The 115,343-nt window shown below is 42.4% G+C and carries 83 protein-coding genes, 2 riboswitches and 1 other annotated feature (2 of these 86 cut by a window edge); of the genes, 58 read left to right on the forward strand and 25 right to left on the reverse strand.

Going from position 1 to position 115,343, the window contains the following annotated elements:
- A protein-coding gene (tatC, locus tag MHI35_RS02870) for a twin-arginine translocase subunit TatC (RefSeq protein ID WP_211063816.1) crosses the window boundary here: on the forward strand, window positions 1–512 show its 3' portion. It extends 253 nt beyond the left edge of the window; the window shows 512 of its 765 coding nt (coding positions 254–765); the start codon falls outside the window, past its left edge; its stop codon occupies window positions 510–512.
- A 39-nt stretch (window positions 513–551) separates the two neighbouring features.
- Here tatC and MHI35_RS02875 read toward each other — a convergent pair whose 3' ends face one another.
- From MHI35_RS02875 to MHI35_RS02885, 3 genes are read right to left on the reverse strand one after another with little or no spacing between them, the layout of a single operon-like run.
- Window positions 552–1,178 (reverse strand): NUDIX hydrolase, encoded by a 627-nt coding sequence (locus MHI35_RS02875; RefSeq protein WP_335349804.1) that lies wholly within the window; start codon window positions 1,176–1,178, stop codon window positions 552–554.
- A gap of 56 nt (window positions 1,179–1,234) precedes the next feature.
- Window positions 1,235–1,429: a YdiK family protein gene (locus tag MHI35_RS02880; RefSeq protein ID WP_003213897.1), complete on the reverse strand. Its 195-nt coding sequence runs from the start codon at window positions 1,427–1,429 to the stop codon at window positions 1,235–1,237.
- Complete coding sequence (locus MHI35_RS02885) at window positions 1,426–2,160, reverse strand: CPBP family intramembrane glutamic endopeptidase (RefSeq protein ID WP_211063814.1); 735 nt, start codon at window positions 2,158–2,160, stop codon at window positions 1,426–1,428. The genes MHI35_RS02880 and MHI35_RS02885 overlap by 4 nt, the downstream gene beginning before the upstream one ends.
- Before the next feature lie 230 nt (window positions 2,161–2,390).
- On the opposite strand from MHI35_RS02885, the gene groES reads away from it, so the two are divergent.
- The 4 genes from groES (at window position 2,391) to MHI35_RS02905 (ending at window position 6,615) form a co-directional block, all read left to right on the forward strand.
- A complete protein-coding gene (gene groES / locus MHI35_RS02890) occupies window positions 2,391–2,675 on the forward strand; it encodes a co-chaperone GroES (RefSeq protein WP_003214120.1) in 285 nt (94 codons plus the stop codon).
- A 56-nt stretch (window positions 2,676–2,731) separates the two neighbouring features.
- A complete protein-coding gene (groL, locus tag MHI35_RS02895) occupies window positions 2,732–4,366 on the forward strand; it encodes a chaperonin GroEL (RefSeq protein WP_012009082.1) in 1,635 nt (544 codons plus the stop codon).
- Window positions 4,367–4,850: 484 nt separating this feature from the next.
- A protein-coding gene (locus MHI35_RS02900) for an IS3 family transposase (protein ID WP_251184937.1) occupies window positions 4,851–6,001 on the forward strand; the annotation gives its coding sequence in 2 pieces (ribosomal slippage) (window positions 4,851–5,124 and window positions 5,124–6,001; 1,152 coding nt in all).
- A gap of 197 nt (window positions 6,002–6,198) precedes the next feature.
- Window positions 6,199–6,615, forward strand: a complete 417-nt coding sequence (locus tag MHI35_RS02905; RefSeq protein WP_088004274.1) for a hypothetical protein — start codon at window positions 6,199–6,201, stop codon at window positions 6,613–6,615.
- Window positions 6,616–6,660: 45 nt separating this feature from the next.
- Here the strand turns inward: MHI35_RS02905 and MHI35_RS02910 are convergent, their stop codons facing one another.
- Window positions 6,661–7,128: a hypothetical protein gene (locus MHI35_RS02910; RefSeq protein WP_335349125.1), complete on the reverse strand. Its 468-nt coding sequence runs from the start codon at window positions 7,126–7,128 to the stop codon at window positions 6,661–6,663.
- A gap of 125 nt (window positions 7,129–7,253) precedes the next feature.
- Complete coding sequence (locus tag MHI35_RS02915; RefSeq protein WP_211063811.1) at window positions 7,254–7,928, reverse strand: hypothetical protein; 675 nt, start codon at window positions 7,926–7,928, stop codon at window positions 7,254–7,256.
- Window positions 7,929–8,137: 209 nt separating this feature from the next.
- Between MHI35_RS02915 and MHI35_RS02920 the strand changes: the two genes are divergently transcribed.
- Window positions 8,138–8,506 carry an RlpA-like double-psi beta-barrel domain-containing protein gene (locus MHI35_RS02920; protein ID WP_003213878.1) on the forward strand — a complete coding sequence of 123 codons (369 nt, stop codon included), beginning with the start codon at window positions 8,138–8,140 and terminating at the stop codon, window positions 8,504–8,506.
- Window positions 8,507–8,579: 73 nt separating this feature from the next.
- Window positions 8,580–9,629, forward strand: a complete 1,050-nt coding sequence (locus MHI35_RS02925) for a hypothetical protein (RefSeq protein WP_211063810.1) — start codon at window positions 8,580–8,582, stop codon at window positions 9,627–9,629.
- A 217-nt stretch (window positions 9,630–9,846) separates the two neighbouring features.
- On the opposite strand, the gene MHI35_RS02930 is transcribed toward MHI35_RS02925, so the two are convergent.
- The 3 genes from MHI35_RS02930 to gabP all read right to left on the reverse strand — a co-directional run bounded on the left by MHI35_RS02930 (window position 9,847) and on the right by gabP (window position 13,525).
- Window positions 9,847–10,221, reverse strand: coding sequence for a carboxymuconolactone decarboxylase family protein (locus MHI35_RS02930; RefSeq protein ID WP_211063809.1), 375 nt, complete (start codon window positions 10,219–10,221; stop codon window positions 9,847–9,849).
- 288 nt (window positions 10,222–10,509) lie between these two features.
- The gene (locus tag MHI35_RS02935) at window positions 10,510–12,039 is read right to left on the reverse strand and encodes a multicopper oxidase family protein (protein ID WP_211063808.1); all 1,530 of its coding nucleotides are present in this window, start codon (window positions 12,037–12,039) and stop codon (window positions 10,510–10,512) included.
- A gap of 97 nt (window positions 12,040–12,136) precedes the next feature.
- Window positions 12,137–13,525, reverse strand: coding sequence for a GABA permease (gene gabP, locus MHI35_RS02940; protein WP_211063807.1), 1,389 nt, complete (start codon window positions 13,523–13,525; stop codon window positions 12,137–12,139).
- 482 nt (window positions 13,526–14,007) lie between these two features.
- Here gabP and MHI35_RS02945 point away from each other — a divergent pair, with 482 nt between their 5' ends.
- The 5 genes from MHI35_RS02945 to guaA all read left to right on the forward strand — a co-directional run bounded on the left by MHI35_RS02945 (window position 14,008) and on the right by guaA (window position 21,101).
- Window positions 14,008–14,907 carry a cation diffusion facilitator family transporter gene (locus MHI35_RS02945; protein WP_211063806.1) on the forward strand — a complete coding sequence of 300 codons (900 nt, stop codon included), beginning with the start codon at window positions 14,008–14,010 and terminating at the stop codon, window positions 14,905–14,907.
- A gap of 102 nt (window positions 14,908–15,009) precedes the next feature.
- Window positions 15,010–15,972: an AAA family ATPase gene (locus MHI35_RS02950; protein WP_003214081.1), complete on the forward strand. Its 963-nt coding sequence runs from the start codon at window positions 15,010–15,012 to the stop codon at window positions 15,970–15,972.
- Between the two features lie 101 nt (window positions 15,973–16,073).
- Complete coding sequence (locus tag MHI35_RS02955) at window positions 16,074–17,159, forward strand: DUF58 domain-containing protein (protein WP_284553816.1); 1,086 nt, start codon at window positions 16,074–16,076, stop codon at window positions 17,157–17,159.
- A 9-nt stretch (window positions 17,160–17,168) separates the two neighbouring features.
- On the forward strand, window positions 17,169–19,373 hold the full coding sequence (locus tag MHI35_RS02960) for a transglutaminase TgpA family protein (RefSeq protein ID WP_211063804.1): 2,205 nt from the start codon (window positions 17,169–17,171) through the stop codon (window positions 19,371–19,373).
- Between the two features lie 186 nt (window positions 19,374–19,559).
- Window positions 19,560–21,101 (forward strand): glutamine-hydrolyzing GMP synthase, encoded by a 1,542-nt coding sequence (guaA, locus tag MHI35_RS02965; RefSeq protein ID WP_211063803.1) that lies wholly within the window; start codon window positions 19,560–19,562, stop codon window positions 21,099–21,101.
- A gap of 78 nt (window positions 21,102–21,179) precedes the next feature.
- On the opposite strand, the gene MHI35_RS02970 is transcribed toward guaA, so the two are convergent.
- The 4 genes from MHI35_RS02970 to MHI35_RS02985 all read right to left on the reverse strand — a co-directional run bounded on the left by MHI35_RS02970 (window position 21,180) and on the right by MHI35_RS02985 (window position 25,876).
- Window positions 21,180–21,665, reverse strand: a complete 486-nt coding sequence (locus tag MHI35_RS02970; RefSeq protein ID WP_335349126.1) for a YbaK/EbsC family protein — start codon at window positions 21,663–21,665, stop codon at window positions 21,180–21,182.
- A gap of 18 nt (window positions 21,666–21,683) precedes the next feature.
- Window positions 21,684–22,763, reverse strand: coding sequence for a helix-turn-helix domain-containing protein (locus tag MHI35_RS02975; RefSeq protein ID WP_211063801.1), 1,080 nt, complete (start codon window positions 22,761–22,763; stop codon window positions 21,684–21,686).
- Window positions 22,764–24,425: a 2-isopropylmalate synthase gene (locus tag MHI35_RS02980; RefSeq protein WP_211063800.1), complete on the reverse strand. Its 1,662-nt coding sequence runs from the start codon at window positions 24,423–24,425 to the stop codon at window positions 22,764–22,766.
- 56 nt (window positions 24,426–24,481) lie between these two features.
- Window positions 24,482–24,746, reverse strand: a binding site (T-box leader).
- 242 nt (window positions 24,747–24,988) lie between these two features.
- Window positions 24,989–25,876, reverse strand: a complete 888-nt coding sequence (locus tag MHI35_RS02985) for a helix-turn-helix domain-containing protein (protein ID WP_144521740.1) — start codon at window positions 25,874–25,876, stop codon at window positions 24,989–24,991.
- 210 nt (window positions 25,877–26,086) lie between these two features.
- On the opposite strand from MHI35_RS02985, the gene MHI35_RS02990 reads away from it, so the two are divergent.
- Both MHI35_RS02990 and MHI35_RS02995 read left to right on the forward strand, forming a co-directional pair.
- Window positions 26,087–26,965 carry an AraC family transcriptional regulator gene (locus MHI35_RS02990; protein WP_211063799.1) on the forward strand — a complete coding sequence of 293 codons (879 nt, stop codon included), beginning with the start codon at window positions 26,087–26,089 and terminating at the stop codon, window positions 26,963–26,965.
- Between the two features lie 3 nt (window positions 26,966–26,968).
- A complete protein-coding gene (locus tag MHI35_RS02995) occupies window positions 26,969–27,541 on the forward strand; it encodes a GNAT family N-acetyltransferase (protein ID WP_211063798.1) in 573 nt (190 codons plus the stop codon).
- Between the two features lie 127 nt (window positions 27,542–27,668).
- Here MHI35_RS02995 and MHI35_RS03000 read toward each other — a convergent pair whose 3' ends face one another.
- The 7 genes from MHI35_RS03000 to MHI35_RS03030 all read right to left on the reverse strand — a co-directional run bounded on the left by MHI35_RS03000 (window position 27,669) and on the right by MHI35_RS03030 (window position 32,548).
- On the reverse strand, window positions 27,669–28,496 hold the full coding sequence (locus MHI35_RS03000; RefSeq protein ID WP_211063797.1) for a hypothetical protein: 828 nt from the start codon (window positions 28,494–28,496) through the stop codon (window positions 27,669–27,671).
- Window positions 28,493–29,221 carry a CPBP family intramembrane glutamic endopeptidase gene (locus MHI35_RS03005; RefSeq protein WP_211063796.1) on the reverse strand — a complete coding sequence of 243 codons (729 nt, stop codon included), beginning with the start codon at window positions 29,219–29,221 and terminating at the stop codon, window positions 28,493–28,495. Before MHI35_RS03005 ends, MHI35_RS03000 begins: the two co-directional genes overlap by 4 nt.
- Before the next feature lie 94 nt (window positions 29,222–29,315).
- Window positions 29,316–29,726 (reverse strand): hypothetical protein, encoded by a 411-nt coding sequence (locus MHI35_RS03010; RefSeq protein WP_211063795.1) that lies wholly within the window; start codon window positions 29,724–29,726, stop codon window positions 29,316–29,318.
- Between the two features lie 5 nt (window positions 29,727–29,731).
- The gene (locus MHI35_RS03015) at window positions 29,732–30,184 is read right to left on the reverse strand and encodes a LytTR family DNA-binding domain-containing protein (protein WP_211063794.1); all 453 of its coding nucleotides are present in this window, start codon (window positions 30,182–30,184) and stop codon (window positions 29,732–29,734) included.
- Window positions 30,185–30,189: 5 nt separating this feature from the next.
- The gene (locus MHI35_RS03020; protein WP_211063793.1) at window positions 30,190–30,750 is read right to left on the reverse strand and encodes a GNAT family N-acetyltransferase; all 561 of its coding nucleotides are present in this window, start codon (window positions 30,748–30,750) and stop codon (window positions 30,190–30,192) included.
- 4 nt (window positions 30,751–30,754) lie between these two features.
- Window positions 30,755–30,940, reverse strand: a complete 186-nt coding sequence (locus MHI35_RS03025; RefSeq protein WP_249407417.1) for a Fe3+ hydroxamate ABC transporter substrate-binding protein — start codon at window positions 30,938–30,940, stop codon at window positions 30,755–30,757.
- A gap of 420 nt (window positions 30,941–31,360) precedes the next feature.
- Entirely contained in the window at window positions 31,361–32,548 is a 1,188-nt protein-coding gene (locus tag MHI35_RS03030) for an MFS transporter (protein WP_211063792.1), read from the reverse strand.
- Window positions 32,549–32,649: 101 nt separating this feature from the next.
- Between MHI35_RS03030 and MHI35_RS03035 the strand changes: the two genes are divergently transcribed.
- The 18 genes from MHI35_RS03035 (at window position 32,650) to ablB (ending at window position 51,706) form a co-directional block, all read left to right on the forward strand.
- Window positions 32,650–33,546 (forward strand): LysR family transcriptional regulator, encoded by an 897-nt coding sequence (locus MHI35_RS03035; protein WP_211063791.1) that lies wholly within the window; start codon window positions 32,650–32,652, stop codon window positions 33,544–33,546.
- Window positions 33,547–33,661: 115 nt separating this feature from the next.
- Window positions 33,662–33,763, forward strand: a riboswitch (purine riboswitch).
- Between the two features lie 144 nt (window positions 33,764–33,907).
- Window positions 33,908–35,233 carry an NCS2 family permease gene (locus MHI35_RS03040; RefSeq protein ID WP_003214014.1) on the forward strand — a complete coding sequence of 442 codons (1,326 nt, stop codon included), beginning with the start codon at window positions 33,908–33,910 and terminating at the stop codon, window positions 35,231–35,233.
- A 381-nt stretch (window positions 35,234–35,614) separates the two neighbouring features.
- The gene (locus MHI35_RS03045; RefSeq protein WP_211063790.1) at window positions 35,615–36,415 is read left to right on the forward strand and encodes a hypothetical protein; all 801 of its coding nucleotides are present in this window, start codon (window positions 35,615–35,617) and stop codon (window positions 36,413–36,415) included.
- A 206-nt stretch (window positions 36,416–36,621) separates the two neighbouring features.
- Complete coding sequence (locus MHI35_RS03050) at window positions 36,622–37,176, forward strand: DUF2179 domain-containing protein (RefSeq protein ID WP_024424505.1); 555 nt, start codon at window positions 36,622–36,624, stop codon at window positions 37,174–37,176.
- Window positions 37,173–37,373, forward strand: a complete 201-nt coding sequence (locus MHI35_RS03055; RefSeq protein ID WP_012009137.1) for an NETI motif-containing protein — start codon at window positions 37,173–37,175, stop codon at window positions 37,371–37,373. The genes MHI35_RS03050 and MHI35_RS03055 overlap by 4 nt, the downstream gene beginning before the upstream one ends.
- A gap of 79 nt (window positions 37,374–37,452) precedes the next feature.
- Window positions 37,453–37,554: riboswitch (purine riboswitch) on the forward strand.
- Window positions 37,555–37,723: 169 nt separating this feature from the next.
- Window positions 37,724–38,212 carry a 5-(carboxyamino)imidazole ribonucleotide mutase gene (purE, locus tag MHI35_RS03060; protein ID WP_050945777.1) on the forward strand — a complete coding sequence of 163 codons (489 nt, stop codon included), beginning with the start codon at window positions 37,724–37,726 and terminating at the stop codon, window positions 38,210–38,212.
- Window positions 38,205–39,347, forward strand: a complete 1,143-nt coding sequence (gene purK, locus MHI35_RS03065; protein ID WP_211063789.1) for a 5-(carboxyamino)imidazole ribonucleotide synthase — start codon at window positions 38,205–38,207, stop codon at window positions 39,345–39,347. The genes purE and purK overlap by 8 nt, the downstream gene beginning before the upstream one ends.
- Entirely contained in the window at window positions 39,344–40,639 is a 1,296-nt protein-coding gene (gene purB / locus MHI35_RS03070) for an adenylosuccinate lyase (protein WP_012009140.1), read from the forward strand. Before purK ends, purB begins: the two co-directional genes overlap by 4 nt.
- A 72-nt stretch (window positions 40,640–40,711) precedes the next feature.
- Window positions 40,712–41,434, forward strand: a complete 723-nt coding sequence (gene purC / locus MHI35_RS03075; RefSeq protein WP_012009141.1) for a phosphoribosylaminoimidazolesuccinocarboxamide synthase — start codon at window positions 40,712–40,714, stop codon at window positions 41,432–41,434.
- The gene (gene purS / locus MHI35_RS03080; RefSeq protein ID WP_003214349.1) at window positions 41,427–41,681 is read left to right on the forward strand and encodes a phosphoribosylformylglycinamidine synthase subunit PurS; all 255 of its coding nucleotides are present in this window, start codon (window positions 41,427–41,429) and stop codon (window positions 41,679–41,681) included. The genes purC and purS overlap by 8 nt, the downstream gene beginning before the upstream one ends.
- The gene (gene purQ, locus MHI35_RS03085) at window positions 41,678–42,361 is read left to right on the forward strand and encodes a phosphoribosylformylglycinamidine synthase subunit PurQ (RefSeq protein ID WP_012009142.1); all 684 of its coding nucleotides are present in this window, start codon (window positions 41,678–41,680) and stop codon (window positions 42,359–42,361) included. The genes purS and purQ overlap by 4 nt, the downstream gene beginning before the upstream one ends.
- Complete coding sequence (purL, locus tag MHI35_RS03090; RefSeq protein WP_119124503.1) at window positions 42,345–44,576, forward strand: phosphoribosylformylglycinamidine synthase subunit PurL; 2,232 nt, start codon at window positions 42,345–42,347, stop codon at window positions 44,574–44,576. Before purQ ends, purL begins: the two co-directional genes overlap by 17 nt.
- A complete protein-coding gene (purF, locus tag MHI35_RS03095; RefSeq protein WP_012009144.1) occupies window positions 44,552–45,982 on the forward strand; it encodes an amidophosphoribosyltransferase in 1,431 nt (476 codons plus the stop codon). The genes purL and purF overlap by 25 nt, the downstream gene beginning before the upstream one ends.
- A 95-nt stretch (window positions 45,983–46,077) precedes the next feature.
- On the forward strand, window positions 46,078–47,118 hold the full coding sequence (gene purM / locus MHI35_RS03100) for a phosphoribosylformylglycinamidine cyclo-ligase (RefSeq protein ID WP_012009145.1): 1,041 nt from the start codon (window positions 46,078–46,080) through the stop codon (window positions 47,116–47,118).
- Window positions 47,115–47,684, forward strand: coding sequence for a phosphoribosylglycinamide formyltransferase (gene purN, locus MHI35_RS03105; RefSeq protein WP_144487487.1), 570 nt, complete (start codon window positions 47,115–47,117; stop codon window positions 47,682–47,684). Before purM ends, purN begins: the two co-directional genes overlap by 4 nt.
- Window positions 47,685–47,699: 15 nt before the next feature.
- Entirely contained in the window at window positions 47,700–49,238 is a 1,539-nt protein-coding gene (purH, locus tag MHI35_RS03110) for a bifunctional phosphoribosylaminoimidazolecarboxamide formyltransferase/IMP cyclohydrolase (RefSeq protein WP_211063788.1), read from the forward strand.
- A gap of 12 nt (window positions 49,239–49,250) precedes the next feature.
- Window positions 49,251–50,525 (forward strand): phosphoribosylamine--glycine ligase, encoded by a 1,275-nt coding sequence (gene purD, locus MHI35_RS03115; protein WP_335349127.1) that lies wholly within the window; start codon window positions 49,251–49,253, stop codon window positions 50,523–50,525.
- A gap of 335 nt (window positions 50,526–50,860) precedes the next feature.
- Window positions 50,861–51,706 carry a putative beta-lysine N-acetyltransferase gene (gene ablB / locus MHI35_RS03120; RefSeq protein ID WP_211063786.1) on the forward strand — a complete coding sequence of 282 codons (846 nt, stop codon included), beginning with the start codon at window positions 50,861–50,863 and terminating at the stop codon, window positions 51,704–51,706.
- Here ablB and MHI35_RS03125 read toward each other — a convergent pair.
- Entirely contained in the window at window positions 51,701–53,359 is a 1,659-nt protein-coding gene (locus MHI35_RS03125) for a PucR family transcriptional regulator (RefSeq protein ID WP_211063785.1), read from the reverse strand. The two genes, ablB and MHI35_RS03125, sit on opposite strands and share 6 nt — an antisense overlap.
- 190 nt (window positions 53,360–53,549) lie before the next feature.
- On the opposite strand from MHI35_RS03125, the gene MHI35_RS03130 reads away from it, so the two are divergent.
- The 4 genes from MHI35_RS03130 to MHI35_RS03145 are packed head-to-tail and all read left to right on the forward strand — an operon-like array spanning window position 53,550 to window position 57,540.
- Window positions 53,550–54,914 (forward strand): aspartate aminotransferase family protein, encoded by a 1,365-nt coding sequence (locus tag MHI35_RS03130; protein ID WP_211063784.1) that lies wholly within the window; start codon window positions 53,550–53,552, stop codon window positions 54,912–54,914.
- 12 nt (window positions 54,915–54,926) lie between these two features.
- A complete protein-coding gene (locus tag MHI35_RS03135; protein WP_211063783.1) occupies window positions 54,927–55,613 on the forward strand; it encodes a CoA transferase subunit A in 687 nt (228 codons plus the stop codon).
- The gene (locus MHI35_RS03140; RefSeq protein WP_211063782.1) at window positions 55,589–56,254 is read left to right on the forward strand and encodes a 3-oxoacid CoA-transferase subunit B; all 666 of its coding nucleotides are present in this window, start codon (window positions 55,589–55,591) and stop codon (window positions 56,252–56,254) included. Before MHI35_RS03135 ends, MHI35_RS03140 begins: the two co-directional genes overlap by 25 nt.
- Window positions 56,255–56,268: 14 nt before the next feature.
- Window positions 56,269–57,540, forward strand: a complete 1,272-nt coding sequence (locus MHI35_RS03145; RefSeq protein WP_211063781.1) for a peptidase — start codon at window positions 56,269–56,271, stop codon at window positions 57,538–57,540.
- A gap of 233 nt (window positions 57,541–57,773) precedes the next feature.
- Here the strand turns inward: MHI35_RS03145 and MHI35_RS03150 are convergent, their stop codons facing one another.
- On the reverse strand, window positions 57,774–57,995 hold the full coding sequence (locus MHI35_RS03150) for a YgaP family membrane protein (RefSeq protein WP_144526361.1): 222 nt from the start codon (window positions 57,993–57,995) through the stop codon (window positions 57,774–57,776).
- Between the two features lie 124 nt (window positions 57,996–58,119).
- On the opposite strand from MHI35_RS03150, the gene MHI35_RS03155 reads away from it, so the two are divergent.
- Entirely contained in the window at window positions 58,120–59,862 is a 1,743-nt protein-coding gene (locus tag MHI35_RS03155; RefSeq protein ID WP_211063780.1) for an adenine deaminase C-terminal domain-containing protein, read from the forward strand.
- A 552-nt stretch (window positions 59,863–60,414) separates the two neighbouring features.
- Window positions 60,415–60,729, forward strand: a complete 315-nt coding sequence (locus tag MHI35_RS03160; RefSeq protein ID WP_003214053.1) for a YerC/YecD family TrpR-related protein — start codon at window positions 60,415–60,417, stop codon at window positions 60,727–60,729.
- Between the two features lie 310 nt (window positions 60,730–61,039).
- Here the strand turns inward: MHI35_RS03160 and MHI35_RS03165 are convergent, their stop codons facing one another.
- Complete coding sequence (locus MHI35_RS03165; protein ID WP_335349128.1) at window positions 61,040–62,620, reverse strand: FMN-binding glutamate synthase family protein; 1,581 nt, start codon at window positions 62,618–62,620, stop codon at window positions 61,040–61,042.
- 139 nt (window positions 62,621–62,759) lie between these two features.
- On the opposite strand from MHI35_RS03165, the gene MHI35_RS03170 reads away from it, so the two are divergent.
- Complete coding sequence (locus tag MHI35_RS03170; RefSeq protein WP_024426686.1) at window positions 62,760–62,990, forward strand: hypothetical protein; 231 nt, start codon at window positions 62,760–62,762, stop codon at window positions 62,988–62,990.
- Here MHI35_RS03170 and MHI35_RS03175 read toward each other — a convergent pair.
- Window positions 62,971–63,384 (reverse strand): DUF2283 domain-containing protein, encoded by a 414-nt coding sequence (locus MHI35_RS03175; RefSeq protein WP_144521679.1) that lies wholly within the window; start codon window positions 63,382–63,384, stop codon window positions 62,971–62,973. The two genes, MHI35_RS03170 and MHI35_RS03175, sit on opposite strands and share 20 nt — an antisense overlap.
- Window positions 63,385–63,656: 272 nt before the next feature.
- Here MHI35_RS03175 and MHI35_RS03180 point away from each other — a divergent pair, with 272 nt between their 5' ends.
- From MHI35_RS03180 to MHI35_RS03270, 19 genes are all read left to right on the forward strand, one after another.
- Window positions 63,657–64,349 (forward strand): heptaprenylglyceryl phosphate synthase, encoded by a 693-nt coding sequence (locus tag MHI35_RS03180; RefSeq protein ID WP_041816135.1) that lies wholly within the window; start codon window positions 63,657–63,659, stop codon window positions 64,347–64,349.
- 57 nt (window positions 64,350–64,406) lie between these two features.
- Window positions 64,407–66,629, forward strand: coding sequence for a DNA helicase PcrA (gene pcrA / locus MHI35_RS03185; protein WP_211063779.1), 2,223 nt, complete (start codon window positions 64,407–64,409; stop codon window positions 66,627–66,629).
- A gap of 44 nt (window positions 66,630–66,673) precedes the next feature.
- Entirely contained in the window at window positions 66,674–68,680 is a 2,007-nt protein-coding gene (gene ligA / locus MHI35_RS03190; RefSeq protein WP_335349129.1) for an NAD-dependent DNA ligase LigA, read from the forward strand.
- A 15-nt stretch (window positions 68,681–68,695) separates the two neighbouring features.
- Window positions 68,696–69,883, forward strand: a complete 1,188-nt coding sequence (locus MHI35_RS03195) for a CamS family sex pheromone protein (RefSeq protein ID WP_144459475.1) — start codon at window positions 68,696–68,698, stop codon at window positions 69,881–69,883.
- A gap of 133 nt (window positions 69,884–70,016) precedes the next feature.
- Window positions 70,017–71,216: an MFS transporter gene (locus MHI35_RS03200; protein ID WP_335349130.1), complete on the forward strand. Its 1,200-nt coding sequence runs from the start codon at window positions 70,017–70,019 to the stop codon at window positions 71,214–71,216.
- A 91-nt stretch (window positions 71,217–71,307) separates the two neighbouring features.
- Window positions 71,308–75,774 (forward strand): amino acid adenylation domain-containing protein, encoded by a 4,467-nt coding sequence (locus MHI35_RS03205; protein WP_335349131.1) that lies wholly within the window; start codon window positions 71,308–71,310, stop codon window positions 75,772–75,774.
- Window positions 75,771–77,312 (forward strand): serine hydrolase domain-containing protein, encoded by a 1,542-nt coding sequence (locus tag MHI35_RS03210; RefSeq protein ID WP_335349132.1) that lies wholly within the window; start codon window positions 75,771–75,773, stop codon window positions 77,310–77,312. Before MHI35_RS03205 ends, MHI35_RS03210 begins: the two co-directional genes overlap by 4 nt.
- Window positions 77,275–78,255 carry a C39 family peptidase gene (locus MHI35_RS03215; RefSeq protein WP_335349133.1) on the forward strand — a complete coding sequence of 327 codons (981 nt, stop codon included), beginning with the start codon at window positions 77,275–77,277 and terminating at the stop codon, window positions 78,253–78,255. Before MHI35_RS03210 ends, MHI35_RS03215 begins: the two co-directional genes overlap by 38 nt.
- The gene (locus MHI35_RS03220; RefSeq protein WP_144521667.1) at window positions 78,252–78,962 is read left to right on the forward strand and encodes a thioesterase II family protein; all 711 of its coding nucleotides are present in this window, start codon (window positions 78,252–78,254) and stop codon (window positions 78,960–78,962) included. The genes MHI35_RS03215 and MHI35_RS03220 overlap by 4 nt, the downstream gene beginning before the upstream one ends.
- Entirely contained in the window at window positions 78,959–79,816 is an 858-nt protein-coding gene (locus tag MHI35_RS03225) for a 3-hydroxyacyl-CoA dehydrogenase family protein (protein WP_211063774.1), read from the forward strand. The genes MHI35_RS03220 and MHI35_RS03225 overlap by 4 nt, the downstream gene beginning before the upstream one ends.
- A 14-nt stretch (window positions 79,817–79,830) precedes the next feature.
- The gene (locus MHI35_RS03230; protein ID WP_211063773.1) at window positions 79,831–80,886 is read left to right on the forward strand and encodes an HAD-IIIC family phosphatase; all 1,056 of its coding nucleotides are present in this window, start codon (window positions 79,831–79,833) and stop codon (window positions 80,884–80,886) included.
- 27 nt (window positions 80,887–80,913) lie between these two features.
- Window positions 80,914–81,183 carry an acyl carrier protein gene (locus MHI35_RS03235; RefSeq protein WP_003214412.1) on the forward strand — a complete coding sequence of 90 codons (270 nt, stop codon included), beginning with the start codon at window positions 80,914–80,916 and terminating at the stop codon, window positions 81,181–81,183.
- Window positions 81,170–82,312, forward strand: coding sequence for an acyl-CoA dehydrogenase family protein (locus MHI35_RS03240; RefSeq protein WP_144521664.1), 1,143 nt, complete (start codon window positions 81,170–81,172; stop codon window positions 82,310–82,312). Before MHI35_RS03235 ends, MHI35_RS03240 begins: the two co-directional genes overlap by 14 nt.
- A 19-nt stretch (window positions 82,313–82,331) precedes the next feature.
- Window positions 82,332–91,421, forward strand: a complete 9,090-nt coding sequence (locus tag MHI35_RS03245) for a non-ribosomal peptide synthetase/type I polyketide synthase (protein ID WP_335349134.1) — start codon at window positions 82,332–82,334, stop codon at window positions 91,419–91,421.
- A 20-nt stretch (window positions 91,422–91,441) separates the two neighbouring features.
- On the forward strand, window positions 91,442–94,111 hold the full coding sequence (locus tag MHI35_RS03250) for a non-ribosomal peptide synthetase (protein WP_335349135.1): 2,670 nt from the start codon (window positions 91,442–91,444) through the stop codon (window positions 94,109–94,111).
- Entirely contained in the window at window positions 94,104–98,609 is a 4,506-nt protein-coding gene (locus tag MHI35_RS03255; protein WP_335349136.1) for a type I polyketide synthase, read from the forward strand. Before MHI35_RS03250 ends, MHI35_RS03255 begins: the two co-directional genes overlap by 8 nt.
- A gap of 18 nt (window positions 98,610–98,627) precedes the next feature.
- The gene (locus tag MHI35_RS03260) at window positions 98,628–105,860 is read left to right on the forward strand and encodes a beta-ketoacyl synthase N-terminal-like domain-containing protein (protein WP_335349137.1); all 7,233 of its coding nucleotides are present in this window, start codon (window positions 98,628–98,630) and stop codon (window positions 105,858–105,860) included.
- Window positions 105,853–112,263 carry an HAD-IIIC family phosphatase gene (locus MHI35_RS03265; protein ID WP_335349138.1) on the forward strand — a complete coding sequence of 2,137 codons (6,411 nt, stop codon included), beginning with the start codon at window positions 105,853–105,855 and terminating at the stop codon, window positions 112,261–112,263. Before MHI35_RS03260 ends, MHI35_RS03265 begins: the two co-directional genes overlap by 8 nt.
- Entirely contained in the window at window positions 112,256–113,263 is a 1,008-nt protein-coding gene (locus tag MHI35_RS03270) for a phosphotransferase enzyme family protein (RefSeq protein ID WP_335349139.1), read from the forward strand. The genes MHI35_RS03265 and MHI35_RS03270 overlap by 8 nt, the downstream gene beginning before the upstream one ends.
- A 41-nt stretch (window positions 113,264–113,304) precedes the next feature.
- Here the strand turns inward: MHI35_RS03270 and MHI35_RS03275 are convergent, their stop codons facing one another.
- Both MHI35_RS03275 and MHI35_RS03280 read right to left on the reverse strand, forming a co-directional pair.
- Window positions 113,305–114,711, reverse strand: a complete 1,407-nt coding sequence (locus tag MHI35_RS03275) for an alkaline phosphatase (protein WP_335349140.1) — start codon at window positions 114,709–114,711, stop codon at window positions 113,305–113,307.
- Between the two features lie 112 nt (window positions 114,712–114,823).
- A protein-coding gene (locus MHI35_RS03280; protein WP_012009182.1) for an MgtC/SapB family protein crosses the window boundary here: on the reverse strand, window positions 114,824–115,343 show its 3' portion. The gene runs 173 nt beyond the window's last position; the window shows 520 of its 693 coding nt (coding positions 174–693); its start codon lies beyond the right edge, outside the window — the gene reads right to left on this strand; it ends in the stop codon at window positions 114,824–114,826.

Genomic DNA, 115,343 nt, shown 5'->3' on the forward strand with positions numbered 1-115,343 from the left:
TGATTTTATATCAGCTATGGGCATTTGTGAGCCCAGGCTTATATGATAAAGAAAGAAAGGTGACACTTGCTTATATTCCGATTGCACTGCTTTTATTTTTGAGCGGTGTGGCTTTCTCTTATTTTATTTTGTTTCCGTTTGTCGTTGATTTTATGATACGGATGTCGAATGATTTAAATGTAGAGCAAGTCATTGGGATTCATGAGTATTTTACATTTCTGATGCAGTTAACACTTCCATTTGGCTTTTTGTTTCAGATGCCCGTTGTGTTGATGTTTCTCACAAGACTTGGCATCATCACACCGATGTTTTTATCAAAAATACGGAAGTATGCCTATTTTGTCCTCCTTGTCATTGCCGCACTCATTACACCGCCAGAGCTTGTTTCTCACCTCATGGTCACCTTGCCAATGCTCGTTTTGTACGAAGTGAGTATTGTCATTTCAAGAGTGACCTATCGCAAAATGCAGCAAACAGAGACAGAGGAGAAAGAAAATGATGTTGTCTCATAAAAAAGCATCGTGATCCGAATAAGGGTCACGATGCTTTTTCTATTTTGACAGGAATTGATTGATTGCTTGGAATAGATACTCATAATAGGCGGGTTCATGCGGGACAAAATCTTGTACACAGACTATTTTGCTTTCCTTACGTCGTTCTCCGGCTTCATCAACTTCAAAGCCCTCCAGCTGCATGTTGTCAATTTTTCTAGTGAATAGCTGCTGTGCATCTATTAGCTTTGCTTTGTAAAGTCCAGCGACTTCTTCTTTTTGTAATTGAATGTTCATCTGTTCTTTTGGATGAACGTAAAGATAGACATGGCAAAATTCTCGATCAGTAAAATTGGGTAGCTGGATTTCATCCTGTATAACACCTGCAAAGGCTAGATCTTCAAAAGGGATAGTAAGACCAAGCTCTTCTTCTACCTCTCTCACACCGTCAAAAGGCTGTTCATTTGCAAGAAGATGACCTGCTGCGGTGATATCAAACAGAAAAGGAAAATCCTTTTTTGCAGGACTTCTTAGCTGAAAATAGAGATACATAATGTCATGTTCCTTTTTAAGAAGCCAGAAGTGAAAGGTTTCATGCCAAAGGCCTTGGGCGTGGATATCTGATCGGGCAGCGACTCCAATCGTTTCATGCTGCTCATTTAAGATGTTCAGTTTTTCCTGTTCCATGAAAACTTGTCCTCCATAAAAAAACCATTTTCCACGTGCGGAAAATGGTTTTTGATTTATTTTTGCTGCTGTTTTTTGAGTTTGACAGAGAAGGCAAACATTTTAAGTGCGATATTGATATTATAGGCCGCAAACACCATCAGCAAAATGCTGTAAAATGACCACATGTCACCTGGATTTTGAATGGCCATATAGGTGAAAGCCACACCTACGGCAAAATAAATGATGCCCCATACAACAGGGTTTCTCATGAGAAAAAGCCTCCAATAATCATTTGCATTGTTTGAGATTGTTCTTCAATCATTTTTCTTATTGGCTCAATCTGCACAAGAATGACGAGCGAATTCATCAGCATATGAGCACCGATTGGCACAATGATTCGTTTTGTTTTCGCATATAAAAAGGCAAAGGTAAAGCCCATTGCGGTATAGAGCAAGATATGGGGGAAATCATTGTGTACAGCAGCGAAAACCACTGAACTGACAAGTGCTCCAATGAAAAAATTCGTTTTTTCATAAACCACACCAAAGATGATTTTTCGAAAAATGATTTCCTCTAATATCGGTCCAATCAGGGCGATGACGATCACAAGCCATGGAACTGCATCCATAATGGATAAGATGTTTTGAGTATTTTCAGATTCTCTGCCAATGCCAAATGCATATTGTTCAATCGCCCCCGCAATTGATTGTGCAAAGAGTGAAAGAAAGAAACCGACAATGATCCAAACGATTGCCGTGCCGACTGAAGCCGGTGCTTCATTTCGAAGTGAAGCTTTTGGCACAGTCCGAAGAATGAGCAGAATAATGATTAATCCGACACAGAAACTAATGATTGTCCATGTACCTGACAATTTAGAGAGCTCTGCTTGTGTCATCGGTGTCTGAATGTAGCCTAACCATTTCATGATGAACACATACGGAAACGCAGAAAGCTGCACCAATATATACGTTAAGATGATGTACCAATATTGTTTTTTCAAGTAACGAAAACCCCTTTACTAAAAGAACTAGATTTATTGTAACACAAGTCTTCTTTTTCGATGAAAAGGAAAGAATTTGAGTTGAAAAAAGATCATGAAAGCGTAAAAATTTTTAAAGGTTTTTACTTGAAATTGCAGAAGACATTCTTTATTATAATAAATGTGTTAGCACTCACTGGTGATGAGTGCTAAAAAAAGACTACATATAAAAATTGAGGAGGTTGTTTCTTATGTTAAAGCCATTAGGCGATCGCGTAATCATTGAACTCGTTGAATCTGAGGAAAAAACCGCTAGCGGTATTGTGTTACCGGATTCTGCAAAAGAAAAACCGCAAGAAGGTAAAATTGTTGCAGCAGGTTCAGGTCGTGTACTTGAAAGTGGTGAGCGCGTTGCGTTAGAAGTAAACACAGGCGACCGCATTATCTTCTCAAAATATGCAGGCACTGAAGTGAAATATGAAGGCAAAGAATATTTAATCCTTCGTGAGAGCGACATTTTAGCTGTTATTGGTTAATCACATAAAAAAACTTTGAAATAAATTTTTAAAAAGACTGAGGAGGTTTCGTTATTATGGCAAAAGATATTAAGTTCAGTGAAGAAGCACGTCGCGCAATGTTACGTGGTGTAGATGCACTTGCAGATGCTGTAAAAGTCACTTTAGGACCTAAAGGACGTAACGTAGTTCTAGAGAAAAAATTCGGTTCTCCACTTATCACAAACGATGGTGTAACGATTGCAAAAGAAATCGAATTAGAAGATGCATTTGAAAACATGGGTGCAAAACTTGTGGCTGAAGTTGCAAGCAAAACAAACGACGTAGCTGGTGACGGTACAACGACTGCAACAGTTCTAGCTCAAGCGATGATCCGAGAAGGTCTTAAAAACGTAACAGCTGGTGCAAACCCTGTTGGCGTTCGTAAAGGGATCGAAGAAGCAGTAAAAGTAGCTCTTGAAGGCTTGCACGAGATTTCTAAACCAATCGAAGGCAAAGAATCAATTGCTCAAGTTGCGTCTATTTCTGCAGCAGATGAAGAAGTTGGAAGCCTAATCGCTGAAGCAATGGAGCGTGTAGGTAACGACGGCGTGATCACAATCGAAGAATCTAAAGGATTCACAACTGAGCTTGAAGTGGTTGAAGGAATGCAGTTTGACCGCGGATATGCTTCACCATATATGGTGACGGATTCTGATAAGATGGAAGCGGTTCTTGAAAATCCTTACATCTTAATCACTGATAAAAAGATCACAAACATTCAAGAAATCCTTCCAGTACTTGAGCAAGTTGTACAACAAGGAAAACCATTATTGCTCATTGCTGAAGATGTAGAAGGCGAAGCACTTGCAACTCTTGTTGTGAACAAACTTCGTGGAACATTCAACGCAGTGGCAGTAAAAGCACCTGGATTCGGTGATCGTCGTAAAGCTATGCTTGAGGACATCTCTGTTCTAACTGGCGGAGAGTTAATCACAGAAGACCTAGGACTTGACCTAAAATCAACTGAAATCGGTCAGCTTGGCCGCGCGTCTAAAGTCGTTGTGACAAAAGAAAACACAACTATCGTAGAAGGCTCAGGAGATTCTGCTCAAATCGCAGCACGTGTGAACCAAATCCGTGCACAAGTTGAAGAAACAACTTCTGAATTCGATAAAGAAAAATTACAAGAACGTCTTGCTAAACTAGCTGGTGGCGTCGCTGTCATCAAAGTTGGTGCTGCAACTGAAACAGAACTAAAAGAGCGTAAACTACGCATCGAGGATGCACTCAACTCAACTCGTGCAGCAGTTGAAGAAGGTATCGTTTCCGGTGGTGGTACAGCACTTGTGAATGTATACAAAAAAGTCGCTTCAATCGAAGCAGATGGTGACGTTCAAACAGGTGTGAACATCGTTCTACGTTCTCTTGAAGAGCCAATTCGTCAAATCGCTCACAACGCAGGTCTTGAAGGATCAGTCATCGTTGAGCGCTTGAAAAACGAAGAAATTGGCGTAGGCTTCAACGCAGCAACAAACGAATGGGTAAACATGATCGAAAAAGGAATCGTTGACCCAACAAAAGTAACTCGCTCTGCACTTCAAAACGCAGCTTCTGTTGCAGCAATGCTTCTAACAACTGAAGCAGTCGTTGCTGACAAACCAGAAGAAGGCGGCTCAGGCGGCGGAATGCCAGATATGGGCGGCATGGGCGGTATGGGTGGAATGATGTAACACCCGCGAAAACCCCTTGAAATATAGGGGTTTTTGTTTTGTCTTCATTTGGTCAGAAATATTGATGAATTGAAACCTTCACCGCTTCTCAATCGTTTACATAAGAGACAGTGTTTTTATGAATTTTATCTAGAATGAAGAAATGAGATGATTTTAAAAAGAAAAGCGGTGATCACATGGGTTTTACTACTTGGGTAGCGATTATTGTTGCACTGGCCGTCGTGTTTGGATTGTTTGGATCGAAAAAGCGTGATAAATAAAGAAAGAGTGAAATTCCACTTCCAAATAGGGAGTGGGATTTTTATTGCTATGTGTAATACGTTTGAAGAGAAAGATGAACAATCATGCTGTAAACATTCGAAAGCTACAGAGAAAGCACTCTTATGATCGGAACTGACCCCATAAGATGAGACAAATAAAAAACACCTTCAAGTTTGAAAACGGATCGTTGTGATCCGAAATAAAACATGGAGGTGTTTTTTCTATGGGGACAAGAGTGAGTTATCCGGTTGAAGTCAAACAGAAGGCTGTGGAAATGAGGTTGGCAGGCGTACCTATGAAAGAGATCATGCAGGAATTGAATATCAAGAATAAGACGCAGGTTCAGACATGGGTGAGATGGCATAAAGCTGGGGATACACACAGGTTCGAACAACCTGTTGGAAAACAATATACCTATGGAAAGGGTCCCGAGTACTCTTCTGAATTAGAGAGACTACAGGCAGAAAATCGCTATTTGAGTCAACAGAATGAAGTTTTAAAAAAGTACAACGAATTGGAAAGGAAGTTGATAAGGAAACGTCAATCAAACTGGTAGAAGAATTGTGCAAAACGATGACGGTACAGGACATCTGTGTCCATTTAGGTATCTTACGTACTTCGTATTATAGATGGAAAAAGGATTTGACTCAGACTCATTCTAAAAGACAACTAGAGAAACAGGTCGGCACGTTGTGCCGAAAGCACAAATATCGATATGGTTATCGGAAAATCACAGCCATACTAAAAATGAGAATGCGTATTAACCATAAAACTGTTCAACGTATCATGCAGAAAAACCAGTGGCAATGCCGGGTTAAAATGAAAAAGCGTAAGAAGAATGGGCAGCCTTATGCCGTAGCCGGTAATATACTGGATCGGAATTTTCAGTCTGATCGCCCTCTTGAAAAACTAGTAACGGACATCACGTATTTGCCTTATGGACAGAAACAATTGTACCTTTCCAGTATATTGGATTTATATAATGGAGAAGTGATTGCTTTTACGATTGGTGATAAGCAGGACACAGACTTTATCTTAAACACACTTAATCAGCTCCCAGCACTTCCTGAGAATTGCGTGTTACATAGCGATCAAGGTTCTGTGTATACATCTTACGAGTATCAGAAAGCGGTTCATATAAAAGGCATTACCATGAGCATGTCCCGTAAAGGGACGCCCGCTGATAATGCCTCCATCGAATCGTTTCATTCCTCACTAAAGTCTGAAACGTTCTATCTTAACAGGATTGATCGCACTACAACCACCATCGTAGAACGCACTGTCAAAGAATACATTTATTATTATAACAACATTCGTATTCAAACGAAACTAAACAACCAATCACCGATAAACTATCGGCAATTGGCTGTATAAAGGTGTTTTGATTCCTGTCTCAAAAACGGGGGTCAGTCCCGTCCCATCAAGGGTGCTTTTTTATTTGAGAGATATAAGATACCTTGGCTTATAATGTCACATTTTCTTTAAAATTACATAAAAAAATCCACTATTTCCATAAAAAATCAGATCAATTCCTTATAATAAAAGTATCTGAGAATGGGGAGTGAGTCGAAATGGACCAAAACTTGCTGCAAATGAATCAAGTGAGATCAGAGGATGAATTAGCGGTTGTGAATATATCTTCTACAGAAATTGGGGCGCTGTCAAAGGAAGCGGCTGAGCGGATTTTACAAGCGAAGGATACGGATTATATTCATCAAATCATGTATGTTCCGATTGAAAAGAAAGCAGATTTGCATTGGCTGATTCAACGTATTGGACAGGCGTTAGAAGATGAGGATAACGATATCGTTGCGCTTGAATTGGCTGATTTGCTCTATTTCTTTGTCATTCCATTTTATAAGGAGTATATTTTGAGGGAACGTCATTTGTATGAGTGTATAGATGATTTGTTGGCACGATTAGCATCATGGGCTCACTCAGATATTCACACACTGGTCGATGCGATGAGAGACGATTTGTTTGTATAAACTTGAAAAAAGCTTGTAGAGTGATCCTCTACAAGCTTTTCTAAATTATTGGGCTCTTTCCCAAGTAATTTTTGTTTCATTTGTTTTTTTTGTTCCCTTTGCCAGCACTTTGCCGTTTTCTTGTTTCACGGTGATGTTTAGGTCGTAAAAAGAATACAGAGCGCCAAGACTGTCATTTTCGGGTTTATGAAGATTGTTTTCTTTTTCAGTTGAAGCTCCAATGGCAAGCGTTTTGGCAAAGTTTAAACCGATGACTTCAGCGTAATCACTATTGGTATCAGGGGAAGCTGTTACGTTTAAAGAAATGATTTTTTTCTTTTCATCAACGGTGATGTCCGTGTCTTTTATAAGTTTAGACTGTTCCATGACTTCTTTCGTTTCTTTTTGAATGCGTTCATTGATCGTTGGAAGTGCCTTCGTTTCTGTTTTTTGTTCGTTTGTCGTATTTGAGCAAGCTGCTAGCATGAAGAGACTTGCAACTAGGCTCATGAAAACAAGTAGACTTTTTTTCACGTTCGTTCTCCTTTTTTCTTCGAAGTATGTATGTTTATGTTACCACGAATCCTTGATTTGATTAAAAGAGAAGTGTTGATAAGCTGTGAACAATAAAAAGCACCCTCTATCGGGCGCTTTTTTTCTTATTGTGCCGAAAGGCTTGTACTTAATGGAACAGAAGAAATGACAGTGAATTTTGGAGCCGCAGCACCAGACTCTAAATTCTTACGTAAAAGCGATGATTTGATGGATCCATCCCAATTTTTATAGACACTACCTGAAGTATTCGCACGAAGCTGTACATTTGAGAAGCTTGCTTGTGAGTAGCTGTTTGTTCCATTATCTTGTACGCCATGTACCATTTTGACGACATCGAGGTTTTTCAAACGGCTAGGCTTGTAAATAGGCTGTTTATAGCGCAATGTCCCATTGACGTATAGTGACACTGTGCCATCACCATTATTGATGAGCTTTAAATTGACACGTGCGCCATCTTTAATGCTCTTATCGTATTTACTGTTCCAGTATTGACTGCCGCCTTGTGAGCCGCTACCTAGAAAGACCTTATAGCCAGAAGGCGTTTTTGAAATACCACTTTCTATAACGGCAGAGCCGAGACCGAGATACCAGTCCGCATAGCCATTTTTAATGGTAGCTGTTTTCGGCAAGACAATATCAGCCGAGATACCCGACCATTTGGCCTCATCCGTTTGTGTCACAATCGCGCCATGACGAGGGCTAGCTGCAGATGCGGGGATACTTGATAGCATCAAAACGAAGGCCAGACTTACACTCAAAACGATAAACCACTTTTTCATAAAAATTCCTCCTTAAATTTGATTCACTTTCATTATATAAAATGAAAGAGGGGGGCTACTTACAATGTTCTGGCTGTTTTTGGTCGTATTTATGTAAAAAAACGGTCAAAAAGTGGTCAACTTGTATTTGAATTGTAATGTGTCTGTAAAATAACTGGGTGCATCTTCATGTATAATGAATGCAGAAACCAAATACGGAGGATTTTTTAATGAATAAAAAGCTTATCGCGACAATCGTAACAGTAGCTAGTTTATTTTTGGCGTTTAGTTTCTCACATGGAGCAAGTGCAAAAAAAGTAAGCGGCAATATTACTTGGTATAATGGTGTCGGTAAAAAAGGCGCAGATGGAAAAAAACTCGGTCATTGGGATGCAGCAACGAAAATGGGATTTGACGTACCGAAAAAAGGTACAAAACTAAGAGTGACAACAAAAGCGAAACCACATAAAGTGATTACAGTATATAAATATGATGTAGGTAGAATGCCAAACGCTGTATTAGACGTCAGCCCAAAAGCATTCAAAGCACTAGGGTATAAAACAAGTAAAGGTGTCGTAAAAGGACATTACACTTATTAATACATAGGCATGCAAAGAAGCGGGAAAAGTTCATTTTCTGGCTTCTTTTCTTGTAGAGAGGGTCTGAAAGGCAATGAAAAAATCAACATGGTGGATCATCACAGTCATCGGAGTCGTAGTGATTGCGGCCGTCATTTTCTTTATGATGAAGCCGGGGCAAGAGACGAAGCATGCGGGAAAAGTGAAAACAAATCAGGATGCAAAGGACGAATTACTCGTTTCATTTACAGATCAACAGTTAAACAATACGTATTATCTGCATGACCGGGCGCTTCATACGGAGAAACTAACAGCCTATCCTTCGATTGCTTATGATTCTACGAAACAGCTTTTATATTACACGTATACGGATGAGGACACGCAAAAAGTGAGTATTCGAGAACTGAATGTAAAAAAGAATGAAGAAAAAACGCTTTTTACGAGTGATGATTCCATCGACAGTATGAGGCTATCTGGAGACGGGAAACAGTTATATCTTAGATATAATAAGGATTCTGGGGAACAATTTTATGTCGCTATGTTTGATGTAAACACACACAAAGTGAAGGTATTATATCCAGAGAAAAGTAAGGATGACACGGTGAGTTCTTTTGCTTATGATCCGGCGTCAAACCTTCTGGCAATCCAGCATTATTCCTTAAAAGAAGATTTCAAGAAAACCGATGAAGCGAATGAAAAGGGAAGAGACCCTGAACCAACAACCATGAAGATTACCCTTCAAAAAGGCGCAAAGGGGAAGCGAATTGCACGCATTTCGCAAACGATCAATGATATTTCATTTTCACCAGATCATAAGACATTGATTTATACAGAAGTGAAGGTGCGAAACGAAAAAGAAGTATCCTCTATTAAAATGCTTGATGTAGAAACAGGGAAAACAACGACACTCATTAAGAACAGTGAGAATGTGCATATTTTAAGTGCCGCACAGCCGCAATTTTCTACGGACGGGTCTTCTGTTTATTTCTTAGGTGTTGCTAAAAACGCAAAGGAATTAAAGGATGATACAGGGCGTAAAGCAAAGGTAAGAACAATATTTGAATACAATATCAAGAAGAAAACAGTGGATGCCGCTTGGGAGAAGGATGGCGGAATCGTTAACAATTTCACTGTCAATCGATAAAAGGTACGTCCAGTTATTTTGATATAACTGGACGTTTTTTTATTTTACCGTTTGACATGTTGCAGAAATTAAGGAATTTATGTATGAGAAATCAGTTTTTAAAGTGGGAAACGTGTGGTATTTTCATATTTTGCTTATGTGACAGAGGAAAGGAAAGAGAGTAATATGAATGAGCATAAAAAAACGAGAGGACAGATGGCTTCTCGTTTTCACTGATTTATTTGGTGTTATTGTCTAATAAGTTTTGAAAAATAAACAAGGCATTAATGGAGTGAGGGAATCCAGCAACTTTTGTACAGTGCTTAATAATCTCCATGATCTCTATGACAGAAAGTCCGATATGTAATGCTTGTTCAAAATGAGTCTTTAATTCTTCATCACTATCGCCTTTTGTAATGAGGGCAGATAATGTGATGATGGCCTTTTGTTTTTCATCTAAAATGAAGTGGTTGAATTCTTTTTGTTCACCGAGTTCAATTGTTAGCTGTTCAATATTTGACCGAATGCTCTCGTTTTTCTGAATTGAAAGCTCCTCTATGTTACCTGCCGCTGTTTCTTGTGTGATCTGGCAAGTCTCTTTTTCTTCATTCAAATTGAACTCCTCCGTTTTTTATCGCAATTTTCCATATGTTCGTTCATTGTGGTAAATGTGCCTTATGATAGATGCAATAGGTATATAGTAGTATTATCGGTTTGATGCGCCAACTTTTTAAGTGGTGAATGTACAAATAAATGTCATTTTGAGTCATGCATTGTTTTATTTTAGAATGATTCAATGAAAAGGAAGGAAAGGGCTAATATATTGTTGTCTGTTAGCCCTTTGCAATGATTTACTCAATACATGTGTTTACGCATGTGATGGGAGATCGGTTTCATGTTACTAAATAATATCCATCGGCCGCATCATGTCATAATCTTCGTGCTCTAATATATGACAATGCCACACATACCTGCCGCTGTATGGAACAAAGCGAGCAATGATCCGAATGACTTCACCGGCATGTGCTTGAATGGTGTCCTTGTAGCCTTGTTCGTGTAAAGGAGGGGCTTCGTTCGGTCCTGTATACACAATGTCCCCTGTCGATTGATAGATCTCTGTATCAAATGGTCTTCTGTCTATCACCCTAAATTGAACAAGATGTAAATGAATAGGATGTGTACCCCTTGTTGGATTGACGATGGACCAAAGCTCTACACTGCCAAGCCGAGGGTTTTCCGTGACAGGGTCATTCCAAAAATGGTTATCAAGCAATAAAATGGGGCGACCGTATTTATCCTGTGTACCGGTAAGAGTGAGCGTGCGCTCTTTATCAGCTCGACTAGGCCGAAGTGGTGGGAGTGGTTTGAAAATAGGCCGTAATGTTTTAGGTGCTCTTCCTTTTAACGGACGTGTGACTTTAAATTGCATAATGTTCGCATCTGTTTCAGGATTCACTTCCTGACCGCAGCCGGCTTTATTTTTAAGGATAATCGTTTTGTTTTCATAAGCTGAAAAATCGATGATGACATCAAATCGCTCAGCCGGAGCAATGCTAAAGGATTGATGGTGAACAGGTCTTGGTAAAAAGCCGCCATCAGATCCAATTTGCAAAATCGTCGCATCGTTGTCTAGATGCAGCTCGTAAGTTCTTGTATTAGACGCATTTAAAATACGAAAACGGTATTTTCGTGGCTCCACTTCTAAATATGGCCATACTTTGCCATTGACCAAAATGGTTTCTCCGCAAAAGAAGGGCACGATAGACGGATCTGGTAGATCGCTGTCTTCTGGCGTGTTGTTTGGTCTGCTTGGATAAAACAGCGCGCCATCCTCTTGAAACGTACGGTCCATAATCATTAGCGGAATATCATACTCATCCTTCGGTAATTCTAGCGATTTTTCAAACGCATCTGAGATCAAATAAAATCCAGCTAATCCGGCGTACACATTTAATCGTGTCAATGCCATCGCATGATCGTGATACCACAATGTGCAGGCTTGCTGATGATTTGGGTATTCGTACACCTCCCGTTCAAAGAAGGGGCCGGTTGCTTCAAAGTCTCGTGAAAACCAAGCCTCTGGATAGCCGTCACTGCTTGCTGGTGTGACGCCACCATGTAAATGAACGACGGTTTTGACTTCTGGTTCATCATGATGGCCTTCGTGAATGGTGTGATCGACCGGTAGAAAATGCTTAAGTGGCAATTTGTTCATCCATTTCACTTTGACCTTTTCATTTCGATTCGCATGAATGGTTGGACCAGGCAAACTGCCATTATAGGTCCATAGCTTGGTTGGGGGGAGGTCTCTATGAACTTTTAGAAATACCTCCTCCATAGTGATTTCATAATACGTTTGTCTTGGGTTCTTTTTGACGGGCTCCGCAACTTCTGGAATTGGTAGCTCGTCAACAAATTTTTCTAGGTTCATGTTATCTAATCCTCACTTAAAATCCAATTTGATACAGTATAAGTGCGGACATGAAAATAGGTGAATAAAATAAAAAACCCGCTTTTCAGCGGGGACATTACGGATGTTTATTTTCAAGCGCTGCATTTGCAGGCACTTTTTTATTCGGTTTAAAGATGAAATAAGCGGCAAGCACACTGAAGGTAATGATACTCGTCAAAATGAGCTGTGGTCTCATTGATTCAATAAACAGCATGGATGCCAAGATGGCGCAAATGACCAAAATGGTAAAGTACGTGAGATATGGGAACAGCCACATTTTGATTTTGAGCTGTTCTGGATTTTCTTTTTCGATTTTACGGCGCATTCTTAATTGTGAAACAGCAATGACCAAGTACACAAGAAGGGCAATCGCGCCGGATGCATTGACTAAGAACAAAAAGATGGTTTCAGGATAAAAGTAGTTCATCATGACGGCGATATAGGAAAAGAAGGTGCCTGCAACTGTAGCCGCTACAGGAACGCCACGTTTGCTGATTTTCATAAAGCGTTTCGGTGCTTCGCCTCTTTCTGCCAATGAATAAAGCATTCTGGAGGTGGTGTATAATCCGGAGTTTAAGCAAGATAGAACGGCTGTTAAAACAATGACGTTCATGACTTGAGCTGCTGATGGGACGCCGATGTATTCTAATACCGCAACGAACGGGCTTGTTAAAATACTTGCTGAATTCCACGGAAGCAAGGTCACAACGACAGCGATAGAACCGACATAAAACACGATGATACGCCATACAACAGAGCGGGTAGCTGTTGTTACAGACTTGACCGGGTCTGCTGATTCTCCGGCCGCTATTGCCACAATCTCGGTTCCCATGAAGGAAAAGATGACGACGACAATTCCGAGTAAAACAGAGCTGAATCCATTTGGAAGGAAACCCCCGTTCCCCGTTAAATTGGAAAGACCTACAGTATGATGACCACCAAAACCAAAGATAAATGCAAAACCGATGAGTAGAAAGAGAATGATGCTGACGACTTTGATTAATGAGAACCAATATTCAAATTCGCCAAAAGATTTAACAGAAAAGATATTTGTTAATGTTAAGAGGATAGTGAGGATAAGACTTGTGAGCCAAACAGGTGCATCTCCATACCAATACTGAATAATGGCAGCACCGGCAATGGCTTCGATGGCGATAACGATCACCCAGAAGAACCAATAAAGCCAGCCAATTGTAAAACCGGCCCATGGACCGATGGCATCGCTCGCATATTGTGAGAAGGAACCGCTTGTCGGATAGGCGCATGCCATTTCCCCAAGCATTCTCATAATAAAGATCACGAGAAGTCCGGCAAAAGAATAGGAAAGAATGGATCCAGGCCCTGCAGAATGAATGACAGCGCCGCTACCAACAAATAGCCCTGCGCCAATAACCCCAGCAATGGAGATCATGGAAATATGTCTTGTTTTAAGATTTTTTTGAAGACCGTTTGTCATGTTGGACATGTCTTTACCTCCAAACATTTCTCCTTATAGAGAATTTGTTTTTAGAATATTTTAAATTTTATCATACTGAATTGTCATTCAGCATTGGACAGGTTATCAAACTGACATTTCAAACCTCTTAACATGATGTTAAAAAGTATAAAGGATTTGAGAGATTATGTTCCCTCTTTTTCCTCTGTTCATTCTTAAAAATAGCATAAGATCGGATGAAGAGAAGTTGTGTCTTAAAATAAAATTATTCTGAAATTTTACTAGTAAGAGTGAACTTGCCCATATGATCCTCACAGAGTGAATGAGGAAAAGGTTGATGGGAGTAGGTCTTGAGGTCAATTGACCTTGTAAAAATAAGTTTACTTAGGTCAACACATTTCTATGTATCCTATTTTGCTGACACAAGCGAATCATGTTGCTGTAGACCCACACGGGCTTTGCTTTGTAAGATAAATAATAGAAAAGTGATGTGTGAGGAGGCGCGGTTCGACATGGAGCGCTATAACGAATTAAGACAAGGTGAAACAGGTGCTTGGGTCAGCATCATTGCCTATGTGATCTTATCTGCAGTGAAACTTCTGATTGGGTATACGTTTCATTCAGAGGCTCTTTCGGCAGATGGATTGAATAATACGACGGATATTATTGCATCCCTTGCAGTGTTGATTGGACTTCGTATTTCTCAAAAGCCGCCTGATGAAGATCATCCATACGGTCATTTTAGAGCAGAGAACATTGCGTCTCTTGTGGCGTCCTTTATTATGATGCTTGTTGGACTTCAGGTTTTACTGAGCGCAGGTCAGTCGCTCTTCTCATCTGAGCATCAAACGCCTGATATGATCGCAGCTTGGACGGCAGCAGGAAGTGCTGTGGTGATGTATGGTGTGTATATTTACAACCGCAATCTGTCCAAACGGATCAATAGCCAGGCTCTTCATGCAGCAGCAGCTGATAATAAATCAGATGCGTATGTGAGCATCGGAACATTTGTAGGGATTATCGCCTCTCAATTTCAGCTGGCATGGATTGATACGCTTGCAGCGTTTGTCATTGGCCTCATTATTTGTAAAACGGCATGGGAGATTTTCAGAGATGCTTCTCATTCGTTAACGGACGGTTTTCATATAAAAGATATGTCCAAATATAAAGAGACCATTGAAGCAACACCTGGGGTGGGCGATTTGAAAGATATTAAGGCACGCTATCTCGGAAGCACGGTCCATGTGGATGTAGTAGTGGAGGTCGAGCCGCACTTGAACATAGCAGAAAGTCATGATATTGCAGATGAGATTGAACGTAGAATGAAGAAGGAACATGATATTTTACACTCTCATGTTCATATGGAGCCAGCAGGTGAGCCAAAAGAACAGAAGAAGTCTTTTCCATCGTGAGAAGGCTTCTTTTTTTCACGTGTTGATGTTTTATGCAAATGCGCGTTGTATGGTAAAGTTAGACTATATGAAATTTAACGGAAACGTGATAGGAGGATCAGGATGGCATTTGATGAACCAATGCATTCAGATTTACAAAAAATCGTAGATAACATCAATAAAGTCATGGTTGGGAAGAAAGACATTGCGATATTAAGCCTTGTTGCGATTTTGGCGAAGGGGCATGTGCTACTAGAGGATGTGCCTGGTGTTGGGAAGACGATGATGGTTCGTGCTTTGGCAAAATCGATTGGCTGTGAGTTTAAGCGAATTCAATTCACTCCTGACCTTTTGCCATCTGATGTAACAGGTGTGTCGATTTATAATAAAAAAACGAATGAATTTGAATTTAGGCAAGGCCCCATTATGGGACAGATCATTTTGGCTGATGAGATCAACCGTACCTCTCCAAAAACACAGTCTGCATTGCTCGAAGCGATGGAGGAAGGCAGTGTCACAGTGGACGGAGAAACAATGCTGCTTGCTGATCCTTTTTTCGTCATGGCTACGCAGAATCCAGTGGAATATGAAGGGACTTATCCGCTACCAGAAGCGCAAATGGACCGTTTTTTATTCAAGCTACAAATGGGGTATCCGACCATGCTAGAGGAGCTGGAGGTACTCAACTTGCAGGAAAAACAGTCCCCAATTGATACGCTCCAAGCAGTGATGACAAAGGATCATATCCATGCGTTGCAGCAAGCGGTTCAGACCATTCATGTGGATGCATCCATTAAAGAATATATTGTGGAAATTGCACAAGCGACGCGTCAGCATCCATCTGTCTATCTAGGTGTGAGTCCAAGGGGATCGATCGCCCTTATGAAAGCGGCTCAGGCATATGCACTGTTGAACAGGCGAGATTATGTGATTCCTGATGATGTACAGTATTTGGCGTCTTATACATTACCGCATCGAATGATTTTGACATCAGAAGCGACGTATGAAGGGAAGAAGGCGGAGACACTGCTGCGACAAATGCTTGAACAAATTGGCGTGCCAGTTCAAAAGTCGATGACTCAATGAAATTAGGTCATCGTTTCGCTTTTTCATTATGGTTACGGGTGATGATGCTCATCATCCTCACTGCGGCAGTTTTTTGTTATGCCATGTTTCAGGGAGGGTTTGTGAGTTGGTTCCTTTTTTATGCATTTTTACCATATGCGTTGTATGCTTTGCTGTTTGCGCTCGTGCCGCTGAGAGTGACAGCGAAAAGGACTTTACAACAAACCCGCTTGAAGGCGGGAGACGTGCTGTCCGTTGACCTTGAAATCAAGCGGACAAATCCATTTCCATACGTTTACGTCTTGATTGAGGATGATCCTCCAGACTCCTTTCATTTAAAAGAACAAATTGAAATGAAGCAAATGCTGTTTCCTTGGTTTCAGAAAACGTGGCGTTTTTCCTATCAATTGAATGATGTCATGCGCGGAGAACATCATTTGTCAGCGGTTCGAATCAAAACAGGGGATATGTTTGGTTTTGTGGAGAAAGAAGTCATCATCCCGTTAGAAAAAAAGTTGCTTGTTTATCCGAAAATGCTCGATCTTCAGGTTGAGTCTGCTGAGTCATTGAATGAAAATGGAGGCAAAGCGGTTCACTCTTGGTTAAATGAACCGACCCATGTGACAACAGGTGTAAGGGAATACCAGCAAGGAGACCGTTTTGCATGGGTGGACTGGAAGACGACAGCTAGAAGAGGCCAGCTGATGACGAAGGAATTTGAACAGAATCAAACAAAGGATCTTGTCGTTTTTGCTGATTTTACAGATGAAGCGGCATTTGAGACCGTCGTTTCAATTACAGCTTCAGTTCTCCAATTTGCAGTGAAAAAAGGAGTTCCGGCAGGCCTTGTCCCACTTGGTGATCAGCATGCCTTTCGAGTGGACCAAGGAGAATCTCATTTGCAGGACATGCTTTATTTTTTAACAAGGGTGCAGCATCATCCTTCTCGCACACCTGAATATAAAGCGTTCGCAGCGAGTAAGTACCAATACGCTGGAAAATATGTCGTTACGGGTCATCTACATGAAGAGCTTGCTGAGAGCCTCTTTGGAAATCGGAATAGAAAGAACATCACTGTTCTTTTAGTGAAGAGAGCCGTGGATCGATACACGGCAAAAGAAAAACAGCTTGTAGGCCGGCTTAAGGCATCGGGAATACGCACGACCGTTTTATTTGAAGACCGTCTGCACGAAAGAACTGTGAGGTGACAAACATTTATGCTGCATACGCATCAGCGGCAAAGCCGTTTTGAGTTGTTCATCTATTATGCTGTAGCATTTCTGCTGCTTTGGGAGTGGCTTCGACCGCTTCAAGATTTTACAGAGACGAGTCATACGTCTTATTTCATCATTTTTATAGGGCTTACATGTTTGTTTACATTCTTTCGTTTGAAGTGGTATGTGACGTTTCCTATTTGTACTGGCTTGATTTTGCTCGCCTTATATTTGATCTTTTATCAAGCAGAGCCAAGCTATCCGGCTGCATTATTTGGTGATATTAAAGATAATATCACCTTCATGAGCACAGGCATGTGGAGTGACATGTATCCCTCCTTCCGCACATTATTGTTTTATATTTTGCTATGGCTTCTTGTTTACTTGCTTCATTATTGGGTGGTCTATCAGCAGCGTATCTTTTTCTTTTTACTCATGACGATTGTATATGTCACGATTCTGGATACGTTTACGCCGTATGATGCAACCTTTGCGATCATTCGCATTATGGTGTTTGGTTTTTGTTTGCTTGGGTTGCTGTACTTCGATCGACTGCGTTCGGCTGAAGGCATTCGGGTATCACAGAAGGCGCGTCTAAAGTGGTTTTTGCCTATGCTGGCACTCGTTCTTCTGTCAGCAACACTCGGCGCTTCTTTACCAAAGTCTGATCCGAAATGGCCTGATCCAGTCCCGTTTTTTAAGGCGGTGACGAATCAAGATGGCTCTGCCGGACAGAATAAGGTGGGATATAGTACAGATGATTCATCGCTTGGCGGACCGTTTAGTGAGGACCAAACACCGGTCTTTAAATGGAGCGGAAAGGAGCCGTCCTACTTTCGTGTCGAAACAAAAAGTATCTACACCGGAAAGGGCTGGGAGGACGCTTCAAATGATGCGAAGCCTACTCGGCTAAAAGAGGACAGTATACCGAATCGTTGGTTTACTGAGCGTGTAAAAACAGAGATGCACGAAACGAGAATCGATATGGAATCGAATTATCGTTTCAATCATGCCGTCTATCCGATTGGGACGATCATGCTGACGCCAATGGATAACATTCCGATGCAAATGATGGGGAAAACGGAGAAAATTGTCCCGTCCATTCAAAATCCGCCGAAAAATTTAGGGAACTACCAAGTCACCTTTTTGTCTCCTACATTTATCCTTGAGGATTTGCAGAAAATCAAAGTACCGACAAAGAAGCAGGTCAATCAGGAGGTTGGCCGTGAATATTTGCAGCTTCCTTCCTCATTGCCAGAGCGAGTGAAAACATTGGCAAATAGCTTAACGGAAACGAAGGATAATATGTACGATAAGGCTAAAGCGATTGAGGATTACTTAGGGTCTGCGAAATTTTCATATGAAACGCAAAATGTCGCTGTGCCTAGTCGTCAAGAAGATTATGTGGATCAGTTTTTGTTTGATACGATGATCGGCTACTGTGATAATTTTTCAACCTCGATGATTGTGCTGCTTCGTTCGATTGGGATTCCGGCGAGATGGGTGAAAGGCTATACGTCAGGTCAATTATATGAAACACAGATGGATGGAAACAATGTGTATGAAGTGACCAATAATAATGCGCATTCATGGGTAGAAGTGTATTTTCCAAACAGAGGCTGGGTAACCTTCGAACCGACAAAAGGATTTACGAACCCAGAGACCTTTACAAATGAGTCGGCTTCAAGTGATCAAACAGATGATGATCAAAAGGAAGAAGATCAATCTAACTCTGATGCAAGCCAAGATCAGCGAGCAGAACAGCCGCAGCAGCAGGAGACAGCGCAGCCGGCTGAATCAAAGAAACAAGCAGTGCAAGCGAAGCCTAATATGGTACATGTTGGTTCAATCTTAGGTTTCACAGCAGGAGCTATGATCCTTCTAGGATTGATAAGCTGGATGCTTTATCGATTCAGAGCAAGATGGCTACCATTCTTTATTGTAAGAAAGGTGAAACGTCTGCCAGAGGAGGAAGTATTCTTCTATGCGTATGCTGCGCTATTAAAGCAACTAAAGCGCAGGGGAATTGAGAAAAAACCTGGCATGACGCTAAGAGAGTTCGCCTCTTTGATCGATGACAAGGATGGAGATCATCAGATGTCAGAGCTGACGCAGCTCTATGAGCGCGCACTCTATCGACGAGAGGATGCGTCGATGCTTTGGGGGCAATCGGCAAAGTTATGGGAAAATTTAATAAACAGGAGATAGTCTTGACCCCGTACCTTCCTGTTGTTAGAATAGGTGAATATTAAAACCTTCTAAAATACATGAAATTGAAGCGTTCGGATGTGAGTCTGGGCGCTTCAAAAGCGTGATTCACACTGAGAGCAGGTTTTCTCCTCTCATTTTTTCTGTGCGTTTATAAAAAACTATATTGGACATAGAGGTGACACCATGACAAATTTAGTAAATGAAATGATTTTGGTTCTAGATTTCGGCAGTCAGTACAATCAGTTGATCACACGCCGTATTCGTGAATTTGGTGTGTACAGTGAGCTTCATCCGCACACTTTAACTGCTGAAGAAATTAAAGAAATGGCGCCTAAAGGAATCATCCTTTCTGGCGGACCAAACAGTGTTTATGATGAAGGATCTTTCCGCTGTGATGAAAAGATTTTTGATCTAGACATTCCGGTTCTAGGCATTTGCTACGGCATGCAGCTCATGACTCACTATTTAGGCGGGAAAGTAGAAGCGGCAAGCCAGCGTGAATACGGAAAAGCGGATATCCACATTAATGGAACGCCTGCTTTATTTAAAGACCTTCCGACTGATCAAGTCGTTTGGATGAGCCATGGTGACCTCGTTGTTGAAGTACCAGAAGGCTTTACAGTTGATGCAACAAGTGCACATTGTCCAAACTCAGCGATGAGCTTAGCTGAGAAAAATTTCTATGGCGTTCAGTTCCACCCAGAGGTTCGTCACTCTGAGTACGGAAATGACCTATTGAAAAACTTTGTCTTCGGCGTGTGTGAATGCGATGGCAAATGGTCAATGGAGAATTTCATTGAAATCGAAATGCAGAAAATCCGTGAAACAGTAGGGGACAAACAAGTACTGTGCGCACTAAGCGGCGGTGTGGATTCATCTGTTGTGGCGGTATTGATCCACAAAGCCATCGGTGATCAGCTGACATGTATTTTCGTTGACCACGGTCTTCTTCGCAAAGGCGAAGCAGAAGGGGTTATGAAGACATTTAGCGAAGGTTTCAACATGAACGTGATTAAAGTAGATGCAAAAGATCGTTTCTTAAACAAGCTAAAAGGTGTGTCTGATCCTGAGCAAAAACGTAAAATCATCGGTAACGAATTCATCTATGTATTCGATGATGAATCGGACAAGCTAAAAGGAATCGACTATTTAGCACAAGGAACACTCTACACAGATATCATTGAGAGCGGAACAGCAACGGCACAAACAATCAAATCTCACCACAACGTAGGTGGTCTTCCAGAAGACATGCAGTTCGAATTGATTGAGCCACTCAACACGCTATTCAAGGATGAAGTCCGTGCCCTAGGTTCAGAGCTTGGTATTCCTGATGACATCGTCTGGAGACAGCCATTCCCAGGTCCAGGACTAGGTATCCGTGTACTAGGTGAAATTTCTGAAGAAAAACTAGAAATCGTCCGTGAATCGGATGCAATTCTACGCGAAGAAATTGCCAACTTCGGCCTTGAGCGCGACATCTGGCAATACTTCACGGTTCTCCCAGACATCCGCAGCGTAGGTGTCATGGGTGACGCAAGAACATACGACTACACAATCGGCATCCGTGCTGTTACTTCGATTGATGGGATGACGAGTGACTGGGCAAGAATCCCTTGGGATGTCCTTGAAAAGATCTCAACTCGTATCGTCAATGAAGTGAAGCATGTGAACCGCGTGGTGTATGATATTACGAGTAAGCCGCCTGCTACGATTGAGTGGGAATAGTTATAATAGAGCTAAAAACCTTTGTGTATCAAGGGTTTCTAGCTCTTTTTATTTTTAATTGCACTTTTTCCTTTCGTTTTAATTTGTGAATTCATCATTCCATCCTTTACACACATCAATCCATTGTGAATAACCGGAGTATTTTTCTAATTGTTTGATTGTGAGTTCAATAGCGCTGTTACTGCTCCCGCAAGCCGGATAGACTGTTTCAAAACGTTTGAGTGAATGATCTAAATAAACAGATACGCCATTCTTTATAGCAAAAGGACATACTCCGCCAATTTCATGACCGACCAAGTCAACGACCTCATGAGGAGAAAGCATTTTAGCTTTTGTTTTAAAATATTCTTTGAATTTTTTGTTATCCACTTTTGCATCGCCAGAGGTCACAATTAAAATAGCTTGTCCATTTACTAGAAAGGAGAGTGTTTTTGCGATTCTTTCAGGATCGCAGCCCAATGCAGATGCAGCCAAGTCTACGGTTGCACTAGATACTGAAAATTCCTGAATCCGATGATCCATATCATATTGTTTAAAATAATCTTTTACTTTCTCGATCGACATGATGATTTCTCCTTTTTATTAGTATTGATTTGATGTTTGCTCGACTTTATTATTTAAACGATATTGATGTGGTGTTAGGTGATACTTTCTCTTAAATAAACGAATGAAATGCTCTACATTTTGATAACCAACGGTTGTCGCAATATGATCTACTTGCAAATTGCTACAAGTGAGCATTTCACACGCTTTTTCTAATCTTATTTCTTGTCGAATCTCACTAAATGATTTGCCAAGCTTACGAGCTATATATTTAGACAGATAAGATTGTGAAAGGTTAAATTCCTCTGCTAGCTCCTGGATTGTTATATGCTCACAACATTGCTGAATATATTGGAGCATTTGAATCATACGTATATCACTATATTGTTTGACCTGGTTTACGTTCAAATGACTTGGTTTGAATCTTAATAAGAGACATAATAATATCTCAAACAAATTATTCATAATCAACTGGTAACCAGGAAACCGATTATAATTTTCTGTAAAAAGTTGAAGGGAGCAGTCTAGCAAATTTTTATCCAAGCGACTATGGAAAATAAGAATATTTTTATTTTCTTTTCTATACAATGCATTCAAAAAGAACTCTGAAATGACATGAGTGCCTTTTAACATTTTAAAAAACACTTTTTGAAAAGTACTTTTACGGATCATGATTTGGATTGCGATTGTATTCTCCATTACAATTGGCTTGTGTATGGTGTTAGGTGGAATAAAAGCAATATCTCCTTGTTGTAAAGCCATTTTTTTGCCTTCCACTTCTACATACATTTCATTTTCCAGAACATAGATCATCTCAAAGAAATCATGGATAGCCGACAATTGAGGCATAAAACGGCTATACTTTCTCACTTCAATATCTTTCTCCTGACTTAACCACATGGTATCCTCTTTTTCAAATTCATTCTGCCCTTTTAGCAAAAATTCTTCTATATATATTTGCTTTTGCATGAAATTGTTTTGATCATAATCCTTCAAAAATAATTGCAATGATTGATTGTCATGCTTTTTCTGTTGGTATTGTTGATAAAAGATTTCTTGCTCGTTGTATTCTCTTAAATATTGCATCGCTTCATGTTTTTCAAGTTTATCTTTTTCCATCTACATCCAAACCTCTAGCCTATTTACTGCAACCACAAGGGCTTTCACGGTTGCTTCTATAATATCTTTATCAATCCCAGCGCCCCAATGCATTTTTCCTTGATATGAAATTCCAATCTGTGCACAGGCTTTTGCTTGAGAATCCTTGCCCAAAGAATTCTGTTCATAGACTTCCAAATCATACTCGAGATGAAAATATGCTTTTAACGCATTACTGATCGCATCTAAACTTCCAGTGCCAGTTCCTTGTATTTCAATTTGTTGATGATCTCTCAGCAAAGTTAAGGTGACTTCCTGCTTTTCTCCTTTATGAAATTGATAATCAAGCAGCTGGAAATGAGGGTGAAAATCAACATACTGCTTTTCAAAAACATGATATATTTCTTCGACAGACAATTCCCTATTTGTCTGATCAGATACTTTCTTCGCTTCATATCCCATGGCTTCATTCATTTGATAAGGAAGTTGAATGCCATAATTTGTTTCTAGTATATAACCTATGCCGCCTTTTCCAGACTGGCTATTGATTCGAATCACATCCGTTTGATAATTCCTCCCCAAGTCAACTGGATCTACTGGGATATACGGAACGTCCCATTTATCAATATTATTTTCCTTTCTATATTTCATCCCTTTAGATATCGCATCTTGATGTGACCCAGAGAATGCGGTGAATACCATCTCGCCAGAATATGGCTGTCTCTCATGAACAGTAATGTTGGTTAGTTTTTCATATTGTTTGCGAATCGCTTCTAGGTTATTGAAATTCAATTTTGGATCATAACCTTGTGAGTACATATTCATCGCCAAGGTAATCAAGTCTACGTTCCCTGTACGTTCACCGATACCAAATAATGTACCTTCGACTCTTTCTGCGCCGGCTAGCACGCCAAATTCTGCATCACTCACCCCAGAACCGCGGTCATTATGTGGATGAACAGATAATGTCACACTGTCTCGGTAAGTCAGATTTTTGTGTATATACTCAATTTGACTTGCGAAGATATGAGGCATTGAATATTCAACTGTTGTCGGAATATTGATGATTGCTTTATGATTTGGAGTCGGTTTCCAAATATCTAAAACACTGTTACAAATATCTAACGCATAATCAACTTCTGTTCCTGGAAAGCTTTCAGGACTATATTGAAAATAAATATCGCTTTCTGTTTTTTCGGAAAGTTCCTTTACTAAAATAGCTCCATCCATTGCCATTTGTTTCACTTCATCTTTTGTTTTCTTAAATACTTGTCTGCGCTGCGCTTCTGAAGTCGAATTATATAAATGAACAATCGCTTTCGGTACCCCCTTAATGGCTTCGAAGGTTCGGCGGATAATATGCTCTCTCGCTTGCGTGATCACCATAATCGTGACATCGTCTGGAATCATATGATGATCAATCAGTGTCCGTAATAGCCTAAACTCCGTATCAGAAGCAGCTGGAAATGCGATTTCAATTTCTTTAAAACCGATCTCTACTAGTAACTGGAACATTTCCAATTTTTCTTCTAAGTTCATAGGAATAGGTAATGCTTGATTTCCATCCCGTAAGTCCACACTGCACCATATCGGAGCACTTTCTAATGTTTCGTTCTTCACCCAATCATAAGTAAGGTTCGGTGGCAAAAAGTATTTCTTTTCGTATTTTTTGTGGTTAAACATCATCCATTCCTCCTGTAATTGGAATATAAAAAAAGCCTATCATCTCCAAGATTGAACTTGGAGACGAAAGACTTCTTCTTACGCGGTACCACCCCTGTTTCATGATAACCTTACATTATCATGCCCTTATTCGGATACAGATTGTTATATCTTATATCCTTCCCATATAACGGTGGGGTGCCGACCTTAACTACATCAATCCTTTTCATTTCACTAAGGCTACTCTAAGGTGAGTTCCCTGCCTTTTTGTTATTGCTTCTCATCAACCAGCAACTTTCTGAAAACATTTAGGCAAGTACTATTCCTTATCATCGCATTCTCATTTTTCTGATTTTTTCTATTATACCAAGATGACAAAAAAGAGATAGTGGTAGGGATGTCTTTTTCAATTGATTTTTTTTGTCCTATGGGTGTTTATCTTCATTTTACTTCTGTTTTAATGTGGTATCCTCCTCACCAAATAAAAATCCAAGGCCACAAATAAAGGTGAGTGAATTCAAAGCGAACAATAAAATCGCGCCCATTTTTTTCATATCAATTAACCTCCTCTTAAATTCAGTCTGTTAGCCTTCGAAGTTTAAATTCACTGGTTCATCCTCTAAATGATCCACAGTATTTTGTTCTGTCACTGGCACACTTTCATCTACAATTTTAAAACTAAGTTCGTCCATCCAAATGTGACCTGGACCTTGTAGTAATATGCCAAACGCAATGACTTCACTTTTTACTGGAACATCTAGTACGACACTAAAATGATTCCATCCATTTGTTCCTGTAATAGGACGGTTCATCATGTTGTCAAACGCAAGAATTTCACCTGAAGAGTGGTCAATTCTCATCCATAAACCAGCTGAGCCTTGCACATCTTCGCTTTTAACAAAAGCGGAAAATTGAAGACGTTCCCCTTTGTAACGCTCAGACTTAATTTGCTGCATCAATGTTGCGAAACCTCCAGCTTTTTTATCTTTTGATTTTAAATAAGCGGAGTTAGTCCCACTGTGTACAATTTTGTTATCCAGACCTGTTTCATAGTCAGATGGGGTATCCCCCGTCATAATCCAGCCAGTAGGTGTGTTCTGATGATCAGCCATATTTGTTTCCTCCTCATTAATTACATTCCTTAATAATTTCCGATAACGTGCGGGTGACATGTCATATATCTTCTTAAAGGCTCTAGTGAAGGATTCCTGTGAACTAAATCGATACTGCAATGCGATGTCAATCGCCCGTTGGTCTGTATGAATTAAATCCTTCGCCGCTTGGGTCATCCGTCGTTCCCGTATATAATCAACCACTGACTTCTTAATCACTTTTTTGAACATACGGTGAAAGTGAAACCTAGAATAACCAGCGTGTTTCGCTAGAGTTTGAAGCGGTAAATCGTCTTTCAAATGTTGTTCAATATAATTTAATGTTTCCTGAATCGTTTTCTCATGTTCTTGATAGGACAACCGAGCACCTCCTTGCCTTGTGAATTTAGTATAGCGGAAATCTTCTTTTAGAAACTTGACTTTTTGTGCTATGTTGCAATTTCAAAGAATAGAGGAAAAACATTTTAAGAAATAAATAAGTGGAAGTCTATTAAAAATCAACAATTAGCACAAATGATCAAAAAAAAGAGGAGGGAAGTAATAAAATAAAAGGTAGAGGGGGGAGAAACAATGGATTACTATGAGAGAATACAGCATTCAATTGAGTTTATTGAGGAGAACCTCCAAAACAATATAAGTATAAAGGAGATTTCCTCGAAATCCTGCTTTTCAGCGTTTCATTTTCAGCGATTGTTTCAAGCCATTACAGGTTTTTCTGTGCAAGAGTATATCAGAAATAGAAGGCTCTCTGAGGCTGCTAGATTATTAAAAGAAACAAAGCAGAATGTCTTACACGTAGCGATTGCTTTCCAGTATGGATCTCAAGAAGCGTTTACTCGTGCTTTTGTACAATTCTTTGGAGTGACACCAGGCAGGTTTCGAAAAGAGGGAGTGATGTTAAAGAAACAAAACAAAATGGATTTTTTAGCGTACCAATATGCGTTAGAGGGTGAACTCAATATGAATAAACCCGTTATGACTCAGTTAGATAATTTTTATATCATTGGTTACGAGTATCAAACTAACCTTCAAAATGAGGATTATTTTACGGACATTCCTTTGTTTTATATGGATTTTGGAAGAAAGAAATATTATCAACAGATTCCAAAAAAAATAGCACCTCATATGGCTTATGGTGTATCTACTTCTTTTCAAGATGATGGCCGTTTTTCGTTTGTGGTAGGGGAAGAAGTGGTAGAATCCGATATAGATTTAAATGAAGGGTTTGTAAAAATAGTGATTCCTGAGGGGAGATATGCAGCATTTAAAGTGAGTGGATCTCATGAAATGGTGCAAAACACTAGAATATATATCTATGGTAGCTGGCTTCCAAATTCTAATTATGAAAGAACGAGTGGGCCAGATTTTGAAATAACAGATGTCTTACATTCGAATGGCCCGAATGTTATCAAAATGAAAATCTATATTCCTATCGAGAAGGGGGAGTAAGAGATGCAAATAGAAAGTCTTTTTGGCACTTTTCCTGTAGTTGCGTCAAAGAATGTATTGTTAAAAAAGGTGGAAGAGCATCATCTGCCAGAGCTATTTTCAATTTATGATAATGACACGGTCTTTCAGTATTGTGGAATCATTCCCAAACATAACCCCCAAACGGTAAAAAAGATGATTGGTCATTTTGAACGAGATTATGCGAAGAAAAGCAGAGTGAAATGGGGAATCTTTCAAAAGGATATGCCTCATACGCTAGTTGGCATCATTGAAATAATGGACCTTAATCAAAAAGTGAATGCGGTGACGATTGGCTATTTCTTGGCAGAGGAACATTGGGGCAAGGGCATCGCAACAGAAGCTGTCTCTACACTTGCGACATTTCTTTTTGAAGAGGTTGATATTAATAGAATTCAAGCAGAGGTCATGCCAGCAAATGAAGCATCAAAAAAAGTCCTATTGAAAAATGGTTTTATCAAAGAAGGGCTGCTCAGACAAGCTGTTTTATGGTCCGGCAAAGGAGTTGTTGATTTAGAAATATACAGCATGTTGAAAGAGGATTACATGAGTGAATGAGCACGAGAACATGATGATGCTTATATGGCGTTTAGGATATCAGCTTTTTGTTAAGATCTTATTTTTCTGTATTTGGGAACTCCTTTTAGAAAATAAAAAAGCGAACACTGAGCTCGCTCATTAAGGTTTATTTCATTTCGTTTGAAAATCGAATTTGTCTATCTTTTAGTTCATCATAAAAAGTGAAATGTTGTAACTTCAATTCTTCACAGACTTTTTTGATGATCCATTTGCCTCGTTCCTCAATCCTAAGATTTACTTTATGTAGGTACTCACTTAATTCTTGTTCATTTTGAGGTTTTAATTGATTGTAATTTCCTATGCTTTCAAAATGTCCTTCCCAAAATTCACTCACTGTCCATTCTTCATCATTATTCACATAAGGTTGAAGGAAATATCGTTCGACGAACTGTTTCCAACATCCTAATGGTTGAAAGAATTCAAATAGTGAATACATCGTAACATCCCAATAATCTTGAGAAAATAAATACCGGCCCGAATTCATCCAATGTGGTAATACGGTGAAATTTCCAATGCAGTGGGTGGAAGTAGCGAATTTTTCAAACTCAAGTTTGAGATGACTATCCGAATTAATTTTTTTAGAATGATTGAAAGTCGTAATGAACGAATTCATTGTTTCTCCACGGAGCGAATTGTGACGATCTAAAGAAAGCTGAGATTTAAGCTTTGGCTCATATTCAGTACTCCAAAGTAATTGATAAATATAAAAAGGTTCTTTATCACAGTCAGCTTTACGACCAGTTTTTTTAGTGACATTACAGATTCCGATTTCTTTCAGTGTACGGCTTTTATAATCTAATATTAATTCAATTGATGATTTATCTTTCGGTATGGGCTCTTTGATATAGCTTTGCTTAAAATCCCATTCCCAAGGCTTGATTTTAAGTTCTTCACACTTTTCAAACCAGCCTTCTATCCATGTGTTCCCCTTCATTTCTTTCCTCCTCTTTTCATTCTTAATCTTCTCCACAACACCACCGCAAGAACAAGCAAAATGACACATTGAATCGAAAGTAAAAGCATTTGTAATTCCACATGCGTTTGCCCATTTGTGGTTTGATCCACGATATTATGAACGGCATGCCATAAGATCACCCATTGCAGGCTGTTAGTGAGTGCCACAATTTCAGCTGCAACGAATCCAAATAAAAAGGCGAAAAAGATTTGCGCCACTGTTAATGCGAGGCTTTTTCCGCTTAGTAGATTAGCAGAATGACCAAGGCCGAATAGTACGGCAGATCCCCAGATGGCGGTACTCAGATTGATCTGTTTTAAATATTGGAACAGGATGCCTCGAAAGATTCCTTCTTCAAACAGACCGACACACACCATGAAGAAACAAAGCGACATGAAAGAAGATAGTGATAAGTCCTTGTTTAATCCAGCGATAAACGGGATGGTCTCGATGATAAGGATGGGAATGACCCACATTCCGAGAGTCCCTTTTCGAAACCCTATATCTTTCAAGTGAAAACGACTTTTTTGAATAATGAATAGAAGTAAAAGACACCCCGCCAGCATGGCACAGCCATTGATGATATAGATGGTCATTGGGTCGGTTACTTCTTTGATGGATATATAGACACCTGCACTTGTTGGGATGATTAAAGAAAACAGCAGTAGAAGCACAGCTTTTCGAATGATTGTCATTGGTTTCATTGTTGATTCCTCCTCTAATGTCAGAGTAGTGGAATCAAGCAGGAGCCTCAATCAAATCTTCCTAACATGTCAATTTATCGCCCTAAGATGCATATTAAGATGTTGTTCGTTTTTTTCGCTGCTGTAAAAGTTCATTGATTTCAGCAGCGGTTGCCTGATCTTTTTTATACAAGATGTACTTAATCAAAAAGAATAAAGCCATGACCACAAGAAAATTCACAATGATCGTAGGGAGACTGATTTCACCACTGACGATGATGATGGTTGTCATAATCATACACATCACAAGGATGATATATAAGATTTGTTGAAAAAGAATCCGATTATGACTGTACGTATGTTTAGGGTATAGCAAGAAGGTCAGGGCACTGGAAAAAAAGGAACTGAACATGATTGCTTGTAACATGTAAATCGGCATTGATCCAAATGTGAAACAATAAATCAGCACTAATACCGTAAAGATCATACAAAATGTGATTAAAAGATTAATGATATAACGTCTCATCCTGTTCACTCCCTCCGTAACCCAAGCTTCTCTTTTAATGCTTGAATATAAAAACGTGAAATCATCACTTTTTCTCCATTTGTCAGGTTTGCTTCGAAACGGCCACTCGTTTTAGGAGAAATAGCGGTAATAGAATCAATATTAAGAATCATTGATTTCGAAATCCTGACATAGTCATGCTCCTCAAGCTGTTTTTCGAGTTCAAATAACTTTTCTTTTATAAGAAACACTCCATCTGTCGTATACAAAAACGATCTTTTATCGACACTTTCTATATACAAAATGTCGTGATAAGAAATCTTTTTCATGTTTTCTTTCTCAGGGTCTTTTGCTAGGAAGAATGGGGCTGATTGCTCCACCTGCTGGATCAGTTTTTCAATCGTCGAGTTGAGCTCATAAATGTGAAAAGAAACATATTCTACTTGTGGCTTTTGAATGAAATGGATATCTGTTTTCATTTATTTTATTTGTAATCCCGCTTCAAAATGGAATACATAAACACATCATCAAACCCATGTTGACCAAGATCATACTCTCTCAATAAACCCTCTCGTACAAAATTAATCTTCTCCAATAATTGAACAGAGGACGTATTAGCTGGATCAATAATCGCTTCAATCCGGTTCAAGTTCATTTCCTGAAATCCATATCGTAACACCGCAGCAATCGCTTCCTTCATAATGCCTTTTCTCCAATGATCGTGGTGTAATTCATAGCCAATTTCGGTGCGGTAGTGCTGTTTTTCTAGATTGAGAAAGCCGCAGCTGCCGATAATGGCTGGATTGTCTTTTAGAGAAATGCCCCACCGGATGCCTGTTTGTTCTTTGAAGATATTGTCATACCACTTGATTTCTCCTTTTGTGTCCTCGATGGATTCATGAGCATCAATGCCCATGTAGCGGCACACGGTTTCATTGGATAAATAGATGTGCATATCCTCAGCATCTTCGATCGTTGCTTGTTTTAAAATTAGTCTTTCGGTATGTATTGTTGGAAATGTTTGTGGAAAGTTGATTTTGTTCATTTAGTTATCCTCCATGAGATGTCTTTTGTTCTGTACATGCCTTACAATAAAAAACCCCTTCATTCCTCAACCAAGCCTTCACCTCTGTCATCCCTTTTCTCTTTGGATAGACCAGCTTGACGTACACTTCTTCGTTTCCTTCTATTTTTTTCTGACAGTTAGCACACGTGGGTTCTTCGAATCGAAACAATCGACATACTCCTTTTTGTAGATATTTCTTCCATTATATCAAATATCCAACTTGTTCTTTCGACTCTATTCTTCACTTTCTCTATTTTTATCCGACATATGCTAAGTAAAATAAATTTCTATTTGTTGAAACCGTTTGAGAGAAAGCTTGCTCTAACAGGTGTAGGAGGTGTGAGTGAGATGAAGCAAGTGCGTCTAATCAAAAAAGCACAAAAAGGGTGACCAATTTAAAGACAGCTTCTATGCAATCCACCTTTGAATTTGATAAGAAGAAGTTAGATTCAATATCATCTAAGGATTATGGGCTTTATCTTGATTTGTCAGAACTAAATATGTTGGCGCCACACAAAGAAATAAAGGTCACCATTCCAGTAAAAAAGAAACGTCAAAAGCTAGTCAATAAATAAAAGAGCGAACATGGTTATACATGTTCGCTTTTTGTCCGCTTTTGGTCCAACTGATTGCGATGGAACGAGTACCGAATCAACATGAATGCCACAAAACTAGCTATCCCGCCAATCCAACTTAAATTCGTTACATTTGTATACTGAATAATCACGCCGCCCATTGATGATCCGAGCATCATGCCGATATTCATAATTGCTGTATTAAAACTCAGCACGGTTTCTGATGCTTGAGGTTTTAGAGAAATGAGATAAAACTGCTTCGCTGGCGTTGTCGTCCATGTTGCGATGCCCCATATGGCTAGTGTGATCAAGACGCTAATTGTAGAAAATTGTGTGAAAAATAGGGTGAATAGAGTGACCATCTGGATCATGATGCTGATCGAGATGGTTCGGTTTGGTCCCCATTGATCAACGGCGAAGCCGCCAAAGCGTGAGCCAATAAAAGCAGCGATTCCTAAAATGAGTAAGGCGATACTTGTCATTTCAAGAGAGAAGCCAGCGGTCTGTCGTAATAAAGGCGAGATATAGGCGAATACCATTGTGTAGCCTAAGATCCAAAAGACGGTTGTGGCTAATCCGCTGATCACTCTGCTATCTTGAAGGAGATGTAATTGCTGCTTCAATGGCAGATGTGAATGTCCCTCCATGCGTGGCAGTAATTGATAAAGCAGGAATAAAAGACAAGCAGTACCTAGTGCAATGATGAGAAAAATATAGTGCCAATCCACATGACCTGATAAAAATGTGCCAATCGGCACACCAAGTACGAGTGAAACGGTAAAACCAGTAATGACCGTTGCCATTGCGCTTCCCTTTTTTTCTGGCGGGGCGATCTGCGCTGCATAATTCGTGGCGACGACAATATATAAGCCGCCACTCATCGCCATGATGACTCGGGATAGCAGGAGCAGCATAAAGTGATGGCTAAAAAAGGCGACCACATTGCCTAAAATAAACATAAAAATTGCCGATAACAGGACCTTTTTTCGGTTCAATTTCGATGTTGCCATCACTAAAAAGAGAGCACCTACTGCATAAAAGAGAGAGTAAACGGTAATAAGCTGCCCGGCAACAGGAATGGAGATATTTAGATCAACAGAAATAATATCTAGAATGCCTGACACGACGAATTCTGACGTGCCTGTGACGAATGAACCGACAGCTAAAAGAATAATCAATAGCTGATGTGATGTGTTTTTCATTTTTGAACCCTTCCTTCAATTTGATACGTTGTATTTAGTTTAAATTCCGTGCTAACATAAGTAAAATTGATGTTTTTCATGAAGGAGATGAGTGAATACTCATGAGCTTTGTTCGCTTTGATATTGTTGCAAAAGTGGTCGAGCTTGGCAGTTTTACCGCAGCAGCTGAAGCATTAAATATGACGCAGTCCGCGGTCAGTCATGCGGTGGCGAGTTTAGAAACGGAGTGGGATGTGTCTTTATTCATTCGTGATCGAAAAAAGGGCATTATGCTAACGGACATTGGTCAAACGCTTCTCCCGCATATTAGAGAAGTGTTAAATAGATTGGAGAAAATCCAGCAAGAAATTGCGTTAACGAAAAATATCGAAACGGGCTTGATTCGAATCGGAACATTTGCCAGTGCATCAGCTTGTTTATTGCCTAAGCTGCTTGTGAGCTATCAGAAAAAACATCCGAAAATCGAATTTAAATTTTATGAGGGAACGTATGAAGAAATATTGGAGTGGCTGGACTCTGGCATCATTGATGTTGGTTTTGTTGTGAAAGGCCATGCAGATGAAGCTTTTGACTTGCTGCCGCTAATCAAAGATGAGATGGTGGTCGCCTATCATCCAAATCATCGCTTTCACCAGCAGTCCATTGTAGATATCACAGATTTGGCGGATGAACCGTTTATTATGCCGACTGGCATGTATCAATCACATGTAGAGGATATTTTTGCTGAGGCTCAATTGAAGCCAGCTACTTTATTTGAAGTACACGATTGTACGACCATTGCTCGTATGGTTGGGGAAGGGCTTGGTGTTACGATAGGTCCTGAGCTGTTTTTAAAAACGCAGCAGCTTGTGCACATTCGACAGTTGAATGTCTCTCATCACCGCCAGGTTGCGCTCGCCTGTCCGTCTCTCTCTCAAGCTTCTCCAGCTGTGAAAGAGTTTTTCCATATAGCCGAGGCAGTTTTTGCAAAAGAGAAGGGTTTGGAGAAGGGTGTATAAAGAACTAGATGAGATTTTCCAAATTCGTGTAATAAGCCGAATGAAGCGGACATTTTTTTGAAAAACGTTCGCTTTTCGTATTGTGTTTTAAAAATGAAGTTGGTACAATAGACACAGAAATCAAATAGATAGAAGTCGTATAATAGCGGGGATATGGCCCGCAAGTTTCTACCAAGCTACCGTAAATAGCTTGACTACGTCAATTCACACTCGTTTGATATAAATCATGCATTGTTCTTGTTTTATGTCACGGTCTGAATTCACATATGTAGTCAAGCGTCCCAAAAGTGTTGGGGCGTTTTTTATTTGACTTGTGAATGGGGCAGACTAAAGCAAAAGGACATGAAGGGAGTCAGTTGGCTTGAAACAGTTTTTTCAGTTTGATGAATTAGGAACGAATTACCGCAGAGAAATCATCGGTGGTTTAACCACATTTTTGGCGATGGCTTACATTTTGTTTGTCAATCCGATCACACTTGCTTTAGTGTCGGTACCGGATTTTCCAGATAAATTACGAATTGATCAAGGCGCTGTCTTTACAGCGACGGCGCTAGCCTCTGCCGCAGGGTGTATTCTGATGGGGCTAATTGCTAGGTATCCGATTGCGATTGCTCCAGGTATGGGCTTAAATGCCTTTTTCGCCTTCTCGGTTGTTCTTGGCATGGGCATTACATGGGAAGCAGCACTTTCTGGTGTGTTTGTATCAGGATTGATTTTCGTTGCCCTTTCTTTAACAGGTTTCCGTGAAAAAATCATCAATGCCATTCCGGCTGAGCTAAAGCTAGCGGTTGGTGCGGGTATTGGTCTATTCATTACCTTTGTCGGTCTGCAAGGATCTGGTATTATTGCTAATAATGATAATACGCTCGTTTCGATTGGAAACATTCATAGTGGTCCTGTCTTATTAACGGTGTTTGGTATCGTGGTGACTGTTATTTTAATGGTTCTGCGAGTGAATGCAGGGGTCTTCATTGGGATGCTTGTGACAGCTATTGCAGGAATGATTGTTGGTCTTGTCCCAGTACCGACGCAAATTGTGGGAAGTATTCCAAGCTTGTCTCCAACCTTTGGTCAAGCCTTGATTCATTTGCCAGACATTTTCTCAATCCAAATGCTTGTCGTGATTTTGACGTTCTTATTCGTTGGGTTCTTTGATACAGCAGGAACGCTTGTGGCTGTTGCAACCCAAGCTGGTCTAATGAAAAATAATGAGCTGCCGCGTGCAGGAAGAGCACTTCTAGCGGATTCATCTTCAATTGTTGTCGGTTCTATTCTTGGAACATCGACGACAACATCTTATGTTGAATCTAGCTCAGGTGTTGCAGCAGGTGCACGTTCTGGATTTGCATCTGTCGTGACAGGTATTTTCTTCTTGCTTGCGATGTTCTTCTCGCCGCTTTTATCCATCGTTACAAAGAATGTGACAGCACCTGCTTTAATCATTGTGGGGGCACTGATGGTCGCTCCGCTTGCGAAGATTGCATGGGATCGTTTTGAAATTGCTGTACCAGCGTTCTTAACGATGATTATGATGCCACTCACATACAGTATTGCAACAGGGATTGCGGTTGGCTTTATTTTCTACCCGATTACGATGATCTTTAAAGGGAAAGCCAAAGAAATACATCCGATTATGTATGGATTGTTTGTGATCTTTATTCTCTACTTTGCTTTCTTAAATCATTAATTGTTGACAAAGGGTTAAAACGATCTTTATTTTAACCCTTTGTCTTCTTTTTTTCAGCGTGATAGAAAACCTTTGCAGTCTAGGAAGGACGAGCACTGACGCGGAGCGAATTTGACATTCGTGAGCACCAGCGCGCAGGACTGACAAAGAATGCGAGGGCTTGTCTACACGCTGAAACAGCAGCTCATGCAAGCTGCTGTTTTTTTGTTTTGCCTTATTTTCTTGCCAATTTAAAACCTCTGCTACCCTTTATCCGTCTATTCGTATGAACGTCAAGGAATCTTGACGGAACAGAGAGACTCCGCTACTTTAAGAGGAGTCATCCGGATAGGTCATTCGTATGAACCTGTCAGGATTGTGCTGGATAGGAGTTGATATGAGATGTTAGAAAAAGATGAAGAGCAAAGTACATCAGACTTAAAAAATGAAGAGCCATCAATAGATCAAGAAACTAGGCAATCCCGCCTTAGTAGAAGTGCCGCAAAACGTGGAAGAACGTCGAAAGCGAAAGCGACAGCGGATGATGAGCGTTCTACCATTCAACGTATGCTGCAAGGTGTAGGAGGCGCGTTTAAGCGCTATAGCTCATATGGACTTGCGATGTTAAAATCACCGAGCCAGGCCATCAATCAAGCGGAAACATTACGGATGAAGTATGCTTGGATTTCAATTGTGTTATTCAGCGTGTTTTTTGCTTTAGGCAACTATGTTCAATTAAAGGCGTCAAAGACTCGTTTATTAGGCTTTGGCATTCATTACTCTTTTGGTGACGCCTTTTTGAGGGTAGCGGTCTTTACACTCATTCTGCTCACACTGATGATGCTCACCGTCTGGTTACTCGGAAAGTACATGCTAAAAGGAAACATATCACTGAAAGAAGTGATCATGAAGTTTGGTGCCGCACTTGTACCGGTTTTGGTTTTATCGATCCTTTGGCTTGTATTTGCCATGCTGAATATTCCATATGTGACGGTCATTTTATCTGTGATGATGTTCTTTGGTCTCCAGTTGATTGCGGTCGTATTGTTTCGCTCGATTCAATCGGATCATGAAGCGGCGCGCGGTGATTTGATTTATACCGGCTGGGTCTTTTTATTGGTGGAGCTTGTCATCATTGCACTGCTCTGGGGCATTGTTGGAGAGTATTTGATTCCTTCGCTTGTGCCTGTTCGATTTGGATAATATATACACTGAAAACCTCCTTTTTTTAAAAAGGAGGTTTTCATGTTGAGAAGAGGAAAAAACGGGTAAACTCTTGGTAATAAAGACCACCGTTCTTGTCGAAAGATATATGTGTTTTTCTCGCGCAAATTTGATTGTATCAAGGTATGTTCTCTAGTAGAATATGGGGTGCTTTATTTGATTTTTTAGTGCAGGGGGTTCGAATCGTGCTTCAACAACTTTTATCCAATGCGTTCACCATGGTTTTGATCATTTTAGTGATTAATATTGTCTATGTCTCTTTTTCCACCATGCGTTTGATTTTAACAATGAAAGGCAGACGGTACGCAGCAGCTTTTGCTGGTACGATTGAAATGCTGATTTATGTGATTGGATTAAGTATCGTGCTTGATAACTTAGATCAAATCCAAAATGTTATTGCGTATGCGTTAGGTTATGGGATGGGGATCATTGTCGGGATGAAAATTGAAGAGAAGCTGGCACTTGGCTACACAACTGTTAACGTGATCACAAAAGAATTAGATGTCGATCTCCCAAGACAATTGAGAGAAAAAGGATATGGTGTCACCAGCTGGGTAGCAGGCGGTCTTGAAGGAGACCGGACAGCATTGCAAATTTTAACACCGAGAAAATATGAACTGCAATTATATGAAACGATTAAAACGCTGGATTCAAAGGCATTTATCATTTCATATGAGCCCAAATCGATTCACGGCGGCTTCTGGGTGAAGGCTGTGAAGAAAAGGAGAATTAAAGAATGACCGCAAAACCAAAGAAGAAGAAATTCTATGTGGAAGACAACATGACGATCGATCAAGTGTTGTCCCAGATGGCAGCGGAAGGCTACTCGCCTGTCCGACGAATGGAGGAGCCCATTTTTCAGGAAAAGAAGGAAAATGGGTCGATTCAGATCATTCCGATTGGGAAAAAAATCGTATTTGAAGGAAAAATAGTCTAAATCCGAACATTAAAACGACGACTTCATAGATTGTTCGATAAATCCGTTGACATCATGAACATCCGTTGTTAAGATAAACATGAAATCAAAACACGAACCTCATATAATCTTGGGAATATGGCCCATAAGTTTCTACCCAGTTACCGTAAATGACTGGACTATGCAGGATAGTGAACAAAACTGACATGGCAATTCAAAAGCGAACAGCGCTTACCATGGCCCGGTTTGTGTTGCTTCCTAACAATGCAATGCAAATCGGGTCTTTTTGTTCGGCGTTTGACAAGCTACTTAGGTTTGGGAAGCGTGTCAAACGATACAAAATCGAATATCAGCTTAAAGGTGGGGACAAAATGAAGCCGCTTGTAGGTGTCATCATGGGAAGTACATCTGATTGGGAAACAATGAAAAATGCGTGCGATATCTTAGAGGAATTAGACATTCCGTATGAAAAACAGGTCGTATCCGCACACCGGACACCTGACTTGATGTTTGAATATGCGACAGAAGCAAGAGGTAAAGGACTAAAAGTCATCATTGCCGGTGCTGGAGGCGCAGCACATTTACCGGGGATGGTCGCAGCAAAAACGACACTGCCGGTCATTGGTGTGCCCGTACAATCAAAAGCACTAAATGGGCTGGATTCCTTATTATCCATCGTTCAAATGCCAGGCGGTGTACCCGTTGCGACAGTAGCGATTGGCAAAGCCGGTGCAACAAATGCAGGTCTTCTAGCTGCACAAATGATTTCAGCATTTGATGAAACAATCGCTGCTCGCCTTGAGGAAAGAAGAGAGCAAACAAAACAGACTGTACTAGAAAGCAGTGATCAGCTTGGCTAAGCAGACCATTTTTCCAAACGCAACCATCGGTATTATCGGCGGAGGTCAGCTTGGTAGATACATGGCCGTCAGTGCAAAGCAAATGGGCTACCGGGCAGCTGTCTTAGACCCAGTCACACAATCTCCTTGTGGACAGGTTGCTGATACAGAAATCACAGCTGCATATAGTGACCTGGATGGAATCAGACAGCTCGCAGAAATTAGCGATGTCGTGACCTATGAATTTGAAAATATTGATTACGATGCACTTAATCAATTGAAGGAAGAGGCCAATTTACCGCAAGGAAGTGAACTTCTTCTTTTAACTCAAAATCGTGAAACAGAGAAAAAAGGGATTGTAGATGCCGGCTGTGAAGTCGCGCCTTATCGCATCGTTCATGATGAAAAAGAGCTTGAAGACGCAGTAACCGTGCTTGGTTTGCCAGCCGTTCTGAAAACATGCAGAGGCGGTTACGACGGAAAAGGGCAGTATGTGATCAAGGAAAAAGGACAGCTTCACGAAGCATCTGCATTGCTCACACATGGAACTTGTATTTTAGAAAGCTGGGTCCCATTTCAAATGGAGCTTTCGGTGATCGTCACTCGTTCTATTCATGGGGAGATCGCGGTATTCCCAGTCGCTGAGAACATTCATAAGCACAACATTTTGTTCCAGAGCATTGTGCCTGCAAGGGTAGATGAAAGCATTCAGGAGAAGGCAAAAGCACTGGCAACGACACTGGCTGAGAAGCTGGGGCTAGTGGGTACACTTGCTGTAGAACTGTTCCTGACAAATGAAGGAGAGCTACTCGTCAATGAACTGGCGCCTCGCCCGCATAATTCTGGTCATTATACGCTCGATTTATGTGAGACGAGTCAGTTTGAACAGCACGTTCGTGCGATATGCGGTTTACCGCTTGGCGGCACAGCCCTTTTATCAGAGGGCATGATGGTGAACTTATTAGGCGATGAAGTAGACATCCCAAAAGAGCATCCCGAACTTCTCAAAGAAGCGAAGCTTTATCTATATGGAAAGCATGAAGTAAAAGCCGGCCGCAAAATGGGGCATATGACATTTATGAAACAGCTCGATGATGAATGGATGACAAACATCACAAAGATATGGACTGAAAGAGATGGAGGAAACGGGAAATGATCGAACGTTACGCACGACCAGAAATGTCAGCAATCTGGACAGAGGAAAACAAATTTAATGCATGGCTTGAAGTAGAAATTCTCGCTTGTGAAGCTTGGGCAGAGCTTGGTGTCATTCCGAAAGAAGACGTTGTGACTATGCGTAAGAATGCAAGCTTTGATATTGATCGTATTCTAGAGATTGAACAAGACACGCGCCATGACGTGGTTGCCTTTACGCGTGCTGTATCTGAATCTCTAGGAGAAGAAAGAAAGTGGGTTCATTACGGGTTAACCTCTACAGACGTAGTGGATACGGCGCTTTCATATCTATTAAAACAGGCGAACGATATCTTGCTCAAGGACATTGAGAGATTTGTTGACATCCTAAAAGAAAAAGCGAAAGAGCATAAATACACGGTCATGATGGGCCGTACACATGGTGTACATGCTGAACCGACAACATTTGGTCTGAAGCTTGGTCTTTGGTACGAAGAAATGAAGCGTAACCTAGAACGTTTTAAACAAGCGAAAGCTGGCATCGAATTCGGCAAAATTTCTGGAGCTGTTGGCACATATGCGAACATCGACCCGTTTGTTGAGCAATATGTATGTGAGAAGCTTGGCATCAAAGCTGCACCAATCTCCACCCAAACCTTGCAGCGTGATCGTCATGCAGACTACATGGCAACTCTTGCACTCGTCGCAACAAGCATTGAGAAATTTGCTGTTGAAATTCGTGGTCTTCAAAAGAGTGAAACACGTGAAGTAGAAGAGTTCTTTGCAAAAGGACAAAAAGGATCATCAGCAATGCCGCATAAACGGAACCCAATCGGCTCTGAAAATATGACGGGAATTGCCCGCGTCATCCGTGGATATATGCTGACAGCTTATGAAAATGTACCACTTTGGCATGAGCGTGATATTTCTCATTCGTCTGCTGAACGCATCATTTTACCAGATGCAACGATTGCACTGAACTACATGCTAAACCGTTTCTCAAACATTGTGAAAAACTTGACGGTCTTCCCTGAGAACATGAAACGCAACATGGACCGTACACTTGGCTTGATTTACTCACAGCGTGTTCTTCTTGCATTAATCGATACAGGCATGGCACGTGAAGAGGCATATGATACGGTTCAGCCAAAGGCAATGGAAGCGTGGGAGAAGCAAGTGCCATTCCGTTCATTAGTAGAAGCGGAGGAAAAAATCACATCACGCTTAACACCTGAACAAATCGCTGACTGCTTCGATTACAACTATCACTTGAAAAATGTCGATATGATTTTCGAACGTCTAGGTCTTGCGTAAGAAAAGGGTCACCTGCTCGCCAGGTGCCCAATCCTGAAAATTGCCAACATTCAAATTAGGAGGCCAACCTGAATGACTGTGAAACAAGAACTTCTCTACGAAGGCAAAGCGAAAAAAATCTATCAGACCGATGACGAGCATATTTTATATGTCGAATATAAAGACTCAGCGACAGCATTTAACGGCGAAAAGAAAGCTGAAATCGAAGGCAAAGGCAGACTGAACAACGAAATTTCAAGCTTAATCTTTCAAATGCTGCATGAGAAAGGGATCAACAATCACTTTGTGAAACGCCTTTCTGAAACAGAACAGCTCATTCAAAAGGTGCAGATTGTACCGCTTGAAGTGGTTGTGCGAAATGTGGTAGCAGGCAGTATGTCAAAGCGCCTAGGCATTCCAGAGGGAACAAAACTGGATACACCATTGATCGAGTTTTACTACAAAGATGATGCACTCGGCGATCCGCTCATTACAGAAGATCATATTCGCATTTTAGATGCAGCGACACCAGAGCAGGTCGAGGAAATGAAACAAATCACAAGACAAGTAAATGAAGAGTTAAAGCAAATCTTCTCAGACTGTCATGTGAATTTAATTGATTTCAAGCTTGAATTCGGAATAGATCACGAGAATCGTATTTTGCTAGCTGATGAGATTTCACCTGATACGTGTAGGCTTTGGGACAAAGAGACAAACGAAAAGCTTGATAAAGACGTGTTCAGACGAAACCTGGGCGGCTTAACAAATGCATACGAAGAAATTTTCAAAAGACTTGGAGGCCATAAACATGTATAAAGTGAAAATTTTTGTCAGCTTAAAAGAGAGCGTTCTTGATCCACAAGGAAGTGCCGTGCAGCACGCTTTGCACAGCATGTCTTATCAGGAAGTAAAGGATGTCCGTATCGGGAAATACATGGAGCTTGTCATTGAAAAATCAGATCGTGATTTAGACACAGTCGTCAAAGAAATGTGTGAAAAATTACTGGCCAACACGGTGATTGAAGATTACCGCTATGAGGTGGAGGAGGTTGTCGCACAGTGAAGTTTGCAGTGATCGTCTTGCCTGGCTCTAACTGTGATATCGATATGTACCATGCGATTCAAGATGAGTTAGGTGAACAAGTTGAATATGTATGGCACGACGAAACGAGTCTAGACGGATTTGACGGTGTACTCGTACCAGGCGGTTTCTCTTATGGGGATTACTTAAGATGCGGTGCGATTGCTCGCTTTTCAAACATCATGCCGGCGGTGAAAAAAGCAGCTGCGGAAGGAAAACCTGTTCTTGGTGTTTGTAACGGGTTCCAAATTCTTCAGGAGCTTGGCATTCTTCCAGGTGCGATGAGACGAAATAAAGATTTAAAATTTATCTGTCGTCCAGTGGAACTCATTGTAGAGAACAACGAAACGCAATTCACAAGCGGCTATCAAAAAGGCGAATCCATTTCGGTTCCTGTAGCGCACGGTGAAGGCAACTTCTACTGTGATGAAGACACTTTAGCAAAGCTTATTGAAAATAACCAAATCGCTTTCACTTACGGAGACGATATTAACGGCAGTGTCAATCGAATTGCAGGTATTACGAATGAAGAGGGCAATGTACTCGGCATGATGCCGCACCCTGAGCGCGCGGTGGATTCATTACTAGGCAGCGCAGACGGACTTAAATTGTTTCAATCTATCGTGAAAAATTGGAGGGACACTCATGTCACTACTGCTTGAACCAAGTCACAAGCAAATTAAAGAAGAGAAATTGTATCAGCAAATGGGGTTGAGTGATGAAGAATTCGCTTTAATCGAATCCATTATTGGCAGGCTGCCAAACTACACAGAAACAGGTATTTTTTCTGTCATGTGGTCAGAGCATTGCAGTTATAAAAACTCAAAGCCTGTTTTAAGCAAATTCCCGACAAAAGGAGAGCATGTTCTTCAAGGTCCTGGGGAAGGCGCTGGAATCGTTGATATTGGAGACAACCAAGCGGTTGTATTTAAAATCGAATCACATAACCATCCATCTGCGATTGAACCGTATCAAGGAGCAGCTACTGGTGTCGGCGGAATTATCCGTGATGTATTCTCCATGGGTGCGCGTCCAATTGCTGTACTAAACTCTCTTCGTTTTGGTGAACTGACTTCACCGCGCGTGAAGTACTTGTTTGAAGAAGTAGTGGCAGGGATCGCAGGCTATGGAAACTGTATCGGAATTCCTACAGTCGGCGGAGAAGTTCATTTTGATCAAAGCTATGAAGGCAATCCGCTCGTGAATGCGATGTGTGTTGGATTAATCAACCATGAGGACATCAAAAAAGGGCAAGCAAAAGGTGTCGGCAACACGGTCATGTACGTTGGTGCTAAAACGGGACGTGACGGTATCCACGGTGCAACATTCGCATCTGAAGAATTTTCTGATGAATCAGAAGAAAAACGTTCAGCAGTTCAAGTCGGCGATCCATTCATGGAAAAACTTTTGCTTGAAGCGTGCCTTGAAGTCATCAAAAACGATGCGCTCGTTGGGATTCAAGATATGGGAGCGGCTGGCTTAACAAGCTCAAGTGCGGAAATGGCGAGTAAAGCAGGGTCAGGTATTGAGATGAATCTAGACCTCATTCCGCAGCGTGAAACAGGTATGTCCGCATACGAAATGATGCTATCTGAATCACAAGAGAGAATGCTTCTAGTCATTGAAAAAGGCCGTGAGCAAGAAATCATTGATATTTTCGAAAAATACGATCTTGAAGCAGTATCAGTCGGTCATGTAACAGACGATAAAATGCTTCGTTTACTTCATCAAGGTGAAGTGGTATGTGAGCTTCCTGTTGACGCTCTTGCAGAAGAAGCACCGGTTTATCACAAGCCGTCAAGTGAGCCTGCATACTATCGTGAGTTTTTAGAAACGAAAGTGGAAGCTCCAGCGATTACAGATGCTGCACAGACATTAAAGCAGCTCCTTCAGCAGCCAACGATTGCGAGTAAAGAATGGGTCTATGATCAGTATGACTACATGGTTCGGACAAATACCGTCGTTGCACCGGGCTCTGATGCGGGCGTACTAAGAATCCGTGGAACGAAAAAAGCCCTAGCGATGACAACAGATTGTAACGCACGTTATCTTTACCTTGATCCAGAGGTCGGCGGGAAAATCGCCGTCGCAGAAGCAGCACGTAACATTGTCTGCTCAGGCGCTCGTCCACTTGCAGTGACAGATAACCTAAACTTCGGTAACCCAGAGAAACCAGAAATTTTTTGGCAAATTGAAAAGTCTGCTGACGGGATTAGCGAAGCATGCCGCACGCTAAGCACACCAGTTATCGGTGGAAACGTCTCTTTATATAACGAATCAAATGGAACAGCGATTTACCCAACACCAGTCATTGGAATGGTTGGTTTGGTTGAAGATACTGCTCATATTACGACGCAATCGTTCCAGCAAGCTGGCGATGTGATTTTCGTCATTGGTGAGACGAAGGAAGAATTTGCAGGCAGTGAGCTTCAAAAGATGACAGAAGGCCGTATTTACGGAAAAGCACCAGAAATTGATTTGGACGTAGAGCTGGCGCGTCAAGAAGCTCTGCTCGCTGCGATTCAAAACGGTCTCGTTCAATCAGCACACGATGTGTCTGAAGGCGGACTTGGTGTAGCACTTGCTGAAAGTACATTTGGAACTGACGGACTTGGCGCAGATATCCAAATCGATTTAGACAGCGAAGCTTCATTATTTAGTGAAACACAGTCACGTTTTGTTGTCACAGTGAAACCGGAGCACCGCGAAGCGTTTGCTGCGGCTGTCAAAGATGCGAAAGAAGTCGGTACGGTGACAAATGATGGTGTGTTTACTGTCAAAAATCAAGAAGGACAACAATGGATTCATGCAGCGGTCAACGAGCTTGAACGTGCATGGAAAGGAGCGATCCCATGCTTGCTGAAATCAGAGGCTTAAATGAAGAGTGTGGTGTCTTTGGGGTTTGGGGACACGAAGAAGCCCCACAAATCACATATTACGGATTGCATAGTCTTCAGCACCGAGGACAAGAAGGTGCGGGAATCATTGCAACAGATGGTGAGAACCTGACGTCACACAAAGGCCTTGGACTGATTACGGAAGTCTTTCAAAACGGTGAGCTAAAGGATTTGAAAGGAAAAGGTGCGATTGGACACGTTCGGTATGCGACAGCAGGCGGAGGCGGCTTTGAAAATGTGCAGCCCCTCTTCTTCCGTTCGCAAAACAATGGTAGCCTTGCCCTTGCCCATAATGGAAACTTAGTGAATGCAACGCAGTTAAAACAGCAGCTAGAAAACCAAGGGAGTATTTTTCAGACCTCTTCTGATACCGAAGTGCTCGCTCATTTAATTAAGCGCAGTGGGCATATGGAATTAAAAGAGCAGATCAAAAATGCACTGTCCATGCTTAAGGGAGCCTATGCTTTCTTAATCATGACGGAAACAGAAATGATCGTGGCGCTTGATCCGAACGGTTTACGTCCGCTTTCACTTGGTATGCTTGGGGATGCTTATGTTGTCGCTTCTGAAACATGTGCATTTGATGTTGTCGGTGCCACATATTTACGTGATGTGGAGCCTGGCGAAATGCTCATCATTAATGATGAAGGCCTCAAATCTGAGCGCTTCTCGATGAACATTAACCGCAGCATGTGCAGCATGGAATACATTTATTTCTCAAGACCTGACAGTAATATCAATGGTATCAATGTGCATAGTGCGAGAAAGAGTCTTGGCAAAAAGCTTGCTGAGGAAGCGCATGTCGAAGCAGATGTTGTGACAGGTGTACCAGATTCCAGTATATCTGCAGCGATTGGATATGCCGAAGCAACAGGTATTCCGTATGAGCTTGGTTTGATTAAAAACCGTTATGTCGGGCGGACGTTTATTCAGCCGTCTCAAGCATTGCGTGAGCAGGGCGTACGGATGAAGCTGTCTGCTGTACGGGGTGTAGTCGAAGGAAAGCGTGTTGTGATGGTGGATGATTCCATCGTACGCGGTACAACAAGCCGCAGAATTGTCACGATGCTCAGAGAAGCGGGTGCGACGGAAGTTCATGTACGCATTAGTTCACCGCCAATCGCACATCCATGTTTTTATGGGATTGATACATCCACACACGAAGAGCTGATTGCTTCTTCTCATTCAGTGGAAGAAATTAGACAGGAAATCGGTGCAGACTCCATTGCATTTTTATCTGTAGACGGTTTAATGGACGGGATTGGCAGGAAGTATGATGATCCGCAGCGCGGTCAGTGTTTAGCATGCTTTACTGGAAAATACCCGACTGAAATATATGAAGATACGGTTCTTCCGCATGTGAAGGAAACGGTCCTGACGAAATAATCGAATAAAGGAGCAGCAGTCAAGATGAGTTGATATGCTGCTCTTTCATTCTGCCGAAAATACATGGAAAGCAGCAGCTAAAAGGAGTGAATGGGATGTCAGAAGCATATAAAAACGCCGGTGTCGACATCGAAGCAGGGTACGAAGCCGTCAAACGAATGAAAACACACGTTGAACGTACAAAACGAGCAGGAGTTATGGGTGCACTAGGTGGATTTGGCGGTATGTTCGATCTATCTGAGCTGCCATACAAAAAGCCCGTTCTTGTTTCAGGAACAGATGGTGTCGGAACGAAATTAAAGCTTGCCTTTTTAATGGATAAACACGATACGATCGGCGTCGATGCCGTGGCTATGTGTGTCAACGATGTGCTTGCACAAGGGGCAGAACCGCTCTTTTTCCTAGATTACTTAGCCGTTGGAAAAGCAGATCCGGTAAAAATTGAATCCATTGTTAAAGGTGTGGCTGACGGATGTGAGCAGTCTGGTTCAGCACTTGTCGGCGGTGAGACAGCCGAAATGCCAGGTCTTTACACAGAAGAAGAATATGATATTGCTGGTTTTTCAGTAGGTGTCGTTGAAAAAGACGAAATCGTGACAGGAAACAGCATCAAAGAGGGACATTTGCTGATTGGACTCAGCTCAAGCGGAATTCATAGCAATGGATATTCTCTCGTTCGTAAAGTCTTGCTGGAAGATGCTGGTCTTGATTTGCATCAAACGTATGAACCTTTTAAAAGACCGCTCGGTGAAGAGCTTCTTGAACCAACAAAAATTTATGTAAAGCCTGTTCTCAAACAAGTAAAAGCCGGCAAAGTTGACGGCATGGCACATGTGACAGGCGGCGGTTTTATTGAGAATTTACCACGTATGCTGCCTGAAGGTCTTGGCGTTGAGATTGATAACGGCTCATGGCCAGTACCACCCATTTTCTCCTTTATTCAAGAAAAGGGTCAGTTAAAGGCAGAAGAGATGTTCAACGTGTTTAATATGGGCATTGGCTTTGTCCTAGCTGTAAAAGAGGATGACCTTGTGGATGTGATTAGAGAGCTTGAACAAGATGGAGAGAAAGCATTTCTCATCGGACGTGTTCAAAAAGGAGAAGGTGTCACATTCGGCGGTGGAAGCCTCTCATGAAGAAGTTTGCGATCTTCGCCTCTGGAAGCGGGACGAACTTTCAAGCCATTATAGATACGTTAAAAGAAGAAGGGTGGCAGGCTGAAGCCGCCATTGTGATTTGTGATAAACCGGGTGCAAAGGTGCTGGAGCGTGCTGAGAAAGAAGGCATTCCCTCCTTTGCTTTTACCCCGAAGGCTTTTCCGAATAAAGCCGCTTTTGAACAAACCATCATCGAACAACTGAGGCTTCATGAAGTAGAATGGGTTTTCCTTGCTGGGTACATGAGACTGATCGGGCCGACATTACTTGAAGCATACAAAGGGAAAATCGTGAATATCCACCCATCCTTGCTGCCAGCTTTCCCAGGTCTTGATGCCATCGGACAAGCCTATCAAGCAGGCGTCAAAGTGGCAGGCATCACTGTCCATTTTGTTGATGAAGGGATGGATACAGGTCCGATTATTGACCAAGCCGCGATCTATATTGAACAAGGCGAAGAGCTTGAATCGATAGAAAAAAGAATGCATGAACTAGAACATACACTATATCCAAAAGTGATCAAATCACTTTTAGAATTATCTTAATGAGGTGACGAAGGCATGACGATCAAACGCGCATTAATCAGTGTTTCCGATAAAACGAATCTTGTACCTTTTGTGAAAGAATTAACAGAACTTGGCGTTGAAGTGATTTCAACTGGAGGTACACATAAGCTTCTTCAAGAGAATGGCATTGATGTCATTGGGATTTCTGAAGTCACTGGATTCCCTGAAATCATGGACGGACGACTCAAAACGCTTCACCCGAACATTCATGGTGGATTATTGGCAGTGAGAGAAAACGATGAGCATATGGCACAGATTGAAAAGCATGGCATTCAGCCGATTGATCTTGTTGTCGTGAATCTCTATCCTTTCAAAGAGACGATCTCAAAAGACGATGTAACGTATGAAGAAGCAATTGAAAACATTGATATTGGCGGGCCGGGGATGCTTCGTGCGGCATCGAAAAACCACCAAGACGTCACAGTCATTGTCGATCCTCGTGATTATGATTCAGTCGTTCAGCAAATCAAAGAAGGCGGCGTGTCACTCGAGAAAAAACGTGAGCTCGCTGCAAAGGTATTCCGTCATACGGCTGCATACGATGCTCTGATTGCGGATTACTTAACAAACTTTGTGGGCGAAACAGAGCCAGAACAGTTCACCGTCACGTTTGAGAAAAAACAATCCCTTCGTTATGGAGAAAACCCGCATCAAGCGGCGACTTTTTATGAAAATGCTCTTCCAAGAAAAGGTTCTTTAGCTACTGCAACGCAATTACACGGAAAAGAACTTTCCTACAACAACATCAAAGATGCAGATGCAGCTCTTCAAATCGTACGTGAATTTACGGAGCCAGCAGCTGTCGCTGTAAAGCATATGAATCCATGCGGTGTTGGTACAGGAGAAACGATTGCAGAAGCGTTTGACCGTGCATTCAAAGCAGATGAAACTTCTATTTTTGGCGGCATTGTGGCGCTTAACCGTGAAGTAGACAAGCAAACGGCTGAGGTGCTGCATACGATTTTCTTAGAAATTGTCATCGCTCCATCGTTTAGCCAAGAAGCACTTGACGTGTTAACAGCGAAAAAGAACCTTCGTCTATTAACATTAGATGTAGAAGCGGATCTTGGGAAAAAAGAAAAGCAGCTAACAAGTGTTCATGGTGGACTGCTTGTGCAGGACATTGATACGTATGGCTTAGAGGAAGCAACGATCTCTATTCCTACGAAAAGAGAACCTACAGAAGACGAATGGAAGGACTTAAAGCTTGCATGGAAAGTCGTCAAGCATGTGAAGTCAAATGCGATTGTCCTCGCGAAAGATCAAATGACAGCAGGGATCGGCGCTGGTCAGATGAACCGCGTCGGCTCAGCAAACATTGCGATTGAGCAAGCAGGTGAAAAAGCGAAAGGAAGCGCACTAGGCTCTGATGCGTTCTTCCCGATGGGCGATACAGTGGAAGCTGCTGCAAAGGCAGGCGTCACAGCAATCATTCAGCCAGGTGGTTCCATTCGTGATGAAGAATCAATCCAAAAAGCAGATGAATACGGCATCGCCATGGTCTTCACTGGCGTTAGACATTTCAAACATTAAGGGGATGACAGTGTGAACGTATTAATTATCGGCAGAGGCGGAAGAGAGCATACCATCGCATGGAAAGTGAACCAAAGTGAACTTGTCAGCCAAGTATTTGTCGCACCGGGCAATGATGGAATGACAGATGCTGCAAAGCTTGTCCCAATTGACGAAGGGGATCATGAGGCATTAATTCGTTTTGCAAAAGACAATAAAATCGGCTTAACGATTGTCGGTCCAGAGGTTCCTTTAATTGCAGGTGTCGTCGATGCATTTGAAGAGGCAGGTCTAAAGGTATTTGGACCAAATGCAAAAGCTGCGGTGATTGAGGGCTCAAAAGAATTTGCAAAAGACTTAATGAAAAACTACGATATCCCGACCGCTGCTTATGCCACTTTCACATCGTTTGAAGAAGCGAAGGCATATGTGGAAGAAAAGGGTGCGCCGATTGTCATTAAAGCAGATGGTCTCGCAGCAGGAAAAGGTGTGACCGTTGCGATGACACTTGATGAGGCGATCAACTGTTTGCACGACTTTTTAGAGGATGAAAAGTTTGGCGATGCAAGTGCTTCTGTCGTCATCGAGGAATTTTTAACAGGCGAGGAATTTTCACTGATGGCCTTTGTTAATGGAGAAAAGGTGTACCCAATGGTGATCGCGCAAGATCACAAACGGGCATTTGAAGATGACAAAGGACCGAATACCGGCGGAATGGGCGCTTATTCACCAGTTCCGCAAATTTCAAATGAAGTTGTCCTAAAAGCGGTGGAAGATGTCGTCAAACCAGCGGCACGCGCAATGGTGCAGGAAGAGCGTCCGTTTACTGGCATTTTATATGCAGGCTTAATGCTGACGCCAGAAGGCTCAAAAGTCATTGAGTTCAACGCACGCTTCGGTGATCCTGAAACGCAGGTGGTTCTCCCTCGTCTTGAATCAGATCTAGTCCAAGTCTTCCTCGACATTCTGGACGGAAAAGATGTGGACTTACAGTGGAAAGACACTGCCGCTGTCAGTGTCGTTCTTGCTTCAGAAGGATACCCGGAGGACTACGCAAAAGGCACGCCGATCGGTGCTTTGCAAACAACGGTGTCTGATGTCGTGACCTTCCACGCAGGAACAAAAAAAGAAAATGACCAATTCGTCACAAATGGCGGACGTGTAGCAAATGTGACGGCGTTTGACGACACATTTGAAGCGGCAAGAACAAGAGTGTATGAAGCGGTTGAAGAAATCATTCAACCCGGTTTATTTTACCGCCGTGACATTGGCGCCCGTGCGCTGAAAGCTGCGGGGAAATCCGTTTAATTAGAACACCTTTCTATCTGATGAGATGGAAAGGTGTTTTTTGTTCTTTTGATGATTAGAAGGGATAAAGCCCGAATATGGAGAAATGTTATAGGATTACCTATTCATAAGGAGACAACATGGAAATTAAGGCTATTATAATCTTTGCTATATTCATGCACATTTTATTTCTCATAAACATAAATAGCATCATGCTGTTTGCAATGAAGCGCAATAAAATGAAAAAAGCTTCAACCATTTGTTATATGATTATTTCAATTTTTTCTGGCATCGCTATTTCGTCATTTCTAATTTGGACATTCTTTATCAACTAATTATGAGAGAGGAATGAGTGTATGGTGCAATTGAAGAAACTTGCAAACGAGCGTTTTTCTGCCCTCATCTGTATTGATTCATTTAATGAGCGAATCCGTTTAGATGATTATAGCGGCAGGGTGCGGGATGTCATTCAATCCGTTCTTCAGGAAGCCTCAGACTGTAAGGCTTCTAAGGTCATTGTGAAAGTAAGGCGTGAGCATGTGCCGCTTTTTTTAGAAAAAGGCTTTCGGCTTGAAGGGGTGTTTTCTCATTATTTCCTTGGAAGTGACGCTTACGGTATGTCGCTTTTTCTCACTGAGGATCGAATGAACAGTTCGTATTGGTTGGAGGAAGATGAGATCGTCGCATCCATTCAAGCAAAAGAAATCAAAGAAGACCAAAGCACATGGCAGGATGAGTACGTGATGAGGAAAGCCGATCCGAAAGATATCCACAAGCTGGCAGCGCTCTATGATACGGTCTTTGAAACGTACCCTACGCCAATGAACGAGTCAGATTATATTGAAAAGGTAATGGAGGAAGGGACCATTTTTTATGTTGTTGAACATGACGGACACATTGTAAGTGCAGCATCCGCTGAAATCAATGCGCCGTATGGTCATGCAGAATTAACAGATTGTGCGACCCTTCCTTCATATAGAAAATTGGGATTCATGCATCATTTAATTCTAGCACTTGAAAAAGAACTCCAGTCGATGCATATCTTTGTCTTTTATTCACTTGCCCGTGCACTGTCCTATGGAATGAATCAAGTATTTTATCAGCTTGGTTATACGTATACTGGGCGATTCCAAAACAACTGCTATATTTTTGACAAAATTGAAGATATGAATCTATGGGTCAAAACGCCGAATGAATCATGAAATGGTTCTCATCTGATCAAGCAAACCAGAAAGGCGGTAAGCCATGATACTGAGCTGCAGCTTCATCCGATCATCTGTTGATTTGAGGCTGCAGCCTGTTCTCGTTTCAATTTGTTTCAGCCGGTAGCTTAACGTATGTCTGTGAATAAACAATTCTCCCGCAGATTTTTGAATATTTTCATTGTGTGCCAAATACACTTCGAGTGTATGGATCAGGTCAGCCCCTTGTTTTTTCGTATAAAGCAAAGGGCTTAACAGCTCCACGTAAAAATCATGCAAATTCATACCTGCTTCATTCATTTCAAGGAGCATGCCATATAAGCCGAGCTTTTGATAATGAATGATGCTTTCGTCTGTTTTCAAAAGCGGAAGAAGCCTTGCTGCATACTGCGCTTCCTTCGCACTTTTTGCGAAGAGACTGATCTGGTCATAGGCTCTTCCGATACCAATGACAATCGGATGCACGGGGAAAAAATAAGACCAAGTGCTCCGGCACTCCTCTGATGCGCGATACCACTCCGCTTCTTGAAACGCTTTTTTTCCTGCTGGTGTAAGGACAAAAATGGAATCGAGTCTCGTCTTTAGTAAAAAAGAAATATGTCTGCGTTCAAAGATCGAGGTGAGTAATTGCGATAGACGCTGCATCATTTGGTGATCGAGCTGTGTGTGCTGATGCTGGAATTGAAAGTAGATCACCACTTGTTCATCGCTCATATCATATTGCAGTTTTGTTGCTTGTTCGACCACGTAGCTTTCTTCTGTATATTGCTGCTGCAAAATATCATCTAACAAATGTCCTTGCATTTGGTTTTCTGTATCTTGAATGGCTTTTTGCTTCAACCATTCAATCGCATACACGGCCCCGGCATGCTCGATGGCAATCGCGTCGAGGTGATGCCACGTATCCTTTTTCTTTAAAGACACAATAAACCCAAAAATATCGCCCATTGCAATCACCGGACATGCGGCGAGGACGAACGCTCCGCACGTGTCATAGACGAGCCGCCCTTTCTCCTCTGCCTGCTTGAGAAGAGGCATGGTTTCAATGGGTTCATGATCTGTCAGAAAGCCAAAAGCAGGAGAGTACGTCACTTCATCTTTTATGAGATGAGCCGCTGTTTGATGTAAAAAGACATCAAGAACGACAATGTTCGCTGCAGTGAGATGTGCCAGTTCCTCTGTAATTTGCGTCACATTTTTATTCCTTACATTTAATTGGGTCAGTCTTTGATGAATTGCGGATGAATATTTAAGCTGATGAAGCTGACTACTCACGATTTGTTCTAAGACGGCTTTTGTAATATCTGAGAAATTGATGTGCGGCGGAATCTCGATGAGCGGAATGCCGCTATTTTTCGCCGCATGAATGAGTGACGGTGGAATGTCGCTTAAGTACACACCTTTATAAATAGCGATGGCTGACAGCCTTTGAGATTGAATCAATTCCTCAAGCCGCTCGCGTCTTTCTTGATTGTCAGAAAGTCCGAATCCGGTTGTGACGAGCAATTCTCCTTCGGAAAGTCTTGACGTGTCTTCGATGATTTCCACGATGGTCACCCACTCAATGAGTCGATCCAGTCCATTTTCTCCAGCGAGCAACTTTGTTCCCTTCATGATATCGAGCGAAAGTGCATCTTTGACGAGGATCGCCATAGACTCATGACCTCCTTTTGAACTCTCTTATACACGATGTATAAAAAATGAGTCTGAAATTCGGGCATGTGGCGAATGGAGGATGACTGCCCTCTTGATTAAGCTAATCTTATAACAAGTATACAAAATTTTCTTGCGATTCATGAAAAAGAAAGAGACAGCTGCTGACGAGAGAGGGAGGAATGGCAAAGTGGAGACCCGGGATTACTTAATCAAACCGATGTTGAATCAGCATTATCCTGTGGCTGTGAAAGGAGAAGGAATTTATTTATATGATCGGGACGGAAAAAAATATATAGATGGCTCTTCGGGGGCTGTCACGGCAAGTATTGGACATGGCATAAGTGAAATCATTGATGCCATGACCGAGCAAGCGAAAAAAGTGAGCTTTACGTACAGATCACAATTCACAAATGAACCAGCAGAAGAACTTGCTTATGAATTGAGCAAGCTTTGTCCAGGTAGCCTGAATTGGTCTTTTTTTGTCGGAAGTGGATCAGAGGCAACAGAAACGGCGATGAAAATTGCTATTCAGCATTGGCAGGAGCAGGGAAAGGCGGAGAAGAATCACATTATTTCTCGATGGATGAGTTATCACGGCATCACCCTCGGTGCGCTGTCGATGTCAGGACATATTGCAAGGAGAGAGCGCTTTGAACCATTGCTCGAAAAGAATCCGGTGCTGTCTCCGCCATATAGCTATCGTTCATGGCTGCCGAAGGAAGAGGGCAAGCAGGTTGAATGGTATGTTCAGGAATTTAAAACGGTCATTCAGCGTATAGGAAAAGAGAGGATTGCCGCTTTTATTGCAGAGCCGATTGTCGGGGCATCGGGAGCGGCGCTAGTACCGCCAGACGGATATTTTGAAGCAATGAAGCGTGTCTGTGAGGAAAACGAAATTTTAATGATTGCAGACGAAGTCATGACAGGCTTTGGACGAACTGGGAAAATGTTTGCGATGGAGCATTGGGGCGTCGTGCCAGATATTATGGTTCTCGGCAAAGGGATGAGTGCCGGCTATTCACCGATTGCGGCAGCCGTCTCAGCGGATCATGTCATCGCGCCGATTCTGAGCGGCTCCGGATCTGTGATGGCAGGTCATACCTATAGCGGCAATCCGCTTTCAGCCGCCGTTTCACTCGCTGTCATCCGTTATATGAAGAAACATCAGCTTCCTGAACGAGCGGATCTGTCTGGTCGCTATTTAATGAATGCCTTAAAGGAAGTGCAAACAAACCATTTCATCATAGGAGATGTGAGAGGAAAGGGACTGCTCATTGGCATTGAGTTTGTCGCAGACCGCCTTTCGAAAACACCATTTCCTGCTCATGCTCAAATGACGCATTTAGTCGTTGAGACAGCGAAGCAAAATGGCTTGCTCGTATACCCAGCAAGTGCCGGTGAGGATGGAGTGGGAGGTGCAGCGATCATGATTGCACCGCCGCTTTCCATCACGCAGCAGGAGATGGATGAACTCATTCAATTATTTGAGCAGACCATCACGCAGGTCGAACAAGAAGTCATCAACCGAGGGTTTTTCCCATCTGCGATGTAGGGAGGAAAGATGATGAACAAAACAGTGAATGTAGATGAAGTGATCACGCATTTTAGGGATGGCATGACCATCATGTTTGGCGGGTTTGGCGGCGTAGGATCGCCGCCATCATTGATCGATGCCATTCTAGAAGCCAATATTAAAGATCTGACATTAATCGGAAACGATGCAGGTTTTCCGCAAATAGGTGTTGGACGACTGATCACAGAAGGAAGAGTCAAGAAGATCATTGCTTCTCATATTGGCTCAAATCCAATAGCCGGACAGAAAATGCAGGCAGGTACACTAGATGTTCATTTTTACCCGCAGGGCATTCTTGCAGAAAAAATACGAGCAGGCGGGATGGGTTTGGCAGGCATTGTGACAGATGTCGGCATGGATAGCCTCAATCTCGATAAGAAGCAGCTCGTGCCGCTAAACGGAAAGACATATATCCTTGAGCCTGCGCTAACAGCGGATATGGCCATTGTGAATGCCCTCAAAGCAGATGAAGCAGGAAATCTAATATTTGATAAAAGTGCTCGGAATACAAACCCGATTGTGGCGATGGCAGGAGACTGGACCATTGCGGAAGTGGAAGAGATTGTGCCAGTGGGTAATCTTCATCCAGAGGAAATCGTGACACCAGGCGTATTTGTGAACCAGATCGTGCAATCAAAAGGAGTGAACTGGACATGGGCATGGGAGACATCGATTTAAGACACCGCATAGCCAAACGTGCGGCGCAGGAAATTGAAGATGGCATGATCGTCAATCTTGGGATTGGTATCCCGACACTTGCAGCGGAATACATTCCAGCGAATTACAACGTATGGCTTCATGCTGAAAACGGCATTATGGGGGCAGGCGCCTCACCAGCACAAGGAGAAGAAGATCCAAATTTGTGCAACGCCGGCGGCTTTCCTATTACATTAACAAAAGGCGGCTCATACATGGACAGCACGACTGCTTTTGGCATTATTCGAAAAGGCATGCTAGATATGACCATTTTGGGTGCACTTGAAGTAAGCAGTCAGGGTGATCTTGCGAATTGGATTGTGCCGGGCAAACGAGTACCCGGGATGGGCGGAGCGATTGAGCTTGCACAAAAGGCGAAAAAGGTTGTGGTGGTGATGAGCCACCTCGATAAACACGGACAATCAAAGGTGAAATCTGCCTGCACATTGCCCTTAACGGCGAAGTCTTGTGTGGATCTGATTATTACGGATATGGCCGTCATTGAGGTCAAATCACAGCTGCTCATTTTACGTGAAGTCATGCCACCGTTTCAGCCGGAGGATGTCATAAGGGCGACAGAGGCACCCTTAATTTTAGCGCCTGATGTTAAATCTGTTGTGTAGAAAGGATGACTGACTTGCAGCCAATCACACGTATCAGAAGCTGGATGAGAGAGCACCAAGATGAAGCGATTGCGCTTCTTCAGCAAATGGTGCAATGTGAAAGCACCCAAGGGAACGAACAAGAGGTGCAGCAAATTGTAGCAAATAAGCTGTCCGCCATTGGTTTTGATGTAGATGTATGGGACATTGGCGGAGAAGACCTGCTCGAACACCCGTATTTCTATTCCCCGAGGCGATCTTTTAAAGGAAGTCCCAATGTCGCCGGTCGATTAAAGGGGAAAGGGGACGGCAAATCCATTTTATTAAACGGGCACGTCGATGTTGTGCCTGCAGGAGATACGAAACAATGGACATATCCACCCTACAGCGGGCATATCATAAACGGGAGACTTTATGGACGCGGGGCAACAGATATGAAAGGCGGAAATGTTTCTTTACTCTTTGCACTAGAGGCACTGCATGCGCTTCAGATTCCGCTAAAAGGAGATGTCGTGTTTCATAGTGTCGTCGAAGAAGAGAGCGGCGGCGCCGGTACCCTTGCAGCCATACTGAGAGGGCATACAGCAGATGCGGCCATCATTCCAGAGCCAAGTCATATGAAAATCTTTCCGATTCAGCAGGGATCTAAGTGGTTCAGACTGCATATTAAAGGAAGGGCAGCTCATGGCGGAACAAGATATCATGGCGTTTCCGCTATTGAAAAGAGTATGGTCGTTCTTTCGCATGTAGCGGCACTTGAAGAAGAACGAAATCAACGCATCACCGAGCCGTTATTTCAGCATATCCCGATACCGATCCCTATCAACATAGGGAAAATTCAAGGCGGTGATTGGCCGTCTTCTGTAGCGGATCTAGTCACAATGGAGGGAAGACTTGGTGTGATGCCAGGTGAGACGGTTGAGCAGGCAGAGAAGGAACTAGAAAATTGGATGATGGGACTTGGGGAAAAGGATGAATGGTTCAAAGAGCATCCTGTCGAAGTCGAATGGTTTGGTGCTAGATGGCTTCCAGGCTCAATCGATACGAACCATCCACTTTTAGGTCTATTGAAGGAACAATATGAGGCGGTCAAGAAGGAGCCCCCAAAGATCGAAGCTGCTCCTTGGGGAACAGACGGAGGATTACTGTCACAGGCGGCAGGTATCCCGATCATCGTATTCGGACCTGGAACAACAGAGCTTGCCCATTTTCCGAATGAATCCATCGACATTGAGCATGTCATTGAAGCCGCAGAAATTATCGCAGGTACGATGGTGGAATGGTGTGAAGCAGCGGAAGCGGAGTGATATAAAAATGATCACAAAAAAGAAGGCTGTTCACTCAGCCTTCTCTCAGCGTGTAGACAAACCTTCGCATTCGTTGTCAGGTCTTCGCTTCGGTGCTCACGAATGTCAAATTCGCTCCGCTCCGGTGCTTGTCCTTCGTAGACTTCAATGGTTTTCTATCACGCTGAAAAGAAGACAAAGTGCTAAAATCAAGATCATTTTAGCACTTTGTCAACGATCTAAAAGAAGGCTGTTCACTCAGCCTTCTCTTGATGTGTGTCCTGCTGTTCACACATATACGTTACTGGACAAAAACGAAGAATGCCAGATCCAAGCTTCATCCCGCCGAACATGATGCCCAAAAGCAGCATTTTGCTCCATGGTTTTCTAGCATATAAAGAACCAGCCACAGTACATATTGTCATTCCACAGGCAATTCGAATGAGCGCTTCCATTAAGCCGAGATTAGGTTTCATTGAAGGTAAATCTCCTTTTTTAAATATTTTAAGTGTGATTTCAAGAAATTGTAACGTTTCATTAATGCGTAACGTGGTTCGTTATGTTACGATAGGGCTAATACAAATGAAGGAGAGTATGTGAATGTCCGAACGTACTTTTAATTGGAGAAACAATGACATCCGCACACAAATCGATGTAGTCGACTCAAAAATAGTTCCAACACTCCTTTTAACGAATGGACTCGTGCTAAACCCGTTTTTAAAACAATGGGTGAAGGCAAATATTTGGATACATGATGATCGAATTGTTTATGTCGGAGCAGAGCTTCCTCAAAATAAATCAGCTAAACGTGTGATTGATTGTGAAGGGAAATACATTGTGCCTGGGTATATAGAGCCTCACGCGCATCCGTTCCATATTTATAATCCCCAATCACTTGCAGAATATGTGTCTCAATTTGGCACAACAACGATGGTAAGTGATAACTTATTTCTTCTTTTGCAGAGCAATGAAAAGAAAGCGCTTTCCGCTTTGTGTGAATTAAAACAGCAGCCATTTCAGTATTTCTGGTGGTCTAGATACGATCTTCAAACCGAAGTCAGATATGAAGATGAGATGCTTCCTATCAACTATCGCAAGGAATGGATTGATCATCCAGATGTCCTTCAAGGCGGCGAATTAACAAGCTGGCCAAGATTGATGGACGGAGATGATCTCATTTTATATTGCATGCAAGAAACGAAGAAGCAGCGGAAACGAATTGAAGGGCATTTTCCTGGCGCTTCTGAGAAAACGCTAACAAAAATGAAGCTGTTTGGCGCGGACAGCGATCATGAAGCGATGAATGCAGACGATGTGCTCAAACGCTTGTCCCTTGGCTATCATGTCTCACTTCGTCATTCTTCCATCCGCCCAGATTTAGTGAACATTTTAAGAGAGCTGCATGAGCGTGATTTTAGACACTATGATCACTTTTTCTATACAACAGATGGAGCAGCGCCTCATTTTTATGAGGAGGGTATGATTAATCGTTTGATTGCAATTGCCCTTGAAGAAGGCGTGCCTATCATCGATGCATACAATATGGCGACCTTTAACATTGCGAAATACTATCAAATTGATGACTTATTAGGTGTTGTTGGTCCAGGACGTCTGGCTTCTTTGAATGTGTTAGATGATCCAATGAATCCAAATCCTGAAACGGTCATATCTAAAGGAGTCATCCTCAAATTAGATGGAGAGAACCAGCATCAATTTCAAGAAACAAAATGGGAAAATGGCGGGCTTGTTCCATTAGATCTAGGCTATGATCTGACGACGAGTGATTTGCAATTTTCCATGCCACTAGGTGTCAAAATGAGAAATGCTGTCATCATGGAGCCTTATACAGTGGAGATTGATAACTCTGTGAATCAGCTGTCATGTGATCATGATCAAAGTTTCTTTAGCCTGATTGACCGAAAAGGCAAGTGGCGTGTAAACACGATGCTCAAAGGGTTTGCAAACAAAGTGCAAGGGTTTGTCAGCTCATTTTCACTCACGGGTGACATTTTAGTGATCGGGAAAAATAAAGAAGATATGATGCTGGCACATAAGCGAATGAAAGAAATTGGCGGGGGGATCGTCCTTACAGAGAATGGGGAAATTCTACACGAAATCCCGCTACAACTATCAGGCTGTGCCTCTGCTGAACCGTTCGAGACAGTCCTTCAGCAAATACAAACCTTGCGAGAGCTGCTCATTGAGAGAGGCTATCCATTTGATTGCCCAATTGATACACTTGTCTTTTTCCAAAGTACACATTTGCCGTATATTCGAGTGACACCAAGAGGAATATTTGATGTCATGAAAAAAACTGTACTCTTTCCGTCTATAATGCGTTAAAATATAACAGAGTGGAGCTGTATCATCTTTGCTAGATTTCTGACCGCTGTTATAGGGCAGACGTGAGCAATGGATCTCTTCGCTGCCATGTAGGTGAAAATGCTTATGTGGAGTTGTTGAAGCAGAGGGCTTTGACATGACGAGTGAAATGCCCTAATGAAAAAATGAATCTGTCGGTTACGCTGGCCGACCAACATATTTTGAATAATTGAGCGAGGCGGGGCGCATGTTTGTGGTCTCGCTGAGCTTTCCGTACAACCTGTATTTTTAGGGCAGACCTAATGAAGCAGAAGTGATCTGGATATCGGAAGCAAACAAGTTTGTCAGATTGTCGAACAAGGAAAATGACAGAACTTGTCGAATTTGTATACGATAAAGAAGCTTCGGCTTACGAAAGAACTGATGACGGCATTTCCAGCGTATAAACAAACCTGTCATGATTCGTTCAAAGCTCATTGCTGAGGTTGAAAAAAATTAGTCAGGAAAGATACCGCTTTCTCCGAAGAATGTCGTGCGAAGCGGTGCCAATAGTAAAGGAGAAGATGTATAACGATGCAAATTGATAAATTAAGGGGCAAAAGCTTAGATCAGTTATTCAACTCCATCTTATCCCTTAAAGACCTGGAAGAATGCTATCGATTCTTTGATGATTTGTGTACCATCAATGAAATTCAATCTTTATCACAGCGTCTTGAAGTAGCACGTATGCTTCGCGAGGGGAACACGTATCATAAAATTGAGACGGAGACAGGTGCAAGCACTGCAACGATCTCACGAGTCAAACGTTGCTTGAACTACGGAAACGATGCCTATACAATGGCACTTGACCGCGTAGCAGAACAGCAGGCAAATGACGAAACAAAATAAAATAGCTTTCACTGTAAACAATCCTTTTCAACAAGAATGGCGTTGTTTACAGTTTTTTTTATATGAAGAGCGCTGAAAAAACAAGCAAGGACTGGCTGAAAAGCGAGTCCTGTTTTTTATTTTAGCTTGCCTATAAACCATCTTTCTCCTTTCTTGTCACCATCTCATTCGTCTTCCGTCTCATTCCGCGAACCTTTTTCTCTCGCATCCTCCATCTCTCCACTTCTTGGTCATTTGTCTAAGTTATGTATACGCGACTGAGCCAAAATGTCAATTGAAAAAAAGGTGCATAAACGCACCTTTTCTCAAACTAGACAGACCGCTGTGTCCCTGAAAAAATAGGCACTTCACTTGTCTGACCATTTTCTTGTCTGTAGACAATATGTTTCTCATTAAAATGAATGGGAGATTCAATGCCTGCGGCTGCGGATAAGTTAAACAAACCTTCTCTTAGAGAAAGGATATAATTGCAGACTCGGTATTTCTTTTCTTCAATTGATAAACCTTTTTGCAACTTCGGATCAGTTGTGGCGACCCCGACTGGGCATTTATTCGTGTGGCACACTTGGGCGCGAATGCAGCCGACTGAAAACATGAGCCCCCGTGCGATATTGACAAAGTCAGCACCCATGGAAAGGGCAATCGCAATTTTATCAGGTGAGAGAAGTTTGCCAGAAGCAAAGAGTTTTACCTGATCTCTGACACCGTATTCCTTTAATATTTGATGGACCATTGGGAGTGCCGTGAAAATCGGTAGACCTGCGGAATCTGCCAATTCATGAAAAGATGCACCAGTGCCGCCTTCTCCACCATCTACTGTAATGAAATCAGGATGCTTTCCGCTTTTTTTCATGTACGCTGCAAGTTCCTCAATGTTTTCTTTATGTCCGACCACAAGCTTGATGCCGACAGGCTTTCCACCTATACTTCTAAGCTGTTCAATGAAATCAAACATATCAGGAATGGAGTGGAACATCTCAAATCGGTTTGGGCTGTCAATGGATTGGTGGGGCGGCAATTTACGGATGTTTGCAATTTCTTCGGTGACCTTTTCACCGTCAATATGTCCGCCGCGTGTTTTAGCTCCTTGAGCCAGCTTCAGTTCAAAGGCTTTGACTTCCTCGTGCTCGCTTTTTTTCTTAAATTCTTCAAAGGAAAAAGCGCCATCCTCTGTCCTCACGCCAAATAGACCGGGCCCAATCTGGCATATGATATCGGCTCCGCCTTTAAGGTGATAGGGAGAAAGCCCGCCTTCACCCGTGTTCATCCACGTGCCGCCAGCCATCTTTAATCCTGAGGATAGTGCTGTAATGGCTCTGTCGCCTAAAGATCCGTAGCTCATGGCAGACTGTCCAATCAGACCTTTTACACGGAAAGGCTTTTGACATGTGTGCTCACCAATCACTTGTACATCGTCTTGATGGAGATAGTAAGGTTTTGCTTCGACCTCTTTGGTATGTTCACTTCTTCTCAGTAAATTGTCTTGATCGATCTGATAAACTTTTGTTTGGATTTTTTCAGATTGATCGATGCGTAACTCATCTCGCTGTTTTGGAAATAGGACGTTACGAATGTAGTAGCCAGGCTTGTCAAAATCACGTTTTGATCCAAAGCCCATCGTCCGGCTTTTGTACTTCCCAGACATGACAGCTTGCTCGTATTCTCTTCTTGAGAAAGGAAGCTCCTCCCGATCATTTAGAAACAGATATTGGCGAAGCTCAGGTCCTATTTTTTCAAAAATAAACCGTAGCTTTCCAATGACCGGATAATTTCGCAGGACAGAATGCTCTTCCTGTTTTTCATCTCGCATCCAAATCCAGATGAATAAAATGATTGGTATGATGAAAAAAATCACTAATAGTGCGCCAATGACAATGAAAGTTGTTGTCACGATAATCCCCTCTTTTCTCTATCATTGCTGTTGTTATTCCACTTTTCATTGAAAGAGAAACCACTTCAACAGATTGTGACGTTTAGAAATGAAAAGGCGGGGTAACTTACAAATAAGATCATAAGGGGAGGGAACATACATGAATAAGCGTCCGAATGCGTATGTACTTGCAGGATTAGGGGTTGGTGGTGCAGTGTTATTAGCAGTGAAAAATAAACAGCATCTCAAAAAATGGGCAAGCATGTTCCGCTCAGATGAAAAGATTCCTGAAAAAGCTGGACACCCTGATCCATTAGATATTCAAGACAACAAGATGGTCGATGAAGGGGCCATGACATCCGTCCATTATTTCAATGAAGCGAGACAATAGTTTGGAAAAACCGTTTTGACCATTCAAAACGGTTTTTTCTTGTCTTTTTTTTGATGTTATATCGAAGAGGATCGACAATCGTAAAACCGATCAACCCTTCGTGATCAGGCGTCGAGAAATGAAATTCAATGCCTGATAAATGATAGGTTGAGAGAACTTCTTGATCTGTAAAACGTAACGAAAGTTCATCCTCATAAACGGGTGCATGCTTTAAAACCTTGGCTTCTTCTGCAAATAACTCCAAACCAGCTACTCGGCCCTCTTTGTCAATATCTACGTTCACACATTCATTTACATCTAATTCCATGGTTTCTTTGATTGTCCCAATTCCCACAGGCAGGAGATAGATGTATCCGATGTCAATCGTTTGATCATATGTGATGGTTCTTTTCAAGTGGGTCACCTGCTTTATGTATGTTTTTTTGATCAATAGTAAAAAGTCCCTTTATTGTATAATAACATGTGGTGATACAAAGCTTTCCTATCAGTGAACGGCCAAAGATCAGCCCTCTCAGCTTCTAGATGTTTTCAGCATTCTAACTTAAAGTCATGAACACCATTTTCAAAAGAATGAAACTTTTAGCTGAAGGAGGTTACCCATTTTTTGCGGTCACTGATTTTGTTATAATATTTAAATGGAATGAAACGAATGGAGGAACATTTTTCATGTATGATGTTACCGAGTGGAAGCACGTCTTTAAACTCGATCCAAATAAAGAAATATCCGATGAACAGCTAGAGGCGATTTGCGAATCTGGTACGGATGCGATATTGATTGGCGGCAGTGACAATGTGACAGAGGACAACGTGCTCCAGTTGATGTCAAAGGTCCGCCGGTTTCTTGTGCCATGTGTGCTTGAAATCTCAACACATGAAATGATTGTGCCGGGCTTTGATCTGTATTTCATCCCTACCGTCTTAAACAGCTCTCATCCTGATTGGATTGTTGGGCTTCACAAGGACGCGATGAAGGAATTCGGTGATTTGATGTCAATGGAAGAGATCGTGCCTGAAGGCTATGTGATTTTAAATGAAGAATGTAAAGCGGCCAAGCTTACAGAAGCAAATACAGCACTGGACATCGATGACGTAAGAGCATATGCAAGAGTGGCAGAGCATTTGATGAAGCTGCCCATTTTTTATCTAGAATACAGCGGAACGCTTGGAGATATAGAGCTAGTGAAAGAAACGAAAGCAGTGCTTTCTGATACGGTTCTTTTTTATGGCGGGGGCATTGAAAACGCAAAACAGGCAGAAGATTTTGCGCAGCATGCGGACGTGGTTGTTGTAGGAAACGTCATTTATGACAATTTCAAAGAAGCATTAAAGACAGTGAGTGCAGTCAAAAAATCATCATAGTCAAATAAGACGAAACGGGTTAAAATAGAACATAAGTTCGAATTGGCGGTGAATGGAATGAATGAAATATCGAATCATCTATTAGAAGGGCTGAATGACGCGCAGAAAGAAGCGGTCAAAGCAACAGACGGCCCCCTACTCTTGATGGCAGGAGCAGGAAGCGGAAAAACACGGGTGCTCACACATCGAATTGCTTATTTAATGGCAGAAAAGCATGTGGCTCCGTGGAACATTTTAGCGATTACGTTTACAAATAAAGCAGCACGTGAAATGCGTGAGCGTGTACAAGCCATTTTAGGGCCTGGTGCGGATGACATTTGGATCTCTACGTTCCACAGCATGTGTGTGCGCATTTTACGACGTGATATTGACCGTATTGGTGTGAATCGCAACTTCTCTATATTAGACACATCTGATCAGCTTTCAGTCATTAAAAACATTTTAAAAGAACGAAATATCGATCCTAAAAAGTTTGATCCACGTAGCATTTTAGGTTCAATCAGTAGTGCAAAAAACGAACTCATTGACGCAGAGGAATACGCAAAAACAGCTGGTGATTTCTATGATCAAGTGGTCAGCGATGTCTACACAGATTATCAAAAACGATTACTCAAGAACCAATCACTTGATTTTGATGACCTTATTATGATGACGATACGTCTGTTTGAGCGGATCCCTGAAGTATTAGAACACTATCAGCGAAAATTCCAATACATTCATGTAGATGAGTATCAGGATACAAACAGAGCGCAGTACATGCTAGTGAAACTGCTCGCTCAACGTTTTCAAAATATATGTGTGGTCGGTGACTCAGATCAGTCCATCTATCGCTGGCGCGGAGCGGATATTACAAACATTCTCTCCTTTGAAAAAGATTATCCGTCCAGTGAAGTGATTTTGCTTGAGCAAAATTATAGATCGACTAAACGTATTCTGAATGCCGCAAACACGGTGATTCAAAACAATTCAAACCGTAAGCCGAAAAATCTTTGGACAGAAAATGATGAAGGAGCGAAGATTGCCTATTACCGTGCAGATAATGAATTCGGTGAAGGACAATTTGTTGCTGGAAAGATTCATCAGCTTCATCAGAGCGGCAAGCGTAAATTATCCGATTTTGCGATTCTTTATCGGACCAACGCCCAGTCTCGTGTCATAGAGGAAACACTATTGAAGTCGAACATTCAATACAACATTGTCGGCGGCACGAAGTTCTATGACAGAAAAGAGATTAAGGACATTTTGGCGTACTTACGCCTAGTAGCTAACCCAGATGACGACATTAGCTTTGCACGAATCGTTAACGTACCGAAGCGCGGAATCGGTGCAACTTCTGTTGATAAAATCGCAGCATATGCGGAGATGAATGACCTGTCTATGTTTGAAGCACTTGCTCAGGTAGATTTCATTGGACTTAGTGCAAGGGCAGCCAATGCGCTTGATGAATTTAAACAGCTCATTGATCAAATGACAAATATGCAGGATTATTTATCTGTCACAGAACTAACAGAAGAAATTCTAGAGAAAACAGGCTACCGTGAAGCACTAAAGGTTGAAAAAACGATTGAAGCACAAAGCCGTCTAGAAAATATTGACGAGTTTCTCTCTGTGACTAAGAACTTTGAAGAACAAAATGAAGACAAGTCTCTTGTGACTTTCCTGACAGATCTCGCCCTTGTCGCAGACATCGATAAGCTGGATGAAAATGAGGAAGAAGATCAGGATGCGGTCATTTTAATGACGCTTCACGCCGCAAAAGGTCTAGAATTCCCGGTTGTCTTCTTAATGGGTATGGAGGAAGGTGTCTTCCCGCATAGCCGCTCATTAATGGAAGATGCAGAGATGGAAGAAGAGCGCCGCCTTGCTTATGTAGGCATCACACGAGCGGAAGAAGAGCTTTATTTATCAAGTGCCAAGATGAGAACACTCTTCGGCCGGACAAACATGAACCTTGAATCAAGATTCATTCGAGAAATACCTGCCGATTTATTGGACAACCTAAATGAGAAAAAAGAAACGAAAACACCATTTGGTCAAAAAAGAGAAAGACCCCAAAGACGGGGACCTGTCTCACGTCCGCAAACTCAAACCATTCAAAACACAGGCGGTGGAAGTATTGGCTGGGCTGTGGGCGATAAAGCGGCCCATAAAAAATGGGGCGTTGGAACGGTTGTGAGTGTAAAAGGCAGTGGAGACAGCACAGAGCTTGATATTGCCTTCCCAAGTCCTACAGGCATAAAGCGTCTTCTCGCAGCGTTTGCGCCAATTGAGAAGCAATAAACTGGTAGGACTTATAAAACGGATGAATTGAAAGGAAGAAGCAGATGGATAAAGAAGCAGCGAAACGCCGGATCGAGGAACTGCACGAGATTTTGAACCAATACAACTACGAATATCATACACTGGATCGTCCAAGTGTTCCTGACGCTGAATATGATGCGCGAATGCGTGAGCTGATCTCTTTAGAGGAAGAGCACCCTGATTTAAAAGCAGCGGATTCTCCCTCACAAAGAGTAGGAGGCGCTGTGTTAGATGCCTTCCAAAAAGTGCGTCACGGCACACCGATGCTCAGCCTTGGGAATGCGTTTAATGAACAGGACCTTCTTGATTTTGACCGCCGGGTTCGTCAAGCAGTCGGTGACGATATCTCATACAATGTCGAGCTGAAAATTGACGGACTCGCTGTTTCTCTCCGTTATGAAAATGGCGTGTTTGTCCGAGGTGCCACACGTGGAGATGGGACAACGGGTGAGGATATTACAGAAAACCTCAAAACCATTCGATCCATCCCGCTCAAAATCAAACGTCCTTTGTCTATTGAAGTGAGAGGCGAGGCATTTATGCCAAAACCTTCTTTTGAAGCATTAAACGAAAAAAGATTACAAAACGAAGAAGAACCGTTTGCAAACCCGCGTAATGCGGCGGCAGGCTCGCTACGTCAGCTAGATACGAAAATTGCGGCGAAACGAAACCTTGATATCTTCGTCTACAGTATAGCGGAGCTTGATGAAATTGGTGTTGAATCGCAAAGCGAAGGACTTGATCTTCTCGACGAACTTGGCTTTAAAACGAACAAAGAAAGACGGACGTGCCAAACAATTGAGGAAGTGATCGAGCTCATTGAGACACTGAAAACGAAGCGTGCCGATTTTTCATATGAAATTGATGGAATAGTGATCAAAGTCGATTCGTTAGCTCAGCAAGAAGAGCTCGGCTTTACAGCAAAAAGTCCCCGCTGGGCTGTTGCGTACAAGTTTCCAGCTGAAGAGGTCGTGACAAAGCTACTTGATATTGAGCTAAGTGTTGGGCGTACAGGTGTCATCACACCAACGGCGATCCTTGAGCCTGTCAAAGTAGCAGGAACGACAGTACAACGAGCCTCTCTTCATAATGAAGATTTGATCAAAGAGAAGGATATTCGCCTTTTTGATCAGGTAATTGTGAAAAAAGCGGGCGATATTATTCCAGAAGTCGCAGGTGTACTGATCGATCAGCGTACAGGAGAAGAAAAGCCGTTTCACATGCCGACGGAATGCCCAGAGTGTCATAGTGAGCTGGTGAGAATTGAAGGCGAAGTGGCTTTACGTTGCATCAATCCTGAATGCCCTGCCCAAATTCGTGAGGGACTCATTCATTTTGTTTCCCGCAATGCAATGAACATTGATGGGCTTGGCGAGCGGGTCATTACACAGCTTTTCAAAGAACAGCTTGTCTCTCGTGTGTCCGATCTTTACCGATTAACGAAAGAAGAACTCATTCAACTTGAGCGAATGGGCGAAAAATCTGTCGACAATTTACTGCGTTCGATTGAGCAATCGAAAGAAAACTCTCTAGAGCGTTTATTATTTGGACTCGGTATACGATTTATTGGCTCCAAAGCGGCAAAGACCTTGGCGATGCATTTCGGTGATATCGATCAATTAAAGCAAGCGACGAAAGAACAATTACTCGAAGTTGATGAAATCGGTGAAAAAATGGCTGATGCTGTTGTCACGTACTTTGAAAAAGAAGAAATTCTCAATCTGCTAAATGAACTAAAAGAGCTTGGGGTCAATATGACCTATACAGGACCAAAACCGGTGAAGGTTGAAGAAAGTGATTCCTATTTTGCAGGCAAAACCATTGTGCTGACAGGGAAATTAGAAGAAATGGCACGAAACGATGCAAAAGCAGCGATCGAAGCATTAGGTGGTAAACTGGCAGGTAGTGTGAGTAAAAAAACAGATTTAGTCATTGCCGGAGAAGCAGCGGGAAGTAAGCTGACAAAGGCAGAAGAACTTAATATTGAAATTTGGGACGAAGCTAAAATGCTCGAGGAGCTAAAGAAATAAGAGGAGTGTTTTCTATTGAAAAAGTTGTTATTGCTGCTGACAATGCTCACACTGGTATTGTCAGCGTGTGCACCTTTTGGGGGAAAGGAAGAGGAAGAGGTCACACAAAAAACGGATGAAACGAAGGAAACAGCTATCATCCCGATGTACAATATCTCTGACTCCTACTACAAAATGGTGCTGCCGTTTAAACAAGGGGCTGCGAGAGGGTTAACAGCAGAGCGTCTCAACACACGCTTGGACATCGATGAATTTGAAACAGGACTCATGCGTCTCGCAACAGAGTCATTTAATACAAACGACTACCTTTTCCAAGAAGGACAGCATTTAGATGAGGACACCGTTCTAGGCTGGCTGGCGCGCAAAAAAACAGGCAGTGATTTGAAAAAAGCAGAAAAAGAAGATAAGGACTTTAAGAATCTAGGCTTAAATCCTGCTCTTCCGAACTCAGGTTCAACAAAGTCTAAAAATGAAAATAGTCCAATTTACTTAGCTTCAATGTTAGAGCATAATTACTTAATTCGAAAAGATAAAAACAGCTTACAGCTTGGCGGAGTTGTCATTGGACTTGCGCTGAATTCTGTTTATTATTACCGTGAAAATATCGGTGATCCTCAGCAAGAAGTGACGATCGATTCTTCGAAAAACTCAAAGAAACTACTGTCAGAAGGCGAAAAAATTGCTGAACAAGTGATCAAACGAATTCGTCAAATGGACGGATTGCAAAAAGTGCCTGTCATGATTGCCCTTTATAAGCAAGCACCAAAATCATCGATCGTGCCAGGAAACTTTATCGCCAAAACAGATGTGAAAGCAGGCTCAGCTGATATCGGCAATTGGGATACGATCAAAGAGGAGAATGTCTTCTTCCCCTCAGATAATGCGAAAGGCAACTACAAAGATGATTCCGAACGATTTGACCGCTTCAAAACAAAAGTCGAAGACTATTTCCCGAATTACACGGGTGTCGTAGGAAAAGGGTTTTACAAAGACGGCAACCTGCAAAAAATGAAAGTCGAAATTCCAATGCAGTTCTACGGAAAAACGGAAGTCGTAGCTTTCACGCAATATTTAACAGGTGAAGTGATGGATTACTATAAGAGTACCAATATCGAAATTAACATCACATCTTCAGATCAACAAGAAGCCTTGATCACGAAAAATGCTGAAGACAAAGAACCAACCGTCCATATATATGACTAAATAAAAACCGCCTTTTGGCGGTTTTTTAAATTAGTTAAAATGTATCAATTTATGAAAATATTGTTATAAAAAGTAGAAGTGTAGAAATTAATGTATTATTATGGGTGTTAATGAAGAGAAAATGGAGATAAATATGAAAAACAAATCATTTTACTTTTTATTAGGGGGGCAATCCCTAGCTAATTTTGGGGATTCTTTGTATGTCCTCGTTCTAACCATTCTGACATATCAATTAACAAACTCTACACTCATTGCTTCAATGGTGGCTGTCTCACAGTTTGTTGGACAAGCACTTGGCGCAGTACTCATTCCTTTCTTTATGTATCAATTTAAGCTGAAAAGACTCATTATCTATTTGCAAATTTGTCAAATTGCTTTCTTCGGTTGCTTGATTTTCATTTATATTCTACAACTATCAACTTTTACTATTCCTCTCTTTTTTATCATTGTATTTTTCCTTTCTTTGATAGATGGAGGAACCATTCCTGTTCGAAATTCGATGATCCCACGTTTAGTAGAAAAGAACTTTTTACTAAAAGCTAATAGTTATATCTTAACTTCTGACCAATTGGTCCTTTTACTTGGCTGGCTTTTAGGAGGGCTGTTTATAGGCATTCTTGGACCACAGTTTCTCCTATTGACGACACTTGTTTTATACAGTTTGTCGCTCATATCTATGCTCTTTATCATTGATACTGGGGCCGCCGCTAAACAAGAGCAACAGTCTGAATCAATTGCTACAAGGGTCTTTTCAGGTTGGAAGCTCATGTATGAAAAGCCTACTATTCGAACATTAACGATTTTAGAAATGCTGTCCATGAGCGGTAGAAGTATATGGACTGGTGCCATTATTCTTGTGTATGTCACAGAAGTCTTACACCAGCCAGAAACATGGTGGGGCTTTATTAACGCAAGCTATTTTGGCGGAACTATTCTAGGCGGCCTGCTCGTACTGCGGTTCGCAAAGCATGTAGAACAGCGTTTGTTTGACCACATTTTTTACAGTTCTGTGATCGTTGCTGTGCTCACCCTTTGCTTAGGATTGAATCATTCCGCATGGATGAGTTTGTTGTTTGTCTTTTTATTAGGACCAGCCTTTCAGCTTCGCAGTATTTCCATTCGTACCTATGTACAAGATACACTGAGTGAAATTGAATTGCCCAAAATTCTATCAGCTCAACATACACTATCAACTTTTATATACGGAATGTCCATCCTTGTTATGAGCACCATGACCGATCTCTTTGGGGCAAGAGTCGTCTTTTTTATCAACGTGGCTCTGTTTACTGTGTCGGCCTTCCTAGCGTCTAGATTAAAAAATGAACATATTTAGACAATTTATCTCAATTATTTACAAAAATACCATTGTGTGATTTAATATGTTCGTAGAAATGTTAACTATATGAAAAGTAGAGGTGGCGTAATTGACTAGTAGTTTAGTATATTGGCCATTAACACATCCGCAGCGGCGCGTGATGAACATGGAAACATTTTATCCAGGAACACCGATCAATCATATTGGCGGTATCATTTTCGTCAATGGACCGTTGCAGCTCGATAAACTGAAGCAGGCCATTGCATCTTGTATCATGATGACAGAATCACTTCGTCTCAAGCTAGTAGAGAAAGATGGTGAAACGCTTCAATACGTTGACCCAAACGCCGACAGCTCTATTCCTACCTATGAGTTTTCCACACATGAAGACATGCTAGAATGGGCCGAAAAAGCCTTTAAAATACCATTTCAATTAACAGAAACCTCTCTCGCCGAATTTGCGGTACTAAAAATCGGTGAACAACAATCCGGTTATTTCATCAAATGCCATCATACAGTAGCAGATGGATGGTCGATGAAAGTAATCATCGATAAAATTAGCCAGCTTTACACTGCTCTTACCCAAAGCTCCTCTATCGAACAAGAAGCAGACAATCACTCTGTATTTATTGATAAAGAATCAAAATATATGAACTCCCCAAGATTTAAAAAAGATCAGCAATTTTGGAAAGAAGCATTATCTGATGTGTCTGATAGTTATTTCGTAAAAGGAACTGACCAAATCAAAGGCCATCGGCAAAGCCATTATCTTGATCGACAACTCTCAGAAAAAATCTATGAATTTATAGATACCTATCATTGTTCAATCAACTCTTTATTTACTTTAGGACTCTTCGTTTACTTGAATAAAAGATACCAGCAAAAAGATTTTATTATTGGGACGCCAGTTCTCAATCGTTCCGGACAAAAGGAAAAGGCCACGTCCGGTATGACCGTGAGTACAATGCCATATCGAACGAAGATTGATCCTCATCTATCTTTGTTAGAAAGTTTAACAGACGTTCAAAAAAGCTATAAGGCTTACTTCCTGCATCAGCGTTATCCCTATGATGCACTTGTCAAAGATTTAGAGCTTGCAAAAGCAGGGTATGATCAGCTTTTTCAAATCTATATCAACTCCTATAGCACAAATATGGTGCAGGAGATGGAAGGATACAAAGTTGAATACATAGAGCTTTACAATGGCTTCCAGCCCTATGGCTTACAAGTTGCTGTGAAAGAATGGGATGAAAAAGGGCAAATCGAGCTTCAATATGACTACAAGCTCTCAGATTACAGCAATGAAGACATCGACTTTTTACACGAAAGAATGCTTCTCTTTGTCGAAACCATACTAGCCCAGCCAGAGCAGCTGTTAAAAGACGCACTTCTCATGACAGAAGACGAGCAACATCGGGAGCTATATCAATGGAATGACACAGTCGTCCAATTTCCACAGAAACAAAAAATCCATGAGTTGATCACAAATATGTCAATGTCTTCTCCTGATCGAATGGCACTTCAGGACGGATCTCATAGCATGACATACGGTGAACTTGAGAGAAAAACCAATCAAATGGCTCATTTTCTTCAAACACATGGCTTACAAAGACATGACTTTGTTGCCGTATGTATGAATCATTCACCAGAACTGATTGTGCTACTACTGGGGATTTTAAAAGCTGGAGGCGCATATGTGCCGATTGATCCTGAGTATCCAGAGGAACGCATTCAATTTATTTTGAATGACAGTCAGGCAAAGCTGTTTTTCACAGATGACGCATCTGCATACCAATTTAGTGGAGATACGTACAATATCGACAACGTATGGGATCAGCTCGCTCAGTATAATGAGGAACATTCATTCACTGGGAATGATGAAGATGTCGCATATATGATTTATACGTCTGGCTCTACAGGACAGCCAAAGGGAGTCATGATTGAGCACAGAAGTTTAGTGAACTATATTATGTCTGCCAAAACACACTATACTGATTCTCCAGATGATCATTTTGCCTTGTATTCATCCATTGCATTTGATTTAACAGTGACATCTATTTATACGCCATTGGTCATTGGTAGTACAGTGGTGATCTATCGTCAAGAGGATCAGCCAGGCTTTTTATTAGAACATATTTTGCTTGATCAAAAAGCAAAAGTCATCAAGCTGACACCAGCTCATATGGCACTGTTAACAGATGCTACACTTTCTCAATCAGTTGTGAAACGGATGATTGTGGGCGGAGAACAATTATCGACCGCTTTGGCCAAAAGAATCACAGAGGAAAGTGAAGGAAGGATATCCATTTTTAATGAATATGGACCAACTGAAGCAACTGTTGGGTGTATGATTCATCAATTCCATCAAGATGATGGAGGGACATCGGTGTCAATTGGTGTGCCAATGCCAAATACAGAGATTTACCTTTTAGATGAGAATCAGCAAGCTGTGCTGCCTGGGACAGTAGGAGAAATCTATATTTCAGGTGCAGGTGTTGGCAGAGGGTATTGGCAAAGACCTGATTTGCAGGAATCACGCTTTTTGCCCAATCCATTTGTAAACGGTCGCCGCATGTATCGAACAGGTGATATCGCCAAACGAGCAAATGATGGAAAGATTGATTACATTGGCCGAATCGATCATCAAATCAAACTGCGAGGCTACCGCATTGAGCTTGGTGAAATTGAACTTGCCCTGATGGCACTTGAAGAAGTTGATAAAGCGGCTGTTATTGATCTCACCGATGAATCTGGAGACAAACAGCTGGCTGCCTATATTGAATTAAAAGAAAAAAACATGACGTCCTTTTTACTTAGAAAAAAATTATCAGATCAGCTTCCAGCTTATATGGTACCAGCCTATTTTGTTGTACTAGACGAGCTCCCGCTCACTCAAAATGGAAAAATCAATCGGACGGCACTGCCTGATCCATTGCTGTCTCAAGTGGAAACAGCTGTTGAGTGGTCCAAGGAAACAGCGGACATTGAAGAGATCATATTAGATACAGCAAAAGACATCTTAGGGCATGAAACAATCGAACCGGCTGATCATTTTTATCAGCTTGGCGGAGATTCTATTAAAGCGATTCAATTTATAGCGAAGTTAAAAGACAAAGGACTCTATTTAAAAACCAAGGATCTTTTTACTTATCCGATTTTTAGAGAAATGGCACAAGTCGTTCAGCAGGAACCTGTCATACATATCTCACAAGAGCAAGCTGTGGGTGATGTGAAATCGATCCCAATTATCGAATGGTTCTGGTCCCAGCAGTTAAAAGATGAACATTTCTGGCATCAATCCATCATTGTTCATTCAAAGAAAAAGATGGATGAAACCATCTTGCAGGAGGCTTTCAAAGAGCTCGTCATTCACCACGATGGACTAAGGTTAAAAGTACATGAGGCAACAAACACACTCTATTATGATAAAGACATTCAAGAGATTCCACTGATGATACACGATTTCACGGCGCTGTCAGAAGAGAATGTAGAAGAAGCGTTACAAGAAGTGGGATATCAGATCAAGCAAAGGACTCATCTTTATCAGGGACCGTTGATTCAGGCTGCGCTTTGTCAAACATATTCTCAATCACATCTCATCATTGCTGCCCATCACCTATTAGCTGATGGTATGTCTTGGCAAATACTTGTAGAGGACTTGATTCAATTATTGCATGCAGAGAACGTAACGGCAGAAGTGCTGCCGTCTAAAACCCATTCCTATCAAACATTTGCTGAGCAGGTGAATCAGTATGCAGGATCAGAGGGTGTACAAGAGTCGATTAGCTATTGGCAAAAAACGGTGCAGAATATTCAGCCTCTGTATCCAGTTTCCTCAAATGAGGGATATATCAGGGACGAAGTCAAATTAAACAAGGCATTATCAGTAGAACTCACAAATCAATTGCTCAATCAAGCGAATCAAGCGTATCAAACGCAGCCGCATGAACTGTTAATCTCAGCTTTGACGCAAGCCTGTTATCAGCAAACGAATCGAGAATGGATTTCTTTGGAATTAGAAGGTCATGGACGGGATGCAGTAGAGGATGAGATCGATGTATCTAGAACGTTCGGCTGGTTCACCACCATGTATCCTGTGAATGTCCATGTGTCTGAAACTCTTTCCGATCACATACGAGCTGTCAAAGAAACGATACGTGAAGTGCCGAATAAAGGTGCAGACTATGGGCTGTTGTCACTCATTAATAGACAGCTTCCTCATTCAGCACCACAATTACGTTTTAACTATCTAGGTGAAATTGATCAAGTGCTTAAACAATCTTCTAATTATGAGATGTCTTACTTTACATCGGGGATTGACTCGTCATTGGATAATCCATTAACTACCGTCATCGATTTGGTCGCCACCATCAAGGGTGGACAGCTAATTTTCCATCTTTCTTTCAGCGAAAAACAGCTGTGTGAAACAGACATGACGCAGCTATTGCAATCGGTAGAACAGCAAATTGAGCGTCTTGTACAGCATTGCTTAGAGAAAGAAGGAATCGAATTTACACCTTCTGATTTTGAAACAGTGGATATGTCTCTTGAAGAAATGGATTCATTATTTACATGAGGAAAAATCAGCGTGTTATCTATCTTTCATTTTTAATAGCAATCTTATGGATATCCAGCTTTGCTGGGGAGATATATGCAAAAGAAGTGATTTCGCCTAAAGCCATTGATCAAGTGATAGAGGAACAGATGGAACTTGGACGCATTCCAGGCATGTCCGTGGTGGTTGTGAAAAAAGACGAAGTGGTGTACCAAAAAGGCTTTGGTTATGCCGATCGAAAGAAAAAGAAGCAAGTGACAGCCAGCACTTTCTTTGAAATTGGATCTACATCCAAGGCATTTACCGCTCTTGCGATTGTGGAGTTAGAGAAGCAAGGAAAACTTCATGTGAAAGATCCGGTGAGCAGCTATATTCCAGGTTTTTTTCCAACATACAATGGAAAGCCTCAGCGTTTAACGGTGGAGCAATTAATGCATCACACAAGTGGCATTCCCTTTCAATCCATTGCGCTTATCCAGCCTGATACGACAAAGGATGCGTTGAAAAAAACAGTTGATCAACTGAAATCAATTGAGCTTAATCGTAAGCCAGGCAGTTCCTTTGAATATGCAACCATCAACTATGATGTCCTTGGTCTCATCATTGAACATGTAACCGGAACATCGTATGAGGCTTATATGAAAGAACTGTTTAAAAGGCATCATCTTGACCAAACGGAGGCTGGGCTAAAACGGATGAAATCCGGTGCTGTCTCAGAAGGATTTAAACTGCAATTTCTTGCTCCGCATGCTTATAAAGCACCTGAATATCGAGGCAACACCCCGGCAGGCTATATTGTGATGAATAGTCAGGATGTGGGGACTTGGCTGCAATATCAATTGACTGATTCACCTTGGTCCCGTTTTGTAAAAAATCCTGATCACTTAACTGTGAATGTCCCAGAAGAAGGGAAGCATGTCTATTACAATGCCGGCTGGTATATAAAAAAGGCGGATAAACAGGTAGACTCGCTTTTTCATGCAGGCTCTAACCCAAACTATTCATCATTTTTTCTGATCCAGCCAAAAGAAGAGATTGCGATCGGAGTGTTAGCAAATATGAATAGCAGCTACACAGAGCAAACGGCACGTCTTATTGCAGAAACGATCACAGGTACAAATGAAGAAGTGGCGTCATCAATGGACCCTTTTCAGCTCATTGATCAGTTAAGCCTTGGTGCCACATGTCTTTTCATTTTGCTGCAAATAGTGTCTATCGTTCGTTTTATGAAGTGGAAAAAGCGTGTGAAAAACGGCGCTTTCGTTCGCAGGGACATGTCACTTGGCGTCTGGCTGAAAAGTAGCGGCTGGGTGCTGCTGCTAATTGGGATATTGCTCCTGCCAATGATAGTTGCGCAGCTAGCCTTTAACGGGCTGCCTTGGAAAATGACTTTTGTATGGGGCCCTTCCTCTCTCATTGAATTAGCAATTGCTTATTATTTGTTTTTCATATGGTTTTGTACGATTGGTTTCATCAAAGGATTTATGGTGACATCTCCTGCTGGAAAGAGAGGAAAAAAAGATGACCGTCAAACAGATTTCTGGCATTCATCCTTATAACGATTTGTTTTATCGCAGCTGTTTCTTCAATTGCTTTTTTCCAATTGTGAAGCTGTATGATCAAGAAGTTGCTCCATACTTATTAAATGATCAATTTGCCTACGGGCTTACAGAGAATGGCTTGTTACACATTGACTGGATGTCGGCACACGATCCAGAAAAGATTATGAATTTACAAGGCATTCAAGTAGAAAAAGTGACGTATTGTCCCAACCTCATTGAAAAGGTCAAGCAAGATGTGGCGTGTGACCGCCCGATCATTGTATGGGTAGATCCTTACGTTCAGCGAGGCAGAAAAGAGTATTTGACAACCCATAGCCGTCATTCCATTTTAATTACGGGTTTCGATGAAAATCAGCAAATCTTTCATGTATTAGAGAATCGGCATTTAGATAATTTATCTTATGAGCATCAAGTGCTGTCATTTAAAGATGTACAGAGAGGGTATGACACCTTTCATGAGCATTTTCAGCCGAATGATCAATTTCATTCTTATGCGGCCTTTTACTTTGATCCAGACAAGCTTTCGACTGAATTATTTGATCAAAAAACGACTTATTTCCTGAGAAATATGCATGGTCAGATAGACGTATTAGAAAAAGGAATCACAGCTCTTGAAACATTTTATGGGCAGTTTTCGCAATGGGATGATATCGAGAAGCTCGTGGCGTCTTTCAATCAGATCATCAATACGAAGAAAGTGGAGCTGTATCGATTGAACCTCATCAAAGACGATCTACCTGAGCTGGTGGGATGGATGGAACGTATTTTAGCAGAATGGGAGAAAGCAAGGCATCAGGCAGCAAAACTCTTTTTTTCAGGTGAGATGTCTAATAGGTACCAAGCCAATATGAAAGCTTCTTTAGAACAAATCATCCATGACGAAAAACATTGGCTAGAAGCATTGGCAATCAAATGCAAAAGGGAGTGTGGCGTATCGTGAAATTATTTTGCTTACCGTACGCAGGTGGAGCAAGTACCGTATTCAGTACGTGGAAATCTTATATAGACCGGTCGATAGAAATTCATGCCCTTGAACTCCCTGGGCACGGAACAAGAATGACAGAGTCTGTGCTAACCGATTTACAGCAGGTCGCAGATGATCTATATGACCAGGCATCCTCCTCTTTAAAAGAAGGAGAGCCCTATGCCATTTTCGGTCATAGTATGGGAGCCGTCCTTGCATATGAATTACAAAAAAGAATGAAAACAAGATTAAACAGAGAGCCTGTCCATGTCTTTTATTCAGGGCGCTTCCCACCACATATTCCAGAAAAGAAAGTCTATCATCAGCTGTCAGATTCCAAATTAAAAGAGGCGATCATTGCGATGGGGGGCGTTCCTGAGGAACTTGCTGATAACCATGCAGTGCTTGATTTCTTTCTGCCGATTTTAAGAGCAGACTTTCAGCTTTTGGAGACCTATTTGTGTGAAGATGTCGTTCCAGCTGCTTGTCCAATTTCTATTTTTTATGGTACGCGTGATTTGCCTTCTGTGCTGTTCGATTTAGACGATTGGGATCAATATACAAGCGAAGATTGTGCGTTTTTCGAATTCGATGGAGATCACTTTTTTATTCATTCATTAACAAATGAAGTCGTAGAAAAAATCAATGTCATTTTAAAGCGAATTGGAGTGTTGGAAAAATGAACACGAAGCACGTAGGCGTGATTGGAGCAGGTGTCATGGGGGCTGATATGGCATTAGACCTTTCAGCAAATGGCTATCAAGTCACATTAGTTGATGTTACAGAAGAAAAGTTAAACGAAGCACTGGAAAAAATCAAGAAGACCTATCAATTGGTTCAATTTGTGAGAAAGAAGAAAATCTCATTTTCTTTAGAAGATGTATTGTCTCAAATCCAGCTGTCAACTTCACTTGAAGGCTTACATGACGCGCATATCGTCATTGAAAATGTGACGGAAGATTGGGAGATTAAAAAACCTATTTATGAAGAGCTACGAGATATTTGTGCGAAAGAAACCATCTATTTTGTAAACACAAGCTGTATCTCCATCACAAAGGTAGGGTCTCTTATGCATCATCCTGAGAATGTGATTGGGGCGCACTTTATGAACCCTGTTCCTCTTAAAGCGTTAGTTGAAGTCATTAGAGGAAAAGCCACTTCTGATGACACAGTGGAAACGGCAAAAGGTTTCTTGAAATCGTTCGATAAAACACCAGTTGTGGTGCATGATTTTCCGGGATTTGTTTCCAACCGTGTGCTGATGCTGACAATCAATGAAGCGATTTGGGCGGTGCAAGATCAAGTCGCCACGCCAGCAGATGTCGATAAAATTTTCCGCGGAGGTTTCGGTCATAAAATGGGACCACTTGCGACAGGAGACTTAATTGGGCTTGATACGATTTTGAATTCATTGCTTGTTTTATACGAGAGCTATAAAGATCCGAAATTCCGTCCATGTCCTCTGCTTGTCAAAATGGTTGATGCAGGCGAGTACGGTAAAAAATCAGGCAAGGGCTTTTTCCAATATGACATGTGAGAGGAGAATAACCAATGGCTAAGCAAATCAAGTGTGTTGTCTGGGATTTAGATCATACATTATGGGATGGAATTTTACTTGAATCAGATGAATTGACGTTAAAACCATCGATGAAGGAAGTACTAACAGAGTTAGATGAGCGAGGCATCCTTCTATCTATAGCAAGCCGGAACGATGAAGCAGCCGTGAAGGAGAAACTTTCTGCCTTCGGAATCGACCATTTCTTTCTCTATCCAGAGATTCATTGGAATGCCAAATCTAGTTCATTACAGAGAATCAGCGAGCGCCTAAATATTCATAAAGATACCATTCTCTTTATTGATGATCAGCCATTTGAACGAGAAGAAGTGAAGGCTGTTCATCCTGAAATTACGTGCTGGGATGCAGTGGATTATCTGTCATTACTCACTGATGATCGCTTGCGTCCAGTCTTTATCACAGAAGATGCGAGACGACGCAGAAGAATGTATTTAGAAGCGGACAAAAGGCAGCAGGAAGAAGAGAAATATGAAGGACCGCCTGAGAAATTCTTGGCGTCTTTACAAATGAAATTCGTGATATCGGAAGCAGGAGAACAAGATCTCCAGCGCGCTGAAGAATTGACCGTTCGTACCAATCAATTAAATGCGAGCGGGAAAACCTACGATTATGAAGAGCTTGATTTCTTCCGTCAATCAGATTCCCACTTGCTGCTTGTCTGTGAACTTGAAGATAAATTCGGTTCCTATGGGAAAATTGGACTCTCATTAATAGAAGAAACAGGTGACACATGGCATGTCAAACTGCTGCTGATGTCTTGTCGCGTCATGTCTCGTGGTGTCGGGACCATCTTACTCACTACGATTTTGCAAGAAGCGAAAAAGCGAGGTAAGCGGCTTGTCGCTGATTTTAAACAAACTGATCGAAACCGCATGATGTACATCACATATAAGTTTGCGAATTTCAAAGAGATTGAGAAGGGGGAGGATGGCTATATCTTGTTTGAAAATGATTTAAGCATGATTCAGCCTTTCCCAGAATACGTAGATGTCAATATTGAATTAAATCAGAAAGACCCAGCCAAACAATAAAAAAGCGAAAAGCGAGGAGATTAAATCATGAACCTACACGAACAAGTAAGAGCCTATATCGAGCAAAACCTAGTGGTATTTGATGAGGAAATTGAGCTTGGAAATGATGATCATATTTTTGAACAAGGCTTTGTGAATTCTCTATTTGCGATGAAACTAGTGAACTATATCGAACATGACTTTCAATTCCAATTAGATAACGAAGACCTCGACATTGCTCATTTTAGTACGGTCAATCGCATTGTCGCCTTAATTGAGAGAAAACAACAGGGGGCGGCTCTTCATGAAAACAGCTGAACAAACGATCAATGCCGTGGAAGACATTCGCCAGTATTGCGATGAACATATCCGTCCGTTTGCCAATGAATTCGATGAGACGGAACATTTGCCAGAGTCACTGATACGAGATATGGCGAAACGAGGCTACTTGGCAGCAGGTATCCCGTCTTCCTATCAAGGGCTAGGGCTTGATCCAATCGCATATGGACAGTTCACAGAACAAGTGGGAAAAGCTTGCTGTAATGTACGGACATTATTGACAGTGAATTCACTTGTAGGAGAAGCCATTCTTCGTTATGGAACAGAAGATCAAAAACAAGGCTGGCTCGTTGAATTAGCCAAAGGAGAAAAAATCGGTGCCTTTGCTTTGTCAGAACCGAATATTGGTTCAGATGCCAATCATGTTGAAACAAGCTATCAAAAGGAAGGACAATCCTATGTATTAAATGGGAAGAAAAAGTGGATTTCCTTTGGAGCGATTGCCGATTTCTTTATTGTAATTGCAAGAGACGGTGAACAAGTCACGGCATTCCTTGTCGATCGAGATCAGCCGGGTGTAGAGATTGAGAGGATTACAGGAATGATGGCGAACCGAGCATCATATTTAGCGGAAATCACCCTCGATCATGTCGAGGTGCATGAAGACTGTGTCTTAGGACCAGTTGGGGGCGGATTTAACCATGTGGTGTCACTCGCATTAGACCATGGAAGATACAGTGTCGCTTGGGCAGGCCTTGCCATCGCACAAGAAGCCGTTGATTCTCTTGTCACGTATTCACGTAAAAGAACACAGTTTAATGAAAAATTGTACAAGCATCAAATGATCAAAGGCATGATCGGAGATGCGGTGACCCAGCTCCATGCAGCGAGAGCCTTATGCCTAAAGGCCGGAGAAATGAGAGAAGCGAATCATCCGGATGCGATCACAGAAACATCTATTGCAAAATATTTCACCTCTAAAATTGCCGTTGACATTACAAATACAAATGTCCAAATTCATGGCGGAAGTGGATTTAGCCGGGAAAACTCAGCTTCAAGACTATATCGCGAAGCGAAGGTGCTAGAAATTATTGAAGGGACTTCGCAAATTCAACAGCAGGTTATTGCCAACTATGGTTTACGCCATTATTTCGTGAAACATTCTTAGAGAGAAAGGAGATGATCCCATGGCTTTACAGCCGCAGAAGCTGGATAAACAGAACATTGAAAATATGTTAGGTATCACTACGATCCAAGAAGGACTGCTGTTTCACCATTTAATGGAACCGAACGGAACAGCTTATTTTGAACAACTGCTGATCGAAATAGACGGACCGATAGATCGAGACATTTTTGAACAATCATGGATGAATGTCACCAAACAGCATGAAATGCTTAGAACATTGTTCAGATGGCAGGAACTCGCAAGACCTGTACAAATTGTGCTGAAAGAGCATCAGCCTGACATTCGATATCGTGATTTGACACAAGCGAAGGAGCCTCTTCATGTGCTGAAAGAAGAGGTGACGGCACAGAACCGAGAAGAACGCTTTGATCTGCAGGAAGTCCCATTTCGCCTGACGTTATGTAAGGTGAATGATGAAGTCAGCTGGGTTCTCATTAGCTTCCACCACATTTTATTGGATGGATGGAGCCTTGGGATTGTATTAAGCGATTGGATAAGTGCATATGAGCGCTTATCGAATGGGGACAAACCTCTTCTGGAACAAAGACCGTCCTACCAATCCTTTGTCAAATGGCAGCAGAAAAACCTTCAACAGACAGAAGCACAAGCCGCCTATTGGAAAAATGTTTTCAACGGTTGGAGTTATGCAGAACTGCTTCCAAAGTCAAGCAGCGCACATGAACATTCAGAAGTGTTTCATAAATATGAACATCAAGTGGATACTTCCATTGCGGAGAGCCTGAGCAAATTCACGAATCAATATGACGTGACGCTGGCATCTGTGATGTATACGCTGTGGGGTGTTCTGCTATCTAAGTATGCGAACCAAGATGATATTGTCTTTGGGACAACAGTATCAGGGAGAAATGCAGATGTCCCTCATATTGAAAAGATGACTGGATTGTTCATTAACACATTACCGCTACGAGTCTCATTCGAACAGGAGCGGCCAATCCTTGAACAGATGCAGGAAGTGAGCCGTGAGATCGCTGTAAGGAATGAATATGAACATACCCCGCTATCTGATTTAAAGAAATACGCAGGAATGACTGCAGAGCAATCATTATTTGATTCAATCGTCGTCATTGAGAACTATCCACTAGATCAAATGCTTACGAAAAACGATCAGCCAATTCGTATTCGTGGATTTGAGATGACTGAGCAGACAGAGTTTGACCTGACGCTTAGTGTTCAGGCGTTTGATGATCAGCTGCTCTTTTCATTGGTGTATAACCCCGTCAGCTTTTCAGCTGAGCAAATCGAAAAGTGGTGTCAGCATTTTCTTCATCTCCTGTCTGATGCATGTGCTCATCCGCACAAATCTGTTGCTCAACTACAGCTGCTATCACAAGAAGAGAAAGAAAAGCAGTTAGCTGCCTTCCAGCAATATGGCGGAGCAACCTCTAGCAATGAGCCAACCGTGATTGACCTATTTGAAGCACAAGTAGAGCGGACGCCGGCGGCAGCCGCAGTTGAGTTTGGCGATACGACGGTTACATATGAACAACTCAATAAGAGAGTGAACCAACTCGCACATTATTTGCAAAATAAAGGGGTCAAACAGGAGCAGCGTGTCGGCATTTTAGCAGAGCATTCCATTGAAATGGTCATAGCATGCTTAGCGATTTTGAAAGCTGGCGGTGCATACGTGCCGATTGATCCTGAATATCCGCAGGAACGAATAGAATATCTATTAGAAGACAGCGGAGTAGAATGGCTCTTAACTCATCCAATAAAAGGGCTCACCTATGCCTATCATGGAGAAAAAATTGATATCACGCAGCCGGATCTATACACCGGACCATCAGACAACTTGGCAGAAGCCATCACCTCAGACCAAACAGCCTACTGCATTTATACATCAGGAACGACCGGAAGACCAAAAGGAGTACTCATTCATCATCTTGGCTTAGCCAACTATATTGATTGGGCGAAGCAAGTATATGTTCGAGGAGAAACAAGGCATTTTGCTTTGTATACTTCACTGTCCTTTGACTTGACGGTTACTTCTATTTTCACACCGCTCATTTCAGGAAATACCATCATGATTTATCACCATGAAAACAGGCAGTTGCTTGTGGAAGACATCATAAAAGACAATCGCGTACATGTGATGAAACTGACACCATCTCATTTACAGTTTATTAAGCATTTGTCTTTCCCAGACAGCCGAATGAAATGTTTCATTTTAGGCGGAGAACAGCTGGAAACATCTTTAGCGAAATCCATTCAGCAGTCCTTCCCGCAGCCAATTGAAATTGTGAATGAATATGGACCAACTGAAACGGTCGTTGGCTGTATGATTCATCGATATGACCAAGACCTTGATCAAGACGTGTATGTACCGATTGGAAAGCCTGCACAGCATACAGATATTCTTCTGTTTGACAGACATATGAATCTTATGCCGGAAGGAGCCGTCGGTGAATTATATATTGGCGGAAAAGGTGTCGCAAAAGGCTATTTGAATCGCCCAGAACTAACCGAAGAAAGGTTCGTCGATCACCCTTTTCAGCCAGAGGAAAAAATTTATAAAACAGGTGATGCAGCCCGCATACTGCCTAATGGGCTCATTCAGTTTTTAGGTCGAAATGATGATCAAGTGAAGCTGAGAGGTTACCGGATTGAAACAGGTGAAATTGAATTTTGGCTGAATGAACAGCCAGGAATAAAAGCAGCAGCTGTTGTTGTAAAGCCAGATGCTTCGGGTACACCATGCTTGGCCGCATATGTTGTCACGACAGCCATACTTGATCAAGCGGCAATAAAACAAGCGTTGACTGATCAGTTGCCGGATTATATGATCCCTACTCACTTTGTTCAATTAGACGATATGCCACTGACTGCTAATGGCAAACTAGATAAACGAGCTTTACCTGCGTTGAAACAAGCGCAACAAACGAAAAAACAGGCGGGCTCTGACCATCTTTCTGATACGGAGAAGGTCATCCAAGACATTTGGAAAAAAGTCCTCGGCTTAGATGAGGTAAGTGTCCATGACAAATTCTTTGACATTGGCGGGCATTCACTCAATTTGATTCACGTCAATCAACAGCTCGCTAAGCAATTGAATCAAAGCATTCCAATGGTCGAAATGTTCCGCCGTCCAACGATTAGAGAGCTTGCCGCATATGTAAGCGGCGATTCAGAGCAGGAAGCGGCAGACGCGCAGCCTGTGAAACAAAAGACAAGAAAAGCCAATGAGCCGATTGCCATTATTGGAATGGCTGGTAAATTCCCTGGCGCGAAAAATGTTGAGGCATTCTGGCGAAATTTGAAGAATGGAGAAGAATCAATTTCCTTCTTTTCCGATGAAGAACTGCTTGAAGCTGGTATTGACCGTCAAACCTTCGAACGATCCGATTATGTGAGGGCAAAAGGTGTGATTGATGGACCTGATTTATTTGATGCTTCCTTCTTCGGCTATTCGCCAGGTCAGGCAGAAATGATGGATCCACAAATACGCCTCCTGCATGAGTATGCCTATAAGGCGCTGGAAGATGCGGGGTATGTCCAAGAAGATTATACGGGTAAGGTCGGCTTGTTTACTGGGTCCACATCGAACTTCCAATGGATTCAGCGTTTTGCCTCTTCCCTTGATAGCAGTATGTCAGAGCTGTTTGAAGTGGGTTCACTCAATGATACGTATACCGTAAGCACAAGAATTGCCCATAAATTGAATTTGAAAGGACCGGCGCTTACGCTGCAAACCGCTTGTTCAACTTCTTTGGTCGCTTTGCATTTGGCCTGTCAATCCATTGCGAATGGTGATTCAGATGTAGCGCTTGCGGGAGGTGTGTCGATCCTGCATCCAGTGAAATCAGGCTATGTTTATCAGCAGAACATGGTGAAATCAAGCGATGGCCATTGCCGCGCCTTTGACGATCAAGCGGATGGAACTGTTGGCGGAGATGGTGTTGGTCTTGTTGCTTTAAAAGCACTTAATGAAGCCATAGAAGATGGTGACCATATTTATGCGGTCATTAAAGGCTCTGCCATCAACAATGATGGTGATCAAAAGGTTGGTTTCAATGCTCCAAGTGTGGAGGGACAGACACGTGTCATTCAGGATGCCCTCCATCAAGCAGATGTTACACCAGAGACGATTGAATATGTGGAAACACATGGAACTGGCACATCACTTGGTGATCCGATTGAAATAGAGGCGCTCACAAAGGCTTTCAATACAGAGAAAAAACAATTTTGCCGTATTGGGTCTGTGAAAACCAATATTGGACATTTGGATGCAGCAGCAGGAGCAGCTGGCTTGATTAAAGCTGTGCTTTCGCTTCAGCATCACACATTTGTACCAAGTCTTCACTTCAAAAAAGCCAATGAAAACATTGTATTTGAACATAGTCCTTTCTTTGTCAATACTGAGCTGACCGACTGGAAGCAGCCAGCTTCCCATTTACGGCGGGCTGGGGTGAGCTCATTTGGAATGGGTGGGACGAATGCACATGTCATATTAGAAGAAGCACCACAACGAGATCGTCAGCAAATACCTCGTTCTGCTGAGCTTCTTGTTCTTTCAGCAAAGAGCAAAACGAGCTTGGAACGAATGAAAGAAAAACTCGCAAGTCAGATAGAAAACACGCCTTCTATTAATTTGGCAGATGCAGCTTATACGCTGCAAACAGGAAGACAATCCTTTGGTTTCCGTCAGACATTTGTTGCGGCAAGCAGAGAAGATGCTTTGCGCGTTTTAACAGAAAAGCAAGGCAAGGGCATTGGAAAGCTCATGCATTCGCATGTGGAAAAACAAAAAATTATTTTTATGTTTTCTGGACAAGGCAATCAATATCTCAATATGGGATTAGATTTGTACCGGGAAGAGCCTTATTTTAAGCAGCAAATGGATGCTTGTTTTCAAGCATATGAAGAAGCAACGGGGCGAAGTCTTGCTCGTATTCTGTACCCATTAGCGGCTGAAACAGAAAAGGCACGTGAACAATTGGCAAGTACTCAATATGCACAGCCAGCGATTTTTGCCATTGAATATGCTTTATCCATGCTTTTCATTGAATGGGGCATTCGTCCTGATGCAATGATCGGCTATAGCTTTGGCGAATTAACGGCAGCCGCCATATCAGGGCTATTCAGCTTAAAGGAAGCGATGTCTATGGTTGCCTATCGTGCGAATGCGATGCAGTCGTCACCAGCTGGCGTCATGATGAGTGTTCCATTATCTGAGGCAGAGTTAAAACCGATGCTTCCAGAAAATATTTCTCTTGCGGTTGTCAATGATTCATCATGTATCGTGTCAGGTCTAGAAGAGGCGATAAGTGAATTTGAACAAGAGCTGAAAAGCAACAGATTGATGTGTATGCGGTTAGGTGGAACCATTGCTGCCCACTCACATGTTATGAAAGAGGCAGCGGAGCAATTCGGAGAAAAATTAACGCATATGAAAGCCAAGTCGCTTCGTATTCCATTCATTTCGAATTTGTCAGGAGATTGGATGACAGATACGAATGCGAAAGATATGTCTTATTGGAAAAGGCATATGACCGATACAGTTCGCTTTGCTGAAGGCATCACAAATATTTTACAAGAGGACAATATTCAATTAATTGAGATTGGCCCAGGACAAGATTTAAGCGTGATGGTCAACCGGTCGCTGAACGGATTGAACCAGCATGTATGTCATGTGTTAAGGCATGCAAAACAAGATGTGACGGATACGGAATTTTTACTTGGTCAAATGGGACGCCTCTGGACAAACGGATTATCCATTGATTGGGACAGGTTCCATCTAAACCGTCAGCCGTGGAAAATACCGCTGCCAACGTATGCGTTTGATCAAACCTCCTATTGGTATGATGCAGCAGATCGTGTGAAACAAGAAAAACCAAAGCAGTCTGGACGAAAGCAGCAAATGGATGAATGGTTCTATACCCCTCATTGGGAAGCGGATCTTTTACCTTGCGTGCCATCAGAAGATACGTCTGACGGAGCCTTGCTTTTGTTTGCAGATCGATCTGCTTTTGGAGAGAAGGTTGCGGCTGAGCTCCTGATGAAACGGAACGAGCTCGTAGTGGTTCGTAAAGGAAATGAATTTACGAAGCATGACGAAAAAAGCTATACCATTCGGTCACATGAGCCATCTGATTATGAAAGGCTCATATCAAACCTGGCAGATGATGAAATTAACGTGTCAAAAGTTTGTCATCTATGGGGGCTTTCAGAAAGACTGCCATCTCAAACGGAAGAAGAATGGGTGAAACAAACGCAGCAAGATAGTTATTACTCCTTGCTTTATATCGGCCAGGCACTGAAAAAATATGTACTGGACCAAAAGGTATCGATTACAGTTCTTTCCTCATTGACGTATGCCATTGGCGGTGAGCCTGTACTTTATCCTGAAAAAGCGATCCATCTAGGGCCTGCCATGGTGATTTCACAAGAAACACCGAACTTACGTTACCACATTCTTGATATTGATCGCCCAGTGGAAAATGGGGTTCAAGAAAAGAGATTGCTAAAGCAAATAAGCGATGAGCTAGATCGAGCGTATGGACAGCTTCTCACGGTCTATCGACGAAATAAACGATATGTGAAAAAGTATGCGAAAGGTTCAGTTCCCGAAATGGGACATGCTCAGTTGGCTAAAAAAGATGGTGTGTACATTTTAATTGGCGGACTTGGGTTTATTGGATTGAATATCGCCCAGACTTTAGCTGAACAAACTCAGGGAACATTGGTCTTAACAAGCAGGTCTGGACTCCCTGATAGAAGCAAGTGGCAAGAATGGCTGTCTACACATGATGATCAGGATCCAACAAAGAAAAAAATACAAAAAGTAATGGCACTGGAAGAGACGGGTGCTAACGTTCTGATACAGAAAGTAGACGTTCGTCACAAGGAAGATATCCAGCAATTGATCCACACAGTGGATGCGTCATATGGGCAAATCGATGGTGTGATCTATGCAGCTGGAGTGACAGGCGACCAATCTTTCCAGGTGATGGAGCAAACAGATGTTACTTTTTCGGAGCCGCATTTTGAAGCGAAGATGAATGGTGTACTTCATCTTGATGCTGCCTTAGGTGATCGATCCCTTGATTTCTGTTTTGTCCTATCATCTTTGTCACCGATCTTGGGTGGACTCGGTTTTACAGCCTATACAGCTGTGAATCATTTCATTGATGCGTACGTGTATGAACGCAATCTACGTTCAGAAACACAATGGTCTGTCATTAGCTTTGACGGCTGGGAATTTGAGCAGGGGAAGCAGCTTGATCTTCCAATCGGAGATGATGTCACGGAAGCGTTAATTACAGAAAAAGAAGGAAGAATGATCTTTGAACGATTGCTTTCACTGGATCAAGTGGAACAAATGGTGATTTCAACAACATCTTTACATGATCGTATTCACCGATATGTAGACCGTTTATCGCTTGAGGAAGAGAGCGGCAGAGAGCATGAACAAGATGGTAACTTGTACTCTCGACCAGCGCTTTCCACGAATTATGCGGCGCCAGAAACGGAGCTGGAGAAAGCATTAAGTCAACATTGGCAAGCTTTCTTTAAGATTGATGAAATTGGCATAGATGATCACTTTTTTGAAATGGGTGGAGATTCTCTAAAGGCAATTACCTTTATTGGCATCATTCATCGTGCATTTAGTGTAGAGCTGACGCTGCCACAATTTTTCCAAATACCTACAATACGATTAATGGCAGCATACATCGATCAAGCAGATACTGCTGCCTATCATGCGATTGAAAAAGCCGAAGTGAAGGAGCATTATCCTCTGTCGTCTGCGCAAAAACGGTTGTATCTCATGCAGCAAATGGATGTAAACAGCACGGGATACAACGAGTTTAAAGCGGGACGAATCAAAGGGAAACTCGATATTAGCAGGTTGGAATGGGCATTTCAGCAGCTTATTAAGAGACACGAAAGTTTGCGGACTGCGTTTGTACTAGAGAATGGCGTCCCTTATCAAAAGATTGAAGAAGAGGTACCATTTGCAGTCACCTTATTTGACCTCACTAACGGATCAACACAAGGATCAGAGGAAGAGCAAAAACAAGTGATTGAACAATTTTTAACTGCCTTTACGTTAAGTGAGGCTCCATTGATGAGAGTCGGTGTGATGAAGCTAGCAGAAGAGGAATTCGTGCTTATGTTGGACATGCACCACATTATCTCAGACGGTCTTTCTCAAGATATTTTGGTCAATGACTTTATGCAATTATATGACGGCAGGACGCTTGAGCCTCTCGCTCTGCAATATAAAGATTTTTCAGAATGGCAAAATGACATGTTAGCATCAGAAGCGCTGAAAGAATCGAGTGATTACTGGAAAGGTCGCTTAGAGGGTGCCCCGCTACTTGATCTGCCAACAGATTTTGGTCGGCCAGAGGTGAGACAATTCCGCGGCGGACATTATACGTTCCGTATAGAAGAAGCGGAGCTGAACGCGTTTAAGCAGGTGATTTTAAAGGAAGACGCCACACTGTTTATGGGCTTGTTAAGTGTATATCAGATTTTGCTTCATAAATTAAGCGGACAATCAGATATCACGGTCGGGGTTCCGGTAGCAGGGAGAAAACAAGAAGAGCTACAGCAAGTGATCGGTATTTTTGTCAATATGCTGCCACTTCGTTTGTATCCTAAAGCAGAAATGACGTATCAGCAATTCTTGCAGGATGTGAAAACGCATGTGATTGATGATTTCGGACATCAAGACTATCAATATGAACAAATGGTTCAAGACCTCCAGCTAAGCCGGAGTGTCAGCCAAAATCTATTGTTTGATGCTGTGTTTGCCTTGCAAAATATGAATCAGCCAGAACTGAAGGTAGGCGGCTTAACCTTTAGTGATTATCCGTATGAGACAGGAACGTCACGCTTTGATTTACTGTGGATTGCGTATGAGCAGGAAGACGGTCTTTCTTCAACGATTGAATATAATACTGAGCTTTTCTCAGTAGAAACCATAGAACGGATAGCGGGCTTGTTGAAAGACATCATGCGGGCTGTTTCAGTAGATGCTGTAAGAATAGAGGAGATCGAACTGGCTTCTTCATTCCAGCAATTAGATGACGTATCTCTTTTCGAATTAGATGACTTGAAAATATAAGTAAAGAGGTGAATGGAAGAGTGATTGAACATGATGATTTTCAACTAAAAGCAGCGGCGAAGGAAAGGGTGAGGGAAAGAGCCTACTGGACATCAATTTTATCAGGTGTCCAGCTTGATGGCCGTATTCCTCATACAGTTTCACAAGCCAAGCCTGCTGCAATGAACCGATCGCTTCATTCGTCCTTCCCTGTGGCTATGAATCATGCGTTAAAGCAATTATGTGGAGATTCTGATTTGCGCCTGTTTATCGTGCTAACCACAGCAGCTTTTGGCTTGCTTCAACGATATAGCGGAAAAACTGAGTTGATGGTGACTGTTCCTACAATGGAACAGTCTGCTCATCAATCCGCCATCAATCATATGCTACCGCTTAAGGCAGAGATTGAGCCTCATATGAGCTTTAGCGCAGGGCTAGAGGCAGTGAAACGATCGTTTCAGGAGGCAGTGCGTCACCAAAACTATCCTGTTCATATATTAATGGATGAGCTTTGGCATTCAGTTGGAGAAGACAAGAAACGTGTCAATCTGGCATGTGCATTTGAGCCATTGCATGGGCAAGCTGACAGAGAGCAGCTGCATGCGGATGTGCTCATTGTTTGGAAGAAAGAACAAGATCACCTTCATGCTGAAGTTCACTGGGATGCTTCCATTTATGATGACAAAATGATGGAGCAGTTCTCCAATCATTTCATGAGATTCACAGAGCAATGTCTCGAAACGTCTGGGCAAACGATGAGCACACACTCATTTTTATCTGACATGGAGAAAAGTCAGCTGTTTGATTCGTTTCAAGGGGAGTCGCTCCCTTATCCAGTGGATCGTGATATTGTGTCGTTATTTCAACAACAAGTCCAATTGCATCCAGCACGAACGGCTGTTGTGTTTGGCACCACCTCCTATACATATGAAGAGGTTGATCATTTATCAGATCGCATTGCGTGTAGACTATCTCAAAGTCAGATAACACGTGAGACTCCAGTTGGACTCAGAATGTATCGATCTGCTGAACTAGTCATCGCCATTCTTGGCATCTTAAAGGCTGGTTATGCTTATTTACCAATTGATGTCCATCTACCGATCGAAAGAATTCGGTATATGCTCAAAAACAGCGGCGCAACAGCTATTGTCTCGGATACAGAAGGACACGAAGGATTGGATGTCGAGGTTCATGTGATTCAAGACATGCTTCAAGAATCATCAATAAAAGAGAATTTGACTAGGGCTATCTCGCCTTCGGATATGGCGTATGTCCTTTATACATCAGGTACGACAGGGCATCCGAAAGGTGTCGTTATCGAACATCGTCATGTCATTAATTTGGTATATGGAATGAAAACGCGCTTTTTTGAACTGCTCCCTGATCCTTTGCAAGTAGGGATGCTGGCTTCACACATTTTTGATGCGTCCGTTCAAACATTGTTCCCGGCATTGCTCCTTGGCCATACGCTGCATATTGCCCAAGATGAAGTCCGTATGGATGGGCATGCGTTATGGTCGTTTTACCAAGAACATCACATTCAACTGTCTGATGTGACTCCCTCTCACTTAAAGCTGATGAACAAGGCAGCAGCGCAATCAAAACAAGACTTGCCAGCGTTGAGGATGATGCTGGTGGGCGGAGAGGTGTTCACAAAAGAGCTGATGGATCAATTTTTACAGCATATATCAGGTGAAAAACCAATCATGATTAATGCGTATGGGCCGACTGAATGTACGGTTCAGTCATCATCTTTTTTGATTCCCCAAGACTGGGATGAGCAAGTCATTCCTATTGGGGAGCCGATGCCGAATGAGCATATTTTCATATGTGACGCGCAAGGAGAGCCAGTTCCGATTGGCGTCTTTGGAGAGTTATATATAGCAGGCGATGGTGTAGGTCGTGGATACATCAATCACCCTGATCTGAGCAAGGAGAAATTCATCGAAAAACCAGAGCTGAGCAACGGGGTGTTATATGGCACGGGAGACCTTGCAAGATGGCGGTTTGATGGTTTATTAGAATTTGCCAAGAGAAACGACGGCCAAGTGAAAATTAGGGGATATCGAGTTGAGCTAGAGGAAATCCGCAGAGCGATTCTTGATGACCCGCATATGCAAGGATTGATTCAAGATGTCATTGTCATTCCTAAGGAAACGCAGGATCAGGATCAATACATTTGCGCATACATCATGGCAAAACAAGTGATAGATCAGCGTGCGCTTCGTCAATCTTTAAGTGAAAGATTACCAGGTTATATGGTGCCGAGGCATGTCATTCAAATAGAGCAATTTCCTTTGAATCTATCAGGGAAATTGGATATTCAAGCACTGCCGAATCCAGAAGATCAGCTTGCGGACCATCAAGAGCCTGTGACCATTCAAGCACATAATGAAACAGAGCAGAAGCTTGTTCGCATTTTCGCCTCTATTTTACAAGTCCCTGCTTCGCAGATTCATATAGATGAACCGTTTTTTGACTTAGGGGGGAACTCTTTTAATATCGTTGAGCTGTCCAATAAAGTAAAAGAGGAATTTCAGCAGGAGCTGACAGTGATGGAGCTGTTCCAATATACAACTGTTTCGCAAATAGCTGCTCACTTAAAAAACAAAGCATCAGGGCAAGAGAAACAGATTGAAGCTGATGGAGAAAATGAAGCGGATGACTTAGAAAGTGCCGCTCAACTGTTAGGCGGGATGATAGATGAGTAAGTTCACAGGATTAGAGGTTGCAGTGGTTGGAATGGCCTGTCGTTTTCCGAGCGCAAAGAATATTCATCAATTTTGGGACAACCTTTCAAATGGAAGAGAATCTATTACGTTCTTTTCGAAGGAAGAGCTGCTTGAGGCAGGGGTTGAGAAAGAAGCATTGGATCATGAGCAATATGTACGTGCCAAAGGAGCAGTCGATCAACATGACCACTTTGATGCAGATTTCTTTGGTTATTCACAGCGTGAAGCAGAAGTCATGGACCCGCAAATCCGCATGTTTCATGAGGTGGCGTGGGAATCTCTTGAAGATGCAGGTTATAACCCTGAAACCTATCAGGAACCGATTGGTTTATTTGGAGCCGCTTCTGCTAATTTATATTGGCAAGCTGCTTCCATGTTGATGAGAACGAATCACTCATCCGAACAATTTGCGGCTGTTCAGTTAACAGATAAAGATTTCATGAACACAAAAGTATCCTACAAATTGAATTTGAAGGGGCCGAGCGTAGCTGTTGACACAGCTTGTTCCTCCTCTTTGACTGCCATTCATATGGCGGCGCGCGCGCTGATTACTGGAGAATGTAAAATGGCTCTCGCAGGAGGCGTCACGATTACGACCCCTCACAAAAAAGGATATATGTATCAAGAGGGCATGATCATGTCGCCAGATGGGCACTGCCGGGCTTTTGATGAACAGGCAGAAGGCACCGTTGGTGGTGAAGGCTGCGGTGTTGTTGTGCTCAAATCATTAAAGCAGGCACTAAAAGATAAGGATCATATCTATGGCGTGATTAAAGGTTCAGCCTATAACAATGATGGTGGGCGGAAGGTTGGCTACACAGCACCAAGTATAGAAGGACAAAGCGAAGTGATTAAAAAGGCTCTCAGCATCAGTCGTGTAGAGCCTGAGAGTATATCTTATATTGAAGCACATGGCACAGGTACAACTCTTGGAGATCCGGTTGAAATTGAGTCACTAAAGAAAGCCTTTCAAACGGATAAAAAACAGTTTTGTGCGATTGGGTCTGTGAAAACCAATATTGGCCATCTTGACTCAGCGGCAGGGGTTGCAGGTTTTATCAAGACAACGCTTAGTCTGTACCATCAGATGCTACCGACTAGCCTTCATTATAAAAAACCGAATCCGAAAATTGATTTTGAATCAAGTCCATTTTATGTCAATACAACACCTGTACCATGGACGAAAACAGAGCATCCTTTGCGAGCCGGAGTTAGTTCATTTGGAGTCGGTGGTACGAATGTACATCTGATCATGGAAGAGGCACCCGCATCCGACAAACCTTCAGTAGAAAGAGATCATGAACTAATGGTGATTTCGGCAAGATCGAAGCAGGCGGTTCAAAAATCTGCTGAACAAATGACATCTTATTTAAAAGAACAAAAGCGTGTCACGCTATCAGATGCTGCATTTACGCTGCAAGAGGGACGAAAGCATTTTCCTTATCGACAAGCTTTTCTTGCGGGTGCTGACCGCACATTCCAGTCAGCCGGACAGCCGCAAAAGGCCTTTCAACAGCCTGCAGTCGTCTGGATGTTTTCTGGACAAGGTGCTCAGTATGTGAATATGGGCAAAGATTTATATGAGAAAGATCCTGAATTTAAACAAACGCTTCAGAAATGTTTTGCCATTATCTTATCTTTATCAGGTGTTGAGATCGAGAACGTGTTATATCCAACAACCGAAGAAGAGTTCATCAAAGCAGAACAACTCATGCAGCAAACATCATATACACAAATCATCTTGTTTAGTTTTGAGTATGCGCTCGCATCGAAGCTGATGGGACTAGGCATACGTCCGCATTATTTCATTGGTCATAGCATTGGAGAAATCACGGCTGCCTGTGTGGCGGGTATCATACACCTCGAAGATGCAATCCGTATCGTTTTAAAAAGAGGTAGTTTGATGCAAAAAATGCCTCGGGGTGAAATGGCCGGAGTGTCACTCCCTGCCAAAGACATTGATCATGATCTTCCTGAAGGTGTCGAGCTTTCTGCGGTGAATAGCTCACAATTATCTGTTGTTTCCGGTCCTTCAGAACGACTACAGATCTACCTCGAAAAAGTTGAAAAAAGAGGAGCTTCTGTCCAAACATTGAAAACCTCTCACGCCTTTCATACGAGTATGATGGCTGAAGCGTCCGAACAGTTTAAGAACGTTCTCTCAGAGATCACCTATCAACAGGGCGAGATTCCAATTCTTTCGAATGTGACAGGGAACTGGTTAACACATGAGCAAGCCTCATCCCCTGATTACTGGGCATCTCATATCAGACAGCCTGTTTTATTTAGTCAAGGATTAGAGACGTTACTTGGACTTGGAGAAGTGGTTTTCATTGAAGTGGGCCCAGGTCATACGTTGACTCAATTTGTGAGACGACATGATGACTATGATGTGAACAAAGCAGCGGCTGTTTCATTGGTGAGACATCCAAAAGAACAAGCTGCTGATGATGAATATATGAAAAAGGCTATAGGGAAGCTGTGGAGTTTTGGAGTGGAACCGAACTGGAGCGCTGTTAGAAAAAATAAGAATCCACATCGAGTGTCACTGCCAACTTATCCATTCGAGCATCAAGTGTTTCCCTCTCCGCAGTTTAAAGCGGATCAGCTGATGACTGCTTTGGCGCCATCAGAAAAGGGAGTGGAACTCTCCACTGATTTTCAAGACTGGTTTTACATGCCGGTATGGGAGCGCTCTATACCTGTACTAAAAGAGCAGCAGCATCAAGGGAAGCGTATCTTGGTTTTTGAGAGAAGTGGTCATATTGGCGACTATTTGAAAGAACGGCATGCAGAGGTTGTCAGTGTCTGTCAAAGTGATCATACGATTAAAGAAAATGACCAGTTGATGAAGGCTGACGTTCATATGCTGTCACACTTAGAGTGGCTTATGGCTGAACTGCAACGATCTGAATTTATACCGGAAGAGATCATCTGGATGCAGGATGAACTAACAGAAGATACAGGTAATCAGCCCAACTACTTATCTGTACTCGATCTCGTCAGGCTGATCAGTCAGCATCATAATACAACCATCCGTCTTCACCTTGTGACAAACCAAGCGCATGATGTCATCGGGATGGAGAAGGTCAATCCTCTTCAAGCAACATGTACTGGATTAGCGCTGACTATTCCTCAAGAATATCAGCATATTGCGTGTCAGCACGTTGATTTATGTCAGGAAACAAAGGCGGACTGGCCGCTATTTCTTTCATACGAGGTTGCGATGCACGATCAAGAGGCGGTCGTGGCGTATCGAGGGAGCAGCAGGTGGGTTCGAAAAGCTTCAAGTACACCTTTAAGCAAAGAGAAATCGTCCGCGCAGCCTTTCAGGACTCATGGGATTTACCTCCTGACCGGCGGTATGGGAGGCATTGGCTTCACACTAGCTCAACATTTAGCAGAAACGTATCAAGCAAAACTGGTATTCCTCAGCCGATCACAAATACGTGAACGCCCTGCATGGGATGAACTGCGTGATGCGGACGGGAAAGAAGCTGAAACCGTGAAAAAGCTGATGACTCTTGAAGAGTTAGGAGCTGATGTACTAACTATACACGGTGATGTGTCAGATAAAGACGCTGTTCAGAAAGCAGTCGAGCTGGCTCATACAACGTTTGGTGACTTACATGGAGTTATCCATGCGGCAGGAGAGGCAGATGGGAAGATCATCCAAGCAAGAACAGCAGACGATGAAATTCGCATGTGTCAGGCAAAAATCAACGGGACTTATGTGCTGGATGAAGCACTGAAGGATGAAACGCTTGACTTCTTTTTACTTTGTTCATCCCTTGTGTCCTTTCTTGGAGCGGCTGGACAAGTGGCATATGCGGCTTCCAATGCTTTTATGGACAGCTTTGCTCATGCGAAGAGGCAGGAAGGAAAGCCAGTGATTTCTTTAAACTGGGATCGATGGGAAAAAGTCGGTATGGCACACGACTCAGCATTAGCGTCTAAAGTCAAAGACATGATGGCGCTCGAGGAGCAGGCGGGTATTTCACCAGATGAAGGAATCAAGGCCTTTCAGGAAGTGCTACGTCTAGATTATCCGCAAATTCTTGTTTCTGTTCGAGACATGGGAGAGAGAATCAAACACCGATTAACACCTATGCAGCAGGAAGAAGGGCCGACTCAACAAACATTGCAGGTCATAGATGATCGTCTAGAAGCATCATTGAGTGATGTACTCAGCTCCTTTTTTCCTCATGAACCGGATGTAAATGAGAACTTCTTTGAAATGGGTGCGACATCCCTTGATTTGCTGCAAATGAGCGGTCATATTAAATCAATTTATGGGATAGAGGTTCCAGTGGTCATGATGTATAGTCATCCAACGATTGCATCTTTGGCTGCAGAACTGAAGAAGATACATGGCGTGAAGGAAGAAAAGCAAGCTGTCACTGAATCATCTAATCTCCGCAAACAGGCGATGGCAGATGGGAAAAACCGCCGTAAACAGAGATTAAAACGAAAATAGATGGGAGAAATGCAGCGTATGTCTGATCAAGAGCAATGGAGCGAATCTGGACTTGAAATTGCAGTTGTAGGATTAGCAGGTACGTTTCCCGGAGCACCGAATGTGCAAGCGTTTTGGGAAAATGTATCGCAAGGAAAAGAATCCGTTACGTTTTTCACTGATGAAGAATTAAAGGCAGCGGGTGTAGATGAGACGCTGCTCAAACGTTCTGATTATGTCAAGGCAAAGCCATATTTACAGCATGCATCATCATTTGATGCAGACTTTTTTGGCTACTCTCCGCGAGAGGCAGCTATTATGGACCCGCAAATTCGATTGATGCATGAATGCACATGGCATGCGCTAGAGGATGCAGGCTATGAGCCTGAGCAATACGAAGGATTAATTGGTCTTTATGCCGGTGCATCTAGCAATCTATCGTGGATGGGGCAGCATATGTCGTCACTTGCAAAGAACGAAGATGTGTTTCAAATCATGCATCTCAATGACCCATCCTTTGCTTCTCGGATTGCCTATAAATTAAATCTAAAAGGTCCAAGCGTATCGGTGCAAACGGCTTGTTCCACGTCGCTTGTTGCGATCCATATGGCATGCCAGGGATTAATCGGAGGTGAATGTGACCTTGCATTAGCAGGAGGTGTCACACTTCATCAGCCGCAAATCACAGGCTATCAATACCAAGAAGGAATGATTTATTCTCCTGATGGTCATTGCCGTCCGTTTGATGAAAAAGCAAAAGGAACCGTTTTTGGTGAAGGTGCAGGCGTTGTTGCGCTAAAACGATTAAAAGATGCGATAGAAGATGGAGATTTTATTTATGCTGTCGTAAAAGGATCTGCAACGAACAATGATGGGAGCAATAAAGTTGGCTATACAGCCCCAAGTGTGAGTGGACAGGCAAGTGTCATTGAATCTGCGTTAGAAATGGCTGAGACAGAACCAGAGACGATTTCTTATATCGAAGCACATGGAACGGGTACGCCGGTTGGAGATCCGATTGAGATTGAGGCGCTTACTCGTGCTTTTCAAACAGATCAACAAGGCTATTGCCGAATTGGATCAGTCAAAGCCAATATTGGGCATTTAGATGCCGCAAGCGGCGTAGCTGGTTTTATCAAAACAGTCATGATGCTACATCATCGTCAATTTGCCCCGATGCCGCACTTTGACAAACCAAATCACCGTATTTCTTTTGATCAAACCCCATTTTATGTTGGGACAGACAAAGGGGAGTGGAAGACATCTCATTTGCCACGGAGAGCTGGAGTCAGCGCCTTTGGTATAGGGGGAGCAAATGCTCATGTCATCTTAGAAGAGGCGAAGCCGAGAAAAGCAAACAGCAAGGCCTCGTCCAAAGAATTAATCGTACTATCAGCTAGATCAACGCATGATCTGAAGAACATGACAAAAAACTTAAAGGAATATGTCTCCTCACATCCTGATCTCTCACTTGGTGAAGCAGCTTATACCTTACAAAGTGGAAGAAAGGCTTTCAAATATCGAAAAGCGTTTGTCTGTTCAACGTGGGAAGAGTTAATAGAGGAGCTGCAAGTGCTGAGTGAAGAGACAGCAGGTAGAGAAAGTCTTCTTTATAAACGGATCAGTATGAAGCTGACAGGGTATCATGAGTCAGGTTTACGAGATTACATCAAGCTGTATGAGAAAGATCCTTCTTTCAAAATAGAAGTGGATCGAATCATAAGCCTCGTCCAAACTGCGGTACCTATCAAAAAAGACGAGCTGTTCCATCCTAACCAAAGTAGTCAATCAGAAGTGGCGATGCTAATCATGACAGCGGCTTTTGCCAACATGCTAAGAACACTCGGAATTGAACCAGATAGATGGATTGGAGAAGGCAGCGGCGTCTGGACAGCTTTATATGCAGCAGGCGGCCTTGAGCTAAACGATGCGGCATCTATTGTGTACCACCTTCATGACTCCGAGACGCTTAATCAAAGGCTGGCTTCACTGCCCCAGAGGACACTAAAGCAGTCAGTTTACTTGCAGCAAACTGGGGAGGAACTAACCACTTTCGACCCATCATCTGCCAAAGGTCTTCTTAACATGAATCAGCCTGTAAAATCGCCAATGATGGAGCAAGAATCACCAGCTTTGATGATTGACCTTTCAATGAAACAAGGAATTGTCGTTGAAAAGGGAGCAGAAGAAACAACTGAACCACTTGATGGAGACATGCTTCAAATCGCAGGCGTTCTTTGGGAAATGGGAGTCGGCTTAGCCTTACCTTTAACAGAGGAGAAAAATAGGCAACGTATTCCGCTACCGGGGTACCCATTTCATAAAACCGATTTCTCTGCTCAAACAAATACGACGGCAGCCATTGAACCGCAAAAGCCGCAGAATGAACAGCGTGTCTTTGCTACTATCGCTTCTTTACAAAAAGACATTCACGACATTGTGCAAACTCATTTTGGGTTTGATCAAATGGATGATGAAACGCCATTTTTCGAATTTGGTGCGACGTCCCTTGATATTTCTCAGCTCGCAGCGAAAATATCTGAGCATGTGGACAAGCAAATTGACACTGTGCAATTGTATCGATTTGCGACAGTGGCAAGTCTTGCCGAATATTTGTTTAAAGAACAGTCGGAACAGGCTCAAATGCCTGCACTTCACCCAGTAAAAAACACGTCCCAAGAGCATACGGATATTGCGATTGTCGGAATGGCTGGAAGATTCCCAGGAGCTTCATCGTTAGAAGACTTTTGGCAGTGTCTTGTGAATGGTGAGGAAATGATTCACTTTTTCACAGAAGAAGAGCTCAAGAAAGCAGGGCTGGATGCGTCTGTCTACCAGCATCCGAATTTCATTGGAGCAAAAGGTCGTTTACAAGAGATTGAAGGCTTCGATGCAGACTTCTTCAACTATTCTGCTAGAGAGGCAGAGCTAATGGATCCGCAGTTCAGGCTCTTGCATGAATGTGCTTGGGAAGCGCTGGAGGATGCTGGCTGTGACCCTGATCGAATGGTAGGGAAGATTGGTGTTTATACAGGAACGAGTCCAAATCATGAGTGGCTGACGCGCTTTGCCCATCAAATGGAAGCAACTGAGCAATTCAGCGCCATGCTGTTAAATGATCGTGAGTTTTTTAGCACGCAGCTTTCTTATAAATTGAATTTACACGGTCCTAGTGTGACCATGCAGACAGCTTGTTCGACCTCACTTGTCAATATTGGCATGGCCTGTCAAGCCTTATTGAATGAAGAATGTGATGCCGCACTGGCCGGCGGTGTGACGGTCAGTTCTCCAGAAAATATCGGCTACATCTATCAAGATGGGATGATTCAATCAAAAGATGGACATTGCCGTCCGTTTGACCAAGAGGCGAGCGGAACCATTTTCGGAGATGGAGCGGGGATTGTTTTGCTAAAACGTTATGAAGATGCGGTGAGAGACGGCAACCCGATTCATGCGGTCATCAAAGGGGTTGGTGTGAACAATGATGGCAGCCGAAAAGCTGGTTTTACCGCTCCGAGTGTGGAAGGACAAGCAGAGGTTTTAAAAGAAACGTATGAAAAATCAGGTATCGATCCCGCCTCTATCGGTTATGTAGAAGCACATGGTACAGGGACAAAAATGGGAGATCCAATTGAGGTATCCGCTCTTAGCCAAGTGTTCAAAGGGACAGATCCGCTGACGATTCCGATTGGTTCTGTGAAAAGTAATGTCGGACACTTAAATAGTGCAGCAGGGATTGCAGGTCTGTTTAAAGCCATTTTGGCTCTCCAGCATAAAACGATCCCGCCAACCATTCATTATGAATCACCCAATCAGGAGATCCCTTTCAAAGATACACCGTTCTATGTGAATCAAAAGGCGTTGTATTGGAAGGAAGCGGATGGTCCGAGAAGAGCGGGAGTTAGCTCTTTCGGTATCGGCGGAACGAATGCCCATATGATCATAGAAGAGGGCTTGCAGGCGAAGCAAAAACCAGCTTCTAACCAAAAGCAGCTTCTTGTCTTATCTGCAAAAACAGATACTGCTTTAGCGGAAATGACAGAGCGATTAAAGCAGTATGTGATCGAGCATCCTCAAGTCCCGCTTGAAGATATTGCTTATACATTACGGTATGGCAGAAAGCAATTTCCATACCGAAAAGCAATCGTGCTCGCGTCTGCTGATGAATGGATGCAGCAGAAACAGCTTGAAACGAGTGTGTTCCGAAGCAAAAAATGGCGTAAAGCGACCTTTATGTTTTCAGGTCAAGGCGCACAGTATGCTGGTATGATGCGCGGATTATACGATGCAGAGCCAGTGTTTAAATGGGAAGTAGATAGATGTTTTAAATATGTCATGGAAACAGAACAAGTGGATTTAAAGGGCATTGTTTTTTCCGAGGATGAAACGAACGAAGACATCACAAAAACATCAAATGCCCAGCCACTTCTCTTTATATTTGAGTATGCATTAGCTAAATTGCTTCAGCACAGCGGTGTTGAGCCAGAATCAATGATTGGACACAGTATCGGCGAATACGTTGCCGCTTGTTTGTCAGGGGTCTTTTCTCTCGAGTCTGCGTTAACACTCGTGATGGCAAGAGGAAGATTGATGCAAGACATGGAAAAAGGCGCGATGCTTAGTGTGCAATTACCCGAGGCGGAGCTCGTCTCGATGATCGATGAAGCGCTTTCTGTTGCTGCTGTCAATGCAAAAGACCTTTGTGTCGTTTCTGGAAGAGAAGAGCATATCGCTACATTTGAAAAGAAACTGCAAGACAAAGGAATAATCACCAGACAGCTCCATACGTCTCATGCCTTTCATTCCTACATGATGGAGCCGATGCTTGAGGCGTTTCAACAAATCGTAGAGAAAGTAGAATTGCACGAGCCGGCGATTCCGTTTGTATCGAATGTCACAGGCACTTGGGCGACAAGTGAAGATGTGATGACAGCATCTTATTGGACGAACCATCTGCGTGGAACCGTTCGTTTTCATGAAGGTCTATCTCAGTTGTTAACCGATGAAGTACGAGCACTCATTGAAGTTGGACCTGGAAACAGCTTGACAGCTTTAGCGAAACGTCATGAAAACAAAGAGTCTCATCATGATGTCCTGAATATGGTGAGGCATACGAGAGAACAAGCGGATGACCATGCTTATTTCTTAAAGAGAATAGGAGAGCTATGGGCAGGGGGCTACGAGGTCAGAGCGCAGCAACATCTAGCGCAAGAGGAAGGTCAGCTCGTATCGCTGCCAACCTATCCATTCGAGCGGAAACGATATTGGATTGAAGCAGGAAAGCCTGCGTCTCCGCAGCTATCCGCGCCTAAGGAAACGAAGAAAAAAGAGATGGAAGAATGGTTCTACCTGCCTTCATGGGAGCAGCAGCCGCTAAAACCAGTTTTCGAAAAAGAAACAGAAGAACAAACGTGGCTTATTTTCAAGGAACAGGATGCTTTTCATGAACTGTTTACCCATTCATTTAAGCAAAAAGGGATCAAGGTTATTTCTGTCACGAAGGGTGAAGCTTATCAAGAGCAAGATGAGTCGTTTACGATCAATCCGGCAGAAGGCCAGCACTACCGAAATATGCTAGATACATTGTCTAATAGAGGCATCAATATCCAGCGGATTCTGCATTTATGGGAAGCAGCGAAAGAAGATGACAATTCGAATCGTCAAGCCGCTTTTCAAGCGCACATTGAAAAAGGCTATTACAGCTTAATTTTCTTATCTCAAGCGATTGCTGCCCAAAAAAATATTCGAGAGTGCCGTCTGTTTACGATCACTAGCGGAATTCAGCCAGTCACAGGCAATGAGACGATATGTGCAGAGAAAAGTGCAATGCTTGGACCGTGTAAAGTGATTTCACAGGAATACCATCATATTAAGTGCTGGAATATCGATGTGGAAGACGTGCCAGAAGTCATCTCTTGGAAGGAACAAGTCCTTGTCGATCTTATTGTGCAGGAAATCATGCAGCCTGGAAAGGACCAGCTCGTGGCGTATCGTCATCGAAAGCGCTGGGTGCAGAGCTACAAGCATTTGCCACTGCAAAAAGAAGATGGACTACCGAAGATGATCAGGCCAAATGGTGTGTATTTGATCACAGGAGGTTTAGGCGGTATCGGATTTGTTTTATCAAAGATGCTGGCGAAGGAAGGAAATGTACATCTTTATTTAACTGGAAGAACGGCATTGCCGCCAAGAAATGAATGGGCGTCATACGTTCAACAAGCAAATGCCGATGAAGCGCAGCGCACGAGAATTGAGAAGGTGCTTGAGCTCGAACGATTAGGTGCAACAGTAGAAGCGGTGCAGGCGAATGCAGGAAATCTTGATCAGATGAAACATGTATTTGATGCTATTCGCAAAAAGCATGGCGGCGTTCATGGTGTATTCCATGCGGCTGGTTTACCAGGAAGTACATCGTTCCGGGCAATTAAAGATATCCCTTCTACACTGGCGCAGGGAGAGGATCAATTCCAATCAAAGGTAAAAGGACTTGATGTGCTAGAGCAGCTGCTAGATCAAGAACAAGCGGATTTTTGTCTCCTCTTTTCATCCATTAGTGCATTGCTTGGGGGCTTAGGGTTCTCTGCTTACTCAGCGGCTAACTTATATATGGACGCATTTGCAGCTAGACTCAATCAACATAGTCAAACCCCGTGGATGTGTGTGAACTGGGATGCGTGGAATTTCTGGGGTGAGCTAGAGTCCACAATTGGTGAATCGATTAATGAGCTTGCGATTTTACCAGAAGAGGGTGCTGAGCTGTTCCAGTATGTTCTGTCTAACCGGCAGAATCGACACATGCTCGTGTCCACAGGAAATCTTGATGAACGGATAGGTCAATGGCTGTCGCTAGAGTCGAAGGCAGCAGAGAGTGAAGATTCATATGAAGTGTCTAAGCATGAAAGACCAGAGCTAGGCAATCCATATGTGGCACCTCGGAATGAAACTGAAAAAGCGATCTGTCAAGTATGGCAGGATTTCATGGGCATGGAACAAGTGGGCATTCACGACAATTTCTTTGATCTCGGCGCAAGCTCGCTGGATATTGTTCAAGTCACGAATCGGTTAAATCAAGCACTTCAAACAAATGAAGCGGTTGTGACCTTGTTTACGTACCCTTCTGTTGCAGAGCTTGCGAAATATATCCAGCCTTCTGAGGACTCGGAGGAAGAAGCGATGGAAGAAGAACTAGCCGTCGTCACTTCAGGTGATCGAAGAGCTCGTTTTAAACAGCAACGGAATAAAAGATTGAGAGGCGGAATCGAGAATGAATGATACAACGAATCACTATCATGGCGCAGAAATTGCTGTTATCGGTCTTGCAGGTCGTTTTCCAGGGGCCAAAAATGTAGATGAGTACTGGGAGAATCTGAAAAAGGGAAAAGAAACAATTTCTTTTTTTACAGAGGAAGAATTACGGCGTGAAGGTACAGATGAAGCTTTATTAAAAAACCCCCGTTTTGTTAAAGCAAAAGGAATGCTAGATGATGTGGATTTATTTGATGCAGATTTCTTTGACTATACACCAAAGGAAGCGGCAATGATGGACCCGCAGTTTAGACTGTTTCATGAATGTGTTTGGACGGCGCTTGAAGACGCTGGGTACGATCCGTTTGAATATAAAGGGCAAATCGGTCTTTATACAGGTGCAGGGATCAATACAGAATGGGTTATGAGAGCACTTCAAGGAGCGGCGCAAGGTGAGGATTCGAAAACACTAGAAGCTGCCGTTCTGAATATGCGTGATTATTTAGCGACGATGATTTCATATAAATTAAATCTGAAGGGACCGAGTATGGTGGTGCAAACCGCCTGCTCGACCTCAATGGTGTCGATTCATTTAGCCGTTCAGGCTTTATTAAGCGGCGACTGTCATATGGCAGTTGCAGGCGGCGTGTCCATTCGCCTGCCGCAAAAATCGGGCTATCTGTATCAAGAAGGCATGATTCATTCATCTGACGGACACTGCCGAGTCTTTGATAACAAAGCTGATGGAACCGTTTTTGGTGATGGTGCAGGAGCCGTTATTTTAAAAAATTTAGAGGATGCCATTGAAGACGGTGATCACATTTATGCTGTCATTAAAGGATCATCTATTAATAATGACGGAAATAGAAAAGTAGGATATACAGCTCCGAGTACGAAAGGTCAAGTTTCAGCGATTAAGACAGCACTTCGAATGGCTGAGGTGGAACCTGAAACCATTTCGTACATTGAAGCACATGGAACGGGGACAACCCTTGGAGATCCAATCGAAATTGAAGCGCTCAAGCAAGCTTTCGATACAGATAAAAAGGGTTTTTGCCGCATTGGTTCTGTCAAATCGAATGTTGGTCATTTAAATGATGCATCAGGTGTCGCCGGTTTTATTAAAACCGTTTTAAGCTTAAAGCATCAAGTGATTCCGCCGACCATTCATTTTGAAACACCAAATGAAAAAATTGAGTTTGCCGATTCGCCTTTCGTTGTAAACACAGACTTGACGCCATGGAGCACGCAGGAATCCCCTCGCCGGGCAGGTGTAAGTTCATTTGGGATTGGTGGAACAAATGCTCATGTCATTTTAGAAGAAGCACCTGCTACACGTGTTGCCGCAGATAACCCTGAGGAGAATGAACTTCTTTTATTATCTGCGAAAACACCAGCAGCTCTTGAAAAAATGACGGATCGTCTTGCGGACTACTTACTTCAGCATCAGCAGCAAGTCCGTCTAAGTGACGTTGCCTATACGCTGCAAACAGGGCGCCATCATTTTCCGCATAAACGTGTCATTCTTGGAAGTAATACGGCTGACATGTTACAGGCGCTCAATCAAAGGTCAAAAGATGTGGTCAAGACGGCCAGCTCCCAAACATCGAGCCGTCCAGTTGTCTTTCTGTTCCCAGGCCAAGGATCTCAGTATGTAGATATGGGGCGTCAGCTTTATGATAAATATCCAGTCTTTAAGGAAGCGCTGGATCAATGCTTGAATCAATTCAAACAGCATGTCTCAGTTGACCCATTCAGCATTTTATTCTCAACAGAAACAAGTGATGATCGTCAACTGATCAACCAAACAGAATATACACAACCGATTCTGTTTAGTGTCGAATACGCTTTGGCTAAATTGCTGATTCATTTTGGCGTCAAACCGCAGGCACTGATCGGTCACAGTATTGGAGAATATACGGCTGCTGCGGTATCTGGTTTACTATCTGTTGAAGATGCTGTAGATCTTGTGGCTTATCGCGGACAGCTCATTAGCCAGCTTCCAAAAGGCTCTATGCTGAGCGTTCCTTTGAGTGAACAGAACGTGCTGCCGTATTTAACAGATGATCTGTCACTTGCAGCAGTAAATGGTCCTGAATTGTGCGTAGTGTCAGGTGAGACCGCGGCCATTGATGCACTTGCTGAGAAGCTGGAGGCTGCTGGACATGGATGTAGAAAGCTTCACACCTCTCATGCCTTCCATTCTAAAATGATGGATGACATCCTGCCATCATTTAAAGAAAAGGTTGCCGAGTATCAATTGAATGCACCGTCTATCCCGTATATTTCTAACGTCACAGGTACGTGGATTGACAATGAAGCAGTGCAAGATCCAGCATATTGGGCTAATCATTTGCGGCAAGCAGTTCGTTTCCGTGATGGAGCGGAGACATTATTAACGGAGCTTGATCCTATTATCGTTGAAGTCGGGCCGGGGAATACGTTAAGTGCGTTTATTCGCCAAGCTTCAAAAGAACATCATCAGCAGCCGATTCCATTGATGCGTCATCCTAAAGAAGAGGCAGCAGATGACCGCTACCTGCTGGGAAGAATGGGTGACATCTGGCTTCAAGGGGTGCCGGTTGACTGGACAAAATTGCGAAATCAGACATCAAATCAAAAAGTATCCTTGCCGACCTATCCGTTTGAACGACAACGATATTGGATTGAAAAGGTAGATACAGCCGCATTATCTTCATCCTCAGGTGTACAAATGGTGGTGCCAAAGGATAACAAAAGGCAGGAAGTAGAAGAAAACAATCAAGTCCATGCCGTCGCATCGAATGATATTGAGGCAACGTTACAGCGGATGTGGAAAGACATTTTAGGAATTGAAAAGGTGGAAAGAGACGACCATTTCTTTGAGCTTGGCGGACATTCGTTAAATGCCACCGGTCTGATTTCTCAAATTCACAAAGAGTTTGGTGTAGAGCTAACGCTCACAGACATGTTTAACAACCCGACAATTGAAAAGCTCCAAGCATTCATCGAAAAGGCAGAGAAGCATCAATATTTCAAGATTGAACCAGTCGAAAAGAAAGACACGTATCCATTATCTGCTGCTCAAAGACGGACATTTCTCATTCATCAGCGTATTGGTCAAGTGACCTCTTACAACATGCCGATGGCACTGAGATGTAAAGGGGAAATTGACGTCGAGCGCTTTGAGCAGACCTTCAAGCAATTAATTGATCGCCATGAAACCTTGCGAACGACCTTTGAATTAAAAGATGGTGTACCGGTTCAGCGGGTCCATGATGACTTCCAGTTTGCTGTTGAAATGACAGAGGCTGATGAAGAAGGATTAGAAGCACAAATTGATGAATTCATTCGTCCATTTGACTTAAAGGCTGCACCATTGATCCGTGTGCGTTTTGTGAAAATCGCAGCACATGATCACCTCTTATTAGTCGATATGCATAATATTGTGGCGGATGGAGCGAGCATGAACATCTTTATTAAAGAATTTACTGAGCTCTATCGAGGGGAAACCTTGCCGGAACTCACTGTTCAATATAAAGATTATGCAGAATGGCAAGACAAATATTTCCGCAGCGAGATGTTTCAAAAGCAGCAGGATTATTGGAAGCAGCAAATTGGCTCAAATGTGCCAACTTTGACAATGCCATATGATTTCGAACGGAAGGAACAATCCTTCTTAGGAAGAGCGATCAAATTCAATATTGAACCACACATCGTTGAGAAAATTGAACAGCTCGCTGAACGGTATCAGCTGACCAACAACGTCATCTTGTTCCAGCTGTATGGGCTACTGCTTTCACGTTATGCGGATCAAGAGGAATTGATTGTCGGTTCACTTGTGGCTGGAAGACGTCATGCTGATATCGAGCATACAATTGGCATGTTTACGAACTTCTTGCCAATTAAACTAGACATGGGACAAGACGCAACCTTTACAGAGCAACTGGTGCAGACAAAGCAAGTGCTGCTGGATGCGTATGACCATCAAGAGTATCCATTTGACCAAATGGTTGAACATCTGAATCCAAAAACAAGACCGCATCGCAATCCATTCTTTGATACTATGCTCATCTACCATAATGAGTACGATCCGAATATTAAAATCGAAGCCGATGGACTAACATTTGAAACACATGAGTTTGCAAAGGGAATTTCCAAACTCGATATGAAAATGGATGTTGTCAGAGAAGTAACAGGTGAGTTAAAGTGCGTCCTTCAATACAATCTTGCGCTGTTTAAACATGAGACCATGCAAGCTTTTGTCAAGCACTTCGAGGACTTGGTCGAACAGGCTGTTCAAACACCTGATCAACAGCTTAAGGATTTCGTTGTTCTTTCACAGGAAGAAGAACAAGAAGCAAAAGAGAAAAGGGAGCGTGCAGAGGAAAAAGCACCGCTCGTACTAACGGTCAGCTCGACATTTACAGCAGATCCAATCGCACCTTACATTCAATACTGGACCAAACAGTTTGACGTGCAGCTGGATGTTCAATTTGCGCCGTATGGGCAGGTATATCAGGAATTATTAAATGAGCGCAGCCTGATCTCACAGAAGAAAAACGGTGCGAACCTTCTGCTCATTCGTTTAGAGGATATCACGGGCCCAGTTCATCTTTCACTAAAAGAAAAGAAAAAACTAGCTTCAGAGCATGCTGAAGAACTTGCAAACGTTCTGAAATCAAAAACAAAACATAACCTATATTTTGTTGGGATTCTGCCAATAAGTGCTGCTCTTAAAGACACACTGCAAGATGTGGAACAAGAGTGGATTGCTCAATTATCTGAGATAGACGGTGTTCAATTGATCGATTGCCGTCAGCTTGCGCAGCAATATCAAATGGCTGACATCTTTGATGCAAAAGGAGAGCAAGCCGCACACCTCCCATTCACGGAAGTCTTTTGTGGAGCCATCGGTACAAAAGTCGCACGCGAGTTCATTGCATGGCAAGGTGCACCATTTAAGGTAGCGGCCATTGATTGTGATCACACGCTTTGGAGAGGTGTCGTTTCAGAAGACGGTGTGGAAGGTATCGATATTACGCCAGAACATCAAACGCTTCAGCGCTTTTTAAAACAAAAGCAAAAAGAGGGTCTCTTGCTTGTCTTAAGCAGCAGGAATAATGAAGAAGATGTGTGGCGCGTGTTTGAAAACCACCCAGATATGATCTTGCAAAAAGACGATATTGTCGACTGGCGGATCAATTGGGAAAGTAAACCGGCACATCTGAAAGAGATGGCAGATTCACTGAATCTTTCATTATCTCAGTTTATTTTCTTAGATGATGATCCTGCTCAGTGCTTGCGTATGAATGAAGAGCTGCCTGAAGTGATGACACTCCTGCTACCTGCCAATGAAAAAGCGATTCCATTATTCGTCCAGCATGCTTGGGCATTTGACCGCTATGATGTCACAGATGAAGATAGAGGGCGAACAACAAGCTACAAGGCTGAAAAAGCTCGTCAAAAAGAGAAAGCAGAGTCGACGTCAATGGAGCAATTTTTACAAGATTTGAATTTGAACATGAGTGTAACAGAGTGGGGAGAAAATCACCTTGCCCGCGTGGCGCAAATGAGCAGTCGCATTAACCAATTCCGCTTAAATGATCAGCGCTTTGATGAACAGCAGCTGAGAGAGCGGATGGAAAATGAGCATGTTCAGGGCTGGGTCATTGAAGCAGCGGATCGCTTCAGTCATGAAGGAATTGTAGGGGCAATCTTGGCTCATCATGCAGGAGACACCTTGATCATTGATGCATGGATGCTAAGCTGCCGTGCTCTAGGAAAAGGGATTGAGCAAAAATGTCTGACATGTCTCGCTGAATACAGTCGTCAGCACCAGCTTTCTTCTATTGAATTCACATTTGCATCGACTGGACGTAATGAGCTGTTCAAGTCATTTATGAAAGAGCACCAGATGCAGGAGATGGAGGAGCAGCAAACATACCGTATACAAGTGGAAGAAATCGGTTCACTGAGCGATCACATTCAGATCGTTGAGCACCTGTCACCTCGTCAGCACTCGACTGAAGAAATAGAGGATCAAAGGGTGGAGACAGCAAATCATTCAGTTTCTGAAGGTTACACATGGGAAACGATTCAAACAGATCAAACGCTGCACAGCGGCTATGTAAAAGCCCTTAATGTACATGATCAAGAAGGTCTTCGATCAATATTAAAGACGGAACTAACGCAGGATCATGGACTTTACGCACAGCCATCCAATGAACGCGAGGCATTGCTTCTTGAGATTTGGTGTGACATTCTTCATGTGGAAAAAGTAGGAATTGACAACGACTTTTTCGATTTAGGAGGAAATTCTTTACTTGCTGTCAAAATGGAAGTAGAGATTGAAAAGAAGGGTTGGTATGTTGATGATTTGAATTTTGCTGAAAAACACACCATTCGAGAATTAGCAAAATATATGAAGAGGGAGAATCAGCATGCATAAAGATGTAAAAGCCATATATGATGAATCAAAAATTTTAGATGAGGCCACTCATTTATACGGAGTCCAGCGAAGTGACATCCACTTTATCGCAGATGCAGAAAACTATGTGTATGAACTTAAAAAAGACGGAGAGTCTTTCATTTTAAAAATTACCCATACCATCCGCAGATCACCTGATTATATTTTAGGTGAAATGGAATGGCTCCATCACTTAGCGAAGGGCGGACTTTCGGTTGCGAAACCAATTGCTTCATTAAATGGCCGTGATATTGAACAAGTAGACGATGGGCAAGGCGGTTCATTTTTACTGCGAGTCTATGAAAAAGCACCAGGCCACAAAGTCGAAGAGGCAGACTGGAATGATGAATTATTTTATGCCCTTGGACAGTACACAGGCCGAATGCATAAACTGACAAAAAGCTATCAGCTGTCAGACCCGCGTTATAAAAGACAAGAGTGGGATGAAGAGGAGCAGCTTAAATTACGTAAGTATGTCCCAGCCGATCAGACGCTTGTGTTCGAACAAGCGGATCAGTTGATGGAAAAGCTGGCAAAGCTTCCGAAAAATCAGGATACGTACGGATTGGTTCATGCGGATCTCCATCACGGAAACTTCCACTGGGAGCAAGGCAAAATTACGACCTTTGATTTCGATGATATCGGGTACAACTGGTTTATGAATGACATTAGCATATTGCTATACAATGTGTTGTGGTACCCAGTCATTCCATACGAAGACAAAGCAGCATTTGCAGGAAACTTTATGAAGCAGTTCCTTAAAGGCTATCGTGAAGAGAATGAGCTTGGGGATGAGTGGCTTGCCTACATTCCTGACTTCCTTCGCTTACGTCACGTGCTAATCTATGGCTTGCTGCATCAAGCATTTGATTTGGCTACCATCGGAGAAGAAGAGAAGGGCATGCTCGCTAGTTTCCGCTCAGACATTGAACAAGCAGCACCGATTACGACGTTTGACTTTACAAAACTCAGTCAATCTTAACATCAAAATCCCCGCCTATGTGATGAGGCGGGGATTGTTTTTTATGGGCGATAGGAGGACGGTGATTCAATGATGTGGAACAGGTTCTTTCCTTGCTTTGTATTATCGATCCAGCCTTGAAATGCTGCTTTCCCAGGTCCATATGCATAGACAGGGACATCCTCACCTGTATGAGCAAAGGTTGTCCAGCCTGAGAAAGAACGGTGATCAAAGATGTGTTGAATGCTGAGCTGAATCGTACTGGCCTTCCCTGATTGTGCTGCTTTCTCCACCTGAGAGATTTCCTCTTTTGTGAGCGTGAAATCAATATTGGTGTGAAGGACATCACGTACCGATTGTCCGCCTGCGATTTTCTTTGCCATATACACAGGTGTTTTCTTCGCAGCTAGAATGGGGGCTGGGTCCCATCTATAGCCGGTCTCACTTGTCATGCCGTCTGCACCAAACGAAAAGCCGCCAGTCGCATGATCTGCTGTGATGACGACGAGGGTTTCTTGATCCTTTTTAGCGAATTGAAGAGCCGCTTGGACTGCTTTCTCAAAATCCTCCATTTCACTCATGGCGCCGACCACATCATTTTCATGTCCAGCAGAATCAATGGTACTGCCTTCAAGCAACATGAAAAACCCATGAGAATTGTCTTGATTTAATTGGGTCAATGCTGCCTGCGTCATGTCTTTTAAAGTAGGCACATGCTTTGGACGATCGATGGCTCGATCCAGCTCGTCCTCCTGGAATAAGCCGAGCATTTTCGCAGATGATTGGGAGGTTAAATCATCTTTTGACCTTAGAATGGAATACCCGCTCTTCTTAAATTCTTTCACAAGATCACGGTCTTTTCGGTCAAAATATTGCATTCCGCCACCTAGAAGGATGTCAACTTTGTGCTCTCCATCTATTTTCTCATCAAAAAAGTGGTCTGCAATTTGTTCTTTGTTTTTTCGGGAGACGTTATGTGTGCCAAAAGCGGCAGGTGTCGCATCGGTGATGTCAGACGAGACAACAAAGGCGGTTTTCATTTGTGCTTCCTTTGCTGCTTCAACGACACTTCTAAGAGGTTCTTTTTCTTGGTTGACGGCGATGGCATCATTGTATGTCTTTTTTCCAGTCGCCATGGCCGTGGCTGCGGCAGCTGAGTCGGTAATATTATCTCGAGGATCATCTGGGTGTGTGGTCTGCATCCCGACTAAATACGGGTCCCAGACGGTTTGTGCTTTTGGAGAACCAAGCTTTTCTTGCTTGAATGTTCGGTAGGCTTTGATCACGGGCATCCCCATTCCATCGCCAACGATAAAAATAATATTTTTAGGTGCTTTCGTTTGTTTCTTGTCTGCTGCATTTGTCGACACGGGAGTGACATAATGTGAGGTCAATAAAGCAGCGAATACGAGTACTGCTAGAATCCCACTCATCAGAAAAATACGTTTTTTACGATCCATAGAGCCCATGAAAAATCCCCTTTATCATTTATTTCATAATTTGTATTTTATTTGAATAAAGGCGATGGTTCAACCCCTTTTCCCATAAAAAAAGGTGATGAGACTTTTGCCTCATCACCTTTTATACCGTATCACACTTCACGCCAACGACGCCTTCTAGATCTTTTATATCAAAATACACATCGGTTGTATAGCGATCTTTATGCACGCGTACGCGCACTTCCATAATTGGATAGTTCTTTTCTGTTAAATCATCAATACGAACAGAATGAATGCGAATATTGAGGGCTTTCATTTCTTTTAAAATATCCGTCATACGGTTTCGATCAGAAAGAGACATTCTGATGCGGATTTCTTTTTCCTGTAAGCGAATTGGCCCGATCCGCTGGAAGAGCCACGGTAGAAATTCGACACTAATCAGTATAAAGAAAAGACTGAGGAAGGCTTCTTTATAAAATCCTGCACCTGTTGCAACCCCAAGTCCTGCTGCTCCCCAGATCATCGCAGAAGTCGTGAGACCTGAGATGACATCATTGCTTTTTCGCAGAATTACACCTGCTCCAATAAAGCCAACACCAGATATAATTTGCGCCGGTAACCTGAGTGGGTCCATTTGAAGTCTAGAGACTCGAGGGAAATTG

The organism is Bacillus sp. FSL K6-3459 (assembly GCF_038003305.1).
Classification (GTDB): Bacteria; Bacillota; Bacilli; order Bacillales; family Bacillaceae; genus Bacillus; species Bacillus pumilus_O.

Coding starts and splice junctions, on each gene's coding strand:
- purL (WP_119124503.1), top strand. CDS start 42,345: ATGTCACTACTGCTTGAACCAAGTCACAAGCAAATTAAAGAAGAGAAA.
- purM (WP_012009145.1), top strand. CDS start 46,078: ATGTCAGAAGCATATAAAAACGCCGGTGTCGACATCGAAGCAGGGTAC.
- MHI35_RS02925 (WP_211063810.1), top strand. CDS start 8,580: ATGAAAAAATCAACATGGTGGATCATCACAGTCATCGGAGTCGTAGTG.
- MHI35_RS03125 (WP_211063785.1), bottom strand. CDS start 53,359: ATGGCGATCCTCGTCAAAGATGCACTTTCGCTCGATATCATGAAGGGA.
- MHI35_RS03235 (WP_003214412.1), top strand. CDS start 80,914: ATGAACCTACACGAACAAGTAAGAGCCTATATCGAGCAAAACCTAGTG.
- MHI35_RS03045 (WP_211063790.1), top strand. CDS start 35,615: ATGTTAGAAAAAGATGAAGAGCAAAGTACATCAGACTTAAAAAATGAA.
- MHI35_RS03155 (WP_211063780.1), top strand. CDS start 58,120: ATGTCCGAACGTACTTTTAATTGGAGAAACAATGACATCCGCACACAA.
- purS (WP_003214349.1), top strand. CDS start 41,427: ATGTATAAAGTGAAAATTTTTGTCAGCTTAAAAGAGAGCGTTCTTGAT.
- MHI35_RS03015 (WP_211063794.1), bottom strand. CDS start 30,184: ATGAAAACAGATATCCATTTCATTCAAAAGCCACAAGTAGAATATGTT.
- MHI35_RS03150 (WP_144526361.1), bottom strand. CDS start 57,995: ATGAAACCTAATCTCGGCTTAATGGAAGCGCTCATTCGAATTGCCTGT.
- MHI35_RS02970 (WP_335349126.1), bottom strand. CDS start 21,665: ATGTCGATCGAGAAAGTAAAAGATTATTTTAAACAATATGATATGGAT.
- pcrA (WP_211063779.1), top strand. CDS start 64,407: ATGAATGAAATATCGAATCATCTATTAGAAGGGCTGAATGACGCGCAG.
- groL (WP_012009082.1), top strand. CDS start 2,732: ATGGCAAAAGATATTAAGTTCAGTGAAGAAGCACGTCGCGCAATGTTA.
- MHI35_RS03055 (WP_012009137.1), top strand. CDS start 37,173: ATGACCGCAAAACCAAAGAAGAAGAAATTCTATGTGGAAGACAACATG.
- MHI35_RS03255 (WP_335349136.1), top strand. CDS start 94,104: ATGAGTAAGTTCACAGGATTAGAGGTTGCAGTGGTTGGAATGGCCTGT.
- MHI35_RS02945 (WP_211063806.1), top strand. CDS start 14,008: ATGGAGCGCTATAACGAATTAAGACAAGGTGAAACAGGTGCTTGGGTC.
- purB (WP_012009140.1), top strand. CDS start 39,344: ATGATCGAACGTTACGCACGACCAGAAATGTCAGCAATCTGGACAGAG.
- MHI35_RS03265 (WP_335349138.1), top strand. CDS start 105,853: ATGAATGATACAACGAATCACTATCATGGCGCAGAAATTGCTGTTATC.
- ligA (WP_335349129.1), top strand. CDS start 66,674: ATGGATAAAGAAGCAGCGAAACGCCGGATCGAGGAACTGCACGAGATT.
- MHI35_RS02880 (WP_003213897.1), bottom strand. CDS start 1,429: ATGAGAAACCCTGTTGTATGGGGCATCATTTATTTTGCCGTAGGTGTG.
- MHI35_RS03270 (WP_335349139.1), top strand. CDS start 112,256: ATGCATAAAGATGTAAAAGCCATATATGATGAATCAAAAATTTTAGAT.
- purN (WP_144487487.1), top strand. CDS start 47,115: ATGAAGAAGTTTGCGATCTTCGCCTCTGGAAGCGGGACGAACTTTCAA.
- guaA (WP_211063803.1), top strand. CDS start 19,560: ATGACAAATTTAGTAAATGAAATGATTTTGGTTCTAGATTTCGGCAGT.
- MHI35_RS03020 (WP_211063793.1), bottom strand. CDS start 30,750: ATGAACAAAATCAACTTTCCACAAACATTTCCAACAATACATACCGAA.
- MHI35_RS03180 (WP_041816135.1), top strand. CDS start 63,657: ATGTATGATGTTACCGAGTGGAAGCACGTCTTTAAACTCGATCCAAAT.
- ablB (WP_211063786.1), top strand. CDS start 50,861: ATGGTGCAATTGAAGAAACTTGCAAACGAGCGTTTTTCTGCCCTCATC.
- MHI35_RS02995 (WP_211063798.1), top strand. CDS start 26,969: ATGCAAATAGAAAGTCTTTTTGGCACTTTTCCTGTAGTTGCGTCAAAG.
- MHI35_RS03030 (WP_211063792.1), bottom strand. CDS start 32,548: ATGAAAAACACATCACATCAGCTATTGATTATTCTTTTAGCTGTCGGT.
- purE (WP_050945777.1), top strand. CDS start 37,724: ATGAAGCCGCTTGTAGGTGTCATCATGGGAAGTACATCTGATTGGGAA.
- MHI35_RS03215 (WP_335349133.1), top strand. CDS start 77,275: ATGACCGTCAAACAGATTTCTGGCATTCATCCTTATAACGATTTGTTT.
- MHI35_RS03140 (WP_211063782.1), top strand. CDS start 55,589: ATGGGCATGGGAGACATCGATTTAAGACACCGCATAGCCAAACGTGCG.
- MHI35_RS03210 (WP_335349132.1), top strand. CDS start 75,771: ATGAGGAAAAATCAGCGTGTTATCTATCTTTCATTTTTAATAGCAATC.
- MHI35_RS03135 (WP_211063783.1), top strand. CDS start 54,927: ATGAACAAAACAGTGAATGTAGATGAAGTGATCACGCATTTTAGGGAT.
- MHI35_RS02935 (WP_211063808.1), bottom strand. CDS start 12,039: ATGAACCTAGAAAAATTTGTTGACGAGCTACCAATTCCAGAAGTTGCG.
- MHI35_RS02915 (WP_211063811.1), bottom strand. CDS start 7,928: ATGAAAAAGTGGTTTATCGTTTTGAGTGTAAGTCTGGCCTTCGTTTTG.
- purF (WP_012009144.1), top strand. CDS start 44,552: ATGCTTGCTGAAATCAGAGGCTTAAATGAAGAGTGTGGTGTCTTTGGG.
- MHI35_RS02990 (WP_211063799.1), top strand. CDS start 26,087: ATGGATTACTATGAGAGAATACAGCATTCAATTGAGTTTATTGAGGAG.
- MHI35_RS03230 (WP_211063773.1), top strand. CDS start 79,831: ATGGCTAAGCAAATCAAGTGTGTTGTCTGGGATTTAGATCATACATTA.
- MHI35_RS02920 (WP_003213878.1), top strand. CDS start 8,138: ATGAATAAAAAGCTTATCGCGACAATCGTAACAGTAGCTAGTTTATTT.
- MHI35_RS03260 (WP_335349137.1), top strand. CDS start 98,628: ATGTCTGATCAAGAGCAATGGAGCGAATCTGGACTTGAAATTGCAGTT.
- MHI35_RS03275 (WP_335349140.1), bottom strand. CDS start 114,711: ATGGGCTCTATGGATCGTAAAAAACGTATTTTTCTGATGAGTGGGATT.
- MHI35_RS03240 (WP_144521664.1), top strand. CDS start 81,170: ATGAAAACAGCTGAACAAACGATCAATGCCGTGGAAGACATTCGCCAG.
- gabP (WP_211063807.1), bottom strand. CDS start 13,525: ATGTCCAACATGACAAACGGTCTTCAAAAAAATCTTAAAACAAGACAT.
- MHI35_RS03005 (WP_211063796.1), bottom strand. CDS start 29,221: ATGAAACCAATGACAATCATTCGAAAAGCTGTGCTTCTACTGCTGTTT.
- MHI35_RS02875 (WP_335349804.1), bottom strand. CDS start 1,178: ATGGAACAGGAAAAACTGAACATCTTAAATGAGCAGCATGAAACGATT.
- purH (WP_211063788.1), top strand. CDS start 47,700: ATGACGATCAAACGCGCATTAATCAGTGTTTCCGATAAAACGAATCTT.
- MHI35_RS03035 (WP_211063791.1), top strand. CDS start 32,650: ATGAGCTTTGTTCGCTTTGATATTGTTGCAAAAGTGGTCGAGCTTGGC.
- MHI35_RS03200 (WP_335349130.1), top strand. CDS start 70,017: ATGAAAAACAAATCATTTTACTTTTTATTAGGGGGGCAATCCCTAGCT.
- MHI35_RS02960 (WP_211063804.1), top strand. CDS start 17,169: ATGCTGCATACGCATCAGCGGCAAAGCCGTTTTGAGTTGTTCATCTAT.
- MHI35_RS03245 (WP_335349134.1), top strand. CDS start 82,332: ATGGCTTTACAGCCGCAGAAGCTGGATAAACAGAACATTGAAAATATG.
- MHI35_RS03225 (WP_211063774.1), top strand. CDS start 78,959: ATGAACACGAAGCACGTAGGCGTGATTGGAGCAGGTGTCATGGGGGCT.
- MHI35_RS03000 (WP_211063797.1), bottom strand. CDS start 28,496: ATGAAGGGGAACACATGGATAGAAGGCTGGTTTGAAAAGTGTGAAGAA.
- MHI35_RS02905 (WP_088004274.1), top strand. CDS start 6,199: ATGGACCAAAACTTGCTGCAAATGAATCAAGTGAGATCAGAGGATGAA.
- MHI35_RS02975 (WP_211063801.1), bottom strand. CDS start 22,763: ATGGAAAAAGATAAACTTGAAAAACATGAAGCGATGCAATATTTAAGA.
- groES (WP_003214120.1), top strand. CDS start 2,391: ATGTTAAAGCCATTAGGCGATCGCGTAATCATTGAACTCGTTGAATCT.
- MHI35_RS03010 (WP_211063795.1), bottom strand. CDS start 29,726: ATGAGACGTTATATCATTAATCTTTTAATCACATTTTGTATGATCTTT.
- purC (WP_012009141.1), top strand. CDS start 40,712: ATGACTGTGAAACAAGAACTTCTCTACGAAGGCAAAGCGAAAAAAATC.
- MHI35_RS03160 (WP_003214053.1), top strand. CDS start 60,415: ATGCAAATTGATAAATTAAGGGGCAAAAGCTTAGATCAGTTATTCAAC.
- MHI35_RS03170 (WP_024426686.1), top strand. CDS start 62,760: ATGAATAAGCGTCCGAATGCGTATGTACTTGCAGGATTAGGGGTTGGT.
- MHI35_RS02980 (WP_211063800.1), bottom strand. CDS start 24,425: ATGTTTAACCACAAAAAATACGAAAAGAAATACTTTTTGCCACCGAAC.
- MHI35_RS02950 (WP_003214081.1), top strand. CDS start 15,010: ATGGCATTTGATGAACCAATGCATTCAGATTTACAAAAAATCGTAGAT.